This window comes from Pricia antarctica (assembly GCF_900101815.1).
Taxonomy (GTDB): Bacteria; Bacteroidota; Bacteroidia; order Flavobacteriales; family Flavobacteriaceae; genus Pricia; species Pricia antarctica.
The window spans coordinates 287,364-402,706 of the sequence record NZ_FNAO01000003.1 but is presented as its reverse complement, the minus strand read 5'-3'; the positions used below and the strand labels follow the sequence as shown (position 1 = coordinate 402,706).

Here is a 115,343-nt window from a genome sequence, read left to right as displayed (position 1 = left end):
GTCTTGATTCTTGTCTCTGGCTGGGTTACGGTCTAGCCTCTTTTTACCTATCTTTGTTATCCTATGAACGAATACCTAGACCCTACCGGAGAAAATCTCTCCGACACCGATCTTGACATAGAAAGGGCCTTGAGGCCCATCAGCTTTGACGATTTCACCGGACAGGCGCAAGTCTTGGAAAATCTCAAAATTTTTGTCGAGGCCGCCAACCGCAGGGGAGAGGCCTTGGATCATACGCTTTTTCACGGTCCGCCGGGATTGGGCAAGACCACCTTGGCGCATATCTTGGCCAACGAACTGGGCGTAGGTATAAAAATCACCTCAGGCCCCGTGCTCGATAAGCCAGGCGATTTGGCGGGACTGCTCACCAACCTTAGCGAACGCGACGTGTTGTTTATCGACGAGATCCATCGGCTGAGTCCCATTGTCGAAGAATATCTGTATTCTGCCATGGAAGACTACCGGATCGACATCATGATCGAGACCGGCCCCAATGCCCGATCGGTACAGATCAATCTGAGTCCGTTTACGCTTATCGGTGCCACCACCCGATCGGGATTGTTGACCGCTCCCATGCGCGCCCGCTTCGGAATTACCAGTCGGTTGGAATATTACGATACCGAGCTGCTGTCGACCATCGTACAGCGTAGCGCTGAAATTTTAAAGGTACCGATCAGAAATGAAGCCGCTATCGAGATTGCAGGCCGCAGCAGGGGAACACCACGTATCTGCAATGCCCTCTTGCGCAGGGTACGTGATTTCGCCCAGATCAAGGGCAACGGCAGCATCGATATGGAGATTGCCCAATTTAGTCTAAAGGCCTTGAACGTCGATGCTTATGGCCTTGACGAGATGGACAATAAGATATTGACCACGATAATCGATAAATTTAAAGGGGGTCCCGTAGGACTGACCACCTTGGCCACGGCGGTTTCCGAAAGTGCCGAGACCATCGAAGAAGTCTATGAGCCTTTTTTGATTCAACAGGGGTTTATTATGCGGACGCCAAGAGGTCGGGAAGTGACCGAACTTGCGTACAAACATCTTGGAAGAATTAAAGGTGGGATGCAGCCGGGATTGTTTTAAAACTATAAATACGAAGGACTTTTCAAATTCGATTTTATCCATTTCAGCGTTTTACAAATTTTTTTAAAGAAAAGAAACCTGCCAAGTATAAAACTACAAAGTTGAATTTCAAAATATTCCCCTCATGCAGATGATGAACGAAAGCAAAACCACCATTAGGCCTGCTTCGGTTTCTAAAAAGAGCGCCGTTCCCTCGGTACCCCAATTAGAGGTTTTTAAGAACCAGAACGCAATCTTAAGAAATCCTTTACCCTTTCACCATGAAAACTTCGAAAAGCTAGGCGATACGTTCATGGTAAAGTTGGGTGCTGGATACAAAATCATCTTTACAAGAAATCCGGATACCATCAAATACATCCTTCAAAAAAACCATAAGAATTATCAAAAATCTCCGCTACAGACCAAAGACCTGGGCAAGTATATCGGTCAAGGACTACTGACTTCCAATGGAGAACATTGGCGAAAACACCGCAGAATGGTGCAGCCCGCCTTCCATAAAAAAAAGCTGGTTGGCTTGCTAGATGTGATGTGGGCGGCCGTTGAGGAAGAAATCCGGCGTATCGAGGCGAACAAGGTGCAAAATGTATTGCCCATGATGGGCGATCTGGCCTTTCAGGTCGTGGCCAGGGCGTTGTTCAGTGCCGAAGATATCCGCGAGCGGATGCAAAAATTGCAGCGCATCACCGTGTTGAACCAAAAAATGCTCATCAGGGAAATGCGCCGACCCTATCTGAAATGGTGGTTTCAACTTGACGGAAGTATCAAAAGGCATTTAGAACTGTCAAAGGATGCCCAAAAGATTTTGGACGGAATTGTCGAGGAGCGTTTGGCCGGGGAAGAAGAAAAGGACGATTTGCTCGACATGCTGCTGCAGGCCAAATATGAAGATGGCACCGCTATGCCGCGAAAACAATTGCTCGATGAACTGCTGATATTATTCACTGCCGGTCATGAGACAACGGCCAACGCATTGAGCTTTACCCTGTACTTGTTGGCTAAACATCCCAAAATTCAGGAAAAACTCTATCAAGAAACGCAAACTGTAGATTTTGAAAATGGCAACCAGATGCAAAACCTATCGCTTTTGACCTTTACGCAGCAATGTATCGAAGAGGCGATGCGATTATATCCGCCCGTTTATGTGATAGATCGGGTAAGCCTAAAGGATGATGTGGTAGAAGACCTCAGCTTTAAAAAAAGAACGACCTGGTTACTTTCGATGTACGAATTGCACCGCTCGCGGCATTGGGAACATCCGGATGAATTTATGCCTGAACGCTTTGCGGCAGATCAGAAAAAGAGCCATTCCGATTTTTATTATCCGTTTGGTGCCGGCCCGCGCATGTGTGTCGGTAACAATTTTGCGATGTACGAAATGATTATGGCGGTTGCGGGAATCGTAAAGAAGTATATACTGACCACTGATATGGCCGAGGTGATATTGGATCCCTTGGTATCTTTGAGGCCCAAAGAAGTGATGTTACGGTTTTCAGAACGTTAGGGGCATATTGAACGCGTTGCAGCGCATTTCGAGAAGATCAAATAAAACTTTGAACAGAAAGCAAAAACATACCGATATGATAAAGACCGAAGCCAAGCGCCTCGGTTTTTTGTCATGTGGTATTTCCAAAGCCGAGTTTTTAGAGAAGGAAGCCCCCAGGCTCGAAAAATGGCTCAACAAGAACATGAACGGCGAAATGGGCTATATGGAAAACCATTTCGACAAACGTTTAGATCCCAGATTGCTGGTCGACGGGGCCAAGTCGGTCATTTCTTTACTGCTTAATTACTATCCCGACGAAACCCAACGGGAGGATACCTATAAAATATCCAAATACGCTTATGGGCACGATTACCACCACGTCATAAAATCCAAATTAAGACAGTTACAAGAGTTTATTTCGGAAGAAATTGGTGAAGTCAGCGGTAGGGCCTTTGTAGATTCCGCGCCTGTGCTGGACAAGGCCTGGGCCGCTAAAAGCGGACTCGGCTGGATCGGCAAGCACAGTAATCTGCTCACGCAACAGGTAGGTTCGTTCTACTTTATCGCCGAACTCATAGTCGATCTTGATTTGGAATACGACACGCCCGTAACCGACCATTGTGGTACTTGTACGGCCTGCATCGACGCTTGTCCGACACAAGCGATTACAGAACCTTACGTAGTCGATGGCAGCAAATGTATCTCCTATTTTACTATTGAACTGAAGAATGAAATTCCCGAAGAATTTCAAGGAAAATTTGACGATTGGGCGTTCGGTTGCGATATATGTCAAGACGTTTGCCCTTGGAACCGCTTCTCAAAACCACATGCCGAACCTTTATTTAACCCGCATCCCGAACTTTTGGAATTCTCAAAAAAAGATTGGGAAGAGATTACCGAAGATGTTTTTAGGAAAGTTTTTCAAAAGTCTGCCGTCAAGCGAACCAAGTTTTCGGGATTGACGCGGAATATTGAGTTTTTGAAATAACTTTCCCGTATCCAACCATTTAAAATCCTATATTCGAGAACAAATTAGGTTCTTACCAAACTGTTTACCAATGAAATTTAGCAAACCAAGTTTAAGCTTTTGGCAGATTTTCAATATGAATGTGGGCTTTCTTGGCATACAGTTCAGTTTCGGATTGCAGCAGACCGCGATAAATCCTATTTTTCTTTTCTTAGGGGCCGCCGAAGATATGCTTCCCATTCTGAACATTGCCGGTCCGATTACCGGCTTGATCATCCAGCCGATCATCGGTGCCATTTCCGATAAGACTTGGTCGCTGAAATGGGGTAGGAGAAAGCCTTTTTTCCTGATTGGGGCCATGATTGGCAGCTTATGTCTTTTTGCTTTTCCGCAGAGTCCCGCTTTATGGTTTGCAGTGGGCCTACTTTGGATACTCGATGTCGGCAACAACATGGCCATGGAACCCTACAGGGCCTTTGTAGGTGACAAACTGCCCGAAAAACAGCTGAGTTTAGGCTTTCAGATGCAAAGCCTTTTTGTGGGGGCGGGCATCGTATTGGCCAATGCATCCATTTTTTTGTTCCAAGACTGGTTCGGTGGCGATAGTTCGGCAGATGTGGCGGGAACTATACCGACATGGCTGTATTATTCTTTTTTTATAGGGGCCGTTCTCTCGGTGGTTACGATTTTATATTCCGTATTGACAACGCCGGAGATTCCTCCTACAGACGAAGAAATGGCCAAGATCAACAAGCATAGGGCCTTGTCTTTTTGCGAACGGTTCAAGATGCCTTTTATCGAAATTTCAAGTGCGGTCAAAGATATGCCTTCCTTTATGTGGAAGCTCGCCGGGGTCTATCTTTTTCAATGGTATGCCCTTTTCGTGTATTGGCAGTACGTCACGCCTTTGTTCATGACCACTATGGGCTTTGACTTATCGACCGCTGCGGCACAATCGGCCAAAATGAGTACCACCTATAATGTGGCGACGATTGTGGTAGCCCTGATGCTGGTGCCTCTTACCCTAAAGTTCGGTGGAAAAAAAATATATGCGGCCAGCCTGTTCGGAACGGGTTTGGCCTTGTTAATTATACCGTATATTGATGATCCCGTGATGGTATTGGCCCCGATGGTTTTGTTCGGTATTGGCTGGGCGGCCATGATGGGCATTCCCTATACTATGGTGTCCAAAATTGTACCCCAAGACCGGCGTGGGGTCTATATGGGTATTCTGAATATGATGATCGTGATTCCCATGGGCGTAGAAACGCTGACATTCGGATTTATATATGATTATTTTTTGGACAACAATGCGGTGAACGCCATACTTTTCGGAGGTATTTTCTTTATCATCGCCGCGGTTCTGGCGTTACGATTGAATGTCGCCGAGGCCAAGAAGGAAGTTGCCGTCGTAGAATAAGCTTCCTAGATTTTTGTTGACCTACAAAATGATAAAAGTGGCCTGTATGGTATAATTAATGTATTGGCAAATTTGCGGGTAATGGTCGCTGTGGGTAGAAGGTCCAAACTTACAAAGAATACTACTGTGTTAGTAAAACAGTGCAGATGGTTTAGCGGGTTTTAAACAAATAATCTGCCTTCCTTTTTACTTTTACCGCTATTATTAATTAACGCCCTAACTTTTAACTTTAAATCTTGACACTTCCCCCTTTTCCCCTAAATTTGTTTTTTGAACCCAATACCTGAACACCATGAGCAAACAGAAACAACGCCGGGAGGCACTAGTCTACCACGCCAAGCCCCAACCGGGTAAAATCAAGATCGTACCCACAAAACCCTACGCCACCCAGCGAGATCTGGCTTTGGCCTATTCCCCAGGCGTTGCTGAACCTTGCCTAGAAATTGCCAAGGATAAGGACAATGTCTACAAATACACCTCCAAAGGTAATTTGGTTGCCATTATTTCAAATGGAACCGCCGTACTGGGACTGGGCAACATCGGGCCTGAGGCATCCAAACCAGTGATGGAAGGCAAGGGACTCCTCTTTAAAATATTTGCCGATATCGACGGAATCGATATAGAAGTGGACACCGAAGATGTCGATGAATTTGTACAGACCGTTAAGATGATCGCCCCAACGTTCGGGGGCATTAATTTAGAGGACATAAAAGCCCCGGAAGCTTTCGAGATCGAACGAAGATTGAAAGAGGAACTCGATATTCCCGTAATGCACGACGACCAGCATGGCACCGCCATAATTTCGTCAGCGGCCTTATTGAACGCCTTGGAGATTGCCGATAAAAAAATCGAAGAAGTGCGCATCGTTATCAGCGGCGCAGGCGCGGCGGCGGTTTCCTGTACCAAATTGTATAAAGCGTTCGGTGCGAAAGCCGAGAATATTGTGATGCTGGATAGCAAGGGCGTCATTCGAAAGGATGCCGCCAACCTGTCAGAAGCAAAAGCTGAATTTGCGACGGACCGAAAAATTGATACGTTGGATGAGGCCATCGCCAATGCCGATGTCTTTATCGGCTTGTCTATTGCCGATATCTTTACGCCGGCCATGTTAAGCTCCATGGCAGAAAGCCCGATTGTGTTCGCTATGGCCAATCCGGATCCCGAAATCGATTACGGGCTGGCCATGAAAACGCGCAAGGATGTCATCATGGCGACCGGCCGATCCGACCATCCTAACCAGGTAAACAATGTACTTGGTTTCCCTTTTATTTTTCGTGGTGCCCTTGATGTCAGAGCGACTTCTATCAATGAAGAAATGAAAATGGCCGCGGTTAAAGCATTGGCCAATTTGGCCAAGCAGTCCGTACCAGAGCAGGTAAATATTGCGTATGGGGAGACCCGACTGACTTTCGGGCGGGAATATATCATCCCCAAACCCTTTGACCATCGGTTGATTTCGGAGATTCCGCCTGCCGTTGCCAAGGCGGCGATGGAAAGCGGTGTGGCCAAAAATCCTATCCACGACTGGGAGAAGTACAAAGAAGAACTGATGCAGCGATCAGGCAATGATAATAAGGTAGTACGCCTGTTGCACAGCCGTGCAAAAAGCAATATCAAGAAAATTGTATTTGCCGAGGCCGACCATCTCGATGTGTTGAAGGCCGCCCAAATCGTTCACGAAGAGGGCATTGCCGTTCCCATTCTTTTGGGTAATAAAGATATTATATCCGAATTGAAAAAGGAGTTGGAATTTGATGCCGATATAGAAATTGTCGACCCCAGCGACGATGCCTTCGCCGATAAGCGCGACCATTATGCAAAGACCTACTCAAACCTGCGCCAGCGCAAGGGTTCTACGCTGTATAGTGCGAGAATTAAAATGCGAGAACGCAATTATTTCGGTGCCATGATGGTTTTGGAGGGAGACGCGGATGGAATGATATCAGGCTATTCAAGAGCCTATCCGACAGTGGTAAAGCCTATTTTTGAGGTTATAGGAAGGGCCTCTGGGGTCAAGAAAGTGGCTACGGTAAATATTATGATTACCGATCGGGGGCCCTTGTTCTTGGCGGATACTTCGATCAATATTGATCCCAATGCCGAAGATATTGCTAAAATCGCCCAGATGACCGCGAATTTGGCCAGGGCTTTTGGTTTTGATCCGGTTTTGGCTCTATTGTCATACGCGAATTTTGGGTCTTCTTCCCATCCGGATGCCGAAAAGGTACGGGATGCCGTTCAGTTATTGCACCGGGCCCATCCGGAATTGGTAGCCGATGGCGAAATCCAGATGGATTTCGCCCTAAACAAAGAAATGTTACAGCGACAGTTCCCCTTTTCAAAATTGGCCGGAAAAAAAGTGAACACCCTGATTTTCCCTAATCTTGAATCGGCGAACATTACCTATAAGCTGTTGAAGGAACTCAATGGCTCAGATTCCATTGGCCCCATCATGTTGGGCCTCAGTAAATCGGTTCATGTAGTGCAACTGGGGGCGAGTGTAGATGAAATGGTCAATATGGCAGCCGTAGCCGTAATCGATGCACAGGAACGGGAGAAACGGAAGAAGGCAAAGGGTAGTGGGGCAAAATAGTGGCTTCAACAGATGGCCGTGTCCTCTTTGAGATTGCAATACCTTCAAACGATACAACAGGCTCTTCGCAATTACGTTCAAAACAAACATCCTAACCATGATCCATCACCTGAAAGGCAAACTTGTAGAAAAAAATCCCACCCATATCATCGTCGAATGCGCTGGAGTAGGCTATTTCGTAAATATTTCGTTGCACACCTTTTCCAAACTTACCGATAGCGAAAACATCAGCATTTTCACTCATTTGCAGGTCAAGGAGGATTCGCATACACTGTTCGGATTCGCGGAAAAATCGGAACGTGAAATTTTTCGGTTGTTATTGTCGGTTTCGGGTATCGGATCGAGTACGGCACGTACCATGCTTTCCTCACTTTCCCCGGCGCAGATCCGTGATGCGATTGCCAGTGGCGATGCCGCCACGATTCAGTCCATAAAAGGTATCGGCACCAAAACGGCGCAACGTGTGATTTTAGACCTGCGCGACAAAATTCTTAAAGTCTACGATATTGACGAAGTTTCTACCTCTGCGAACAATACAAATAAAGAAGAAGCGTTATCAGCATTAGAAGTTCTTGGCTTTGCTCGACGATCTGCCGAAAAAGTAGTGGACAAAGTACTCCGTCAAGATTCTTCGTTAAGCGTGGAGAATATCATTAAACTCGCGCTCAAAAATTTGTAACGAGTTTGAAAACAGGGGCCAAACTATTTCTTAAATCTTCGTTTAAGTACGCTTATCTATTCCTATTTTTCGTTATGATGACCGGGGTTTCCCTGGCCCAGGAGACGGAGGGGGAGGAAGGGGGCGAACAGCAGGTCGACTCCGTAAAGACCGGTTTTTCATTGGGCAGGCTCCAGATGAACAATCCCGAGAGCATCGTTTCCAAATACAACTACGACGAAAAGCTCGATATGTACGTCTACTCCGAAAAAGTGGGCGATTTCGATATTGGATATCCTATCATTCTTACCCCCGAACAGTATTATGAACTGGTGCGCCAAGAAGGAATCAAAGGCTATTTCAAGGAAAAATCGGATGCCTATTCCGGGAAAAAGGAAGGCAGCGAAGAAGCTCGAAAAAATCTGCTTCCCAATTTCTATGTGAACAAAGACTGGTTCCAATCCATTTTTGGCGGCAATGCCATTGAAGTGATTCCACAGGGTTCGGTAGCCATGGATTTGGGGGTTATTTGGCAGAAAAACGACAACCCCGCGCTATCCCCAAGAAATCGCACCAATACTTCCTTCGATTTTGATCAGCGTATCAGCCTGAGCATGTTGGGCAAAATCGGGGAACGCCTGCAGGTGAATGCTAATTACGATACCGAGGCGACCTTCGATTTTCAGAATATCGTGAAATTGGACTATACGCCCACCGAAGACGATATCATTCAATCCATCGAGGTCGGTAACGTTAACATGCCGTTGAACAGTTCGCTGATCACCGGGGCGCAGAGTCTTTTCGGGGTAAAAACACAGTTGCAGTTCGGTAAGACCAAGGTAACGGCGGTTTTTTCTGAACAACAATCCCAGAGCAATTCAGTCGTGGCGCAAGGTGGTGGTACCATCAACGATTTTTCGGTGACGGCTTTGGATTATGATGAGGACAAGCACTTTTTTCTCGCCCAGTATTTTAGGGACAATTATGACGATGCCCTGATCAACTACCCTTACATCCGAAGTCAGGTACAGATAACCCGTCTCGAAGTTTGGGTCACCAACCGCAGCCAGCAGACGCTGAACGTGCGTAATGTGGTAGGGATACAGGATTTGGGGGAATATGACCCGTTAATTGCCGCTGGGGAAAACCGAACTAGAATCGCTACTAATGCCCCCGCCGGCTTCTTCACCGCCAATACCGGGCAGCCGAACGCCCTGCCAAGAAATAATGCCAACGGTTATAATCCCACTGCTATCGGGCAAGGGGGCGTACTTACCCAAAGTATCCGTGACGTATCTACCATTGAACAAGGTTTTAGCATCCCCGGATATCAGCCCAACCAAGGCTTCGATTATGCCTATTTGGAAAACGCCCGCAAACTGGAGCAGTCTAGGGACTTTACCTTTAATTCCCAATTGGGCTATATTTCCCTGAACCAACGTTTGAGCAACGACGAGGTGCTGGCCGTTGCCTTTCAATATACCTATAACGGCAAGGTCTATCAGGTGGGGGAATTTGCCAACGGCGGTGTCGATGCCACCACCGTTACGGGGGGTGCCTTGGACAACCCTATCATCAATAACAATACGCTCGTTCTAAAACTCCTGAAAAGTAACATCACCAATGTTTCAGATCCGATCTGGGATTTGATGATGAAAAACATTTATGCCACGGGCGCGTTTCGGTTGAGTCAAGAAGATTTTAAGATGAACATTCTCTATAGCAATCCGACCCCCCGAAACTATATTACTCCGGTAACGGCCTTTCCCCAACAACTTGACGGCGGTAAACCCTTGGAAGAGCGCATACTTTTAGAAGTTTTCAACTTCGATAGATTGAATGCCTACAACGATGTTCAGCCCGGCGGGGACGGTTTTTTTGATTTTATTCCGGGAATTACCGTCGATACCCAGAACGGACAGATTATTTTCACGAAGGTCGAGCCTTTTGGCGAATATCTCTTTGACCGTCTCGGTGGTGGGGATTATAATGTGGATGACGGACAGGGCTATAACGACAATCAGGTAAAATATGTTTTCCGTGACATGTACGAGCTCACCAAATCGGCCGCTTTGCAGGATCCTGAAAAGAACAAGTTTCTACTAAAGGGAAGATATAAATCCGAAGGAAGCAACGGTATTCCTATCGGGGCCTTTAATGTGCCGAGGGGTTCGGTACGCGTAACGGCAGGTGGTCGGCAATTGCAGGAAGGTATCGACTACACCGTCAATTATCAGGCCGGTACAGTGCAGATTCTAGATCCCAGTTTGGAAGCTTCCAACACGCCTATCAATATATCTGTAGAGAACAACGCCGTTTTCGGACAGCAGACGCGGCGGTTTACAGGGGTAAATGTCGAGCATCAGTTCAACAAGAACTTTGTGCTCGGCGCAACGCTCTTGAATCTGAACGAACGCCCGCTGACCCAAAAGTCGAATTTCGGGGTAGAACCCGTGAACAATACGGTTTTCGGAATGAACGGAAACTACTCGACGGAAGTGCCCTTTCTGACCCGAATGGTCAACAAGCTGCCCAATATCGATACCGATGTGCCTTCGAATCTATCCGTTCGAGGCGAGGTGGCCTTTTTAGAACCCGGTTCCCCTAAAAATGCGGATTTCCAAGGGGAAACGACCACCTATTTAGACGATTTCGAAGGGGCACAGGCCCTGATCGATATCCGATCTTCCTTGGGATGGGCCATGGCCAGCACCCCGCTCGAGTTTTTGGATAGTCCCAATCAAAAAGGCCTTGAGACGGGCTTCCAAAGGGCTAAATTGGCTTGGTATACCATTGACCCCGTTTTTTATACCAACCAAAGACCCTCCAGCATCAGCGACAACGATATTTCCACCAACGCCGCCCGAAGGATATTCATAGACGAGGTATTTCCCAAGGTCGAGGTAGCACAGGGGCAGACCCGCCAGCAGACGACGCTCGATCTGGCCTATTATCCCAATTTAAAAGGACCGTATAATGCCAATACCAATTTTAACGCCGCGACCGGTAACCAAAGATGGGCGGGGATCATGCGCTCATTGAGCAGCACCAACTTCGAGCAGGCGAACGTAGAATTCGTACAGTTCTGGGTGATGGACCCATATTTGGAAGGTTCGGCGACAGGTCCCGGTGAACTGGTATTCAACTTGGGGAACGTTTCCGAGGATATCTTGGCCGACGGTCTAAAACAATATGAAAACGGATTGCCGGTCAACGGCCAGGGCAGCACGAAACCTGCAGATCCTATCTGGGGCGTGGTTCCTGCCACACAGGCCTTGGTGTATGCCTTCGATGTCGATGAAAACAGCCGCGCGCAACAAGATCTTGGTTTCGATGGACTCGATGATGCTGCGGAGAGCGCTATCTACGGTACCGAAAACGGTCAGGATCCGGCGTTGGACAACTACGAATATTTTTTACAGAGAGATGGTGGCGTTTTGGAGCGCTACCTGAACTTTAACAATCCTCAGGGCAATTCCCCGGTGCAACTCAACGACAATAGCAGAGGGTCGACGACCCTGCCCGATGTCGAGGATATCGATCGAGACCTGACCATGAACACGGTCAATAGCTATTATGAGTATCGCATCCCCATAAAACCGAATACTACGGTCAACGATAAATATGTAACCGATGTACGGGATTCCTTAGTGCTTTCAGGAAATCGTATCCCCAATGGCAGCACGGTGCGTACCCGTTGGATACAATATAAGATTCCGCTAAGCGATTTTACGAATGCGGTTGGAGGCATCACCGACTTTCGTTCCATCAGTACCCTGCGTATGTATATGACCGGTTTCAATAGTGACGTTTTGCTCCGTTTCGCTACGTTGGATTTGGTGCGGGGCGATTGGCGTACGTATGTAAAGTCCCTTGATGAAGATGATCCCAACCCAGGTGACGACGGTACCACCTTGGATGTTAATGCCGTGAACGTCCAAGAGAACGAGAACCGCAGCCCGATTCCCTATGTGCTACCGCCGGGCGTACGCCGCGAACAGTTGAACAACAACAATACCATCATACAGCAGAACGAACAATCACTTTCGCTAGTCGTCGAGAACTTGGAACCCCAAGATTCCCGCGGGGTGTTCAAAAACTTGGACATTGATCTACGGCAGTACAAAAAACTCAAGATGTTCATTCACGCCGAAAAAACCTTGGAAAGCGATATCTACAATATCGAAAATCCAATCGTCGGTTTTCTAAGGATAGGCACCGACTTTTCCCAGAATTTCTACCAGCTGGAACTACCTTTGGAGTTTACGCCTTTCAATGCAAGGTCGGAAACTGCGATTTGGCCTGAAAACAACCAGATGGAAATCATTTTGGCCGATTTGAACAAGGTTAAATCCGTTTGGATTGCCGGGGATGACCTCAGTGAAATCCGCTATTTCGAAGTTCTGGATGGAGAGGTGGTTGCCGTTGATGAGTTCGCGCCCCGCACGCCCGGAATGTTGCGGATCGGAATTAAGGGAAATCCCTCTTTGGGAAGCATCCGTAGTATGATGGTCGGTATGAAGAATGCCGCCAATCTACCTGTAAGGGGCGAGGTCTGGTTCAACGAGCTGCGTTTGGCCGGCCTTGATAACGAGGGCGGATGGGCCGCCATTGCTGCCGTAGATGCCAATATTGCGGATTTCGCCGATATTTCCGCAACGGGTAGTACCAGTACTTCCGGTTTTGGGGCCATCGACCAGATGCCGAACGAAAGAGCCCGGGAAGATGCGATATCCTATGATTTGGTCACCAATGTCAATGTCGGACAGTTGCTTCCTCCGAAATGGAACATCCAGATTCCGTTTAATTATGGAATATCCGAACAAATAATTACCCCCGAATTCGATCCGGTATATGATGACCTTAAACTTAATGATCGGATATCCGCTGCCGAAAATCCCGATAGCACCCAAGACCCCGACGCGATTAAGGAGCAGGCCGAGGATTATACCAAACGAACAAGCGTCAATTTTATCGGCGTCCGTAAGGATAGGGGCGAAGAGGCCGATGCCAATTTCTACGATATCGAGAACTTTACCTTTAATTATTCCTATAATGAGATCAACCACCGTGATTTTGAGATTGCCGCTTTACAAGATAAAGATTTGAAGACCGGTTTTGTCTACAACCATGCGTTCAAGCCCTTGGAAGTAGCACCTTTTGCCAAAAACGATTCCCTGTTTACCGGCGCTTACTGGCAATGGTTAAAAGAATTGAACTTGAGCCTGCTGCCGACCACGGTATCGGTAAACTCCAATTTCGATAGGCAATTCAACCAACAGCGTTTTCGTGACGTGGTCGAAGAAGGGGTCGATAAGTTGGATCTCCCGACCCTACGACAGCGCAATTACCTGTTCAATTGGCAGTATGCGGTGAATTATGCCTTGACCAAATCATTACGCCTCAATCTTACCGCAAGTAATAACCATATCGTACGGAATTATTTTGAGGATTTTACGGATGAAGAAGGCATCGAGCGGCAACGGATCGACGAGACTTTAGGACTATGGGACGGCTTCTGGGATCTGGGCGAACCCAACCGACATGCCCAGCAACTGGAACTGAACTACGAAATCCCTTTTAGTAAAATACCCGTGTTGGATTTCATCAATGCCCAGTACAGCTATACCAGTAATTTCGACTGGCAGCGCGGCGGGGATGCGCTACGGGAAGTCGCCCAACAAGATATCAATACCGTGCAGAACGCCAGCACCCATAACCTGACGGCCAACCTGACCATGGACAAGTTCTATAACCTGATCGGGCTCAAAAAACGAAAGGGTGGCGGACAGGATGGCGCCCCGGTTCGAAGTGACAAAGCCGGAAACCCTAACGAGGACGCCGAAAAAATCCAAAAGAAATCCAGTGGCCTTTTTAACACCGCAGTCGATATTTTGACCATGATCAAACGCGTCAATGTAAATTACAACGAGACCAACGGAAAGGTGCTACCGGGCTATACCCAATCCGTCGGATTTGTCGGTTCGTTGCGACCTTCGTTGGGCTTTGTTTTCGGAAGCCAGGCCGACGTACGATTCGATGCGGCCCGTAAAGGTTGGTTGACCAGTTTCGATGAGTTCAACGAGCAGTATATCGAAAACACCAACAAGCAATTGAATATTACCGCTACGGCCTTACCGATTCAAGATCTGACCATCGATCTGACTGCGGATAGGCAGTTTTCGAACAGCTATCAAGAGAGTTTCAGCATTGCCGAAGACAATACCTATACTGTTCAGCTCGGCAATGACTACGGCAATTTCAGTATTTCGACGATGATGATCGGTACCGTTTTCGGGAAAAGCGATGAATTCACCTCCGATAATTTTGAACAGTTCAAGCAAAACCGGATTACCGTTGCGAATAGATTGGTGTCCGATAGGGGGCAATCTCCCGGCACCTTGGATGAAGATGGCTTTCCTCAGCTTTACGGAAAGACCCAACAAGATGTGCTATTGCCAGCCTTTTTCGCCGCGTATACAGGTCAAAATGCGGAGCGGGTAAACTTGGATGTCTTCCGGCAGATACCCATACCCAATTGGAACATCAAGTACACCGGCCTGATGCGCAATAAGTGGTTCAAGAAACAATTCCAACGCTTTTCAGTAAGTCACGGGTATCGCGCCGCCTACAGCATCAATTCCTTCCAGACCAATTTGGAAAAAACGCAATTGCAGAACGATGGCTTGTCGACCACGGATCCCGAGACTGGCGATTTGATGTCCGATCTGATCTTGAACAACGTGGTACTGACCGACGAGTTCAACCCGCTGATGCGGGTCGATTTTGAGATGAAGAATTCCGTCAGTATTTTGGCCGAAATGCGATCGAACCGTGCCTTGGCCCTGAGTTTCGACAACAACCTCATGACCGAGATCAACGGAAAGGAATATACGCTAGGCATGGGCTATCGCTTTAAGGATGTCAAGTTCGTGACCAATATCGGCGGCAATAAGACCCGCTTAAAAGGGGACCTAAACCTGAAGGCCGACGTCACCCTACGTGACAATATCACCATCATCAGAAACCTTGATATCGAAAACAACCAGATTACTTCGGGGCAAAATTTATTATCCATCAAGTTTACCGCCGACTACGCCCTGACCAAGCAGTTGAACGCCCTGTTCTTCTACGACCACTCTTTCTCTCAATTTGCCGTATCCACGGCCTTTCCGCAAACCACGATCAATGCTGGGTTTACACTGAGGTATAACTTTGGCAATTAATTGCGAGCTTAGCTGCCGCTGGCAACCAAAGCGCGACAATCTGTCGAACCCACCTCGAAGTCACACTATGAAATTTCACAACTGTCGACAAATCTGATGACGACGCGATAATCTGTTCAACTTTGCAGTAAGTTCAACAGATTGCTGCGTCGCGTTTGACATTGCTCCAAGTTTTAATATTTTTCCGGCTCCTCTCATTTCACTGCCAAGATTATACATTTTCCTTGAAAATCGAATCGGAATCATTTACATTTGCTCTCTCACAAAAAAAAACGCATGAACATCCCATCCGATTTAAAATACACCAAAGACCACGAGTGGATTCAGCTTGACGGCGAGATCGCAACTGTAGGTATTACCGATTTTGCACAGGGCGAGCTAGGAGATATCGTTTATGTCGAAGTCGAAACCCTTGACGAGACTTTGGAAAAAGACGCTATTTTTGGAACCGTTGAAGCCGTTAAGACCGTATCCGACCTCTTTCTTCCGCTAAGCGGCGAGATTATCGAATTCAACGAAGCCTTGGAAGATGCTCCTGAAAAAGTCAACTCCGATCCTTATGGCGAAGGGTGGATGGTAAAGATAAAGATCAGCGACATCTCGGAGGTCGATGGATTGTTATCGGCGGCGGAATACAAAGAGGTAGTAGGTGCTTAAGACACGAAAGTTTGCCATCGCCTTTTTCGGTTGGATGGCTTTTGTAACCTGGGCCAGCCTATCCACTTTTCCTGATGATGATATGCCCGGAATCAACATTCCCAACTTTGATAAGGTAGTGCATTTTTGCTTCTATTTCGGTGCTGCGGTTTTGGGAACATTTTTTATCCGTGAAACTACCCATGGCAAATCCTCATTAGTGAGAACCTTGATATTTGTGGCGTTAGGAGCGATAATCTTTGGTATAATAATTGAGGTTTTACAGTACAGTTTTACACTTGATAGGCAGGGCGACCCTTTAGATGCGCTGGCAAATAGTTGTGGGGCAATTATGGGCGTATTGGCAATGAATTGGCTCTTTTCTAGGCCGAAAGGATTAAAATGGAAAAATTAATTGCTTTTTAAGAGATTATTTAATTAAATTAGCAAACACTAAAATGTAAAGGATATGGAACCCAAAAAGAATCCGAAATCAGATGTAGGCCGAAGTAGCGGACTGTATTTTGTAATAGGCCTTGCCGTCACAATGGCTGTGGTGTATGCCGCCTTCGAATGGAAAACCTACGATGAGGTCAACAATTACGATATCTCGATGAATGTTGACGATGCCCTCGATGAAGAGGTGCCGATGACCGAGCAGATTAAAACCCCACCGCCCCCACCGCCCCCTGCCGCTCCAGAAGTGATAGAGGTGGTCGAAGATGAGGAGGAAGTTGAGGAAACCATTATCGAGTCTACCGAGACCAGTCAAGATGAAGAAATTATCGAGGTGGAAGATGTCGAAGTCGAGGAAGAGGTCGAGGATGTCGATGTACCTTTCGCGGTCATTGAAGATGTACCTATTTTTCCTGGTTGTGAAAGTGAATCGGACAAAAGAGCCTGTTTTCAGGAAATGATGCAAAAACACATCAGCAAAAACTTCCGTTATCCAGAAATCGCTCAAGAAATGGGCGTGCAAGGTCGGGTATCTGTAATGTTTACCATACAAAAAGATGGTAGCATCGGAAATGTAAGGATGAGAGGGCCAGATAAAAATTTAGAAGCAGAGGCTGCTAGAATTATCGGCAAACTTCCAAAGATGACCCCTGGAAAGCAAAGGGGTAGGGCCGTAAGGGTACCTTTTAGTATTCCGATAACATTTAAGCTTCAGTAGAAAAACATTGTAATACCTTAAAATCCCGCGTTCGTTCGAATTGCGGGATTTTTTATTTTGCGTATTGCGTATTGCCTATTGCCTATTGCCTGCCGCTTATTGCCTGCCGCCTATTGCCTATTGCTTGCCTACCGACCGCTGCCTACAGTTCTCGTTCAACCTGATATAAATAGTCATCTTCCGTTGCAGAAAATAACCCTACTCCCTATCTTTGCACTCCGAAAAGAAGGTGTATGAAGACTGCGGTCAACACGGCAAAAAGCGCTACTTGGACATTGGCTTTTGCCGATTTTAAAGAAATCACCAAGGCTAGGCTGGCCGTAAGCGTGGTCTTTTCTTCCATTGCCGGTTATTTTCTCGGGGCCTACCAAATTGATTTTGTTTCCATACTCCTTTTGGCTTTCGGCGGGTATTGTATGGTAGGGGCATCCAATGCCTACAACCAAGTCATCGAAAAAGATCTCGATGCCTTGATGAACCGGACCAAGAACCGGCCGATTCCTGCTGGTCGTATGTCCGTCAACAAAGCCATGGGTATTGCCATTACTTTGACTGCTTTAGGTGTCATTGCGTTGTATATACTCAATCCCAAAACGGCCATGTTCGGGGCGATTTCCATTTTTTTATACACAAGTGTTTACACTCCCTTGAAGACGAAGACTCCTTTAGCGGTATTTGTGGGTGCATTTCCCGGCGCGATTCCCTTTATGCTGGGTTGGGTAGCGGCAACCGGTGATTTCGGAATTGAGGCCGGCACCCTTTTTATGATTCAATTTTTCTGGCAGTTCCCCCATTTCTGGGCCTTGGGTTGGATGTTGCACAAAGATTATAAAAAAGGCGGATTCAAAATGCTGCCTACGGGGAAAAGAGATAAAGGCACGGCAGTACAGATTATTATGTATACCATTTGGATGCTCGTCATTTCGATTATTCCCGTTTTCGGGATTACCGGAAGATTACAGCTTTCTATCCCTGCGGCCATCCTAATTTTTGGCATGGGTATGGTCATGCTCGTATTTGCCTTCCTTCTGTATGAAAAACGCGACAATACCACCGCAAGAAAACTGATGCTGGCCAGCGTAAGCTACATTACCTTGATGCAAATTGTATATGTTATTGATAAGTTTATGGGCCCGTTAACTAACTAGTTTACTAATCAAAGCAATGGATTTAACACAAAGTACGGACAAAGAAAAGAACGAAAGGGCAAAAAAAATGATGCTGTGGTTCGGTATCGTAAGCCTCGTGATGGGTTTTGCGGGGTGGACAAGCGCGTACATTGTAAGTAGCTCTCGCGACGATTGGGCCAGTGATCTGCAGTTGCCGCAATCCTTTTATATAAGTACGGCGATTATCATATTGAGCAGTCTTACTTATGTTTTGGCAAAGAAGGCTATCAAAGAAGATAACCGGGATATGTGTACCAATTGGTTGTGGGCAACTTTGGTCTTAGGTATTGCCTTTATTATATTCCAATTCCGTGGATTTTCTGAAATGGTCGCACAGGGCTATTATTTTACCGGACCAACGAGTAGCATTAAACTATCGTATGTTTTCTTGATCGCTGCAGTACATATCGTGCATGTGGTGGCGGGTATCATTTCCTTATTGGTCGTTTTGTATAACCAAATCAAGAAAAAGTACGCCGCCCAAGACTATTTGGGTTTATCCCTAGGGGCTACGTTCTGGCACTTTTTAGATTTTCTATGGCTTTATTTGTTGTGCTTTATGTATTTCGTGGGGTAATAATGCATTCAATTGTAAATAAAGGCGTATTTCGTAAAGATTCGGCTTTCGTTTCAAAAAAGAAAACTATATTTTTGTGCAAACTTTAACCATACTTTAAGTAAATGGATACTACTGTAACAACGGAAATGGCGGAAGAGAACGTCTGGGGTGGAGGTAATCGGCCTTTAGGTGCCAGTTATGGCAAATTGATGATGTGGTTTTTCCTGGTTTCGGATGCCTTGACCTTTTCCGGTTTTTTGGCGGCCTATGGTTTTTCGAGATTCAAGTTTATCGAAACTTGGCCGATAGCCGATGAGGTCTTTACACACGTGCCTTTTTTTCACGGTAACTACCCCATGATTTATGTGGCGTTTATGACGTTTATTTTGATCATGTCTTCGGTAACTATGGTGTTGGCCGTTGATGCGGGACATAAAATGAAGCAGAATGCCGTGATATGGTATATGTTTCTTACGATAATCGGAGGTGCGATTTTCGTAGGTTCACAAGCTTGGGAGTGGGCTACTTTTATAAAAGGTGATCACGGTGCGGTAGAGACCAAAGGTGGTAGAATCTTGCAATTTCTCGATGTAGAAACTGGAGAACGTGTTGCATTGGCTGATTTTGCGAAAACCATTCCTGATGTCCGTGTTGAACATGATGAACCGGAAGGTTTATGGTTCGAGTCTGAATCTTTTTTGCCAAGTTTTTCCATGAATGAGGTAGAGGAAGGTCTTATGGCCAACCCCAATATTGTAATCCGTACGGAAGCTATTTTACAGGAAGGGGAAATGGAAGGCCATAAAACCGTGTTGACACGCGAGCAGTCCCTCGAAAAGATAAAGGAAGGTGTTGAAGTGGTCGAAGGGGCCAATTTAGTTCATAATGAATATGGTAGCCGTCTATTTGCCGATTTCTTTTTCTTTATTACCGGTTTTCATGGTTTCCACGTTTTTTCAGGGGTCATGATTAATATTATTATCTTTTTCAACGTAGTGCTTGGTACCTACGAAAGAAGGGGCCATTATGAAATGGTCGAAAAAGTGGGACTCTACTGGCACTTTGTAGATCTGGTGTGGGTATTCGTATTTACGTTCTTCTATCTAGTATAATTTATTTGTAATCTATAATTAATCCATTTAATCAAATGGCACACGAACATAAACTGGCAATTTTCAGGGGGACCTTGAACTTCAAGAACAACGTTCAAAAAATATGGGGGGTACTTATATTCTTGACGGTAGTAACTGCCATCGAGGTGACCTTGGGTATCACAAAACCCCGAATCCTGACCCATTCCTATATTTTGGGAATGAAGGCACTTAACTGGATATTTATTATTCTTACCTTAGTGAAAGCCTATTATATTGCATGGGATTTCATGCACCTTCGCGATGAGAAAAGTTCATTGCGCAGAGCGGTGGTGTGGACACCGATTTTCCTTGTAGCCTATTTGATATTTATTCTTCTTTTCGAGGCCGATTACATCTACAATGTATACAAAGATGGCTTCATTACCTGGGATTTCTAAAGATAAACTAAGTGATATCGAGTGTAGTTTTTTGAATAATACTGAGAACGAGTTAAACAGATTTTCAGGGGATACTCGGATTTTAACAGCATACTAAGACGGGTTCAAAACCGTCTTTTTTAATGAATCGCTAATTTGTGGTTTCAGTTTTTTTTCAGATAAAATCACAAAATAGAAGGCTTAAATTCACCTTGCCCCTTTTTGACGAGGTCTATTGATTCTTACCCTAAATTTGATTAGGCCTCCGTTATGAAAATGTTATGAGTTCCCGTATTCTCACTGATCGATTCTGTTATATCTTTGGGTTTTGAATCAAACTATGAAAAAGACGTTTGTACTTGTAACGCTATTTGTTTTGCCCATTGTGGCCTACCTCTTTTTTGCTTCGGGAGTAACAAATTTCGGAAAACTCCCAGTACTTACCGAGTCCATTGGCGATGTGGCCGATATGGATAAAACGATTTCCTTAAAAAACAAGATAACCATCCTCGGATTCTTAGGGGAAGACATCAAACAAAAAAAAGGCAACGCCTTTAATCTCAATCAAAAAATATATAAGCGCTTTTTCGAGTTTGACGATCTTCAATTTGTAATGATCGTTCCGAAGGGAAGCGAGTTTAAAGTAGCTGAACTGAAAAGTGAACTGGGGCATCTGGTCGATATCAAAAAATGGTATTTTATCTATGCCGATAAACCGGACATAAAACGCTTTTTTTCCGGATTAAAGACCGATTTGGCCCTAAACGATAATTTGGGCACGCCCTATGTTTTTATAATAGATAAGGATATGAATTTGCGAGGTAGGACGAACGATGAAAACGGGGGCAATACATTCGGGTTTAATACCGCCTCCGTGGCGGAGCTCAACAATAAGATGGTAGATGATGTAAAGATAATATTGGCGGAATATCGAATGGCGTTGAAAAAGAACAATGCCGTGCGAGAGAAGTAATGCGCAGTAAAAATAGCAATAGAAAGTTTATTGGATTTCTATTTTATCAAGCTAAGTAGCGGCTATGGACAAAAAATACACCTACATCTGGATATCTTTAATTATTTTAATCTTTGGCATTATTGTAATACCCACAATCGTTGACCGTATAAAGAGCGGTACCATTGTACAAAGTGATAGGATGGACGTGAGCAGTAAAACCGGCACATTGTCTTATATAACATTTGAAGGAGAAAAACGAAGAGTACCTTCCTTTGAATTGGTCGATCAAGATAGTTTGTTGATAACGGACAAAGATTACCTCGGAAAGGTGTATGTAGTCGAGTTTTTCTTTACCAGATGTCCGTCAATATGCCCGATAATGACCGAAAATTTGGTAAATCTACAAGAGGAATTTGAAGATAAGAAGGATTTCGGAATCGCCTCTTTTTCCATTACGCCTAAGTTTGATACCCCCGAGGTTCTGAAAAACTACGCAGAAAAGCATGGCATTAAGAATCTTGATTGGCATTTGATGACAGGGGATAGAGAGGAAATCTACACGTTGGCCAATGAAGGCTTCAATATTTTTGCTGCTGAAAATGCCGATGCACCGGGCGGATTCGAGCATTCGGGATTGTTCGCATTGGTCGATAAACAGGGGTATCTCCGGTCGAGAACCGATAGTTACGGTAATCCGATCGTGTATTATAGAGGAGCAATAACAGAGGCGCAAGAAGAGAACGACCATGGCGAAAAAGAACAGATTTCCATCTTAAAAAAGGATATCAAAAAACTGTTGGAAGAATAATGGACCCTTATTCGAAAAAAGAAAAAAAGCTGAATACCCTGATTACCGTGGTGTCGATAGTGGTCCCCGCCGTGGTCGCGTTATTATTCACCGTCAAGATACCGAATGTAGAGCGATTAGGCTTTTTGCCACCACTGTATGCGTCCATAAACGCACTTACAGCATTCCTTCTGATAATTGCCCTTTGGGCCATTCTGAACGGCAAGCGCCGGTTGCATCAAAATCTGATGACGACTTGCATAGGTTTGTCGGTGTTGTTTTTGGTGATGTATATTGCGTACCACATGACTGCTGATTCTACATCTTTCGGCGGGGAAGGGATCATTCGTTATGTATATTTTTTCATTTTGGTTTCACATATCTTTTTATCCATAGTCATAATCCCCTTGGTGCTTAAGACGTACACATTCGCCTATTTGAAGAATTTTAAAAGTCACCGAAAATGGGCCAAGATTACCTTTCCCATTTGGTTGTATGTGGCGATTTCTGGGGTAGTGGTCTATTTGATGATTTTCCCATATTATGTAACTTGAGCATGAACTCATTTAGACTTCTTGTTTAGAACCGAGAATATGGTCTTGTGAAGCTAGATGAAGTCATTTTTTAATAGCATAGCAGGGCTACCGTATTCAAAAATGAGGAAATATAGCTACAAAATGTGGTATTATTAGGTAAAAGAAAAAGTCTAAATGAGTTCTAGATGAAAAAGAGTGTAATAATTGTAATAGGAATAACTTTTTACTTATTTCCAGAGGTAATGGAAGCACAATGCGCTATGTGCCGGGCCGTACTTGAAAGTAATGGCAATACTTCGACGGCCGAAGGCATAAACAATGGGATTGTCTATCTTATGGCCATACCTTACATCGCAATAGCCATACTGGGCTATTTTGTTTATAAAAAGATGAAGCCAAAAACCGCTCAAGAAGTTTAACATTTTTTTAAGGTCTTGAGATGTAACAAGTTCTAGTTTGAACAGTCTTTTCATTTGTGGTAACCCCTGCCATATTCATCAAACAATGAGCCCCTTCGGGTTCAATAATCATCGGCTTCATGTTCGACATCGAAAGGTGGCAAGAAATTTTAGATACCATCCGTAAAAATAAATCACGGCCTCTCTTCACGAATTTTTAACACAATATTTTGAGAGTAACTTGTAACAATTAAAGAACTTACCAGTCTAATTGCCTGATTAGTAAAAGCGGCGAACCACAAACAGCGATACCATGATCGAAATCAAAGACCTTCACAAATCCTATAAGATGGGAACCAATACCCTTCACGTTTTAAAAGGATTGAATTTTACTATTGCCGAAGGCGAACTTGTGGCCATTATGGGATCATCCGGATCGGGGAAATCCACGTTATTGAATATTTTAGGCATGTTGGATGAGCTGGATGAGGGGTCGTACACTTTAGATGGTGTTCCCATTAAAAATCTCAACGAGACAAAAGCCGCGAATTACCGCAATAAGTTTTTGGGTTTCGTTTTTCAGTCCTTCAATCTTATCAATTACAAAAACGCCATGGAAAATGTGGCTCTGCCGTTATACTATCAAAAAGTCCCAAGAAAGGAACGGGAAGAAAGGGCACTAAAATATTTAACTCAGGTAGGTCTCAAAGAATGGGCGACGCATCTTCCCAACGAGTTATCCGGTGGACAAAAACAGCGTGTAGCTATTGCCCGTGCCATGGCAGCCGAACCCAAGGTGCTGCTCGCTGATGAGCCTACGGGCGCGTTGGATAGTACGACATCGTATGAAGTGATGGATCTTATTCAAAAGATAAACGACGACGGGAACACTATATTAATTGTCACCCATGAAGAGGATATCGCCCATATGTGCAAGCGTATCGTGCAGTTAAAGGATGGTATCATCGTGGAGGATAAGTTTGTGGAACAGGTAAGGGCATCGCAATATGTTTAGCAGGGACAATTGGAAGGAAATCTTCCAGACCATACAAAAAAACAAGCTCCGTACTTTCTTGTCTGGGTTTACCGTGGCGCTGGGAATCCTAATTTTCGTCGTTCTTTTCGGCTTCGGCAACGGACTCATCAATACCTTCGATGACTTTTTTGGTGACGATGCGACCAATGTTCTTTTTGTTTTTACGGGAAGGACTACAATGCCATATAAGGGGTATAAATCAAATAGGAACATTGAATTCGAGAACAGTGATCTCGACGATATCGAGAAAAACTTTCCTTTTTATCTTGATTATATATCTCCAAGAATTATTCGCCAAGATACGGTCAAGTACAAAAATGAATCCAACAGCTATTCTACTTGGGCCGTTGCACCTTCCCACCAGTTTGCCGAGATGACCATAATGATGAAGGGCCGCTATTTGAACGAGCTCGATATCGAGAACAAGACCAAGAACGCGGTGATAGGTAGGCTGGTCGAACAGGACCTTTTTGGCACAAAAAATTCCGTGGGCAAATATATCGATGTGGGTGGCGTTGCCTATAAGGTCATAGGCGTTTTTCAGGATGATGGCGGAGATCGAGAAGAGCGGAACATTTTTATACCGTATACCACCAAACAACTTCTAGATAAAAACACCGATAAAATCGATGCCATCGTGCTCGGTTTTAAGCCTGAATTGGGCTACGCAGGGGCTATGGCTTTCGATAAAGGTGTTGATGAGTTCTTACGGGAAAAGAAATATATAAGTCCCCAAGACCAAAACGGGATTTTCATTCGCAACGTGGCCGATCAACTGAAACAGAATCAGCAGTTTGCAAGGGTGTTGCAAATGATCGTCAGTTTTGTGGCTTTCGGTACCATAATCGCCGGAATTATAGGTATCAGTAACATTATGGTTTTTGTTGTCAAAGAGCGTACCAAAGAATTGGGCATACGTAAGGCTTTGGGTGCTACCCCGAAAGCGGTGATAGGCACTATATTATTGGAGTCCGTTTTTATCACGACCGTTTCCGGTTTTGTAGGCATGCTCATCGGAATTGCCATATTAAGTTCGATGGGCGAAAAATTGAAGGATTTTTTCATTACCAATCCTTTTATAGATACGGGCACGGCTGTTTTTGCGACCGTTCTTCTGATAATTTTTGGAGGTATTGCAGGGTATATCCCGGCGAGAAAAGCGGCACGTATTAAACCCATTGTTGCACTAAGAGACGAATAATATGCAATTTTTATTTGACAGAAATACATGGCAGGAGATTTTCGGTTCTATCAGCAAGAACAAGACGCGCACTGTTATCACTGTTATTGGCGTTCTGTGGGGCATTTTTATTTACATAGCTCTTTCTGGCGCCGCCAAAGGAATGGACAATGGGTTTGAGAGTATGTTTGAGACCATAGCGAAAAATAGTATGTTCGTCTGGGCACAAAGTACAAGTATGCCATATGAAGGCTACAAGACCGGAAGGCAGATGCAACTGAAATTAGGCGATGCTACGATGATAGAGAATCGCATTCCTCAAGTCGAGTATATCGCGCCACGAAATGTAATGGGTTTTTTCGGTTCGCCACCGGCCACTATCGGGCGAAAAAACAAAACAGGTAGCTATACCCTATTTGGCGATTTCCCCCAGTTTACCAAAATTGCACCAAAGAAAATATATGACGGGGGACGTTTTATCAATGACGAGGATATCGATCAAGCCAGAAAAGTTGCCGTAATCGGTGAACGTACCCAAAAGGAACTTTTTGACAAAGATGAAGACCCCATAGGCGGATTTATAAAAATAGATGAAGTCTATTTTCAGGTCGTCGGGGTACACAAGTTCGAACAGAGCGGCGGATTCGGTGGAGACGGCGATATCTTTATTCCATTTTCCACATTTAAAAAATTGTACAATACAGGCGATAATGTGGGCTGGTTTTCTATTGCCGCCTATGATGATGCCGATGTAATTAAAGTTGAAGAAAACATAAAAAATCTTTTAAAGAATATTCACCATGTTCATCCTGCTGACGACCGTGCTTTTGGGTCGTTTAATCTAGGTGAGCAGTTCAATAAAATTGTAGGGTTTGCCGATGGCATCACTTTTTTATCACTCGTTGTTGGCATCGCAACTATTTTAGCAGGAGTGATCGGCATAGGAAACATTTTATTGATTTCGGTAAAGGAACGTACGAAAGAACTAGGTGTTCGAAGGGCCTTGGGGGCCACCCCTGCCGAAGTGCGTAACCAGATTATATTGGAATCTGTTTTCTTGACTGTTATCGCAGGGATCATGGGAATCATAATAGGCGCGATGACCTTGGCTATGATAGATAGCTTTACACAAGACATTGAATTTCCCTATACGAATCCGACCGTGCCCATTCCTTACGTTCTTGGGGCCTTGGTCATAATGGTGGTGCTCGGTACCTTAATCGGACTTATACCCGCCCAGCGCGCCGTGAGCATAAAACCTATCGATGCGCTTCGAGAAGAGTGAATCTCCAGTCAAATACAATACAAATCCAAAAATTGAAAAATGTCAATTTTTGAAATCAACACATAAAACACCATTTTAAATTAAAAATTAGTGCACTACTGTAACCATCAACCCTAAACAATAAACAACAAACACTTTTCAAAATGAACAAAATCGTTAAATATATCCTCATTGGGGTCTTAGTGCTCGGCGCATTGTGGGCCGCAGCATTCTTCATCAAATCCAACAGTAAGTCAGCGGTAACATACGAGGTTCAGAATCCCTTTATTACCAATATCGAAAAGAAAACCGTGGCTACCGGTAAATTGATTCCTGAAGATGAAATTGAGATCAAACCACAAATTTCGGGCATCATTCAAAAAATGTATAAGGAAGAAGGCGATAAGGTAAAATCGGGCGATTTGATTGCCATGATTAAGGTAGTGCCCAATGAGCAGGCCTTGAATCAGGCACGTGGCCGCGTTAGAAATGCCGAATTGGCCTTGAACAACTCCAAAATCGAGTATGATCGAAACAAGACGTTGTTCGATAAGGGGGTTATAGCCAGTCAGGATTTCAACACCTTACAATTACAGTTCAATCAAGCGCAACAGGAAATTGAGAATGCCAGGGCAGATTATCAAATTATCCGAGAAGGTTCGGCAGGTGGTTCGTCGAGTGCGAACACCAATATCAGGGCGACCGTTGACGGCACCATTTTGGAAATTCCTGTAGAGGAAGGTGATCAGGTCATCGAAAGCAACAATTTCAACGATGGTACTACCATAGCCACCATTGCTGATTTGAGCAATATGATTTTTGAAGGAAAGGTCGATGAAGGCGAAGTGGCCAAGTTGAAAGTGGGCACACCCTTAAAAATCAATCTCGGTGCGGTAGAAGGCAAGGAATTGGATGCCAAGCTCCGTTTTATAGCACCCAAGGGAATCGAGGAGACCGGAGCGGTACAATTCAAGATCGAAGGCGACGTAGAGGTCAACGACGATATTTTTATCCGTGCGGGGTATAGTGCCAACGCATCATTGGTACTCGAAAAGAAGGATAGCATTTTAGTAATTCCCGAAGCCTTGCTGCAATTCGATAAAAAGACGGACAAGCCCTATGTAGAAATTGCTGACGGTGCCGTCGAAGACCAAAAGTTTCTTCGGAAGGACATTGAAATCGGAATTTCCGACGGGGTGAACGTTGAAATTGTTTCCGGACTCACAGAATCCGATAAGGTAAAAGTGTGGAACAAAACGGAGCCCATCAAGAAAGGGGATGATGAAGAAGAGGAGGTAGATTCTAACGAAGAGTAAAAGACATCAATCAAAACAATCAAAAAATGAACTTTAAATTAACCGCTTTACTGCTGTTGTTCACGATAAGCACTATCACGGCACAGCAAAAAAAATGGACGTTGGAAGAATGCGTGGTCTATGCCGTTGAAAACAATCTGACCATTGAGCAATATGAATTGGATCTGCAAAATGCAATGATCGATAGGTCCGATGCCGTGGGCGCTTTTCTGCCGGATGCCAATGCCTCTTTGAGTGCTTCGGGGAATACCGGTCTCTCGTTCGACCCCATCACCAATCAACCGGTTACGACCACTATTTTTACCGCCAACGGGGGATTGCAATCTTCCGTTCTACTATTCGACGGACTTCGGAACATCCATAGGCTGAACCGGGCCAAATTGAATGCCCTCGCCAATCAATACAGATTGGATGATTTAAAGGACGATATCCGGCTTAGCGTGGCCAATGCCTATTTACAGATATTGTCCAATAAAGAAACCCTCATAGTGTTCCAGGCTCAGTACGCCATAACCGGTCAAGATCTGAAGCGTACCACGGAACTGGTCAATGCGGGCGTAGTGCCTAAGGGTGATTTGTTGGAAGTGGAGGCCACTGCCGCGAATTTGGAGCAGCAGATCGTAAATACCGAGAACCAAGTCTTGATATCACGAATCAACTTGGCTCAATTGTTACAGATAACCGATTATGAAAACTTCCACGTGGCAGAAGCGGATTATGAGGTGCCGCCATCTGATATTCTAAACAATTCCGCCAAGGAAATTTTTGCCAAGGCCTTGACCTTTCGGAACGATATTAAATTATCAAATTCCTATATCGATTTGGCAGTGAAAGACCTTGCCATAGCCAAAGGTGCAAAATACCCCACTTTAGGTGCATTTTTCAATTACAATACCCGCTATTCCGATCAAGAACGGTTTAACAATATTACAGGGATGTTGGAAGCCGAAAGTTTTGGCAATCAACTTTGGCTGAACGACGGAATCTCCTACGGCGCCCAATTGAACATTCCCATCTTCAACGGTTTCAGTGTAAGGAACAATGTGAAACGGGCACAAATCAACGTTCGAAAAGCGGAAGTCCAGCTGGAGCAGGACAAATTGGATCTGGAGACAAACATCAACCAAGCTTACGTCGATGTTAAAAGTTTTTCAAAAGCCTATTATGCCGCTCAAAAGACGGCCGATGCGAGACGCTTGGCCTATGACTATTCCAAAGAGCGTTACGATGTGGGTCTGATGAACGCTTTTGATTTCAGTCAGGCACAGTCCCGAGTAGAAGACGCCGAAGCCGAGGTCGTCCGTACCAAATACGACTATATTTTCAGGATCAAGGTGCTTGAATTCTATTTTGGCGTGCCGATCGATTTGAATTGATACGAAAAACCTTGCAGGTCATTGACCAATTCATTCAATTATGCCCACAATCATAAACCTAGAGACCGCCACCACAAACTGTTCGGTTAGTATAGCCAAAGATGGAAAACTCCTGGCCATCAAAGAGCATGATACGCCCAACTATTCCCATTCCGAACAATTGCATATTTTTATTCAGGCGGTTTTAAAGGAGGCCGAGCTTGAGCTTTCCGATGTCGATGCCATAGCGGTCAGTAAAGGCCCAGGATCTTATACAGGGCTACGTATAGGGGTGTCCGCAGCCAAAGGATTATGTTTTTCCTTGGAGGTGCCCTTGATTTCGATTCCTACTTTGGAAAGTATGGCCTATCAAGCGAAGGCATCGGCGGCCGATTATTTAATTCCCGTTTTAGACGCCCGACGAATGGAGGTCTATTCCGCCGTATTCGACCAAGACATAATCCAAATCAGGGAAACCAAGGCCGAAGTTATCGACGGAAATTCTTTTTTGGAGTTTGTTGAAAAAGGGAAGGTGACAATCCTTGGGAGCGGGGCCGAGAAATGCAAGGAACTTTTGCAGCATCCCCATTTTAGCTTCGATACCTCCGTCGTGCCCTCCGCAAGGGAAATGGCAACCTTATCCCATAAAAAATTCGAAACAGGCGAATTTGAAAATGTCGCCTACTTCGAACCCTATTATTTAAAGGATTTTATCCTTCAAAAGAAGAAAAAATAAGATATTCTACGGTTCACTCTTCCCTATTTTATTAAGTGAAAAGTTCAGTGAGTGAATTGTGCTAAGCCTTCAACTGCTGCCCCTTGACGTGTACATCGCGCTGTGGAAACGGAATCTCGATTCCAGCGGCATCAAAACGACTTTTAGTCTCCTCGATTACATAGAAGTGTGCTGGCCAGAATACACTGGTATCCGCCCAAAATCGCAACGTAAGGTTAACCGAACTATCTCCAAGTCCATCGACGTACACCTCTGGAATGGGTTCCTTGGAAATATTCTCGTTGTCCGCACAAATCTGCAATAGAATATTTTTAGCTTCCTTAATGTTGGAACCGTAACCGATACCGACCTTGACATTGTCCCGTCGTGCGGATAATGCGTTGTAATTGATGACATTGTCGTTGGACAATTTACCGTTAGGAATTATCGCTATTTGATTACCGAAGGTGGTCAATTTGGTGTAGAAAATCGTGATTTCTTTAACGGATCCATCAACCCCTTGCGCCGAAATAAAATCACCTACCTTAAATGGCTTGAAAAGCAGTATCAAAACTCCTCCCGCAAAATTGGATAGGGAACCTTGTAACGCCAAGCCGATGGCCAGACCCGCCGCACCAATAATCGCGATAAGTGAAGATGACTGCACGCCCAACTGTGTAATGACGAGTACAAATAGTAAAATCTTTAGAGCAATACTAATAAAGCTTTGCAAGAAGCTTTCCAAAGCAAGGTCATAATCCTTTCTCTCAAAAAATTTACGAATCATTTTATTGAGAAATCGGATAATATATAATCCGATAAATAAAATGAGTAGTGCTGTAATCAAGTTGATGGCAAGACCCGGTAAAGTAATCCAGGCCCAATCGATCGCCTTGTCAATGTGTTCTTGGTAATTTGATAATTCGTTCATGAAAACAGTTTATTTGTCATTTCCGGACTTCGATTATTTTTATATTGAGTACTTCGACTACGCTCAGCTTGAACTACAATCGAAATGTTCGGTAAAACCTTCGCCGAGAATATTTTGAAAGTGGTTGTTATGTATTAACTTTCTTTAATCAAAGCGCCCCAACGTAACGGGGGCAACTTAGTTAAAATCACCTTCGCAATCAAGAAAAGGTGATTAAACTATTGTTAACCTGGGATAGGCCATAAAAAAAGCATCCCTAAGAATAAGAATAGGATGCTTTTGAGTTTGGTGTAGGACACATTTAGTTCACTTCAAAAGTGATTTTTGCGTTCACCCTATAATTGTCCATTTTTCCATCGGTAACAGTAGCGCTTTGCTCGTTAATATAAACGGATTTAATGTTCTTTACCGATTTGGAGGCGTGGGCGACTGCATTCTTCGCGGCGTCTTCCCAACTCTTATCCGAATTTGCCAATACTTCTATAACTTTTAAAATTGCCATAATATAATTGTTTTTAGATTTAGTCCAATATAATAAATTAAATGGGGAAATGTGAATTGAAAAGCTGTTAAAATGGACTCATTTTGAGCCGAGAGTATTCCTGTCAAAAACAAAAACAGAGAAAATTTCAAAAACCGCAAATATTTTTCTCACAAACTGCAACCCCATATTGAACCTAAAATATTTACGAAATAGCGATTGAAAGTTGAATTCTTCAACCGTTAAGTGCAACTACCTCGTTCACCTTGTCGCCCATCATGTTCTTAAGCATGGTCTCGATACCATTTTTCAAGGTAAAAGTAGACGAGGGGCAACCGCTACAGGCCCCTTGTAGAATTACATTAACCGTTTTGCTTTCCGATTCATACGATTTAAAAAGAATATTACCGCCGTCACTGGCAACTGCAGGTTTGACGTATTCCTCCAATATGTTAACGATCTGTTGCGAAGTGTCATCGAGTTCGACCATTTCAGGTGCTGGACTATTCTTTACCTCCGAAGCCTGCGGAACGGCCTCTTCGGACACTACTTCTTTGCCGTCAGCCAAATAATTGCGGATAAATTCACGGAGTTCCGACGTTATATCCTCCCATTCCGCCATATCGTATTTGCTGATCGAAATATAGTTGAGATCGATAAAAATTTCCTTTACAAAAGGAAAATGAAAAAGTTGTTTTGCCAATCCGGATTTTTGGGCCTCGTCGATGTTCTTAAATTCGAATGCCGTGGGCACGATGGCCTTATTGGCGACAAATTTCATCACGGCCGGGTTGGGAGTAACCTCCGCATATACCGTTACCGCCACTTTTTGCTCGGCAGCCTCTTCAAGCACGACCGGTTCTCCCGAATTGAGATATTCGACCAATTGCTGGGCGACCTCGTCTTTAACATCGTCCCATTCGACAATATCGAAACGCTCCAAACCAATAAAATTGCCGGAGACGTATACCGTTTTGATAAAGGGAAGGTAGAACAACTGCTGCGCTAAAGGTGATTTTTTGGCGTCGTCAATATTCTTGAACTCATAATTTTTGCCTGTGGTCAAAAAATGGTTCGTCTCGAATTTTAATATGTTAGGATTGTTGGTCTTAACAACGGTGATATTATACTCTTTCATAGCTTGCTTTCGGTTTGCTGTAAAGGTACAAAGTAATTCAGAGACTGTTTAGCAACGGCTGCTTAAAACAATCGGAAAATCGACGGAAAATGTTTTGCAGGTATTGGTTTTTTACAGAATAACCTACCTAATTCCGAGTATTTTTAAATATACTATTGTTGTAGTTCCTTCGTTATACTTTATATTTAACCGATTCCAGGATCCAACCCTTGACGGCGTCATGGGTACAACATTATCGTGAGACACTTACATTTCGCCCACTTTTAGATGCAAAATCGATTTTTAATATTACTCGTTTTTCTGGCCTTTGGCGCCCGATCTCTGGCCCAAGAAGGTATTCCCGTTTATTTTGATTACCTGTCCGACAACTATTATCTGGTCTATCCGTCGATGGCGGGTATCGGTGAGGGTACTAAAATCAGGGCTACGGCGAGAATGCAGTGGTTCAGCGTCGAGGATGCCCCCAACCTACAGACCATAAACGTCAATTCGCGAATCGGGGAAAGCAACAGTGGGGTAGGGGCTATTTTTTTTAACGATGCCAACGGATATCACGCACAAACGGGACTCAAATTGACCTATGCCCATCACTTGAAATTGGGGGGCGATGCCCGTAATCTGAATCAACTTTCCTTTGGAATCAGTCCGACGTATCTTCAGAGTAGTCTTGATGAATCGGAGTTTCAATCCGCTTTCCCCGATGATGCCATTTCCGGAATTAAATTAAGCGAAAGCTACTTTAACACCGATATCGGGTTTTCGTATAATTTAAGGGAATTTTATGCCCATCTCGCGATTAACAATTTGTTGAGCAGCAAGCGCAACCTCTATCGTTACGGAAAGGCTAACGACAATATTCCGGTCATAGATAACCTTCGCCGGTATTTGGTTTCCGTCGGGTATATCTTCGGAAGGCAAGAGTGGCAACTAGAACCATCGGTCTTGTTCCAAATGACGGATTTTACCAAGGAAAAGACCATCGACCTCAACGCCAAGGTGTACAAGGATGTCGATTTCGGACGTATCTGGGGCGGACTCTCCTACCGCCGGAGTTTTGACGGCGCAGAGTTCACGAACGGCGATAGTTTCGGTAAGCAACGCTTGCAACTCATTACGCCCATCGTCGGCGCCAATATCGGAAATTTTATGGTTTCCTATAACTACTCGTACCAGACCGGTGATATCCGTTTTGACAGCGGTGGTTTTCACCAGATTACGCTGGGCTATGATTTCGGGCAGAGCGAGCGGCGTTATGACTGTTATTGTCCAGCGGCGCAGTAGGGCACTACGGCATCTTCCATCTCGTAGACACTCGCATCCCGAGTAGATTGTTGTTGTATTTTTTTGGCTTCCCCAAGCGCAGCTTACGAAATATAGGTCTCCCCGCTTTTGGTCCCAATGAAAATAGTTTTTGGCCCTGCCGGATTTTGCCTTTGCCCGTATCCACAAATCCTATCACGTAAACGTCAACGAGGTCGTCAAATATCGAAAGGGAAATGGCGGCAGCATTGTAGTCTCGAACGGCAAGGAATTACTGGTATCCGTTTCAAAGAAAAAAGAATTTTTGGCTTATTTTTAGCGGAAATTTAGCATCCAGTAGGTAAGGTCTAAAGTTTAATGGCTACTGCCTAACTGTACAAGTTTCAAGGTGAACAAAGTTCGGGAGTTTAGAAGGTTGGAAAATGAGTTTTGAACCTTGAAACTGCCACAAGGCAGTATTGAACCTTAAAATGAATTGGCGGACAGGATGAACCCTAGTTACGGACTCATCCGGAAGATGAATTTCTCAAATTTCACTAAAATGATCAAAACAGTTAACGGAAAATCCCCAAAAATTGGCAACGACTGCTTTATCGCCGAAAATGCGACCATCGTTGGCGAGGTACGTATGGGCGACCAATGCAGTATTTGGTTCAATGCGGTAATACGGGGCGATGTCCACTTTATAAAAATGGGCGATAAGGTCAATGTACAAGATGGCGCAGTCATCCATTGCACCTATCAAAAATCTCCGACAACCATTGGAAACAATGTTTCCATCGGCCATAACGCCATCGTTCACGGCTGTACGATACAAGATAACGTGCTGATTGGCATGGGTAGTATCGTGATGGACGATTGTGTAATCGAAAGCAACAGTATCATTGCGGCCGGGGCGGTCGTCACCAAAGGTACGCGAGTACCCTCAGGAAGTATCTTCGCTGGCATGCCCGCCAAAAAAATAAAGGATATCAGTACCGAACTCAGTTCCGGCGAAATTGATCGTATCGCAAACAACTATGTCATGTATTCGGGCTGGTTCAAGGATGGGAAATAACGATATCACGAAGCGGTAGGCAACGAAAGTTCAAGGTTCAATACCTACTTCATAGCTTTTCGGGCACGTCTGCCGTCTAGGCAAACTTCAAGATAAAACTACTTTCAACCTTCAACCTTCAAACTGCACCAGACTTTGTAGAACCGTAATTTTTGTAACGGGCCGCCAGAATGTTCAAGCAAGAAACTATCGCTTGAACTTGACCCCTGAACTTGCGCTTGAACTTTATTTCCCTAAATTTGAAAACTTCTAAAAACACACCACATGAAAGCATATATTTTCCCTGGACAAGGCGCCCAATTCGTCGGTATGGGACTAGATCTCTACGAAAAATATCCTTTGGCAAAGGAACTTTTTGAGAACGCGAACGAAATTTTAGGCTTTCCGATTACCGATATAATGTTCGAAGGAACGGGCGAAGATTTGAAACAGACCAAAGTAACCCAGCCCGCTATCTTTTTGCACTCCGTAATTTTGGGTAAGATTTTGGGCGATGGGTTTCGGCCCGATTGTGTTGCGGGACATTCGTTGGGTGAATTTTCAGCCCTTGTCGCCAATGGCACGATGAATTTTGAGGATGGTCTTAAACTCGTTTCGCAGCGGGCGATGGCCATGCAGAAAGCCTGCGAATTGCAGCCCAGCACCATGGCGGCCGTCTTGGGACTGAAAGATGATGTTGTGGAAAGAATCTGCGAAGAAACCTCCGGAATCGTTGTGGCGGCCAATTATAACTGTCCCGGTCAATTAGTGATTTCCGGTGAGGTGGAAGCCGTTACAATGGCTTGTGAAAAAATGAAGGAAGCGGGGGCACGCAGGGCCCTTGTTTTACCGGTAGGGGGCGCCTTTCATTCCCCTTTGATGGAACCGGCGCGCGAAGAACTTGCATCGGCCATAGAAAACACGGTTTTTAAGAAGGGTGCATGTCCCATTTATCAGAATGTTACTACCCTTGCGGTAAGCGATTCCAACGAAATCAAGAAAAACCTGATTTCACAACTTACGGCACCTGTAAAATGGACCCAAAGTGTGCGGAACATGGTAAACGATGGGGCCAATATTTTCATAGAGGTCGGGCCTGGTAAGGTTTTACAGGGCTTGGTGAAGAAAATAGCCTCGGATGTAGAAGTTCGATCAGCTGAAATCCCTGCATGACCTTTCTGCGTATATAAGGGTAGTTCATCCATAAAACCCCAGTTTAAGCCTAGATGTGCGGTTTTTGGATGAATTTTTAGTAATATTGACTCCCATTTCCGCTTGACCGCACTTGCTTAGCTGTGTCTTGAATTGATATGGATTCATCGGACAGTTTATGAAATTGAAAAGAGAATATTATACACTTTTTGGGAATGCCGCACTCGGTTTAAAATGGGGGGTGTTTTTCCTTTTGTTGTTTGCAGGTTTTTGTGCAAACGCCCAGATAATTTCGATTACTTCCGCGGATTCAGAAGCTGGCGAAGGTCCAGGTAATCCGGCAAGTTTTACAATAACACGTACACCACCAAACAACGTTTTCAATTCGACGGTTGTATACTCGATTGCCGGTACGGCCGAATCGGGTCTTGATTATACCGCTCCTGTCCCAGTAAATAACACTGTTACACTGTCTTCAACGCAACCTTCAGTTACTATACCGCTTAATGGTATAATCGATGACAATCTTGTTGAAGGGTTCGAAACCATTGTTGTTACTTTGGAAACTGTCAATTTTGGTTTTATTATTCCGTCCCAAAATACGGTGACGCTAAACCTAACCGATAATGATGGGATTTTTACGGTATCGACGGTCGCCGCGGCGGCAGAGCAGGGATCTGCCGCAGGCAGTTTTACGGTAAGTTTGGATAAAGCCGTTGCGCCAGGGGTTACACTATCATTGCCTTACGAGCTGACTGGCAGTACGGCGGTCCTTGGCACCGATTATACGATTGACGGGCTCTCAACACCCCTTACTTTTCAAGAGGGTACCCAATCGAGGGTGTTAAATATAATTCCGGTAGATGATGAGGTTGTCGAAAACGATGAAACCGTATTATTGACCTTGGGCGCCCCAATCGCTTCAGGGGGTCGTGGTGGTGGATTCGTTGTAAATCAACTCGGAACCGACAATCGAACGATTACCATTACGGATAACGATATCGGTACATTTACCGTGCAGACCACGGATGCCGATGCGGCCGAAGAAGGCTCGGACCAAGGTGGATTTCTGATTACCCTTGATAAAGAGAACGGCACGGGAACACCTGTCACCGTTCCCTATACCTTGGGCGGAACGGCCATTGCAAGTGACTATACTGCGAATGGTCCAGCTACTCCCTTCACATTTCCAGCAGGCCAGTTAACTAATGAGCTTCTCATACTTCCTGTGGATGATACGGAAGTAGAAGGGGCCGAAACGGTCATCTTAAACTTGGGTGCTCCCAATAATACTACAAAATTCACCTACGTCCCAGAACTCCCCGCACAGCGAACGGTCACTATTGCAGATAACGACTGTGCGGCGGGTACAGCCGCGCCTTTATTGAACGCTACTACTAGCGTTTTTTGTGATGCGGTTTCGGTGAATTTGGATGATTATGTGGACGCTGCCCCACCTGCTAATATCGATTTGGTATGGAGTCCGAATCCGGATCCATCCACAGTTACAGAATGGCTGCCCAATGGAGGAGCTATCAATGCGGCGGGCACCTACTATGGCTTTTTTGCCGATACTGCCAACAACTGTTATAGTCCGACCGTCGAAATAGTAATTACCCAAAATACGTCACCATCGGCCGGAACTCCTGTCGCAGGTCAACCTACGGCAGTCTGCAGCAACCAAACTACTGAATTCGGCCCGAACCAGATTGATTTGGCGAATTATATAACCGGTCAAGCTGCCGGTGCTTGGACCCAAAGCAGTGGCCCTAATTTGGGAGCCAACATTAACGGTAGTGCCGTAGACTTCCGGGGTCAGGAAGCCGGCACTTACGAATTCACCTATACGACCAACACAGCCGTGGCTCCGTGTACCAATGCTACTTCCGTGGTGACCCTAACCGTCAGCGACTGCGATCCCTGTGTAGCCGGAGGTATCGCCCCAATTTTGACCCCGGGACAGACCGATACGTTTTGCGGCCCTATTCCCGAGGCGGCAAGTCTAAATGATTTTACCTCTAGCGCGGCCGCCCCGCCTGGAACTACCTTGGTATGGACCACCAATGGAGAAGATTTGACCGATACAAGTGCACATTTGAGCCCTGCAGCCATAGATACATTTTTGGCGGGAGACTATTATGCGGTTTTTTATGATGCTGTCAACAACTGTGCGAGTCCACCGTTGACCATAAGTATTAAACAGAACGATATTCCAGAAATTTCGGCACCCACCGGAAGTTCACGCTGCGGTCCGGGTACCTTGCAGTTGAGTGCGACGGGAAGTCTTGACGCCACACTTAGGTGGTACACTAGTGCAACGGGCGGAGCGCCTATCCGTAATGGTGCAAATTTTACCACGCCCAATATCTCACAGACCACTTCTTATTTTGTGGAAGCGGTTGCCAACGGTTGTGTGTCTCCCCGAACCGAGGTTGTGGCCACCGTTATTCCGCAACCCTCGGCAGGTGTTCCTAGAAATACATCTTCCTGTAACGCGGCCGAATTCGGGACTACCGTACTGGATCTCGATACCACATTAATTGGAACACCCAGTGAAGGCGTCTGGTCATTGACCGAGGGTCCATCCGCAGTAAGTCTGAATGCAGAAAATATAGTAGATTTTCAGGGTAGTGCGGGCGGTTCATACGTTTTCACCTTTACCACTACCGGTGCCGAAGCACCATGCGAGAACACTTCGGCCGAAGTGACCGTTTCTGTAAGTAGCTGCGATACCGACGATGATGGCGACGGACTTCTAGGAGGTCTGGAGGCTATGTTGGGTACCGATCCCAACAACCCCGATACCGACGGAGACGGTATAAATGACGATATTGAGGTGGGGGACGATATCGAAAATCCGCTTGATGAAGACGAAGACGGTATTATCGACGCGCTCGATTCCAATACTGTGGATACCGACTTGGACGGCATAAACGACCAACAGGATCCTGCCAACGAAAACGCCTGTGTTCCGAACAGGTTTAATGGCCAATGTGACACCGATGGCGACGGTATCTCGGATCTTGAGGAAGATACCAACGGTTCCGATCCCGATGATCCCTGTAGTCCCAATGAAACACCCACCTGTGCCGATCCCATCGATCTTCAGGTGGTTAAGGAAGTCGATAAAGAAGATGCCATCGTCAATGACGATGTGGTGTTTACAGTTACGGTGAACAACCTTTCCGACAGAAAGGCCATCAACGTAACGATTGGCGATCTATTGGAAACTGGCTTTGAAACCAATGCCGATAGTATGCCCGTTGCATCGGTAGGTGCATACGATACCGAGACCGGTATGTGGACCATCCCCGAAATAGCGGCGACGGATTCGGCAACCTTGACCGTGCCTGTAAAAGTTTTGGAAGGCGGCCCCTACGTGAATACGGCAGAACTCTTATCTTCTATTCCTGTGGATGGTAATCCCGATAATAATGTTTCAACGGTTACCCTGAATATCGATTTACCCGAAGGCATCGACCTTATTCTCGAAAAGAGTGCGGCCATAGTAAATCAAAATGATTCCCTCAAAATAGCGGATTTTCAAACAGGGCAAGTTAATCCGTTGACCGGCCAAGAAATAATTTTTAAGCTTAAAGTCACCAATGATTCGAACGAGGAGACCGTGTCCCGAATTGAGGTTTTAGATTCCATATCCCCAGTTTTCGTCAATCCTAGATTTACTCCAGAATTGGGTGAGGGGTCAGGATATGACGCTGTTACGGGCCGACTGACATGGTTTATACCGGACCTTATGAGAAATGGCGTAGCGGAGTTGGAAATACGGGTTTCCGTAGATAGTGTCGGCACTTTCCAAAATACCGCTGACATCGATAAATCATCCCCAGTCGATAGTGAGGGCAAGTACGATAACAATACATCCACCGTTACCGTAAACGTTTCCAAACGTACCGAAGCTGAATTCGGTATCATTTTCAATCAATTTTCCCCGAATAATGATGGGGTAAATGATGACCTGAAAATAAACAAAAGACGGACCAACGATGATGGTTCCCTCGGCGATGAGGTCGATATACAATACGGCATTAAAATTTTCAATAGATACGGTAGTCTCGTTTTCGAGGGCGAACAGCTAACCGATGAGGTCATTTGGGACGGTACACGTAAAGGGAAAGACGTACCTGACGGCACCTATTTCTATGTATTGGATTTGACAGTAAATGAAGAAATAGAGGGTATCGATACAAACTCGATCAAAAAAGGCTGGATTCAGCTTATACGATAATCTGAACCCAGTTATAAGATACTACGGATAATGCAGCATAGAACACTAGGATCCTTATTTATAGCCATCTTTTTCTCCCTCTTTTTTATGGGAAGTATTACTATGGGATTTGCGCAGAAAGAACCCCAGTATACCCAATATATGTACAACATAGGCAGTTTTAACCCCGGCTACGTGGGTACGACCCTGACCCCCGAAATTACCGGATTGTATAGGGCGCAATGGCTCGATATCGATGGCTCGCCTCGAACACTGCGTTTGGGCGCCAACTATCCACTATCCAACGAGACCATGGGCGTTGGCTTTAATGTCATCAGCGATCAATTGGGGCCATCAACCCAGACCTATGTAGAACTGGCCTATTCGTACCAGTTCAATGTCTCCGATAATACAAAGCTTTCTTTCGGTATGGATGTAGGCGGTTCTTTCTTGAACGTCGATTTTTCAAAGGGTACGTTCGAGAATCCCGGAGAACCGATATTGCAGGGCGAAACCATCAGTAAATTCTATCCGACCGTCGGGGCCGGTTTCTTTTTGTACGAGGACGATATTTGGTACCTCGGCGCCTCAATCCCGAATTTTTTGACCGATGGGATATATAACGATGACGTGGCAACGATTATCGACGATAAATTACAGTTCAATTTTATCGGGGGCTATGTTTTCGACCTATCCGAGACCTTAAAGTTCAAACCGGCTTTCTTGATCAATTTGGTCAGCGGTGCGCCCGTCAATACGAATCTGTCGACCAATTTTCTGTTCAACGATCGGTTTACCCTTGGCGCTTCCTACAGGTTGGGCAATGCCATCAGCGGGCTGGCCGGTTTTCAGGTCACCGATGGTACGTTTATAGGCTACTCCTATGACTACAATACGAATCCCTTGGGCGAATTCAGTAATGGATCCCATGAGGTGATCTTAAAATTTTATTTGGGTAGGGGCGATGGTACCAAAAGCAATACTAAAGAGTTGAAGGGGAAACCCAAACAGATCGATACACCAAGATTTTTCTAAATGAAGTCAAGACTCGTAATAGCGTTCTTTTTTATAAGTACTGCGTTTTGCCTTTCGCAAGAAATCAATTCGAGGGGCGACAAGTTTTTCTATACCTATGCCTATGAAGACGCCATAGAGGCCTATGAAAAGCAGCTGCAGCAGGGCGAAGCGATGTCCAACTTTCAGCGTTTGAATCTGGCCGATTCCTATTTTAAGACCGGGGAATACGACAAAGCGTCCAAAATATATTTGGACATCAACAAGAACGACTCCATTATGTCCGACCACCGGTTCAATAAAATGCTGCAGAGTCTGGCCAAGATTTCCGAAACTGACCAGGTCAAGGCCGTTTTAAAATCAAAGAAGGGTACTAGTTTTGCCGGAGAACTTCTCGAAAATGCCGAGTTTAACGATGAGGTGTTGAATTCCGATGATACGGAGTCTGCCGGTTTCTTTATATTTTCGTTAAATAGCAATAGCTCGGAGGCGGACAATGCGCCCAGCTTCTATAAGAACGACCTACTTTTTAGTAGTAGCCGAAAAACGCGATCGAAAAAAATATATGGCCCGTCAGGGGATGCTTATCTTGACATCTATAAGGTCACAAAAGACCCGAATGGCAGCCTGTCCGAAGCAAGTCCGTTTGGGCGCATTCCGAATTCCGAATTCCATAAATCGACGCCTTATTATTCCGAAAGCACGGGTGACATTTATTACATTCTGTCGAACACCGAGGATAATAATCTGGCGTTCGATGAGAAGGGAAAAAATGCTCTGTCAATCGGTATGGTCAGTGAAAATGGAGCGTTTCGATTTTTGTTGAAGGATCTCAGTACTTCTTTCTACTATCCTTTCTACAATGCGGAAAGTGGAAGGCTTTATTTTTCGGCCAATTTTGAGGATAGCTACGGCGGCACCGATATTTATTATGTAGACATGAACAACGGTCAAGTGATGTCGCAACCCATCAATTTGGGTCCGCGTATCAATTCCCCCGGCAACGAAATAGCTCCATACGTTTTCGATAATAGCATTTATTTTTCTTCGGATGTATTTTATGGGATGGGAGGCATGGATATCTATCGCTCCAATCTTCTCCCCGATAATGGTTTTAGCATCCCCGTGAATTTAGGGAAGGGTATCAATACAAAATACGATGAATTCGGATTTATTATCAAACAGAACCAAGAGGAGGGTCTTATGGGCTATTTTTCTTCCAACCGGTCCGGAGGCAAGGGAGGCGATGATATATACGGATTTAAAATCAGCGAGAAACCGGGTCTGCAAACCCTTATTTTTAGGGGAAAAGTGGTCAAGCCGCCCTACGATCAGTCCCTATCCGACGCTTCTATAAAGGTTTTGGATGGCGATGGAAATGTGCTAAAGGAAGTTTTTTCGGGGGCGAACGGCGCGTATCAGTTGGAGATACCCTACCATCCCGTCGTAACATTAGAGGTGTCAAAGGAAACCTTTTCCAGGTTCACGGAAACATACAACCCAAAAGGATTAAAGGAACTTGAAAAGACCCCATTAAAAATTGAACTGTCCTCCATCGCCGATATCGTAGAGGAAAAGGAAGGGAAAATGGTGCTGAATTTAAAAGATTTCTTTTTTGTAAGCGGCCAAAGCAATCTTACGCCGGACATTACCATGGAAATCGATAAAGTCGTCGACGCCGTCAAAAAATTCCCGAAGCTGAAATTCTCCATAGAGACCCATACGGATAGTCGAGGCGGAAGAAGTTCGAACCAAAGAATTTCCGAACAACGATCGGCTGCTATTAAGGCCTATTTGTTGAAAAACGGTGTTCCTTCCGAAACCATTACCAGTTCAAAAGGCTTTGGTGAGGACAAGATTGTCAACAATTGTACGGACGGTGTGTATTGCCTTGATTTTCTGCACAAACAGAACCTACGCACCCTTTTTGTAGTAGAGAATTATGACGAACTGAGCCAGTAATTGTTTCTTACTTACGACCTTACGACCTTACGACCTTACGACCTTACGACCTTACGGGGCGAGCATTTTTGAAACGAATTGCCACACGGACCAAATTCAAATGCGCGCTGTAAAACCTAGAATTATTTCGCGGTTAAAACGAATGCTAGATTATAATCTTTCAATTCTGGAAAACAGAGGCTCTAAACCTCAAAAAACAATCATCCAGAAATAGTAGAGAGAAAAGAATGACAAAAACAGGATACCGGCATACGTAAGCCATTGCAATCCCTTTTTAGGTCGTTGATGTTGGGGCAGCTCCCCGCTCATTACGTTCTTAAGGTTCATGTAACCGATAACCGGCGCTACCACGAAGGAAACGAAAGTGGCCAAGGCGACCAACTTTCCCATATTGGCACTGAACGCCGTAACTACAATAAAATTGACGACCGCCAAGAGTACGATGGCCAACGCAAAATATCCCTTTTTCCCATACAGCTGTTTTTTGGGCAACAACAAATCAATAATATCCAAACTAACGCGGGCAATGGCATCATGGGCGGTCATACAACTGCTGAAAAGGGTCGCAAAGGCCGAAACCGCAATAAATATATAGGCCCACGGACCGATATGCACGGTAAATAGCTGTACGACCTGATCGGCGAACGTAACGGCGTTTCCACTGAGCTCGGTGTGGGTCCCATACAGGGTAAACCATCCTATTATCATAAAAAAGACGGCCAGCAATGCGGTAGAAAAGTAACCGAAGTTAAACTCTTGCAGCGACTCCCTAAGGGAAGGTTTATGCTTGTCGGCCTTCCATTTTTCGATACTCCAAAGACTCACCCAGCTCGAGGCTTCAACGGTGGTGGGCATCCAACCCATAAGACTTATGAGAAACAGTATGCCCGCATCATTGAAGATCGGGGGCGGACTAAAATCGGGAACTTCATCGACACGGCCCTTGAATATCACTAAAAGGGTAGTCACCATCAGCGCGGCGAACAAAATCGTGACTACGAACTTTAATGAAGTCTCCAAAAAGGAATAGCGGCCGATAATCAATAACAAGCTGATGCCGATAAAGAGTCCCAAGGCAACATAGGCCGTTGAAATACCGGACAGATCAAAAAGCGTGCTGAACAGGCCGGCCGTTACCGTATATAGGGCAGCCAAGATAGTGAAGGTCGAAACTAATGTGATCAGGGCATAGAACCAAAGATAGCCCCTGCCGCGATTAAGATACCCTTCGATCAAGGTTTTTTCGGTTACATTGGTGTACCGCACCCCGAACTCAAAAAAGGGATATTTAAGAACGTTCGCCAGTATAATGGGGATGACCATGATCCAGCCATATTGGGCCCCGGCCTTGGTAGAAAGTACCAAATGAGACGTGCCGATGGCCATACTGGCGAACAGTAGGCCGGGCCCCAGATTTTTCAGGAAGGTTTTGGTATTTGACATGGTCTGTCGATAAAGAATGCTCCGAAGGGTCTAAAATAAACTATCCGCACTTGATTTCGACTCGTTCTCCATAAAACTTGGGCTTGGTATTGAAAAGTAAATCGATAAATACCTTTACTCTAGCCAAATATTCCCGCAATTGTACTTTAAGACCATATTGCATTGAAATATCTTCCGCATTATAACCGATGGCTACCAGTCCCTTTTTTTCTCCAAGATATATGGCCCGCTCGTTATGGAATTGTTGGGAGATTACGGTCACACTGTCCAACCCGAAAACCTCCTTGGCGCGAACCATGGAATCTAACGTACGGAAACCGGCATAATCCAAAAAAATTATATCCCTGGGAATGCCACCTTTGACCAAATCGTTTTTAAAGGTCTGTGGTTCATTGTAATAGGTGGTGCCGTTATCGCCGCTGACCAGAATAAAGTCGACCTTATCGGCTTGAAATAATTCGACGGCAGCGCGTATTCGGAACGTGTAATAGGGATTGGGAAGTCCCCCGATGAGTTTTTTCGAGGTGCCCAGAACCAGGCCGACCTTATTTTTTGGTATTTCCTTAGTTTTGAAAAATGTTTTCCCCTCGGCCGCATTCGTGATAACCGAATTGCATAACCAGATGAGCAATAGGGGAATTGCTAGGAGTAGTATGAAAATTTTGGATAGCTTTCTTTTCATGGTCGGTGGCTATATCGGCAGTGGCCTTTGAAATGGTATGACATTTCTAGGCGATTTGTTTAAAGATAACGAAATATTTGCCGTGGAAGTATCGCTACCATGCGGTCAATGGAAATAGGGATTGGTTAGAACCCTAATATCGAGTTTCAGATTTTGGATATCAGCGTGTAATTTTGAAAGGTTCGGACTGGAGATTTTCTTGTATTCTTGACCATAGCAATCCAATTTGTCCCTGGTGGGTGGGTGGTAGGCCGAATCCCAAAGACAAATTTCTATGATGGCCTACAATCATTTATTTAGAATTTACCATTTCCTTAATCCCTATGGCTTTAAATTAGGTAGGAATAGGTGCGGAAGATCGGATTCTATTTTGGCAATTGAAACTTCGGAACTGATTTAAAGATTCATAATGTTATAAGTTTGTACTAAATCCATTATAGCATATGAAAATTCTGCATACCTCTGACTGGCATATCGGAAAGCAACTTCACAAATATGATTTAAGCGAGGATCTGGATCTCTTTTTTGATTGGCTGGTGCATTATATCCAAACCGAAAATATTGATGTGCTTCTAGTTTCCGGAGATATTTTTGATCAAGCAAATCCGTCGCAGGCTGCCTATAAACAATATTATGATGTATTAAAACAACTGATAAACTTTGATTGTAAGATTATCCTAACTGGGGGGAATCACGATTCGGCATCGGTGCTTAATGCTCCCCAGGAATTGCTAAAAGCATTTGATATTACCGTTATTGGAGGCGCCACGGACGAAGTTGGGGAACTGTTCATAGAAGTGGAAAAAGAGGGTGAAAAAATAGTGGTGGCCGCCGTACCGTTTTTAAAGGATCGCGATATTCGAAAATCGGTCGCTGGGGAAACATATGCCACGAAAATTGAACAGATCAAATCGGGACTACAAAGCTATTTTGCCAATATCAACGCTTTCTATCAACAAAATTATCCAGATCACACATTTATCCTCATGGGACATTTATATGTTCAGGGCAGTGAGTTGTCCGAAAGTGAACGGGATATTCAAATTGGAAATCAAGCGGGTGTAGAAGCGCATATGTTCGAGGGAATTCCCCAATATGTGGCGCTGGGGCATATTCATAAACCACAAATTATTTCGGATACCCAAAATATTTATTATTGTGGGTCACCTATTCCCTTGAGTTTTTCTGAAAGGGAAGACCGGAAACAGATCAATGTTATCACCATAAAAGAAGGGAAGATAGATCAGCTGGAAATAGTTCCGATACCAAAATATAGAAATCTAGTCGCTTTTGAAGGTAATTTAGAGGAGGTTGAAAGCAAACTAACCGGGTATTCGGAAGAAACAAGATTGATGTCCTTGGCCGAAGTTATTGTAAACGAGGACTCGGAAAGCTTGGAAAGACGGCAAGCATTTGAAGGATTTGTCAATTCACAACCCAATGATAATATTGAAATTGTAAAATCCCGACTTAATTTTAAAAGTAAGATCCGTGGTGCCACGGATGCTTTTGCCGTGGGCACGGATGTTACCGATGTAACTCCCGTACAGATGTTCGAAAAAAAACTGGAATTGCAAAGCGGGCTGGACAATACGGGGGAACTAAAAAATGCTTTTCGTGAAATTTTACAAGAACTGGGACTTTAGCTATGAAGATTTTAAAAATACGATTACAAAATATACATTCCCTAAAGGGCGAACATGAAATCGATTTCGGAGCGGGCGTCTTGGCAGAAGCTGGTTTGTTTGCCATTACAGGACCGACTGGATCGGGGAAATCAACCTTGCTCGATGTTATTACACTGGCCCTTTACAACCGCATTGCACGGGTTGACAAATCGATTTCCAATACCGTTTTAGAAGATGATGGAGGCATTATGACCCGCAACATGCCCAGTTGCTATGCGGAAGTCGAATACCTGGTCAACGGAAAGGGCTATCGCTCGCATTGGTCTATAGAGCGCAATAGAAATAACAATCTCAATAGTCGCAAACAGGAACTTGTAGAAATCGCCACCGGTACAATTATTGAAACCGGTACTAAAACTCCCGATAAAAATGTAGAGGTCATCGGACTTAGCTATGAACAATTTGTAAAGGCCATGGTGCTTTCCCAAGGGGAATTTAGCAAATTGTTGCAAGCCCCAAGAAACGAGAGAAATAAGTTGTTGGAAGATATTACGGGTGCCCGGTCTTACCGCGATATAGGAAGGGCTGTTTATCAGCGCTATTCCAGAATAAAAAAGGAAGTAGAGTTAAAAGAGGCGGGTTTGGAAAGTATTGAGCTACTAACGCCGGAGACCATTGCAGCAAAGAAAGCGGAATTAAAATCACTAAATGAATCGAAGCCGGAAATTCAAAAAGCGTTTCAAGATTTTAATGCAAAAATTAACACGCGCAAAGAACTCCTCGCTAAATTTAAGGAGGAAAAGGAAATTGAAGGTTTTAAAGATGTTCTTAAAAAACGTCTCAAGGATTTTGAAGCGGATAAAAAACGCTTGGACGAACATGAGAGACTTTCAGGATATAACCCAGATTTGCTGGAATACGCGTCATCTTCTAAGGATGTTGAAAGTATAGCCCAACAATTGGACGGTCTTGAAAAATCTAAATCCCAAGAAAATTTACAGCAAAGAGCGCATCTGGAATCCATTTCGAAATTGGTTAAAGAAGAGGTGAGCATTACCAATGCAAACCACGAACTCGAAAAATTTAGAAGTCGCATTGTAAGCCTTCAGGCTAAAGAAGTTGGGAAACGGAAGGAAGCAGCTCTACACCAAGACCAAATGAATGCCTATGTAAAGAAGGTAGTTCAGTTGGGCTATTCCCTGCCACGGGCGGAAACTCCGACCCAATTCAAAACACAACTGGATGTTGTCCAGAATACGGTCCGTAAGGGTATAGATGTTTCCGGACTCGATTCGATGGAGGCCTTGAATATAAAATTGGGAAGTCTACGGGAATCCAACGAAAAGGCGTTGGACTTACTTACAAAGAAGGAGCAGGCACTAACACTTCAAAAAAATATAGAAACGTATAAAACAGATCTAAATGAAGGCAATAAGAAAATAAAAACCCTTGAGAAAAGGGTAAAAATTCTTATCGATGAGGTTCCTGTTTTAAACAAAGAAGTTCAGGAACTTTCGAGACTCCTGGATCATCAACGCAAGCATCAGAGTCTGGAGCAGCATCGGGCGCAATTGGAACCGCATGCCCCTTGTCCGCTGTGTGGTTCACTAGAGCACCCATATGCCTCCGAAGAACCCTATTTTGATGTAAAAGAGGAGCTTTTAAATGATAAGAAAAATTTGTTGGCGTCGAAGTCACACTTAATTATGTCGTTGGAAGCCGAAAACAAGGCTCAATACAAAGATAATGCTCGTTTACAGCTCGAAATTGACAAGTTTACCGCAGAATATACAGAAGACAAAAAAGTATTGGTCGCACTGGCAGAGCAGTTGAAGTGGAATAGCGATGACAATTTAGAAAATCTTCAAAGCCGACGGAATAGCTTATCCGAGCGCATTAAGATCCTTGAAGAATCAAAACAGGCATTCCAAGCAAATTCAATTTTGAAAGACCTGCAAGAAAGTTACCATCATTGGGAATTGACTTTACAGAAATATCAGCACCTAAAGGAGGAACGCACCAAGCGCTATTCGGGTAATACTATTGATCAAGAATCCAATGCTCTCGCCACATGCATCACAAGATCTATAGCGAAAATTTCATCCATCGGAAAGCAGCTGGAAGATGCGACGTCTAAATTAAAATCGGCGGAAAATCAAAAAAGTCGAATTCTTAAGAAACTTCATGGCATTATAGAAAGCGAGCATTTAGAAAGTATTGAAAAATTGCAAGCCGCCATACTTACTGAAGAAGCAGCCCATAAATTTCGTAGTACTAATACCAAATTGAATGATGGGCAATCACGTCTGTCCGAAAAGGAAAAGATCCTAATAAAATCCTTAAAAGAGCTAAGGGAAAAAGATGATGAAAAGCTTTCTTTTGAAAGGTTAACCGCTTTGTTCGAAGAGTCCAAATTCAAATGGGATGAGCTTTCCGTCAATATTGGAAAAATCACCCAGAGCTTGGAAGATGATAAAGTAACCCGGGAACGGCAGCAAGGCGTTTTGACCCAGTTGACTTTATTAAAAAAGGACCTGGTACTCTGGAAAACAATGAATGATTTAATAGGGGATGCCAACGGAAGTAAATTCTCCAATTTTGTACAGGACTTAACTCTTGAACAACTTATAGGATACGCAAATAAACGCTTATCGGAATTTAGCGACCGTTATGTACTGGACATTCCAACAGCCGAGGAGGCGGAGAAGAGCGATACCCTCAAGATTTTCGATAGATATATGGGCAATGCTCGTAGATCGGTACGTACTTTGTCCGGGGGGGAAACTTTTTTAGTAAGTTTGGCCATGGCCTTCGCGCTATCGGATATTGCTTCCAGAAATGTAAAAATAGAATCCTTATTTATCGATGAAGGTTTCGGGACCTTGGACCCGGAGACTTTGGATCAGGCCATAACCATCTTGGAAAAAATGCAAAATGAAGGTGACAAGTCGGTTGGGGTAATCTCCCATGTGGGTGCTTTAAAAGAGCGTATTACCACGCAGATCCAATTGGATAAAAGTAGTTTGGGGTATTCCTCTGTTTCTATTGTGCAATAATTGGTATATAATCCTTTGATCTGTATATACTAATATTAGCCACAAATGGAACACGTGTATTTTTATATATTCATACACGTGTTATTACATTCACCCGCATATCGGGCTCCGAAGCCGACCAATAAACCGCCGTTAAACAGTACCGCGAGGGTAAAAAGGACGCTGAGATTTGATGGGATATTCCACGAGCCCCCCTTTTTCATCAATCCATATGCAATTGTGCAAGCTGTCTTGGAACACCAAGAGAACCAAGGAACAGATTGGGTAATACCTATCATTGAATTTTATACCTACTTTAACACCCTTAAGTAACAAAGGTTACACATAAGTTTTGACTTTTCATTTAAATTCAAATCGTTGCAATTGCAGCGTTGCCCCTTTGCAAAACAGAACGATGTGCAGATGGCAAGCTATGGTCAAGCATCGCAAAAAATCCAGTACCCTTTTTTAACATCTTTTAAAAATGACGACACAACTTTTGATCAGCCGTCGGTCCATACAACTATTGCGCGTTTTGATAAGCGGCATATTTTTAGTGACGGGTTTTAACCACTTGCTCAATGTAGAAAAAACTGCCCAACGAATCGAACAGGCCAGCTTTAAGGGTATCGCCCATTTTTTTGGCGAACAACACTGGCTTGTCGTACTGTTGGGTATCGTTATGCTTGCGGCAGGTTTTATGTTCTTAATCGGATATATAACCAAATGGATGGCGATTATCTTGGTGGCGGTACTCATACCCATCACAGTAACGGTTCAAGTGGGACAGATTACAACACTCGGACCCCTTTTTAAAAACATGGCAATTTTAGGTGGACTTCTTCTTTTCATCCTGAACGACACCGATAACCTTTTAAAATAATTCAAAATGAAAACATACATCTTTAGTTCGATCTTTTTAATGCTCACCCTGTTTAGCACCGCTAACCTACAGGCCCAGCAAATGGACAACGATAAGAACAATTACGTGGTTTTAACGAAAAAAGTACCACAACTACAACCCATAATCCTGACGGCCGAAGCGCTCAAAACCGAGGAAGGGGATGCATACGGAGATTTTCAGGTCATCATCTGCGGACAGGGAATCGGCGATATAACCAATGCCGAAAAAATGGGCGACTTTATTAAAAGGGCGGAAAAGGCCGGGGTGCAATTAGTGGCCTGCGGTTTTTCACTGGATAAATTCAAGGTGAATAAAACTAGGGTACCCAAGGAAATGAAGATCGTGGAAAACGGAATCCTGTATAACTTTCAGCTTCAGAAAAAGGGCTATAGAAGCTTGAGCCTATAAACCTAAGAAGATTAAAACCGATTATAAATTTCAATAAAACATAAAACAATGAAAAATAAGAGCTCAAAAAGAACATGGATCGAGTACGGAATTTTTGCTGTAGTGGCGATTACCCTGTACGTAACCGGTCTGCATACCGAGGTCATCGGTTTTGCACAGCGCGGGCTGCTCGCGACGGGCTTAATGAACCCCGACGTGGAGCAAATTGCTCAAATTAGGAACAATGAAAACGCAAGTGAAACGGAAAATTTGCCAGTTCTTACCCCAGCGGATTTCAACCTAAAACTGGTTGATGCCGATGGCAATACTACTTCATTGGAAGAACTGAAGGGCAAGGTCATTTTTTTGAATATGTGGGCGACCTGGTGCCCTCCCTGTATCGCCGAAATGCCGAGTATCGATACCCTGCATGAAGAAATGGGCGATGAGGTGGCTTTCGTATTACTTTCATTAGACGACGATTTTGAAAAGGCAAAGGCCTTCGATAAGCGCAAGGGCTACCACCTGCCGATTTATGCCCCCGCCAGCAACCTTCCTGCAATGTATCATTCGTCGGCCATTCCCACTACCTATGTCATCGATGCCGATGGAAATTTGGCCATGACGCATAAGGGAATGGCGGATTATAGCGCCCCGGAATTTAAAACGTTCTTGAACAGTTTAAAGTAGTATTTTTTCCGAAATGAGACGGTAATTTGTAACACACTGATCCGTCCCTTTCTGAAATAACCTAAACCTATAGCGAAATATGCGACAGTTAAAATCAACATTCTATTTATAAACGGACGTGCACGGCTATCTTGCGCCTCATCCCGAACTGTTTTATGAAGCTACAGGAGAAGTCGTGGAAACGGTTGGTGATATTTGTCTGATCGCACATAAACACAACCGAATTTATAAGGCCGTTGAGGTCAATGGGGCACGTATTGTGCAATGTGGTTTTCATAGTGCATTTGTGGGCAAGTTCACCATTGTTTACGAAGACAGGGAAATTAAGGGTTATGTAAAACGCATGTTAGGTTTGCAAGTGAATATGCGGATTGAAAACCCGACCGGCCATCGCATTCAGGAAATTTATTACAAAGGTTCACATCTTGATTTTGGAAAGACCTATAACGTGGGTTTCGTAACGACCCAGGGAGTAGCGGCCAAATATGGTAGGAATCGAAAAAAAACATAGCCAAAAAGCGGAGGAGGCCATGAAGACGTATTTGAGACTGAATCCTGATTTTAGCCCGGACAACATCAAGAGTTTTCCGCGTTTTACTTTACCCTGATAATATATTGATAAGGTAATAATTCAACATTAACCTCAAAATGCGCATAGCCTGCTTTTTTTAGTTCTGTTATGACTTCATCCATCGAGACCTTATGGTAGGTTGGTGGCCCGACGGGAAAATCTGTTTTGAAGTAATCTATAATTACCAGTTCACCGTTCCCTTTTATCCCTTTTTTGACTTTTGAAAAATAGTCACTTCTGTTTTCTATGTGGTGATAGGTGTTTACAATCAACACCATATCCACTTCATTGTCCGCCAAATTCGGACCATCATAAGGGATTTTACGAAGTTCTATATTTTTAAGATTGTTATCCTGTATCCGTTTTTTTAGTGCTTTTTGAAACTCGTCACTTACATCGGCAGCAATTACATTTGCACCTTTATCTGCCAGTTTTACCGAAAAATAACCTGAGCCGGCCCCAATATCCATTATTTTTTTGTCCTTTATTTCACCCAAATAGTCCAGCACCTTTTCGGGTTTTTGGTAGGCATCACGCTCTGGCGAATCAAATAGCTTGACCAAGTCTTCGGTAGAAGATTGGTGCATATATTCATTGGCAGATTTTGTACTGTCTTTATGTTGAGGCTTGTGCTGTGAAAATAGTAATGATGAGACCATAAAGGTTGCTGTTGATAAAAACGATTTTAATTTCATTGGTATTACGTTTTTGAGTTTTTGTTTAATTGAATACTCCACCAGTAGGTTAAAAAACCGATGAGCAGATTTCCGAAACCCACAATAATTTCAACTGGGCTGTTGATAAAAGCATATACTATCATCCAAAGGGATAAAATAATAAAGATAATTTGAAATAGGGGAAAAAGCGGGCTTTTATATCTATGGGTTTGCGTTTTTTTATACGAGTATCGTAATTTAAAAACCCCTAAAACAGTTGCCATAGAAGATATGGTTAACAGAATACCACAGTAAATCAAGATTTGCTCAAAAGTTCCGGTAAGGATCAAGAAAGCACTTATGGCAAATTGTAACCACAGGGCCTTCTGCGGGATTGTATTTTTTTTTGGTTTGAAATATCGCCAAAACCTGTGGTCTTTGGCAATGCTTGAAGTCACCCTTGAGCCCACCCATACCATTGCACTTATGCCGGATACCAATAAAAGTGAAATGGCCAAGCCAAACATTTTCCCATAATTTTCCCCGATCATTCTATTCATCGCGATCGTTCCGACATTTAACTGTCCTTTTAAATCTGCGATAGGTACGTGTTTTAAGAAAACATATTGTAAAAGTGTGTATAGCACCGTTACCAAAAGGGTCCCACCTATTAACGCTATTGGTAAGGACTTTTGGGGATTTTTAAATTCCTCGGTTATATATGCGGCGGCATTCCAACCGGAATAGGAATAACTCACATAAATAAGTGCTACGGCGAATGCCGGTGACATTAAATTGGAATAGTCCGTATTTTTCAAAACCCCTACGTTGTCGAAGGATGGAATTTGCCATAAGCCGATACCGATAAGAACAACTATTAAAGCGATTTTTAGAATAGTGCTTATATTTTGAAACTTCGAGCTTACCTCTAAACTTCTGGTGTGAATCAGCGTGATTAATGCCACCAATACAATGCTCGCCCATTTGGGGTCGAGATTAAAAAAAGGAAAGTACGCCACAAACGCCATCGCTGACAAAGCAATAGGTGCCGCAAACCCAACGGTGATGGAAATCCATCCCGATAAATACCCGATGAGCGGATGAAACAGCTTGGTCAAAAAAGCATATTCACCACCCGATTTTTGGATATGCGTGCCTATCTCGGCATAACTATAAGCTCCGGATAAAGCAATGAGGCCGCCCAGAACCCAAAGAATAAGTATGATAGTGGGATTCTGTAAATCTTTTAATTGAAACCCCAAACTGGTGAACGCACCTGTCCCGATCATATTTGCCACCACCAAGGCTACGCCAGTAAGTGTCGTGATTTGATATGTCCGAGACAGTTTTGCCATTCAAATGTGATACTGAAAACTGTTAGTTCTCTTCTGTACCTAAAACCTGATACACCCCATGGCTCAAGTTAAAAAAATACCGCAATTATCCCAAATAGGATGTAAGCATCCAAACCAATTTTTCTTGCTGAACGATGTAATCACTCATCAAGGCAACGGTACCCTCGTCATTGGCTTGGGAGGCTATATTTAATATGGTCCTTTCCTTTGCCAGTAAAATCCGTAATGCCCCAAGAATTTTGTCAACTGCGATTTCGCCATCGGTTATATTTTCAACCGATTGTATCTCGGTGGTCTCAAGATATTTTTTGAAGGAATGCAATGGCGATTCCCCTAAGGTAAGAACCCGTTCGGCAATTTCATCCACCTTAACAAGGGCATCGTTGTAAAGTTCTTCAAATTTAAGATGCAATTCAAAGAATTTTTTGCCCTTGATGTTCCAATGGAACCCCCTAAGGTTCATGTAGAACAATTGATAGTTTGACAATAGGTCATTTAAGTGTTCAGCGGTCTCAACCGAACTTTTCTCGCTCAATCCGATACTGTTCAAATTTGTATTTTCCATGATGTTATGATTTAAATTCATTCACTTTTTCCCCAAGGTCATAGACTTTGGCTTTTTTAACTTCCTTGCTTACGATGCTACTGCCTGCGGCACTCCGGTATCCTCCGGCGCAATGCACCACAATAGGTTTTGAGGTCGGAATCTGATCGATGGAATTGCGAAGATCGTTCAGGGGAAGGTTTATACTATGTTCAAAGTACTTTTCTTCCTCCACTTCGCTTTTGTTCCTGACATCCAATATGGTATAGTTGTCGGGATGCTTTTGGAAATCTGAAAAATCGAATTCCGCCTCCGATTCAAGGCTTGTAGCGGACAGTGTGACTACGGCCTGCAATTGGGTTTCGTAGCCTATCTTGGCAATACGTTCCAGAATTCCGGCGATATTCCGGACACTATCCACCACCAAATAAAAACGCTCTTCAGGTTGCACGATAGCGCCCAACCAGGTCTCGATCTTATCGTCTTCGTTGCGTGCCATTATGTTTACGCTACCGGGCAGGTGATTTTCCTTAAAATGATCTGCATCCCTCGTATCAACAATAATGTAGTCTTTCTCAACTTGGGAAATATGGGCCCGAAACGGAACTTTCGATATACTGTCCCTGAAATTGGGAGCCCCGTTTTTGTTGATATCCACATCAAAACCAAAATAGGAAGGTATAAAGGGCTGATCGCTCAGAATCTGCTTTACGAACTCGTCTTCGGTCTGCTCTTTAAAGGCCCAGTTGCCCATACGTTCATTGCCCAATGTGCTCGATGATTCGTCACTCATATTCTTACCACAGAGCGACCCAGCGCCATGGGCAGGATAGACCAAGGTATCATCGGGCAGATCCGTGTATTTGTTTTGGATGGTATGGTACATACTCGATGCCAACTCTTCCCTTTTCGCCCTCATATTACCCGCTTTCTCGCGAAGATCGGGCCGGCCTACATCGCCGATGAATAATGTATCCCCGGTGAATACCGCATGTTTGCCATGTTCGTCCGTTGCCACAATGGAAATGCTATCGGGAGAATGACCGGGCGTATTGAGTGCCTTGAACACCACTTTTCCCATTTTCCACGAATCGCCGTCATCAAAGGGTTTATGGGGGTAGTCGGCACTTATTAATTTGCTTGTATAAATCATTGCACCCGTTTCTTTATGGATTTGCAAGTGGCTACTCACAAAATCGGCATGTGGGTGGGTTTCGAAAACAGCAACAATCTCGGCGTTCTGTGCTTCTGCAAATTCATAATAGGGCATGGGATCTCTCGCGGGATCTACCAAGGCCATTTTTCCTTCACTTACTATAGCGTATGAGTAATGCGCCAGAGGTTTGTCTTCAAATTGTTTTATTTTCATATCCTATATCTTCTTCTAATGGTGTTGTTTTAATAGTGTAAAGTTAGGTAATGCGAACTGGCCTGGCAGTAACTTTGGTTACATAGCTCGTAGAAGAGCTTGATTAATTGTAAGTGGCTCGAGAACTACGCTTAGTATGTAACCATTGTTACCGACTTTACGGAGGGTATGGTTTATCTTTGCATATTGATCTCTAGAAGATGATGGAATACATAGAAGCATTTGGCAACGCCTTTATCGGCATGATAAATTGGACTTGGAAGTCCATTTTGTTCGAGGTGCCTTGGTATACAAACTATTTTTGGGGACTAATCGCCATCTCGCTTGTGGTTTGGCTTTTAGAAATCATTTTTCCTTGGCGCAAGGAACAGGGAATTTTCAGGAAGGATTTTTGGTTGGACGGATTTTATATGTTTTTCAACTTTTTCCTGTTCGCCATTGTCATCAGCGGTTTTTATAAAGTTTTAGAGGTGCTTTTCAGCGATTTGGGAATAACGGCAAAAAGCCTGGCCCTTATCGATATGTCCGCCTGGCCCATGTGGGGGCAGCTTTTGATTTTCTTTATCATCCTCGACTTCGTACAGTGGTTCACCCATATTTTACTGCACAAATACGAGTTTCTTTGGCGGTTCCATGAAGTGCACCACAGCGTGAAGGAAATGGGATTTGCCGCACATTTGCGTTTCCATTGGATGGAAAATATTCTGTACAAACCCCTAAAAACTTTCGGGGTCATGATTTTGGGCGGTTTTGAACCCGAGCAGGCCTATATCGTACATTTCTTTGCCATCGCCATCGGACATTTTAACCATTCGAACATCAAAATCACTTGGGGGCCTTTGAAATATATTCTGAACAATCCGGTCATGCATTTATACCATCACGCGTATTATTTGCCAGAAGGCAAATATGGCGTCAATTTTGGGATCAGCCTCAGCCTTTGGGATTATCTCTTCAAAACGAACTACATTCCCGAGGCCGGGGGTAAAATCAAATTGGGATATCCGGGCGACGAAAAACTGCCCAAGGATTTTCTCGGACAAGTGGTACATGGTTTTAAGCGAGAACATACAGCACAAAAAACCTTAAATAAGGAAAAACTTTCATAAGTTGGATTTGATATTAGGTCAATCTTCTTTTTAAAAATTCTCGTTCCGTAAAAACTTTGATTTTATGTATCTACGACCTAACCCATAAAAAGCTTGTTTGAAAACATAAACAGGATTGACTCCAAATGCTTGAAAAAATTATGGATTTTTTTATTCGGTACACTTTGATTTCTCTTTATTCAGAACATCCGTTTTAATAAAGTCATTGCTCAATTCAGGATTCGATTTAAAATCCGGGTGCGGTCAATGATACCATCCGGATATAATTCATGCATGGCTAGTTGCAGCGCAAGATGGCCTACCACCAGCCCATCACAAAGATGACCATGGAATTTTACAAGGTCATCCGAATCGATATAGGAGGATATTGAAAAGGTATCCTGAAAAGATGATAAACAGCGTAACAACGCCAAAATAGATGGCGATCATTTTTAAGGACATCACCTTTTTAAGCAAGGTCGCTTCGGGAATGGACAATCCTACCGTTGCCATCATAAAAGCAATGGCAGTGCCAAGTGGTACTCCTTTTGCAACGAAAACTTGAACAACGGGAACGATTCCCGCTGCATTTGCATACATCGGCACGGCCACTAGCACGGCAAGCGGAACGGTCCACCATTCGCCACCTCCTAAATACTGATTAAAAAAGTTCTCCGGAACATAGCCGTGCATAGCGGCACCAATAGCAATGCCTATGATTACATAAAGAAGAACTCCCTTTACAATATCCCAGGCGCCACGTGTAATTTCAGGCAAACGTTGGTAAAAGGTTTGTTTCTCTTCTTTGTATGCGGCCTGTTGCATTTTATTGTCAAGAATCTTTTTCACCCAATCCGAAAGTAAAGGTTCGAGATTAAATTTGCCAAGCAACCAACCACCGATCGTACCCAGTGCTATACCGGAAACAACATAAATTAACGTGGCTTTTATACCAAACATGCCCAAGAACATCGCTACGGCAACTTCATTTACCAAGGGCGAAGTAATCAAAAAGGCAAACGTTACGCCTAAAGGAATTCCACCTTGTACGAAGCCAATAAATAGAGGCACCGAAGAACACGAACAAAAGGGAGTTACGGCACCAAAAATGGAAGAAAATAAGTATTCGAGGCCGTAAAGCTTCTTTTTATTCAGATAGTCTTTTAGTCGTTCAACAGGAAAATACGCATTCACGATTCCCATTAAAAAGACGATGAAAAATAAAAGAATTAGAATTTTGAGTGTATCATACACAAAGAAATTCAGGGCAGTTCCCAAATGTGTTTCCGCTCCAACTTGAAAAACTGCATAAATGACCCAATCGGCAAAATGTTGTAACCAATCAAACATTTTCTATGGTATTGACAGTGCCTGAAATTGTACAGGATAATTTTACCGTGTTGAAGATCGTGCCAAATTTCTCGATGTTCTTTTTAAGTAAGTCCGCATTTAAATTTTTGTCGTTGCTATGAATGGTCAATTTGTATGCGATGTTGTCCATTCTCGGTGGATTTTCTAGACGTGTCGCATTGACCTCAACTTTGGCTTTTGTATAGGTAAATTTCATCATGGCCGAAAAACGTTCTACATTTTTCAACATGCAGGCAGCAAATGAACCCAAGAACAGTTCAGCAGGATTTGGTAAGATTTCAGCAGTTTTTGAAGTTGTGCCAAAATCTATATCTGATTCTTTTATGTGAATTACAGCATTCTTATTTGATATGGAAGAAGCACTTACATGGTAATCCATAGCGTTTTTTCAATTAGTTTAAAAGAGCCAAAACTTCATCTTTTGATGGAACCCTACCTTTTATGGCAATTACATCATCTATTACCAATGCCGGTGTGGTCAATACGTTGAACTTCATGATTTCCATGATATCCTCCACTTTTTCAATAGTTGCATCAATAGCGTTTTCCGAAACCACATCGTTAACAACACCTGTCATTGACTTGCATTTCGGACAACCTGTGCCTAATATTTTAATTACTTTACTCATTATATATATATTGTTCATCGCCAATAGACGATACGGTTATTAAAAAAAGTATCAATCAAAAAATTGCTGAAATAGTGATTTGGCAATGCTCCATTTTTCTTGATTGATACAGTACTTTATTTTTGGCGGTCTTAATTCTCCTTGAATAAGACCTGCGTTTTTTAGTTCTTTAAGATGTTGTGAAACCGTAGATTGTGCCAAAGGAAAAATCTCCACCAAATCACCTGTGTAACAACAGGATTGGTTTTCAAGATGTTTTAAAATGGCAATACGTGTCGGATGTCCTAATGCTTTGGCAAAGTTCGCCAAGGTTTCGGTGCCTTCTTTATCTACTATATGTTCTAAACTTCTTTTCATTTCATATTTCTTATCGTAAATGTACGATTGGTATTTTCGCTACTATATGACCAAAGTCATATCGTAGTTATTTTATCTCAAAAACTAGTTCTTCTATAACCAAAAAGTGACCTCGACCAACAGAATCAGGGCCATGGTTTCCGCCAATTGATCATTAATGCCTTTGAAAAATCGGATTAAGATGCCAGAATAAAATCGGCCGCCATCTGTGCATCCAAATCTGTAGTAGAGAGTGTAGGGATTTCAACATCTTCAGGCTTAATACGCATGTGTAGTTCCGTACACCCTAAAATAATCCCATCGGCACCGCGTGCCTTTAGAAGATTGATCTGCGCTATAAAACCTGTTTTGCCTTCTCCGTAAATTGCCCGTGGGTCAATTCGTTCGAAACATAATTATGGGTTTAATGCTTTTTCAAACCCATCGCATGTATCCGCCTTTAAGATCATAAATCTTCGAGAAGCCCATATCAACAAGTCTTCTGGCCGCTTTCTGACTTCTGGCACCCGAACGGCAATAGAGATATACCGGTTTATCCTTGTTCAATTTTCCGAAGGATTTTTGAAAACTCGTGGCATCCATTACGTCGATATTGACCGCTTTTTTTATATGACCGCTTTGAAACTCGCTCGAGGTACGAACGTCGACTAGCTGTACTTTGTTATCAGTAATGGCATCGGCATAGGTTTGCTTATCCAATATTGAGATTTTATCGGAAGTATCTTTGTTTGTTCCGAAAAGTGTGCTTAAAAAAGACATATGCTATGTTTTATATATTATACGTTAAAGGTATGGTTATGTACCAGAAACTACCGTAACATAAGTTACACAGCGTGTCAAACAAAAAAAAAGCAATCTTTTACGACCGCCTTTCCTAATTGACCCAATAGGTCTTTTTTTGAATTATGAAATTTTCTTTTCCAAGCTACTCAAAAGAAGGTTCCGCGTTCGGTCCATAAATAATGGAAGCTCCGGTCTCTTTGGCCAAGGTAACATGACCGCTCAAGTACATGTAGTTTTAGAGCCGTACAGTAACTTAGATTACAGTAAACTCGTTGAATCATTTCCCCGACTGTAAGGAAATTTTTTCTTCAATGGCCGTTTTATGGCTCAACGTCATGCAATGTTCGAAGGCTTCACTTGTTTTTACGAACAGGTTTTCCTTCCCGATATCACGGATCAATCCACTACTGTAAAGAATGTCCCTTGTTGGGCCAATCGCTCCCGCAACGACCAGTTTTATTCCTTTTTTCTTCAATTCATCGATGGTCTGGCGCAACATGTGAACCGCGCTACTATCGATATAGTTGATGGCCTCGGCGTTCAAAATGATGTATTTAACATCCGCTCCTTTTTTGGTAAGCTGTTTTAGCAGTTCGTTTTTAAAATATTCTCTATTTCCGAAATACAATTGTGCATCAAAACGGATGATCAAAAATTCTTTAAAAGTTTCCGTGTCTTCCGGAAAACGGGCTACGTTCTTAAAGTATTCGGTATTGTGTATTCGTCCCAAAACGGCTATATGAGGTCTTGAAGTTCTGTACACAAGCAATAATAAGGAAATCAGAACCCCCAGTAAAATACCTTCTTTGATTCCTACGGTCAAGGTAATCAAAAAGGTTGCGATCAAAAGAAAAAATTCGTCCCTTCTATTTTTGAAAAGTTCGATAGGGTACTTAAAATCCATCAATCCAAAAACCGCCACCATAATAATAGCGGCCAAGACGGCATTCGGCAAATAATAAAACAGAGGGGTTAGAAATAAGAGGGTTAGACCCACTACCAGAGCACTTACCAAAGGTGCGATTCCGGTTTTGGCCCCTGCCTGATCATTAATGGCGGTTCTTGAAAAACCTCCTGTGGTAGGATACGACTGAAAAAAGGATCCGATAAGGTTTGACGCGCCCAAGGCAATCAATTCCTGATTGGAATCAACCTGATAATCCGTATGCTTTTCCTCTACAGCTTTGGCCACGGAGATGGCTTCCATAAAAGCGATAAGGGCCAGCGTCATGGCTATGGGCAACAATTCCGAAATTCTGGAATATTCGATATTGGGGACTTGAAATGACGGTAGCCCACTTGGCACCTCGCCAACAATTTTTACCCCAAGGTCATTTAAACCTAAAAAATAGATCGCAAGAATACCGAGTACAACCACCACCAAGGCTGCCGGAATAGAACTATTGACTATTTTAATCGTTTTTATAAGGATGATTGCCGCAACACCTATTCCTAAAGCAATCAAATTGGTATCGCCAATAGTAGTCAAGGTGTTTTTTAGGAGGATATGCACCTGATTGCTTCCTTGGATGGAAGTTCCCAAAAGATGCTTCAATTGGCTTAACCCAATGATGATGGCCGCGGCTGAAGTAAAACCGCTGATTACGGGCTTTGACAGAAAGTTGACCAAAAAACCCATTCGCAGCAATCCCAAACCTAGTTGTATGAGCCCCATGAACAATGCCAAGAAGATGGCCATTGCGATGTATTCATCAATACTTGAAAGGGCAAGTGCACCTAGGCCGGATGCGACCAGAAGGGAATCCATGGCAACCGGCCCTACCGCCAACTGTCGTGATGTACCCATAAACGAATAGATTACCTGCGGAATCAAGGAAGCGTACAAGCCAAAAACCGGTGGCAGACCGGCAATCATTGCGTAGGCCATACCTTGGGGTATCAACATGATGCCAACGGTCAGGCCGGCACCGATATCCCCAGATAGGTAGGACTTTTTATAGTATGGAAGCCATTGAAGTATAGGTAAATAACGCTTTAGCATGAAAATAATTTAACACCAAAATTAGAATTTAGTGAATTTTTACACGGTAACATTGGTTACAGTCACCTAATTAAAGTTAAACAAAGCATTTGAATCAAATAGCATCCACATGTTTTGTTGACCGATTAGTTCAACACTATAACTCTAAAATCTTTATATGGTTTCTGTGAAGTTGAATTTTAAACTGTCCTATTTTTAGGGAAGGCTTCAACGATAAAAGAATTTGAAGTGAAGTTGAATGAAATCTCCAATTTTAATTGGCTAGAAATGACTATAAATGACATAGAGTAACCATTATCTCCACCTAAGCCCTACAAATACCGTACACTTAATAAAACAAAAAAGACCTAAAAAGCTAATTTAAAGCTTATTAAGTCTTTTTGAAGTACTCGAGGCGGGACTTGAACCCGCACGACCAGATGGTCACAGGATTTTAAGTTCTACGTCTTTTGGCGCGATATGGTCCTAAATGGTTTTGTATTAGGCTGTTAAACAATGTATTGGGTTTGTGTAAAACCAGATAAAATCAAGAAAAATCATAATTTGTTGTACCTATGTTGTACCTTGTAGAAAAAAAGTGGCATCAAGTATTAAATTAATTCTTCGCAAAAAACCGAACAAAGAAGGAAAATATCCGCTGGTTATTCGTATTACTAAAGATAGGCACTCATCCTACATATATACTGGCCAATACATAGAAATGAAGCATTGGGACGAATCTAACAGAACGGTTCGAAAATCCCATCCCAATGCCGTGCGATTGAACAATTTGTTGCTGGCAAAATTATCAGAGGCAAGTAAAACAATCATAACATTGACTTCAGATCAATTGGACGTTTCATCCCAGGCCATAAAAAATAAAATTACAACCCCATTATCCAAAATCAATTTTAAAGAAATGGCAGAAGGTTATCTGCAAGAACTTAATGCAAACAAAAAAATTAATAGGTATATTACGGATAAGGCACGTATTGGACATGTCATGCAATTTGCTAGTAACAGTCGCTTAACTTTTAAAGAAGTCGATGAAGCTTTTCTAAGACGTTTTATGAGTTATTTAAGTGTTAGCAAAAAACTATCAAAGCGTAGCGTAATCAATACTTTGATTGTTATTCGTACCCTGTACAATAGGGCTATTAAGCATGGCGTTATTGATAGGAAGCATTACCCGTTTGGTAAAGATAAAATCCGTATTAAATTTCCGGAAACTGAAAAGGTAGGCCTTACCAAGGAGGAAATAGTGACCATTGAAGCCTTAGATAATCTTACAGTTCAAGAATCTCATGTTCGTAATGTATGGCTTTTTAGTTTTTATTTAGCCGGGATGAGAGTAGGGAATGTTATTAATGTTAAATGGTCTGATATCTACGACGGACGGCTTCATTATCGTATGAATAAGAATGAGAAACTCCTATCATTAAAACTCCCCGAGAAGGTTACAGCCATTCTTAAGGGCTATAAAAAAAATATGAAAAGTATTGACGATTTCATTTTCCCTGAAATGAAAAAAGCAAATTTAAAGGATGCTCATGATGTTTTGGCCAAAACAAAAACAGCGACAAAAAAATTTAATAAATATCTTTCAAGGCTTGCGGATAAGGCGAATATTGATAAAAAACTTACGATGCATATTGCTCGTCACAGCTTTGGCAACATTGCAGGTGATAGAATTCCTATCCAAAAATTGCAAAAGCTGTATAGACATACCTCTATCTCAACAACGATAAATTATCAGTCTAATTTTATGCACCAAGATACCGATGATGCTTTGGAAAAAGTGATAAATTTTTAACAGAACTATTGTGAGAATTTTCTAATGTCCTAAAGCGATTTTAATTTACGTCAGTTAGATTTCCCCTTATGAAGGGAAAAGTTTATGATTTTAGAATGGAAAGGATTATGGATAATCATCAACCAAATTGACTAGATGGAATATCTTATAAGGTTCATTTTATAACGGTTTCTATGCTAAACCAAAATTCAGTAAATGAAAAGGTGAGCATTGCAGGGGAGTGGTTCCATCAACATCAAACGGGAGTCTTAAGAAAAGAGACCTTATTATTATCCACAATATAGTAGAGGATACCGGCCTCAAAGTAAGAACGCTTAAAGACTCTTTTTTTTAATTTTCAATGTACTTTTTCACGTCAAATTTTCCTATCGAACCAAGAAGAAAAAGAATTATTTAGGTCGATTAAATGGCTATTTCTTCTATCAATGGCAAAGCAAGAATAACAAGAATATTAAAATCAGAAAGGACTTTTGGATGAAAGGAACTTTAGAATAGAAGTAAATTATTCAAAAACGTTTAGTCTTCTTTTAAAGAAAATAGTTTGGAGGATAAAATAAATTGTATTGAATGAAAAGCCACCTTTCCCGACTTGCTGAAATTTCTTAAATTCCAAAAAACAAAGTTCAAATAAAGGATTTTTGTCCATTCTTAAATATATCAAAAAGAAATACCGGAAACCAATGTTTCCTGCGTTTGATTTACCAATGGATTAGAACGGTTTTAAATCCAGAAATAAACTCAATTCATAACCTGATCTTAAAACCACCGTTGATTACGAAACCGTCTAGTGGAGCATGAATGTCCAAGAATTCCGGGTCACTCAAATTTCCGGTGTAGAAAGCATCAAAACAGGTCTGGCGTGTATCCAAAAAGTTTTGAAATTCAGGAATACCGAAAGTTTGTACCCTAACTTTTTTTCGCTCATCCGTCCCAATATCCAATACGACCGGCCAATTTCACCAGTATTCAATTTCTGGGGGCTATAGTAGTACGCCTCATGGCCTACCCTAAGATCCTCTTCCTTTTCGTAAGTGGGTATAGCAAAATATGTACTTACATCTAAAAACCCTTAGTTGATACGCTTAAATACTAAACTTACAACATAATTACGTAAAATCTTATACAACATTGTATTTTCAGCATCAATAAATACTCTTAATTAGGTATTAAGTTGTGTTTATCTCTTGAAAAGGAGTCTAATCAAAATACAAATGAATGAAACAAAATTACACTCCGAAGACCATTGGTATTATAATTTTTACCATTTTTATTAATACTTGGGTCAATGGGCAACGCCTGCACCACCAGATGATAAGTGCCCAGGGCAAGCTAGCGGAATTGGAAAGTGGCCATTACGTAAGCCAGTCTATAGGCCAACAAAGTAGCACAGGTAGTAGTCAAGGAAAAAGCCATATTGTTTTGCAAGGCTTTCAGCAAAGCGCCTGGGCCAGATTAATCAAGGAAACAGTCCTGCCAAAACGGCAAAGCATCACCGTATTTCCGAACCCGTTCGTAGGGACGGTAAATTTTCAGTTTAGCGAAGCTATCCAAGGTGATATGCAGATCTTGCTTTTTGATATAGAGGGACGGTTGGTCGCCGATCGCAGCCTTACCATTTCAAATAACGCCTTACAAGTGCAATTCAACTTTTTGTCGCCTGGTCTATACTTGGTGCACCTTCAGCACGAGGCGCTTACATACTATACTAAAATAATCAAAAAAGTAGAATAGAATTTTACCCTTAACAGTTTAAGCATGAAATATTTCCTTTTTATTTTGATGGTTTTGGCTTTAATAGAAGGTCGCTCACAAGATCTTATTTTAGCAAGTGGAACGAACAGCACAAGCTATGATTATAAGAACTCATTGGGCCAGACCAATGAGAATATAGATGGAAGCTCCGGTACCTTTTATGAAATAGTCTACTTGGCCCCATTGGGCCTTAACGGAAGATTGAATTATATATTAGGGGCGGCGCTCAACGAGTATAATGCCGAAGGCGGTACTATTGAAAGTGTTTACACATGGGAAACGTCCTATATGGGCTTTAAAGGTGGCATTACCTACGATATCTTCACTACGGATTCTGGATTTAAGACCACATTTGTTTTTGCGTTACAGACCAGTTTTATAGTCGATGGGAATCAGCGTATCAACGGAGCTTCCTTCGATCTCACCAAAGAGGATGAATTCAAGGGTATTTTCATACAACCAATTACGGGCTTGGATATCTCATATCCGGTTTCGGATAAGCTAACCTTAGGTCTAGGATACAATTATTCCAAAATCAGTAAGATTGGAAATAAAACGGAAGAGGCTCTAAATTTCAGCAACCATCAGTGGCAAATCAGATTACAGTTCTCCCTTAAAAAGAAGCCAGATAATTTTAGTGCCAATGCTTCAAACAGCAAAAAAAAGGCATCAAGGCCAAAATAAAGTATAAAAAGAGTATTACGTCAAGTATAGCCTGATAGGTAAAAGCGCCTTATTTGAGATTGAACAATTCATTTAATATATATACGAATTACCTAAATCGAATTTTTTTAGAACTGAAATACAACCAACCCAAACCAAATCGAATGAAAAAGTACATATATATCCTCTTTATTTTGTTGACGACCCATTCAAGTTTCTCACAGGATAACGGTATGACCTATCAAGCTGTCATCTACCAACCTGGCGGGGAACAATTGCCTGGACAGGACAATGTATCCGCTCCAATGGCAAACACGAATATCTGTATAAAGTTCAGCATTATAGATCTTGCCGGGAACATCGAATATGAAGAAGTTGCAACGATTACAACGGACGCTTTTGGCATGGTCAATTTAGTCATAGGTTCAAATAATCAGACCAGCGGTTACGTAGACGGTTTTGATGGTGTATTATGGGATAATTTTGATAAATACTTAAAGGTAGGGCTAGACCTTGCCGGATCTTGTTTACAATTTGAAGAAATAAGTAACCAGCGCTTTAATTACGTTCCATTGGCGTTAAACGCCAAAACCGCAGAAATGGTAACGGGTATCGTTCCTATCGAGAACGGTGGTACCGGGGCGGAAACGGTAGGGAAGGCCAAAATTAATCTTGAACTGGATAATGTGGATAATACCAGTGATTTTGATAAGCCCGTGAGCCAAGCCACACAAGGAGTGCTAGATGTTAAAGAAAATATTGACAACAAAAGTTTGGATATCATCAACGATGCCAACTCCGATGTAAAATATCCAAGTGTAAAAGCGATAAAAACGTATATCGATACCAACGCATCGACGGGTTCATCTTTATTGTCAGCCGAAGTGAGCAGGGCGACCAATGCAGAAAGTGTCATCCAATCCGATGTAGATGCCAATCAAACCGCAAGTGAATCTGCAGATGCCACACTCCAATCCAATATCGACGGATTGGAAACCAATTCAAATACGGCCATAGCTGCAGTTCAAGCAGATGTAGATGCTAATGAAATAGCAAGCGATGCTGCAGACGCAACCTTGACAACAAGTTTAGCAGCGGAGATAACCGATCGTATAGCCGATGTGGATACAGAGGAAGCCAGAGCCCTGGCAGCAGAAAGTGTCATCCAATCGGATGTAGATGCCAATCAAACCGCAAGTGAATCGGCAGATGCCACGCTCCAATCCAATATCGACGGATTGGAAACAAATTCAAATACGGCCATAGCTGCAGTTCAAGCCGATGTAGACACCAACGAAACCGATAGCGATGCTGCTGATGTTGCATTACAAAACAATATTAATACTGTTCAAGCGGATGTCGATGCGAATGAAGCCGATACTGATACCGCAATTGCAGCAGTCCAAGCTGATGTAGATGCGAACGAACTAGCAACGCAAATAGCATTTGATTTAAAAGCGGATATCGCTTCACCAACATTTACAGGAACCCCACTTGCACCAACAGCAACGGCAGGGACGAGCACCACTCAAATAGCAACAACGGCTTTTGTAGGCGATGCTGTAAGCACTTCCACAACAGGTAAATTTGTTGATTTAACAACCGACCAATCTATTGATGGATTGAAGGTATTTAGTTCTGATATTAGGGTAAATGGCCTAGTTATAGGGAAAGGCAACGGGGGTGGAGATTCAAACGTAGCGGTTGGAACTAACCTTGGTACAGGTACTGGATATAGAAATACGGGTGTCGGGACTGGTGCATTAAATTCATTTTCAGGAACGTCATTTGGTAATAATACTGGTGTTGGCTATTATAATATGTTGGGTTTAACGACAGGATATGGAAATACTTCTTTAGGCGCTGAAACCATGTTTAATGTGGCAGGGAACAACAACAATACAGGTATTGGAAATCAATCATTAATTAATGTTGAATCATCAGATAATACAGCTGTAGGAGCAAATTCAGGATCTGCAGTTACTACAGGTGCCGGAAATACTTTTTTAGGTAGAGCTGCTAATATTTCTGATGGTGCTTTTTCAAATAGTACTGCAATTGGAAAAGAGGCATTAGTTACTGCAAGCAATACTATTCAACTTGGAAATGCCAGTGTTACGGGTGTACAAACTTCAGGAGCAGTAACTGCATCTGGCTATAAAACAATATCAGGCACTTCAACACAGTTTTTAAAAGCAGATGGAAGCGTAGATGTAACAAATTACGCATCTTTGGAATCACCGACCTTTACAGGTACAGTGACCGGTATAACTTCAACAATGGTCGGTTTAGAAAATGTTAATAATACCAGTGACGCAGATAAGCCGATATCCACAACAACGCAAATTGCACTAAACACTAAAGTAGATTTACTATTAAGTAATTTATCAAATACTGCCACGGCAAGAGCAAATTTAGGAGTTGCCATTGGTTCAAATGTTCAACCTTATAATGCTAATTTAGATGACCTGGCAGATGGTACTTTATCGGCAAGTAAAGTTGAAAACGCCATTACTACAGCAGGCACAAGTGGAGAAGTTTGGACGTCAGATGGCAGTGGAGCAGGCACTTGGGCCGTACCCGCAAATAGCGTCATTCAAGTTGGTGATGGTTTGGTGATTTCTGGAACAGGTTCAGCTGCCGATCCATATGATATTTCGTTACCGCCGGGTGGTACCACAGGTCAGGTTTTAACTATTGGGGCGGGTGGTGCTCCCACTTGGGCAGATGCCTCGATTGGAGGAACCACTGCTGGTGAGATGCAATATTGGGATGGTTCTGCATGGGTTGCCATAACCCCTGGAACTGAAGGACAAGTTTTAAAATTCACCAATAATGTGCCCGCATGGGGCGTAGTCAATTCGGTTCCTGGCATCCCTACAATAGGAACAGCTACAGGAGGAAATGGTCAAGCCACAGTTACTTTTACCGCTCCAGAAAATAGCGGTGGTTTAGAAATTACTGGATACACGGTAACTTCAAACCCAGGCGGCATTACTGCCACAGGAACTGACAGCCCAATTAGTGTTACAGGTCTTACTAACGGAACATCATATACATTTACCGTTACTGCCACCAATTCCATGGGTACAAGTGCAGAGAGTAGTGTTTCAAATTCCGTAATACCAGTAAGTGTGCCTAATGCCCCAACAATAGGAGAAGTTACTGCCGGAAATGAACTTGCAACAGTACCATTTACAGCACCATCAAATAATGGAGGATCAACAATCACATCATATACCGCTACATCAAGTCCTGGAAATATTACAAAAACCATAAGTCAGTCCGGAAGTGGAACAATAACTGTAACAGGTCTTACTAAAGGAACATCATATACATTTACCGTTACTGCCACCAATTCCATGGGTACAAGTGCAGCGAGTAATGTTTCAAATTTCGTGACACCAGTTGGCGTGCCCAATGCCCCAACAATAGGAAATGTTACTGCCGGTAACGAAATAGCAACGGTGCCATTTACAGCACCATCAAATAATGGAGGGTCAGCAATTACATCATATACCGCTACATCAAGTCCTGGAAATATTACAAAAACCATAAGTCAGTCCGGAAGTGGAACAATAACTGTTACAGGCTTAACCAATGGCACAGCCTACACGTTTACGGTTACCGCTACTAATGCAATTGGCACAAGTACAGTAAGTGCGAATTCTAATTCTGTAACTCCTGTACTTAGCATAGGTGATTCTGCACATGGTGGTATTGTTTTTCATATTTTTGGGAGTGGTGAGCCAGGCTATATTGAAGGGGAAACACACGGTTTAGTCGCAGCATCAAGTGACCAGAGCAGTTCAACTTCATGGGGGTGTAATAACGGTATTAATGGTGCTGATGGAACAGCTATCGGGACTGGTGCACAGAACACCTTAGACATGGTAGCGGCGGGTTGCGCAACATCGGGTAAGGCAGCATATGTTTGCACAGACTTAATTATAGATGGTTACGATGATTGGTTCTTACCCAGCAAAGGTGAGATGCATAGACTTATCACCAAAATTAGAATTATTGGTAATATCACCAATACGTACTATTGGACTTCTTCGGAGTATAGTAACTCTAATGCGTGGGTTGTTCACTATCTTGGTACTTCCTACAACCATTTCCCCAAGAATGATACATACCCCAGTGTCCGTGCAATTCGTGCTTTTTAGGTCTTTAAATAATTAGTCGTTGTCATTTTTATTATGTGGATATAATCGAAAGCTCTGTTGCTTCTAATCTAAGAAAAAATGACACTATCTTAAAATCTGTGTAAGTTTAAAAACTCAGGGTTAAAGTATAAAGAGTATTACGTCATGTATAGCCTAATAGGTAAAAGCGCGTTATTTGAGATTGAACAAATAATTTAATATATGTACGAATTGCCTAAATCGATATTTTTTTTAGAACTGAAGCACAACCAATCGAAATCAAATCAAATGAAAAAGAACATATATACCATCCTTTCACTTGCCCTATTTGGGAAAAATATTGAAATATTTCGACTATCAGCACATTGCGTCAGGAGTTCTGATTCTGCCACACCTAATCATCTATTTAGTCTCATATGGCCCTTAGACAATAGCATATTATGACCTCTATTTCTACCTAAATATATTTATCGATTGTAAAAAACGGTGAAAAATTCCTATCTTGAAACCATCAACAGTTTTAACGGACCAATCGATATGGAAGTCATCTGCCTACAGGAGGAAGCATTTTTGGCACTGTTCAAAAAAGTGATCGAGCACGTGGAGGCCAAAAGGAAGGACATGCCGGACAAATGGATCGGTGCGGAGGAGGCCATGCATCTGCTGAGGATAAAATCCGCCACTACGCTCCAAAAACTGCGGGACGAAGGGAAGGTCCGCTACACCCAGCCCCAAAGGAAGATCATATTGTACGACCGTGGTTCCCTGGAGGATTACCTGGAACGCCACGCACGGGAAACATTTTAAGATTCAGGTATGGAAAACAGAACGGACAAGGAGTACATCAAGGAATTCAACCTGGGCTATGAGATGGCCAAGGAACTGGACCTGACAAGGCCCATGCTGCAGGGCCAGGACATTTCAAAGGAGCCCCCGAACAGCCCTATCCACGAGGGGATGTTCCAGTATCTAAGGGAAGTCGCCCTGTCCAGGAACAAGGATCTGGACCTGCCCGGCGATAGGCAAAAATTAGGGTCCAAGGAAGAAAAGGAAAACAAGGACAAGGGAAGGGGGCGGTCACGATAACTATTTTAGGTGGCAAGGACATGCCCGAGGCATGGGCCGGCGAACTACCTAAAAAGAATTAATCCTGACCGACCGATCCATTTTCAAATTCAAAAAGTTCAAAATATAGGCTCCCCAATGGGTCCTCCATAATTCCGGTACTGTCGTCAAGTGATCGATAGACCGACCGTATCTCCCGATTTGCAAGTTCGACCGCTTGGCCTTCGTCATATCCGTTGAGCACGAACCGGGACATAAAAGTGTCATAAAGTATATGCGCATTGATTGCAAAATCGAACAGGTATTCCCTGGAATCGAGAAATGCCCTCAACCTCGGATAATCGTCCAGGGCCGACAGGCAAAAATAAAGGTCCGGGCCGCAATGGTCGGTAGCGATCTGCCTTTCCCATTTTTGTACAAGTTCAGGATACGTTTCCCTAAAACGGACGGTGGCGGGAAAAAGCAAAAGGGTCTCGTTGATATACTCCATGTTGTTGATTTTTGTGTCGGGTCTCTCGGATAATGCCATAAGGTGGTTCAAAATTACGGACCGATGGGCAAAGGGAACATCAAAAAATGGGATAATCGCTATTTCTTTTCAACATGACCTGTATTTCCTTTCCCCGACCGAACAAAGAGCGAGTCCGCTTTGGCCTTTCTATTAGGAAAAATTAAGGATTTGATCGAAGGTGCATGGAAACCGATGATCCCGAAGTTCCGGGACGGCCCGATAGGATAATGGAATATGTATGGCACTAATGCATTATTGGAACGATCATTTGAACAGAGCGATATACCTTGCTATATAGCTATGGTCATACTGTCATATGCCCATATGACGGTATGACGATATGAAGGAATTATCCGAAACGGATGCGCCAATGATTTGCCGGACAGTCGAGTTTTTCCATTCATGAAGAACATGACCGCAACCGGTCGCCCTAGTTGAGCATTTGTTCCGTCCACAACAATCTCAAACCATCCCGTTAGGAAGGGGTAGTAATTTTTTGTGGGCAGGAAAGCTACATTGAAGGACCATTGTATCTAGAAAGAAAATAATGCCAAGCCCCTGCGGAAGTCGGAAAGCCCTCCGCTGCGATGCCCTCCGCCAAGGTCCTCCCGACCCCCTCGTGGCCGCACGAAAGCACAATCGGCGAAAGGGCCGCCCGTCCTTTCCTTCCCCTGGCCATAAAGATCCATTGAATCCTACATCTTTTTTGTCCTTCGGTTCCCATATCGGACCAAAAAAAATAGGGCCGATGTACCCATTTGGTGCCATCTGTGCCGATATGGTATTGGGTCATAAAATACTGATATATAAGTATTTGTAATTAAATTTATTACAATATATTTATCCGTGACACGGATAGCGAGGTGTATTCTAAGTAACTTAGAATTGTCTACTTCTTGCGAAGTGTTTTGCCTTGAAAAGCAACAAAAATGAAAGAACGGACAAGAGGTCGAAAACGATTGGGGGATAGGAAACGGTACCATAACGTCATGCTCAGGTTCAACGAAGCTGAATATGAAAAATTGGGCAACATATGTAAATCGTACCATCTCGATATTACAAAAAGGGGAACAATAAGTCCGCTCCTGAGAAGATTGGTCCTGCAACAGGAAACAGAGGAAAAGGATAGGCTTCCGGATACCTCGAACGTCTCCTATCAATTCAACAAGATCGGAAACAATATAAACCAACTGGTCAAGCTTGCCCACCATAAAAGTATAAGAAGTCCCAACAGTAACCTACAACACGAGATACGGAAAACGAACGAACTATTAAACGCTCTTTTGGAAATTGTAAACGAAGAAAAATAGGAATGATAGCAAAGCTGATCTATGGCGAGACCTGTCAGGGAACGTTGAAGTACGTTCTTGGAAAAGAGGGCATGCGAATACTCGGTTACGGCAACATCTTTTCCCAAGGCATATCACCAAAATTTTTTGAAAACGTACTGCATTTCCAGGGACAGCGAAACGCCACCAAGAACCGCTATGCGCACATCTGCCTGAACCTTCCCCACGGAGAGAACCTTGACGATAGGACCTTCCTTAAAATATCATCGGAGTACATGGAAAATATGGGCTATGGGGCGCAGCCCTATATCGTTGTAAGGCACAACGATACCGAACACGAACACGTCCATATCGTAACTACGAACGTAAAGGAAGATGGCAAGGTAATTGGGATCTTCAGCAGCCATAGAAGGAGCATGGCAACACGGCAACACCTCGAAAAGAAATACGGTCTGACACCGGCACCGGCAACAAAACGGAAAGATCCGCTCCCGATGCACAGATTGCCCGAGCTACAATTTGGCATGGATGCGGAAAAAGGGACGCGATATTATTTACAGGATGTACTCAACAATATCAACCAAAAACACAAAGTACGCAGTTTCGCGGAACTCGCAAGACTGGTCAAGCCCTATAATATCGAAGTAAGGACCACCAAAAACGAATCGGGAAGGATTGGCGTCAAATACGGACTGAACAACCAAAAAGGATACCGGACAAATTTCATCAACGGTTCCGAGGTACACCGTAACCTGAGCGGACCGAAACTGCAGAAGGTATTCGACATCCATTCGAGGTCGAAACTTTTGCCCATGCACCGCAAACGGCTCTTGAAACAAATAGAGTCTACCTACGACCTTTTTCAAACGATCCACCCCAACGACCTGGAAGAAGTCTTAAAGGACTATCAGGGCATCGACATCAAACTGGACAAAAAGGAAAACGCCATCGAAGGATTTACCATCCATGACAAATCCAATTATGTTTTTAGGGAAAGGGAGCTGGGAAAATCCATCAAGATACAGGAACGTCCCGATATTTTCGGCAACGGCAACGGCAACGAGCCAACGCAAATCGATACCGGAAGCGAACAGTTCAAACTGGAAGTGCAAAAGCTGATAAAGGAGGCCTTGACCGTATCCTACCTTAAATCACCGGAACGGAACGGGTCGTTATCGGAACATATTATGACCAGGAAATTTGGCGATATTATTAACAACTTAGAGTCATCGAATAATTACAAATTCTTGGAACGTTATATCTCAAGAGATAAAAGGACGGAATTCAGGAAAGCGTTAGAAAACGCTTTTCCATTGGTCAGGAACAGATTGTACCAACTGGAAACCAAAAGGGAACAGGAAACCTTGGAAAACAAGTTCGGGCTCATCGGAAAGGTACTGGAAAATAATATTTTCGATGTCGGCAAGCAGGAGGGGAGTGTACGGCTTCTGTTCCAATCCTTGGGTTTAAAGTATCATGACAACACGTTGACCTATACCAATTCCAATAAACACACGGTTCCCGTAAAATTGGGCAAGCTGCCCTTTCCGAAGGAAATGGAAAACCATGTGTCCTCCAGCTTCGTCCGCCAAAACCACTTGATGCTGGAACTGTTATCGGATCGAACTTCCGAAAACAGTTCCAAGCTGTCGGCATCGGTCTTTTTCCTGCCCATGATATTCCCGAAACTTTATGAAAGGATGTACCCGGACTATAAAGAATGCTATGAAGGTATGGCTTTGAGCTCCTATATAAACTATGCCGAACGGATGCACTCCTCTTTTGAAAAATCCCCGAAGGACTATATCGAATTTTTCAATGCCAAGGGGTTCTATTTTGAAAAAGGGGAAAAAGGGTTAGGGGTCAAATCGGTCTATACCACAGACAGTACAAGCTACTATTTGCCGAAAAGGACAATCCAGTATTTGAATTCCATCCAAGACCTTGATGGAACGTTGGAGCAGCAACATCGGATTATTGACAAAATTGTTAAAGACGGCAGTAACGATCTTAAAAACCTTTGGGCCGGTCACCTTATGGAAAAGGGCCTTTACCAAAGAGTCGCCTTTATGCTTACGAACGAAAATGTTTACCCGAACCTACACCGGGAAATGATACAGCACCACATGGACAACGGACTTCGGAAAGCCGTGAAGGAGGCCATGGAAAGCAAATCCACGGCCGAACAAAACCACTTTCTCAGAAAATCCGTCTATGCCATCAGCTCCCTATTGGGCGATAGGGGTGTGAAAAGCGAGGAGGTCTATAACGGATTCAAGGATGAGTTGACCGATTTCACAAAATTCAAGAGGAAGGGACCTTCAATTTAGTTTTCATTGAGCCATTCGGCTATGGAACTTTGCGCTTTATAGGGCGTTTTTTGTGGATAGGGGATAGAAAGAGTGAAAGCCTTAGCACTATTTAACAAGATTTATTAGAAAAAATATGAATTGCTGCTATTTATATTTTGGTACAATGAGGAATAAAAATTTTTGGAAAGGTGTTTTTTTATTCAACCCTTTAATGGAACTATGAGAATTTGGATGTTGATTTCTATTTTTAAAGCTAAAGTGAAATGGATAAATCACCTATTTTCTTTTATAAATCAATAAAGAGAAGGTCCTACGGGTATAAAAGTATCTAGCAAACTATGAATTTGTTGTACCTATGTTGTACCTGTAATAAAAAAGCCAAGGTTGTTAAACCTTGGCTTCCCCTTTGTACTCGAGGCGGGACTTGAACCCGCACGACCAGATGGTCACAGGATTTTAAGTCCGGCGTGTCTACCAATTCCACCACTCGAGCGTAATCTCCGCAGCGCAAGCGGAGAACGGACTTTAAACAAAAAAACGCCGGCAAGCGACGTTTTCTTTGAGCGAAAAACGGGATTCGAACCCGCGACCTCCACCTTGGCAAGGTGGCGCTCTACCAACTGAGCTATTTTCGCGTTTGTTTTCAACTATCTATGAACATGGCATCTTTATCCGATGCGGTTGCAAATTTAATACAATTCTCTAAAATGCAAAGAAAAAGCAAGGGAAAAATATCGGTAACGACGACTTGAAAAGTTTTAAGGCTCTATGTGAATTTTATAAGCTTATAGCTTAGACTGGTCGGGTTTCCCCTGAACATAATTTGGTCTGTTAAATTGAAACTGATTTATATACAAACAGAGATTTGACAGGTTTATTCAGATTATGAACTCGCCTTTTTATCCCGCGTCAATAATCTCTTGATTTCGTTCAGTTTCATCAAGGCCTCGACCGGTGTCAAGGTATTGATATCTAAATGGGTGATTTCTTCCTTAATCTGTTCTAATAGCGGATCGTCAAGGTTAAAGAAACTAAGCTGCATCTCGTTCTGCGCCGATTTCAAAGTGTCGGTCAGTTCTTCGTTGGAATGGGATTTTTCTAGTTTTTTTAAAATTTTATTGGCCTTATGAATCACCTGTTGTGGCATCCCGGCCATTTTCGCCACATGGATGCCGAAACTGTGCTCACTGCCACCGGCCGTCAGTTTGCGAAGAAAAAGTACGTTGTCTTTCAACTCCTTTACGGAAACATTGAAATTTTTGATGCGCCCGAAGGTTTCGGCCATCTCGTTCAGCTCGTGATAATGGGTAGCGAATAGTGTCTTGGCACGTGCTGGGTGTTCGTGGAGATATTCAGAAATCGCCCAGGCTATCGATATGCCGTCATAAGTGCTGGTGCCGCGCCCGATTTCATCCAAAAGCACTAAACTTCGCTCGGAGAGATTGTTCAAGATCGAAGCCGTCTCGTTCATTTCGACCATAAAGGTCGATTCGCCCATCGAAATGTTATCGCTGGCCCCCACGCGGGTAAAAATTTTATCGACAAAACCGATTTTGGCGGATTCGGCGGGAATAAAACTGCCCATCTGTGCCAAAAGTACGATTAGGGCGGTCTGTCTCAAGATGGCCGATTTACCGCTCATGTTCGGTCCGGTGATCATTATGATCTGCTGCTCGTTACGGTTCAGCGTCACATCGTTCGCGATATAGACCTCTCCCAAAGGCAGCTGCTTTTCAATGACCGGGTGCCGTCCGTTCTTGATCGTGATATCGGTCGAATCATCGATTACCGGTTCGACATATTTGTTTTCCTTCGCTAGTTGCGCGAATCCGCAGAGGCAATCGAGCCGTGCAATATGCTGGGCATTGTTCTGAACGGGAGCGATGTACTCCTGCATCCATACGGTCAATTGCGAGAAAAGTTGTTGCTCCAAACTGAGAATGCGCTCTTCGGCGCCTAATATTTTAGCTTCGTATTCCTTGAGCTCCTCGGTGATGTAGCGTTCGGCGTTGACCAGGGTCTGTTTGCGCGTCCATTCTTGGGGTACCTTGTCTTTATGGGTGTTACGGACCTCGATATAATATCCGAAAACGTTGTTGGAGGCTATTTTTAGGGAGGATATGCCCGTGCGTTTGGTTTCGCGTTCAAGCATTTTATCCAAATAGCTTTTTCCCGAAAAGGCGAGGTTACGGAGTTCGTCGAGTTCTTCGGAATAACCATCGGCAATCGTTTTGCCCTTCAAAAGGTTCACCGGCGCTTCTTCACAAAGCATTTCCTTGATTTTGTTGCGCAGCTCATCGCACGAATCTAGCTGATCGGCAATGGTCTGTAACGCCTTATTGTCAATTTGCGAAGTCAGTTGTTTTATAGGGATGATAGCTTCAAGGGAATTCTTTAGCTGGATGGTTTCCTTCGGATTGATTTTCCCCGTGGCGACTTTGGAAATCAGCCGTTCAAGATCCCCCATTTGCTTCATCGCATGCTGCAGTTTCCGAAGGATGCCTTCGTCTTTAAACAAATGGGATACCACTCGATGCCGCATCCGTATTTTTTCGACATTCTTTAAGGGAAGTGCCAACCATCTCTTCAGCATCCGCCCGCCCATGGGCGAGATGGTACGGTCAATGATATCGAGCAGCGTAACCGCATTTTGGTTGTTGGAGTGGTATAGCTCAAGGTTTCGAATGGTGAAACGATCCATCCAAATATAATCTTCTTCGGCGATACGTTGCAAGCTGTTAATGTGTTGTAACCTGCGGTGCTGCGTTTCGGATAGATAATGCAACACTACGCCAGATGCTATGATGCCGTGGTTCAAGTGGTCTACCCCGAAACCTTTGAGCGTACGCGTTTTGAAATGATTGGTCAGGGTTTCTTGGGCGTAGTCGTCTTGAAACACCCAATCTTCCATATAAAAGGTGTGGAACTGGTTGCCAAAAACTTCGGAAAACTCTTTTTTATGGGTCTTGGCCACCAACACCTCGTTTGGGGCAAAATTCTGCAATAGTTTATCGACCTGTTCCTCGGTACCTTCGGAGGTTAAAAATTCGCCGGTGGAAATATCGACAAACGATACGCCCAGTAGTTTACGACCAAAATGGACGGCGCACAAAAAGTTGTTGGATTTGGTATCGAGGATGTCATCGTTCATGGCGACACCTGGCGTAACCAGTTCGGTGACCCCGCGCTTTACGATAGTCTTGGTGGCTTTTGGGTCTTCGAGCTGGTCACAGATGGCGACCCGCTGCCCGGCCTTGACCAGTTTGGGCAAATAGGTGTTCAACGAATGGTGTGGAAACCCTGCCAATTCGGTGCGGTCGCCCCCATTATTGCGATGCGTGAGGATAATTCCTAATATTCGGGAAGCCTTTACTGCATCTTCGCCAAAGGTCTCGTAAAAATCGCCAACGCGAAACAACAACAGTGCATCAGGATATTTGGTCTTGATGGTGTTGTACTGCTTCATCAAAGGAGTTACCTTCTTTGTTTTTTTGGATGCGGCCAAAGCGGATTTATTTAATAGAAATATTGTTTTTATTCACTACCGAAACGAATGTACTATTTTTGCCTTGGAAATCGGGTCCTTGTTCATATTTGATGATAACTTTGACTCGGGTAAAACTTGGAAGGCTCCATGTAGGGCTGGCCGGGGGCGTAAAAGGCATCGAACTTAGAGACCTTCAAGAATCGCTCTTGCCCTTCGACTGCGCTCAGCACAGCGCCTCGCCTATACCTTGAAGTCCGGCACAATTCGGTTTTTCTGCACCGTATGCATGCAGTGCTGGGCGGCTTTGTATTCTTGAACTATAATCTAATACCCTGAAACCGTCAATGCGAAAACTAAAAAACGAAGAACTCGACCGGCTCGATGTCGACGGCTTTAAGCAGGCCAAAAAAACACCACTCGTTATCGTACTGGACAATATCCGCAGCCTGAACAATATCGGTTCGGTATTCCGCACCGCGGATGCTTTTTTAATCGAAAAAATATACCTCTGCGGCATCACCGCAACCCCACCGCACAAAGACATTCGAAAGACCGCCTTGGGCGCCACGGAAAGTGTGGAGTGGGAATACAGCAAAAGTACTCTGCTACTGGTGGAAAAATTGAAATTGGACAGCTACACCGTTTTGGCCATAGAACAGGCGGAAAACGCCCAAATGCTCCATAAATTTAAAGTAGAATCCTCAAAAAAATATGCCCTCATTTTTGGCAACGAGGTTAAGGGGGTTGATCAAAATGTGGTACATGGTTGCAATGGCGTGTTGGAAATCCCACAGTTCGGCACCAAACATTCCCTGAATATATCAGTGAGCGTTGGGGTAGTGGTGTGGGATTTTTGGTCTAAGCTCAATCCCTGAAAGGTGTTGCCGACGTCGCATACGTCTTTGTAGGTCGGGCCGACCGCGGCTTTGAGATACCTATAAGATTGAATAATACCTACAGCAGAATTTTGCACCCCGCCCGTCTGTCCATACTATTCAGGCGCCCCCCGAGTATCACAAATGTTGGGATTTGGTGCTTGGAATTTGGACTAGTTCAACGTGGCAGCCCTACCGCAAACTTCACGATCTTATCGATGATACTCTCGTAATCATCCTGATTTTCTACAAAATCGAGTTCCCCGAGTTCGATGACCAGATTATTCTGTTGGGGATAGCCTCTAATAAATTCAAAATACCCCTTATTGATATTTTCGAGATACTCGGGCGTGATTTTTTGTTCGTAATCCCGCCCTCTCTTTTTGATATTGTCCAGCAATCGCTCGGTCGTCTGATAGAGGTACACGTAGATTTGGGGTTTCTTCACCTCTTTATACATCAGACGGAACAGTTTATCGTAAAGGGCATACTCATCTTCTTGTAATGTGATTCGAGCGAAAATCAGCGATTTATAAATATCGTAATCGCTGACCATAAAGCTTTTGAAGAGATCGTATTGCGAGGTGTCGTCGGTAAATTGTTGATAACGATCGGCTAGAAATGACATCTCCAAAGGAAACGCAAATCGATGCCGGTCCTCATAAAACTTAGGAAGAAACGGATTGTCCGCAAAGCGTTCCAATACTAATTTGGCGTTGAAATCTTCGGCGATTTTATTGGCCAAGGTGGTCTTTCCCGCCCCGATATTCCCTTCGATCGCAATAAAATTGGTGTGTGAAAACACCTCCGCTCTGTCCTTGAACAATCGAAATGCCGTTTTTTCCAGTCTTCCTTTATCCCGGCTCTCCTGTATCAGGTTCCGGGTGTCTTTGTTCAGGATGGGATGATAAAACTGGGGAGCTATATCGGCCAAGGGCCTTAGCACGAATTTACGGAAAGGCAGCTCCGGATGCGGAATGATCAATTTGTCCGACACCAAGGTTTCCTGGTCGTAATACAATATATCAATATCGATTTTCCGATCTTGGTACCCATCCTCATTATAGCGTATCCTGCCCTGGTCCGTTTCGATCTGCAAGACCGTTTCGAGCAGTTTATCGGGGGGCAGGTTCGTTTTTATCGAAAGGCACACGTTCAGAAAATCGTTGGAATCGAAACCCCATGAGCTGCTTTGGTACACAGGAGAGATACGTTGAATGTCACCCACCCTTTTTTGAATGTCGAATACGGCATGCTGTAGATTGGCCAAAGGGTCGCCGAGATTGCTTCCCAACGAAAGATATGCGGTTGTAGAATCGGTCATATTGTAGTGCAAAGTAACAAAAAGTCAGGGTGAGTTCGTCAGGCTTTTTATGAAAAATAGGGGCAACGGAAAAAGTCGGGGCGAGTTCAGTATCTTTGCGCAAAAATTGAACGTATTCTTTAGCTGTTTTCTATGAAATTTTTAAGAAACCTCTTGGCCGCAATTATCGGTACCCTTATCGCATTCGGAATTGTCTTTGTCATGTTCTTCGTCTTAATAAGCCTTATAAGCAGTTCCGAAGACTCGGTCCGCATTAAAAAAAATTCGGTGTTAGAGCTCCAGTTGCAGCGACCCATCAACGATTATGTAGGCGATAATGTGCTAGACCCTTTTGCGGGCGGTATCTTTCAGCAAGCGCAGGGTCTCGATGAAATTTTGCATGCGATAACCGTCGCCAAAGATGACGACGACATTAAGGGCATCAGCCTCAACAATAACTTTATTCTTGCCGGTCTTGCGCAGACTCAGGCGATTCGAAACGCTCTCGACAATTTTAAGAGTAGCGGAAAGTTTGTCTATGCCTATGCCGACTTTTATACGCAAAAAGATTACTATCTCGCAAGCGTCGCCGATTCCGTTTTTATGAATCCTGTTGGAGGGTTGGATTTTAAAGGATTGTCATCGGAAGTCCTTTTCTTCAAAGACCTTCAGGAAAAGACGGGTATAAAAATGGAAGTAATCCGTCACGGAAAATATAAAAGTGCCGTGGAGCCCTTCATTGCCAACGAAATGAGCGAAGCGAACCGGACGCAGATAAAGGAACTGATTGGTTCCTTATGGAACTCTATGATCAAGGATATTTCCGATTCCCGCAATATGATTCCTCTAGAACTGAACAAAATTGCCGATACCCTCGGTGGCAGAACCCCGGAACTTGCACAGCAAAACGGGCTAATCGACAGGGTAGCATTTTATGATCAGTATGAGAATAGCCTAAAAAGAGCGGTATATTCAGTGCTTGACAAAGATTTGAACCTAGTGTTTTTGGATGATTATGTCATCCGATCCAATAAAAAGATGACCAACTCCGGCGCGGATAAGGTAGCGGTGGTATTTGCGCAAGGCGAGATACTCTATGGTGAGGGCGGCCCCGATATTATCGGCCAAGGTATTATTACCGAGGCCCTCCGCGATGCTAGGGACGATGAAAAGGTCAAGGCCATTGTACTTCGGGTCAACTCCCCAGGTGGCAGTGCGCTTACTTCCGATATCATATGGCGCGAAATCGAATTGGCCAAAAAAATGAAACCGGTGGTCGTATCCATGGGCAACGTGGCGGCTTCAGGCGGATACTACATTGCTGTCGGCGCAGATAAAATTTTTGCCGAACCGACTACCATCACCGGTTCCATAGGCGTTTTCGGTACGGTACCGAACATCACCGGATTGGCCCGGGATATCGGTATAAATGCTGAACAAGTGGGTACGAACAAGAATTCCGTGGAATATTCCTTGTTCGAGCCCATGACGGATAAATTCAGGAACGTGGTGCAGGAAGGTATTGAAAGTACCTATGACACTTTTTTAAAACGGGTCTCCCAAGGCCGTAATATTAGCGTGGCCGAAGCCGATAGTCTGGCCCAGGGTAGGGTCTGGAGCGGTGTAGATGCCCAACGCATCGGACTTGTGGACGAATTGGGCAATCTTGAGGATGCTATTGTCGAAGCCGCGAATATGGCGGAACTAAAGGACTATGGCATCAAAAAATTTCCCAAATACAAAACAGGCTTTGAACGTATGATTGAGGATTTGGGAGGTGCCGGCGCCAAGGCGAAACAAAATCTTATAGAAGAAGAAATCGGCACTGAAGCTTATTCCATTTTAAAACAGGTAAAAACGGTTTTGGACCAAGAAGGTATTCAGGCGAGGATGCCTTTTGTATTGGATATAAAGTAATATGACTTTAAAAGACCAAAAACTAGCCTACCAAATCTACTTGTATCTGGGGGCGCTGTTCATCACTTCATTGGTGGTTTCCAATCTCATTTTTCAAAAATTTTTTTATTGGAATCCCTTTGGGAAAGTCGAAATTTTTGGGGCTTCGCTGTTCGAGGTCTCCGTAGGTATTCTGCCCTATCCCGTTACCTTTTTGATTACCGATTTGATTTCAGAAATCTACGGCAGAAAAATGGCCAACCAGATTGTAACCGCAGGTATTTTTGCATCCCTGTTCTCTATGGCTATCATTTTGGTGTCCGAAGTGGCTCCGGCCATCGATTCTTCGCCGATCGATGACGCCACGTTTACCAAGGTGTTCGCGCTTTCGCCGGTCGCGGTTTTGGCCTCCATGATTGCCTATCTTTTTGCCCAGTACATCGATATCGGCATCTACCATTTTTGGAAAAAATTGACGAAGGGCAAGTATTTATGGCTCCGCAACAACTGTTCAACCTTTCTATCCCAATTTATCGATACGTTTACCGTAGTCGGTTTGCTCTGCGTTTTCGGCATATTACCTTGGAGCATGTTTCTCGGTCTGGTCATCAGCGGCTTCTTTTTTAAGATATTTATAGCAGTTCTCGACACGCCTTTCCTCTATTTATTCGTATATATCTTAAGAAAACGCTTCAAATTGGCCGTTAACGAAGAAATTGAGCTTAAGGTATAATATTTGCTCAGTTTGGGAGTTGTTATCGGAGGATATTACCATTCAAGGTAAAACCATTAATCTGTGCAAAAGAGCTACTATTTGAACCGAATTGCACCATGTAATATTTGCATTTTTGTTATCTCCATTACTATTATAGCAAATTGCCGATAGGCTAACATCCGAATAGTTTGGCGAATAGGCCCTTCGATTGCGTTGGGCATTACAACTTTAGAATATTTTAATAGGATATATTTTTATGAAAAATAAAGCATTAAAAATTACAGGAATCATCGTTCTGGTAATCATCGCCCTCCTAATTGCCATTCCATTTTTCTTGGAAGGAAAAATCAGCGATATCATCAAGAACAAGGTCAACCAAAACGTGAACGCTACCTTCGATTTTGAGGATGCCGACCTGAGCTTTCTCGCTAGCTTCCCGAACGCGGAAGTCAGTCTTCAAGGGGTTACTTTGATTAACAAGGCTCCCTTTGAAGGTGATACGCTTTTTGCTTCCAAGGAAGTGGCCCTGAAAATGGGAATAGGGGAATTGTTCAAAGGGGCTGACGATCCGATTGGCATTAAAAGTCTTATCGTTGACGGCGCCAAATTGAACATAACGGTCGATGCCGATGAAAATGCGAGTTACGACGTGGCGTTGGATACCGGTGAAGATCCAGCTCCCGAAGAAGATACCTCCGAGAGTAGCTTTATGCTCGACCTGCAATCCTACGAAATCTCCGATGCGCGCATTGTTTATGATGACCGGGCGGCCGGCATGCGTTTTGAAATTTCTGAAATGCAGCACACCGGTAGTGGCGATCTTTCTCTCGATAAATCGGAACTGCAGACCACGACCGACGGTCTGGTATCCTTTGAAATGGATAGCACCAATTATTTGAACAAGAACAAGATACAACTCGATGCGCTGATCGGAATCGATTTAAAGGAGAATACATATTCTTTCCTTAAAAATGAAGCCCTTATCAATCAGTTGCCCTTGGTCTTCGACGGATTTGTAAAATTGAACGACGATGAGACCCAAGAAGTGGATATCAGCTTTAAAACCCCATCCTCAGATTTCAAGAACTTTTTGGCGGTCATTCCCGAGGAATATTCCAAGAACATCGAAGATGTAAAGACTACGGGAGATTTTGTGGTAGAAGGCAAATTCAATGGCATCGTTGATGAAACCCACATCCCCAAGTTTACGATCAACATCAATTCAAACAACGCCTCTTTTAAGTATCCCGATTTACCGAAATCGGTATCGAATATCCATATCGATACCAAAATCAATAATACCACGGGAATCGCAGCCGATACCTATGTCGATATCGACAAATTAGCATTCATGATTGATCAAGACAAGTTCAATATGACGGCCAATGTGAAGGAATTGATGGGAAACACCAAGGTCAAGGCCCATATCGACGGTAAAATGAACTTGGCCAACGTTTCTAAAGCCTATCCTGTACCTGCGGACCTGAATTTGAAGGGATTGCTTACCGCGGATATTAATACGGCTTTCGACATGGCCTCCATCGAGAAAGAGCAGTATGAAAATACCGCCACTAAGGGTACAATGAGCCTTGATGATTTTGAGTACAATTCAGAAGATTTTGCGAATCCGATCAAACTAAGTGCCATGGCGGTCACCTTTAATCCCAAGACCGTGACCCTTGAAAAGCTAAACGGCACCACGGGAAAAACGGACTTCAATGCCAAGGGTACCATCGACAACCTTTTGGGCTATATGTTCAACGACGAAAAGGTAAAGGGCAATTTCGACCTGAATTCCAACACCTTCGCCCTAAACGATTTCATGGTAGAGGAAACGGAAGAATCCTCCAAAGAAAAAACGGAAAAGCCGAAAGCCAACCCCGAAGCGCCAAATGCAGGGGAGAAAATTAAGATTCCGTCGTTTTTGGATGTCACCATCAATGCCGCTGCAAATACGGTGCTTTACGATAATTTGACGTTAAAGGATGTCAAGGGAACGCTTCGTATCAAAGATGAAACTGCAACGCTTTCGAACATGACCTCTTCCATTTTCGACGGAAAAATGGCCTTCAACGGCGAGGTTTCGACCAAACAGGAAACCCCGACCTTTCGTATGAAGCTCGATATGAGCCAACTGCAAATCAGCGAAACTTTCAAATCCTTGGAGCTATTTAAGTCACTGGCACCGATTGCACAGATATTGCAGGGGAAACTCAACTCTGATATTTCGCTTTCCGGAAATTTGACCGACGACCTGGTGCCCGAACTGATGACCTTGAGCGGAAAAATTTTAGCAAACATCATGACCGAGAAAATAGATACCGAAAGGGCCCCGCTATTGTCGGCTTTGGACAGTAAGCTCAGTTTTATCGACTTGAACCAGCTGGACCTAAAGGATCTGAAGACGAAAATGTCCTTTGAAAACGGATTGGTTTCCGTAGAACCCTTTACTATAAATTATAAGGATATCGCCATCAACATCGGCGGAAACCATACTTTTGATAAAAAGCTGGACTATAAAGTGACCATGGACGTGCCCGCAAAATATCTGGGTGGCGAAGTGAACAAATTATTGTCCCAAATTGGGGAAGACGATTTAGAGAATCTGACTATTCCGGTAACTGCCGGTATCGGCGGTAACTATTCCAGCCCCAACGTCACCACCGATTTGACATCGGGTGTGAAAAGCTTGACCGGCAAACTGGTCGAAATCCAAAAGCAGAAACTCGTCAATAAAGGCAAGGATAAGGTCAAAGATTTGATCGGTGATGCCCTCGGAGGAAATAAATCAGAGAAAGATTCCACCAAAAACCAGGATGCCAAAGAAATACTGGGCGATCTGTTGGGCAGCAAGAAAAAGGATTCCGTGCCAGCAAAGACCGATTCAATAACCCCGAAAAAAGAGGAAGACGTTGCCAAGGAAAAAGCTAAGGATATTTTAGGGGGTTTACTCGGGGGCAAAAAGAAGGATAAATCCAATTAGAACCCCACCGACCTGCAAAGTTTCCCGCCAAAGGCGGAACCTTGCAGGTCGGCTATAAATTTTTTGGAATTTGGTACTTAGTACTAGGAATTTTTATATTTTCACCACCATCTTCCCTTTGTTTTTTCCTTCGAACAGATTTAAAAACGCTTGGGGAATATTCTTAAAACCTTCAACAATAGTTTCCTCGTAAGTTAATTTACCCACGTTCAGCCATTGCTCCAATTGTTTCGTGGCAGGTCCGAATTCCGTAGCATGGTCGCGTACCAGAAAGCCTTGCATCAGTACCGTTTTTCTGACCATGATACCCTCATATCGTGGGCCGGTCGGTACATCGGTCTCATTGTACAGTGAAATGGCACCGCAGTTGATAACCCGACCGTTTTTATTGATATTATCCATCGCCGCATCGAGAATTTCACCGCCGACATTATCGAAATAGACATCCACTCCATTGGGGCAGGCGTCGCCAATAGCCTTTTTCATATCATCGGTAGTTTTGTAGTTAATGCCTTTATCAAAACCGAACTTCTCTTTCATCAGTTTTAATTTTTCATCCGTGCCGGCGATACCAACAACATGACAACCCTTTATCTTTCCAATTTGACCGACGGTACTGCCTACGGCACCAGAAGCACCTGAAACTAATAAGGTTTCGCCTTCTTTCAAGTTTCCTATCTTATCTAAACTTATGTAGGCCGTGAGTCCTGTAAGCCCCAAAATACCGAGATAGGCGGAAAGTGATACTTTGTCGGGGTCGACCTTATTTAAACCATTCCCCATCGATATCTGGAATTCTTTCCATTTCAGCATCCCATTGATGAAATCACCTTCCTTAAAATGGTCGTTGTTCGAAGCCACGACTTCGGCTATGATTCCCGATTCTATGGGTTCGTTCAATTCAAAAGGTGGAATGTACGATTCTTGGTCGCGCATCCTGCCACGTAAATAGGGGTCGACGGAAACATATTTGGTCTTGAGTAAAATTTCACCATCCTTTGGTTTCGGTTTTTGTTCTTCGACAAATTCGAAATCTTCAAGTTGCGGTTTTCCTTTGGGTCTTCTTTTGAGGTGTATTACGTGGTTCATGACGATGGATTTTATTAAAAAATAAATATAGTGTAAATTGATAAGGATCTTTGATGCAAAGCGATTGAATTGTATTTCTTCAAACCGACGCGTACCATTAATCCAAAAGTGTTACGTTAAAGCTAAAATGGCGCTTAGGGCAAACGTCTATTTTGTGTCGGCTCTAGGCAAAAGTCATTGCCCAGCCGCAGCCACGACAATATTTTTAAACGACGGAATACCGCGAAAGACGAACTGGATTAAGCAACGATTTTAAGATAACAGTAATTGAATCTTGCGGAGACCAAGTTTTCGGGATTTGGGAGTAGCGATTTCCTCTATTGAATTTCCAGCCCTACATAATATCCCTCGCTACCCCGAACATTAAAAACGGTGTCATCTTCAAAAATGAAGTACTGGCCCTTAATGCCTTTCAATACCCCGGAATACTCAGGGTTTTTATCCAAATTAAGACTTTTAACCTTTTTAGGATATCGGAGTACGGGGAATTCGAGATTGGTCTCCGAATTCGATGCGATAAAGTAATCTATGGCTTCATCGGGAATATAAGGTTTCAGGGTGTTGCGCCACTCGACCAAATCTTTATCATCAACATCGTTGGTCAACATTTTCCGCCAATTCGTTTTATCGCCGACATGATCTTTTAGGGCAACCTCGGTAATGCCCGCCAGATACCGATTGGGGGTCTCAACGATTTCAATGGCCTCATGGGCACCTTGGTCGATCCATCGGGTAGGTACTTGGGTTTTTCGGGTAACGCCTACCTTAATGTTGCTCGAGTTGGCCAGATAGACGATATGGGGCTGCAGCTGTACTTTTTTTTCGTATTCGAGATTTCTATCTTCCTTATCCAAATGCGCGGTGCTTAGTTCGGGGCGCATGATCCAGTCGCCTGCGGAGGGGGTATCGAAAAAACAGCTTTTACAGAACCCCTGTCGATAGATCGGTCGGTTTTCACCGCAGTTCAGGCATTGATATTTGATGAAATGGATCGTCAGCGTCTTGTCGAGTACTTGATTCACGTTCAGAAAATCATCCTCAAAGAGCATATAATATTGAATAGGATGTCCTATTTCCGTTCTCATTTTTCGAAGTACACCTTCGTATTGCATGTTTTCAAATTTGAAAATGATATTTTTAAAACCTATTTTAGGCGGTGAAGTCGTTTAGATGTATTTTTTGGAACCGACATGTTCGGCTTTTTTGCCCTAATGAAGTCATTTTTCAGTGCGTAGCCAGAGCTAGGGGACTTAGAAAAGACAAAATTAGGGTGAAAAATGTGAATCGCAGGTAAAAGAAAATGTCCAAACGACTTCATTCAAAGATATCCAAAAAAATGCCGATACCCATAGTTAATTCCATAGCGTCATGGCTGCTGAAAAAGCGCTTTCATCAGATAGAGCTTTTTTTGAAGTATCCCGCTGAGGTGCAAGAAGAGGTATTACAACAATTGCTTGAGATTGCCGAGGATACCGAAATCGGCAGAAAGTACGAATTCCAAAGCATTGCGAATTACACTACCTTTCGATCTCGGGTACCCATCGTATCGTACGAAGATATACAGCCCATTATTGAACGGACGCGCCGCGGCGAACAGAACCTGTTTTGGCCAACATCTATCAAATGGTTCGCAAAAAGTAGCGGTACTACCGATGCGAAAAGTAAATTTATTCCCGTAAGTTCCGAGTCCTTGGAAGACTGCCATTATAAATCTGCCAAAGACCTACTTTGTCTATACCTGAACAACAACGAAAATTCACAGCTTTTTTTAGGGAAAAGCCTTCGTCTTGGGGGAAGCAAGGAACTGTATGAAGATAATGGCTCGTTCTTTGGCGACCTGTCCGCTATTTTAATCGATAACATGCCGCTATGGGCCGAATTCAGCAGTACGCCGAGCAGTAAGGTTTCTTTGATGAGCGAATGGGAAAGCAAATTGAAGGCCATAATTCACGAAAGCACCCAAGAAAACGTAACCAGCTTGGCCGGCGTTCCCTCATGGATGTTGGTGTTGCTCAACCAGATTATCGAGGAAACCGGAAAGGATCATATTTTTCAGGTCTGGGAAAACCTCGAGGTCTATTTTCACGGAGGGGTAAATTTTAATCCCTACAAAGAACAATATCGCAAACTGTTTCCGCGCAAAAATTTCAGGTATTACGAAATTTATAACGCTTCTGAAGGGTTTTTTGCCATTCAAGACCGGAACAATTCCGATGAATTACTGTTGATGCTCGATTATGGCATTTTCTATGAATTCATTCCCATGACCGATTTCGGTACCGATGGGCAGCAAGCGATTCCGCTTTGGGAGGTACAGATACAAACGAACTACGCGATTATCATTACGACCAATGCCGGACTTTGGCGGTATCAGATCGGTGATACCGTCCGATTCACCTCGACCGATCCCTATCGAATAAAGGTGACGGGCCGGACCAAACATCATATCAACGTATTTGGCGAAGAGCTCATCATCGAAAACGCAGAAGAGGCTTTAAAAAGGGTCTGCCAAAAAACCGGTGCGGAAATCAAGGATTACACTGCCGGACCCATATTTATGAAAGGCACTGAAAAAGGCGCCCATGAATGGATCATCGAGTTCCGAAGACCGCCCGAGGATACCGATTATTTTATCGAAATGTTCGACAATGCCCTAAAAGCCCTTAATTCGGATTATGAGGCGAAACGATACAATAACATCACCTTGAAAATGCCTATCGTACATGTGGCGCGGCAGCAACTTTTTTATGATTGGTTGAAATCTAAGGATAAGCTGGGTGGGCAACATAAAATTCCAAGATTGTCCAATAAACGGGACTACATCGAAGAATTGCTTCATATGAACAAATAATTGTGGATATTTGTAGCTAAATGTAGAGATTAGTTGCTCGTACTTAACCGAACAACTAATTTAAACTTATCATTATGGCAGAAAGACTTGTAATCGTCTCAGATATGTGGGGCGTGAAAAAAGGACTCTGGATTACTTCTTATCTGGGATATCTACAACAATACTTCGACATCACTTTTTATGATTGCCAGCAATTGGCCCATTTAGACGTGGTGATACATACAGAAAAAAATATTCATCAGGCCTTCGAAAATGGAGGTATAGAGACTGCCGCTACGCATCTTTTAAAAAGGGAAACTGAACCGGCCCACTATTTAGGTTTTAGCACGGGGGGTACGGTTGCTTGGAAGGCTAATCTTATGGGGCTGCCTATGAAATCGTTATATACGGTTTCATCGACCCGCATCCGCATCGAGACCAAAAGCCCTGAATGCCCTACCACTACCTTATTCGGGGATAACGACATCTACCGCCCCAAATCCGTTTGGTACGATGAAGCAGGTGTGAAAGGGGAGTTGATCAAGGGATTTGGGCACAACATGTACACCGACGAAAAGGTTATCCAAAAAGTCTGTTTGGATCTGTTGCAATCGGTAACTCAAATAACCAAAACGATTCAAAAGGAAAAAGCGGTGTAGATACCGCTTTTTTTTTGATACTTTGTTTCGGGAGTTTTTTCTGAACTTTTAGCCCACAGCCCACAGCCCACAGCCCACAGCCCACAGCCCGATATCAGGAAACAGCCTTTAACTTCTTGATCGTTTCATACGATAGTTTATCTTCGGCATAAGGCTTGGTCACCTTGAATTCGGTGTCATCGGTACTGGGCATTTCGAACATGGCATCGGTGAAAATAGCTTCGCAAAGCGATCGTAAGCCCCTAGCTCCCAACTTGTATTCTATGGCTTTTTTTACAATATAATCCAGCGCCTGATCGGTAATGGTAAAGCTGATATCGTCCATGGCGAACAGCTTTTCGTACTGTTTGATAATGGCGTTTTTCGGTTCGGTCAGAATGGCGCGAAGGGTTTCTTCGTCTAAGGGATTCATGTGGGTCAAGACAGGAAGTCTTCCGATAATTTCGGGGATAAGTCCGAATTCCTTTAAATCCTTGGGAATAATATATTGCAGGATGTTGTTCTGATCCAGTTGTTCATCCGCCTTGGAAGCACTATAGCCCACGGCCTGCATATTTAGGCGTTTGGTGATGGCCCGTTCGATACCATCAAACGCGCCCCCGGCTATAAATAGGATATTCTCCGTGTTTACTTCAATAAATTTTTGATCGGGATGTTTTCGGCCTCCTTTTGGCGGCACATTGACCACGGTGCCTTCCAGAAGTTTCAACAGCCCTTGCTGTACGCCTTCCCCGGAAACGTCGCGGGTAATCGAGGGGTTGTCGCTTTTGCGGGCAATCTTATCGATTTCATCGATAAAGACGATGCCGCGTTCGGCTTTCTCTAAATTATAATCCGCGGCCTGCAACAATCGGGTAAGAATGCTTTCAACATCTTCACCGACATAACCGGCTTCGGTCAATATCGTGGCATCGACTATGGCCAGCGGTACGTTCAGCATTCGGGCGATGGTCTTGGCCATCAGGGTCTTGCCGGTACCGGTCTGTCCGACCATAATAATGTTACTTTTCTGAATCTCTATGTCATCATCTTTCGATTTGGACTGTAACAACCTTTTATAGTGGTTATATACGGCAACTGACATTACTTTTTTGGTGCGTTCCTGACCGATCACATACGTATCCAAAAAGTCCTTAATTTCTTGGGGCTTTTTCAATACCAATTCAGAAGATAGGTCATTGGTCTTCGTTTGTCGCGATTCTTCGGCAACGATACCGTGGGCCTGCTCGATACAGCGATCACAGATATGTGCATCAAGCCCGGCAATCAACAGATTAGTCTCCGGCTTCTTTCTTCCACAAAACGAACACTCTAAATTTTCCTTGGCCATACTAGTAAGTTCTCTTTTTTCCTAAACCCTAACGCTGAATATTCTGGTTTGGTTTACTTCTTATCGAAAAGGCTGTTAAATTCAGTATTTCGACTGCGCTCAGGATACCGTATTAGAATTTCTTATTTCCGGTCCCGAACCAAAATCTCGTCGATCATTCCGTATTCCTTTGCTTTGTCGGCCTTCATCCAATAATCCCGATCACTGTCCTCGTGCACCTTCTCGATGGTCTGTCCCGAATGCCGGGCGATAATTTGGTAAAGTTCATCTTTCAGTTTCAAGATTTCCCTGGCGGTAATTTCAATATCGCTGGCCTGCCCTTGGGCGCCGCCCATGGGTTGATGGATCATTACACGGGAGTGGGTAAGCCCGCTGCGTTTGCCTTTTTCGCCCGCGCAAAGCAGTACGGCACCCATCGAAGCGGCCATACCCGTACAGATGGTGGCCACATCGGGTTTGATGAACTGCATCGTATCGTAAATGCCCAAACCGGCATAAACACTACCGCCCGGGGAGTTAATATAAATTTGGATGTCTTTTGCGGCATCGGTGCTTTCTAGAAACAATAATTGTGCCTGCACAATATTGGCCACCTGATCGTTGATTCCCGTACCCAAAAAGATAATGCGATCCATCATCAAACGTGAGAACACGTCCATGGCGACTGCATTCATTTGCCTTTCTTCGATAATATTCGGTGTAAGGCCAACAGGATGCATGCTTTTTACGATCTTATCGTAGTACATGCTATTGATACCCTGATGTTTGGTAGCGTAATTCTTGAATTCTTTTCCGTAATCCATTTTATTTTATTCGGTGGTTTAATTAATGGGGAGCCAAAACCTATAGTTTTTCTAAGAATAAAGATACCCTAATTATTTGAGAGATTTTTGAACTATCCACGAGTTTATTATCCGTAGACTTCTTTAATAAAATCTTCGTAGTTCATCTCCTTGGTTTTCAGATTCGCTTTTTCCTTGTAAAGGTTCAGCAATTTTTGGCTCATCAACTGCTCCGATAACCGCTTTGCCTCGTCTTCGTTCCCTAAGACACGGGCGGCGATATTGTCGAGTTCCTCTTCTTTAGGGTCTAATTGACCGTACTGTGCCATTTGCGACCGGATGAAGCCCTTGGCAAATTCCTTCAATTCTTCGAACTGAAGCTGAATGCCGTTATCCTTAATGATTTTCCCCTCGATCAGTTGATAACGGAGTCCTTTTTCTGATTTTGCATATTCGGCATTGGCCTGATCCTCGGTTAGAGGCTCCTCCCCGGTCATTTGTATCCATTTGGTCAAAAATTCTGAAGGGAGTTTAAATTTTGTATTATCTATAAAGTATTCGGTCACATCGTTCAACAATTTTTGGTCGGCCTGTTGTTCGAACTGTTTTTCGGAATCTTCCTTGATCCGTTCCTTCATTTCCTTTTCCGAAGTGATTTTACCTTCCCCGAAGAGCTTGTCAAAAAGTTCTTGGTTCAGTGCGGCGGGTTCCCGCTCGTTGATTTCGGATATGGTAAAGTTGACTTCAATATCAAGGTCTTTGGCTTTTTCTTGGGAAACTCCGAGAACACTTGACAAAAGATAATCTTCCTTAAAAAGACCCTTTGTTTTGACCGTAATCGAATCGCCTACTTTTTTACCTTTTAAGGCTTCAAGGGATTTTTTGCTCTTTATCTTTTGAAGCTCAAGCGTGGCCTTGTTATCGATGTCTTCTTCCTCGTTTTTAAAGGTACCGGTAACCTCGTCATTTTTGCTGACTTCGGTCTTGCTTACCAATTTGCCATATTGTTTCTGCATACGGTCGACCTGTTCGTTGACCATTTTCTTGTCGGCAACGATTTTATATCGCGTAATCGGCTTTTTGGTGTCTAGGGAAACTTTGAAATCGGGGGCAAGCCCCAACTCGAATTCGAAGGCAAGTTCTTCGTTGTCCCAATCAAAATTGTCCTGTTGTTTGGGTAGCGGATTTCCGAGAACATCCAGCTTTTCCTCGGTCAAATACTTGTTGAGGTTGTCTTGTAAGAGCTTGTTCACCTCGTCGACCAAAATGGACTTGCCATATTGTTTTTTGATAAGGCCCAAAGGCACCTGCCCTTTTCTGAATCCAGGAATATTGGCCTGTTTTCTATAATCTTTCAGGATTTTATCCACTTTATCCTGATAATCGTCCTTTGTAATGGCTACGGTTACGACCGCATTGAGATCATCGATCTGCTCTTTGGTAATGTTCATTTACATCTTCTTTTTAAAATTCCTCGAAACGGGATGCAAAAGTAGTACAATTTACGTATCCTAGCAAGTTTTGAACAGGTTGAAAACCATTGAGGTGGGTAAAAGAACCCCGTGTTTTGTATTTGTCAAACGGGTTGAACGGCGATTGAAATTATAAAACCGGATAGAGGTCGTAAAGAGTGGGCTTTTTTCTGATGATGGTAAATTTTACGCTTTATCTTTCTCTTTGAGCAGGGAGAATAATAAAGATTGTAAAAAGGAAAGTAGCAAACTAAACAGCAACGCCCACCAGATGCCATCCACATTAAATCCTCCGATAAGGTTGTCGGCGAGCAAGATAATAATGGCATTGATGATCAAGAGGAAAAGTCCGAAAGTAACGATGGTCACCGGAAGGGTAAGTAGGATGAGGATCGGTTTTACGATAAAATTCAAAAGGCTCAATACGATGGCCACTATGATGGCCGTAAAATAGGTGTCGACAGAAACGTGCGGCAGTATTTTTGATAAAATGACGACTGCTAAAGCGCTTAAAAGTATGCGTAAGATAAGGCTCATTTCAATAGGTTTTTGTGGAATATAAAAAGGCACCGAATTTTCCGATGCCTTCAAAATTAGAAATTCATTTTGGATTGAACTCGTTTAGACTTTTGTTTGGAACCGAGATTTTCGGCTTTTGTGCCCTAATGATGTCATTTTTTAGTTGCATAGCCTTAGCTATGGAACTCAAAAATGAGGAAATTAGGGTGCAAAATGTGAAAATCGCAGGTAAAAGAAAAAGTCTAAACGAGTTCATTAATTGATGTACAGCCCCTTGTATTCCAAAGGATCTATCTCGGGCAAATTGGCATCATAGGTCGTTTCGATAGTCTTTATAAATTCGTTGGCGATTAGCGCGTAACCCCGTGGCGAAAGGTGCACCCCGTCTAATGAAAATCCGCCTCCTGTAGCAAAAGTGGCCGTGATGGTGCTGCCGTCGGATAGCGGTATGCCTTCGCCAGCTGCTTTGCTCAAGACAGCGTTTGCATCGACAAAACCAAGGCCATATTGTTGCGCCAAGCCTGAAATGGTCGCATTGAATTTTTCCGTAGCGGTCGCGACTGCGGCCTGTTCGGCCGGAGTGAGTACCCATTGGTCTTCCAAAGGATAGGTTATTCCGTTTACCGAAAGTTGTCCGGCATTGGCTGCGGGTACCCCTAACGATTGTAGGGTTGCAAAAGCGGTTTCGTTGAGTGTAGCAATTTCATTTCGGGCGGTCAGCACGATAAGATCGTTTTCATTGGCCTGCCGGGCCTGGCCATACAGTAATCCTAATACGGTCGCCGTGCCTTGATCCAAACCTCCTTGCATCAGTGCCCCCGTAATCTGGGCAGAAAGATCGGGCAGCGATTCGTCTTTGATGACCACTGCACTGGCCGCGTCCGTAGCGAATACGATGGACCGTTCGGGGACTTGCAGGGCGGCGAAAACTTGGTTTAATCCCGCGAAGCTCTGGTTTAGGGTCGGAATTTGAGGTCCGAAATCAGGGTTTGTGGGACTTAATGGTGCAAAAGGTACCGTTGTAAAATAAGGTACCGCAGTCACATTGGGCAGATTGGCCACTACCCCGCCTGCACCATTGGCGGTAAGGCCCTGAAGTAATTGGTCGTACACTGATGCAAAAACGTTGGGATCGGTGATATCGCTCGACCCGTAGGTAGACGGATCAAGGTTACCCGCTTGATCGACGCCAGAACCACCGGATGTGGCATAGGAAAGAATATCATTGTTACCGATCCATAGCGAAAAGAAAGTCGGATTTTGGGCCACCGCATCGCCGATTATAGTGGCCCCAGGCGAGGAGGCGAACCGAACAAAATACGGATTTGCCGCTCCGAGCGCTAGGGCTTCAAGGCTACCATAGCCCGGGGCTGCCAGATGGAAGATTTTAGCGCCGGGAACGCCCATATTGTTAAAGGGTCCCGATAAAATGGTACTTACCTCTGTCGAACCTGCGCCTTCCAATCGCACCGGGGTGGGAGATCCGGAAGCAAAAGATAGAATAAAACGATTGTCAAAGCCTTCCAATTTTTCACCGCCAAGGGTCAGCCCTCCCAGGTTGTCCGCCATCAATGGTATCTTGAATTCGCCACCACCGGCTTGCGCAAAACTGCCGGCAAGCATATTCGCGTAAGAGTTTTCCTGACCGTCAAGAAACAAAGCGCCGTCGGAATATCCGGCGGTCAGCGAGTTACCTACGGCCACGTAATTCGAGAAATCGGCCGATCCGGCCGTATAGTTTTCAGGCGTCGGCTCGGTGGGGGTAGGGTCTATCGGGGCGCTGTCGTCACTACTACAGGAAATAATGAACAGACCGAAAAAAGCAAGTAGTGCTAGAATCTTCTTCATCGTATTGTTTTGAGTTAGGTAATTGTTAAGACCATGTTAATTTATGCCTAGAATCAAAATTAACCAAAATAATCACACGCACAAGGGTTTGCAGGAAAAAATTATGCATGCATAGTAAATTTAGGAATTTAAAAACGCCATCGATTTTTCGAAAAACTGTTCCGGATTCTCCGCATGCAACCAATGCCCGGCGTTATCGATAGTCTCCATTTCGGCTTTGGGAAAGTGTTTTCTGAACTCGGGGAGTTCACCCGGAGCTATGTATTCCGATCGGTCGCCCCGAAGGAATAGGGTTGGGCCGCCATAGCTGTCGGAGGCGTTGATATTTTCCCCGATTTCTTCCACTTTCTCGCTCAGTAGCTCCAAATTGAACCGGAAAGCCAATTTTCCCTTTTCGATCCAATACAGGCTTTTTAGAAGAAACTGACGCGTTCCAAGATCGGCTATATTCTTTTTCAGTTCGGCATCCGCGTTGCTTCTTGAGGTAAAAGCTTCTGGGCCAAGTGCGTTCAAGCCGTCGATGATGGGCTGATGGTGGGGCGGATAATATTTGGGTCCTATATCGGCGACCAGAAGCTTTTCCGTACGCTGCGGATGGTCGCAGGCGAACTGCATGGCCGTCTTCCCGCCCATGGAATGTCCCAAAATTAGCGCCTTGTCGAGATTATAATGTTCCATATAACGGAAAAGGTCATCCGACAGCAAATCGTAATTGAAATCATCGGACCAAAAACTTTGTCCATGGTTGCGCTGGTCGATAAGGTGCACCTCGAAACCGGACGCCGCATAATGCCCGCCCAAGGTCTTCCAATTATCCAACATCCCTAGAAAGCCGTGTAAGATCAACAGCGGTTTTCCTTTGCCTTCTATTTTTGAATGGAGAATTTTTTGTTCCATAGTTTTACTGTCGATTAACCGTCGGCGGATAAAATTTAAGGATCAATGGCTGCTGCGTAGCGGTTCAATGTTCAAGGTTATCTTTCCTTGACCTTAAAACTGCCCCCCGGCAGACTTGAACCTTAAATCACTTCAACCGGAAATCACTTCAACCGGTGCAAATACATATTGACAACATTTTCCAATCCCAGATAAAGCGATTCGCAAATAAGTGCATGCCCTATGGACACTTCGAGCAAATGGGGTACGTTTTCCTTGAAATACTTAATGTTATCAAGGCTAAGATCGTGACCTGCGTTCAGGCCCAAGCCCAATTCATGTGCCAATTTGGCGGCTTCGGTATAAGATTTTACAGCGACTTCATGCTTTCCTTCGTCGTATAGTTTGGCAAAACTTTCGGTGTAGAGTTCAATGCGATCGGTTCCGGTTTCGGCGGCGCCTTCGATCATTTTTGGGTCGGCATCCGTAAAAATCGATGTCCGAATGCCGTTTTTCTTGAAGTTGGAGATGACATCCTTTAGAAAATCCCTGTGCTTTATCGTATCCCACCCGGCATTCGAGGTAATGGCATCGACGGCATCGGGAACTAGAGTAACCTGCGTCGGTTTTATCTCTAGTACAAGGTCGATGAATTTGGGCACGGGATTGCCTTCGATATTGAATTCGGTGGTCACGATAGCCTTTAGGTCGCGCGCATCTTGATAGCGAATATGCCGTTCGTCGGGCCTCGGATGTACGGTTATGCCCTGCGCCCCGAACGCTTCTATATCTGCCGCGGTTTTTAATAGATCAGGTACATTTCCGCCCCTGGCGTTGCGCAAGGTGGCAATTTTATTGATATTCACACTGAGTTTTGTCATTCATCCGGTTTTTAGTGCCATTCATACAAAAATACGAATTAGGCATGCCTTTTGATATTATTAATTAGTAATTTGCGTTAGAACATTAGAAAGTTATGCATATCCAAAACCACATTGTTTCCACTATTCCAGTCTTTGAAATCGGCGATCCGTTGTCTAAGGTCGTTCAATTTTTTAAAGAGACTACCTATTCCCATGTCGCCATCATTGAAAATGATAGCTATTTGGGGGTGTTGGACGAGAATGACCTGGAACAGTTTCAAGAGGATGAAAAAGTGGAGGATTACAGATACGACCTCGGTGCTTTTTTTGTCAGAAAGGATACCAATTGGCTCGATGTGCTGGAGACCTTTGCCCGTAATGAAGCGAATCTTGTACCGGTTCTGGGCGAAGAAGGAAAGATGGAAGGTTACTACGACCTGACCGATATCGTTACTGTTTTTATCGACACTCCGTTTTTTACGGAGCCGGGTGGAATCATTGTGTTGGCCAAAGGGATAAAGGATTATTCGTTCAGCGAAATTGCCCAGATTGTGGAAAGCAACAACACGAAACTGATCGGAGGGTTCATAACCGATTCCAAAAACGACGTAATACAGATTACTATTAAGGTAGCGTCGGCCAACTTAAACGAAATTATACAGACCTTTCGTCGTTACAACTACAACATCCTCTTCGGAAACAATGACGACCAGTTCTTGGAAGATTTAAAGGAACGTTCGGACTACTTGGAAAAATATTTGAGTGTTTAGGGAATCCCATTAATATCCATAAGACAGAAGACCGCGGCACCTTTGCACCTAAACTAAAGTGAAGTTAACTCAATAAGAATATCCTCTAGGGTCGGTCCACATAAAAATTATTCGCCTTTTTCACTGCTTCAGAAGATTTACAATCCTTATTTTTGTTTTAAAGAGATACTAGTTACACAGTATAGGTTTGTGTCAATTTTTGATGAAGTCATTTAGACTTTTTCTTTTACCTGCGATATTCGCCTTTTTCACCCTTTACTTATTAACTTAACTTAACTTAACCGAACCACAAACCCCAACCATCGCACACCCAACCTCTAACCTCTCAAGTCCCGTCCCATGAAAGTCGCCCTCTACAGCCAGACCTATCAAGAAGATACCTTGGACTATGTGGTCGAACTCCTTGACGAACTTCACAAAGAAAATGCAGAGGTGTGGATAGAAGCTGAATTTCATGCCTATTTGTCCGATAACCATGCTTCCAAAGCCTATGCTACCTATACGGACACTGAGGGTTTGGATGATTCTTTCGATATGTTCGTCAGTTTTGGCGGCGATGGCACCATTTTGCGGGCCACTACCTTCGTACGGAATTTGGGTATCCCTATTGTTGGGGTGAACACCGGCAGGTTAGGTTTTCTATCCACATTTAATAAAGAGGAAGTCCGAAAGGTGGTGCAGGAATTCAAAAATGGCAGCTATTCCATTATCGAAAGAAGTTTGGTCGAGGTAAGTGCCGAATCTGATATTCCCGAGTTGAAGGAACTGAACTTTGCGCTCAATGAGATAACGGTGAGCCGAAAAGAGACTACGTCAATGATCACGGTAGAGACGCATCTCGACGGCGAATACCTGACTTCGTATTGGGCCGATGGTCTCATAGTCTCCACGCCGACCGGCTCCACGGGCTATTCGCTGAGCTGCGGTGGCCCGGTAATCGTGCCTACGGCAAAATCGCTGGTATTGACACCTATCGCACCGCACAACCTGAACGCCCGGCCTTTGGTGATTTCCGATGATACGCTAATACGTTTAAAGGTATACGGTAGGGAAGATAACCATCTTATTTCCTTGGATTCTCGCATCGCATCCGTAGAAAACGAAAAGGAAATTATCATACAAAAAGCGGACTTCGTAATAAAAATGATTGAATTCACTTCCGAGAGTTTTCTGAAAACCATCCGCAATAAATTACTGTGGGGAGAGGACCGGCGGAATCGAGGCTGATACAGTTCAAGCGCACGTTCAAGTTCAAAAAACCCTTTTAACGTAACATAAGGGTATGACGATTTCACCTTTTTAAAGAAAAGGATTGACCGCGCGATTGAATCGATTTTTGTCCAGACCTAGGGAATTGACGCTCCTTAAACAATAAATACCAGCAAATCCAGTTTATCAAGAAAGAACCCGTGCTATGTCGAAAATGCACTTTAACGATTGCCTACAATTGTTATATTTGCACCCCCTTAATTCAGTTATGAATAAAACGCAAGGCCGCACCTAAAATTGTTTTTTTTGATTTTGGTACTTGGAATTTTACCCTTTATGAAACGATTTCTTATCGTACTCCTTTTATGTGCGTTTGGCCAACTCGACGCCCAGACCTACGAGGTCGGTATTTTTGCCGGGGGCGCCAATACTATCGGTGACGTAGGCCGCACAAACTATGTACTACCTTCTGATATTGCCGTTGGCGGTCTATTTAAATGGAATGTCTCCAAACGCTATGCCTGGCGGGCCAGCATGATCTATGGAAAATTTACGGCCGACGACTCTAAGTCGAGCACCTCGTCCCGACAACAAAGGGGCTTTGTCGCCGATAATTCCATCCTGGAGGCATCGGCAGGGCTTGAGTTCAATTTTGTGGAATACAACCTGCACAAGCTCGGTCCGGCCTTTACGCCCTATTTATATACCGGAGTCACCTATTTTAGATATGACTACAATTATTTCGATGCGGGTCGCATGATAGATATCGGCCAGAAAGACGGTAGCTTTGCCATACCCATGACCGTCGGGGCCAAATTGCGCTTGAACCAGTTTCTGATTCTCGGAGCCGAAATTGGCGCACGATATACCTTCACAGATAACCTGGATGGCAGCAATCCCAAAAAATTAAATGTCAGCCAACAGCTCGGTAATCTGCCGTTTGGAAATATTTTTAGCGACGATTGGTATGTTTTCTCGGGATTAACATTAACTTACACTTTCGGTAGAAAACCTTGTTGCGATAATTTTCAGTAAGTCCCCCTTACATTATCTCAAACCTCATGTCTATAGTATTCCGACCCGTATGAACCCCTTTGAGACCATCGATAAAAAAAACCTGCCCCGCCACATTGCGATTATAATGGATGGTAACGGCCGCTGGGCCAAAAAACAGGGTAAACTTCGGGTTTTCGGCCATGAAAACGGGGTAGAAACCGTGCGGAGAACCGTCGAAAATTGCGTTGAGATCGGTTTGGATTATCTTACCCTTTATACTTTTTCTACAGAAAACTGGAACCGCCCCAAGCTCGAGGTCGATATTTTGATGAAACTGCTCGTTTCTTCCCTTAAAAAGGAACTTGACACCTTTATGAAAAACAACGTCAAACTGAATGCCATCGGCGATATTCGTTCCCTTCCCAAGAAAGCCCACAGAGAGCTAAAGGAAGTGATGGAAAAAACAAGCGGCCATACAGGTATGACACTGACCTTGGCCCTGAGTTATGGCGCACGTGAGGAGATTACGAATGCCGTAAAACAGATCAGTACCAAAGTTAAAAATAATATAATTTCAGTAGATGATATTGACGAAACCATTATAAATACTCATCTTTACACGCACGATTTGCCCGATGTAGATTTGCTTATCCGCACCAGTGGGGAATGCCGGATCAGTAATTTTTTACTTTGGCAAATCGCGTATGCCGAGCTTTACTTTATTGATGTATTTTGGCCCGATTTTAGTGAACTGCATTTAACGGAGGCCATAAAAAATTACCAGAACAGAGAAAGAAGATTTGGAAAAACCAGCGAACAACTCAACTGACGATATGAAAAGGTTCATATCCTTCGAACCTTTAGTTACCATCCTATTACTCCTGATTACCACCTTTACCGCCGCGCAAGATCTCTCATTGGAAAACGGTAAAAAATATATTTTGGGCGGTCTTGAGGTAACGGGACTTCAAAGTTATAACGAGCAGACCGTAAAGACCTACACCGGCCTTCGGGTGGGGCAGCCTATTACCATTCCCGGTGACGAGGTCAGCGCGATAATCAATAAACTTTGGGGACTTGAACTTTTTCGAGATATCGATTTCTACATCACCGATATCGAAGGTGATCGAGTCTTTTTAGAATTGCACATCACCGAACGAGCGACGCTTTCCGATATCAAGATAAACGGGGTCAAGCCCAGAAAGGTCGATGGTATTCTAGATGATACCGACCTTAAAAAAGGAAAGAAAATTACTGAAAGCCTTATTGCCAATACCAAGAATTATTTGGAGAACAAGTATAAGAAGGAAGGCTATCTAAACGCCAAGGTTGCCATTGCGGTGGCCAATGATACCTCCGAGACCAATGCCCAGAAGATGGTCATCAATGTCAATAAAGGGGATAAGGTCAAGATTGCGCAGATGATTTTCGAGGGCAATGAGCAGCTTTCCGATAAAAGACTGCGTGGCGCGTTCAAAAAAACCAAGCGTAAACGGCTCTTGCGATTTTGGAAAAAATCGAAATTTATCGAAGAAGACTATGAGAACGACAAGCAGCTGCTAATCGATAGATATGCCGAAAATGGCTACCGCGATGCCCGGATCATTTCAGATTCCATTATTAGGGTCGACGAAAATAATATCAATCTCAAGTTCGATATAGAGGAAGGAAAAAAATATTATTTTGGGGATATCGATTTTGTGGGCAATACCGTGTATACCGACAGAATTTTGGCCTCGGTTTTAGGTCTTAAAAAGGGAGATACTTACAACGGCGTGCTACTTCGCAAACGTATCGCCGACGACTCGAAACCGGATGCTGCAGATTTGACCAATTTGTACCAGAATAATGGTTATCTTTTTTCAAGTATCAATCCGGTCGAGATCTCTGCCCAGAATGACACCATCGATTTCGAAATACGGATTATCGAGGGCAAGGAGACCTTCCTGAACCATGTTGAGGTTGTAGGCAACGACCGTACGAATGATCATGTTATCTATCGGGAACTGCGAACACGTCCCGGACAGAAGTACAGCAAAAGCGATATCATACGCACGATTCAAGAATTGCAACAATTGGGCTATTTCGATGCCGAGGCGATAAAACCTGATATTCTGAACGCGAACCCCAACGAAGGTACGGTAGACGTAAATTGGAATTTGGTTGAATCCGGGGCGAGCCAGATCGAACTTCAGGGCGGTTACGGCGGCGGCGGTTTTATCGGTACACTCGGCCTTTCGTTCAACAATTTTTCGCTTAAGAATATTTTCAACGGTGAGGCGTACAAGCCCGTACCCATGGGCGATGGGCAGACCTTTGCCATGCGGGTACAGGCCAGCCGATCTTTTCGGGTATATAGCTTGAATTTCGCCGAACCTTGGTTCGGAGGTCAAAAACCGGTACGTTTTAGCCTTAATTTTTCAAGAACGCAACAGTTTCGAACAGATTACGCCAATTCTAGCCGCAATCGAATTGAAATTATAAAGGATGAAGGTTTTTCCATTACCAGTGTCTCTGCAGGTTTGGCAAAACGCGTACAATGGCCTGATGATTATTTTACGGTTTCGCATTCCTTGGGATATCAATTGTATGAGTTTAACAACTACGATTTAGGACTCTTCAATATTACGAACGGGAATTCCAATTCACTCACCTATACCTTGGGTATTTCAAGGAATGCCATTTCTGGTGGACAGATTTTTCCCCGTGGAGGTTCTAACTTTGAAATAACCGCAAAACTCACTCCACCCTATTCGCTATTCAGCAATAAGGATTATGCTGCGTTGCGGGATCGTAGTGAAGAATTGTCCACCTTAAAGGCGGAGAGAAGGTCGGTCGGAAGTGGGCTAACACAAGCGGAAAACCAAGAATTGGAAGATATCGATCAACAGCGTTTTAAATGGTTGGAATATTACAAGATCAAATTTAAGGGAGATTGGTACACTACTTTGGTCGGTAGCGGCGACAAGTCGTTGGTATTGAGAACCAATGCTGAATTCGGTTTCTTGGGCAGTTACAATAATGATGTAGGGGATGTGCCCTTCGAACGCTTTTTCGTGGGTGGTGATGGCATGGGTAATTTCACATTAGATGGAAGGGATATTGTACAGTTAAGGGGATATGATAACCAAACCTTGACCCCAATTAGTCCCATTACCGGAAATCAAGAGGGCGGGCTTATATACAATAAGTATTCATTGGAGCTTCGATATCCGCTGACCTTGAAGCCCTCTGCATCTATTTATGGCCTTACTTTTTTAGAAGCGGGTAACGCTTTCCGCAATTTTCAGGAATTTAATCCGTTTAACTTAAAAAGATCCGCGGGCGTTGGCTTGCGCATATTTATGCCGGCATTCGGACTTTTGGGTATCGATTTTGGATATGGGTTCGATCCGGACAACACCGGTCGGGAAACCAGCGCACATGGATGGGAGACCCATTTTATTATCGGACAATCGTTTTGAGAAAATAGTTCGTAGTTAAGGGGTATAGTGGTGCGTGTTTTTGTAAACGCTTAACTAAAAACAGAATTTGGGGAGCTGACGGGTCATTTACAATCACCTAATAACCAGTAACTACGAAGAATTAATTAAACTTGGCACGATTTTTTCTGTAAGGGTTAAACGATTTAGCAATGAAACCAAATACAAACCTTATTATACTGCTGGTGATAACGCTGTTTTCATCGTATAGTTTTGCCCAACGCGGCGTGCGGATCGGTTACGTCGATATGGAGTACATTCTCGAAAATGTAGAGGAGTACCGGGAAGCCACCGATCAGTTGGCAAGCAAGGTAGAAAATTGGAAAATAGACATCGAGCAAAAACAAAGTGTGGTCGAGCAGATGAAGAAAGACCTGATGGCCGAACGTGTGCTGCTTACCGATGAGCTGATTTCCGAACGTGAGGAGGAAATACAGATTTTGGAAAAGGAGATGGTCGAATACCAACAAGACCGTTTCGGACCGCAGGGCGACCTTGTATTGCAAAAACGCCGGTTGATTCAACCGATCCAGGACCAAGTGTTCAACGAAGTACAGAAAATCGGTGCCAATAAAAAATATGATTTTATTTTTGATAAATCGGCGGATGTTGTAATGTTGTACTCCGAAAATCGCTGGGATATCAGTGATTTGGTATTGCGGGGCATTTCACGGACGCGCAAAGTAAGTAAACGTATTGAAAAGCCGGATACCAAAAGTTCACTTGACGAATTCGAAGGCGATACAGAAGATGATGTTGAAATGAGCGAAGCGCTTAAAGAACGGAAGGAACAGGCCGATCAGGCGCAAGAAGCCCGAGTCAAGTCCGCCGACGAAAAGAGAGCTGAGCAATTAAAATTGCGTGAAGAGCGTAAAAAAGCCTACGAAGAAAGAAGAAAGAAATTGCTGGAAGAACGTGAGGCGAAAAGACAAGCTAAGCTAGATGAGCGGGAGCAATTGAAGGACAGTGTTCAGTAATAGGCGGTATTCACGGCGGAGCGAAGTGATGTTTTGACTAGGAACACGGTTTTAGCAGATGGCTTCGCTTCGCTCGCAATGATAATAGCAATCAATAATTAATAATCAATAATTAGTAATCACTTAAACCCGACACTCAAATTATTAAATTTTACACTCAAATGAAACACTTAAAAAAGATAACAGTAGCCTTAGTACTTTTTGTAGCCGCTACAGGATTTGTCAACGCGCAGAGCAAAATTGCGCACATCGATGTAACCCAATTGTTAAGCGCCATGCCGGAAATGAAAACGGCAGAGGCAGAATTGAAAAAGCTTTCGGAAACCTATAACGCCGATATCGAAGGCTCTATGACCGAGCTCAAGAACAAGTACACCCTGTACGAAAACGAGGCGGCCTCCAAGACACCCGAAGAAAACCAAAAAAGAGCGGAAGAGCTTCAAGGTGCGCAAAAGACTATCGGAGAGGCACAGCAAACGGCGCAAAGGGAATTGCAGAAAAAACAGCAAGAACTTTTTGCCCCTATTTCCGATAAGGCCAAAGCGGCTATCGAGAAAGTAGCGACCGCACAAGGCTACGATTATGTAATCGATGCCCAACAAGGGGGTGGGCTTATCGTCGCCAACGGCAAAGATCTTTTGGTCGATGTCAAGAAAGAATTGGGGATTTAAGTAAAAAATCCTATTAAAACTAAGAATGTCCGCCTTGGAGCGGACGTTTTTGGTTGGTTATACCATTTGAACTTGTCATGCGGGGCGCGCCGAAGTGTCCTATGCGATAATGATTGAAGCATGTGAGGTTTTGATCTGGGGAGCTATGTCGTCCGACGCCTTTCTCGTCAACCTCTGAGAGGCTGTCCGATTCCTCATGCGGTCTGAACACCAATGCACAAAAAGAAGATTTCATCACACTCAAAAAAGCTTCCGCTTCATATTCCCCCACCGCAATTTCCTAATAAACATACCCTCTTCTTTAGTGACCAAAAAAGAGACTTCTTCCTTTTGGGCTTCAAGATATCCCTGCATATTATCAAAAAACGCCTTCGGTCTATGTTGTTTCAGTGCCATTTTTGCAGAAGCAATAGCCGTAATCAACATGCCATAACGCATACGGTACATGGCTCTTCCCTGAAGTAATTTTGCCTTTTGGTCATAGGCTTTACCTGTAGGCCGAAGATGCTTTACCTCTAAGGTTTCGTCGGTAAAGATTTCATACTCGTTGTATTGTGCCAATAGTTCGTCGACCGTATCCCAGCCCATGGCGTTTCTGAGTCCGCCGATAGCTTTAAAACAGGCCTTGGAATAGGCTTTAAAGGCACCGCGCACATGGTTTTTGTCCATCGGATGGTTCAGTTTCCACTGCTCCTTGGCATCCTTTTCATAAATAAATCCTCCCGCAATGCCCGCGTTGGGGTGGCCTTTAAAGATGTAGGTGATTTTTTCGAAATAGTTGTCGGGAAGCACGAGGTCTGCATCCAATTTGACCAACACATCGTAATGGTCGTCAAGTAACGCCAATCCCTTATTAAAGGCATTTATCACTTTGCTGCCGGGCATATGTTCCGGCGAGGATGTCGTATTCAGTTTTTCGAAAATAGGACTCAACGCCAAAAAGGTATCGATAATCGCTTCCGTACCGTCGGTGGAGTTATCGTTGACCACCACTACTTTTTTCGGTTGCACGATCTGTCTTAAAACGGAGTTCAACGTATCGGCCAAGAAGGCTTCTTCATTGTGGGCGGGGATAACAAGATAATAGTTCATAATTTAAGCTACGCTATAAAAATACGGACTTCCAAAATTCAGGATGCAGCCTTACCTATCAATTATTAGTTCTGATTTCCGTAGTATACTTGAAACTAAAAGTCCAAAACCAAAGAATCTTTCCGGCAAGCAGGCTCCTATTTTTATTTGGAATTTGGAATTTGTGTTTTGGAATTTCTTACCGCATACACCATATAATAGCGCGGCGTAAAGCTCCGCAATAAAGGCCTGACCCCAATCTTGCCTACCGGGTTCGTGAATTTCTTCCTATCCTTGATTTCCCAGCCAGATTTTTCGAGTAGCCAATCGAACTGCCAAGCCTCGAACTCGTGGTAGTGACGATCCCAGATATCCGTCTTGCTTCGGTAGGCCGGGGTGAACCATAACTTTAAGGGGATGCTGGCAACGAGTTTATCAGCCTTGATTTCCCGTAAAACGTTGAAAGGGGCGAGAAGGTGTTCGAAAATTTCAAAAGCCGTAGCCACTTTGGCGGGTGATTTTTGAACAGCCGTAAAATCCACATCCAAATCCTCACCTTTTGTGTTTTCGACGGTATACCCTTGCTCGGCCATAATCTTGGAAAACGGGTTTTCAACACCAAGATCTAAAATGGTTTCCTCGGGTGCAATGTGTTTTTGCAGGAAGGCCAACGTGTATTGAAAACGTTTGTTTGGATAGGTATTTTCGTACATTTTAAATGCTATAAACGATAGCGTTGACGTTCATGCCCGCGCCTACGCTGGCAAAGATAACAACATCTCCCTGTCGAACCCGCTGGTCTTTCAGTTTTCCGTTGCGCACCATATCGAACAATGTGGGAATGGTCGCTACGGAGCTATTGCCCAATTCACCGATGTTCATGGGCATGATACCCTTCGGCATTTCTTTATTGTAAAGGCCATAAAAACGTTTGACGATGGCCTCGTCCATTTTTTCATTGGCCTGATGGATAAAAATCTTCTTCACGGAATCGATATCGACTCCGCTTTTTTCCAAACAGGATGCCATGGCCCTGGGTACATTTGTTATGGCGAATTCGTAGATTTTTCGCCCGTACATTTTGATGTATTTTGTGTTGTCATTGGTAGCGTTATAGGATTTGCCATAGTACAAAAAATACGCCTCATCAAAGGCGTAGGTAGCACTCTCGTGGGCGAGAATACATCCGGCATTTTCGTTGGCCTTTTTGGCCTCGATCACTGTAGCGCCGGCACCATCGGAATAGATCATGGAATCGCGATCAAAGGGGTCAACGATTCTTGATAGGGTTTCGGCACCTATAACCAGACATTTCTGGGCAATACCACTTTTGATGAAGGCACGAGCCTGTATGACACCTTCTATCCATCCGGGGCAACCGAAGAGCAGATCGTAGGCCACGCATTTCGGATTTTTTATACGTAAGTGGTGTTTGACCCGCGTTGCGAGGCTCGGTACGGTATCGCTTTGGGACTCTCCATGGCCAACATCCCCGAAATTATGGGCAAAGATGATATAATCCAGCTGTTCTTTATCGATACCAGCGTCGGCTATGGCTCTTTCCGCCGCCAAAAAGGCGATGTCCGACGTGTTTAGCGTGTCTTCTACATACCTTCTCTCGCAGATTCCGGTGATGGCTTGGAATTTTTCGATGATCAGGGAATTGTCCTGTTTGAAAGGGGAGCCGTCGGAATTTAAAAATTCGGCGGTTTCAAAGTTTTGGTTGGCGATGACCCTGGGAGGAATATAGCTTCCTGTGCCCGTAATTCCAATTGTCATAATAGGTTGCTTGTTGCTTTTGTAAGCTTACAAGATAACTAAAAGCCCGCCAATCAGCATGTCCGCGTAATCAATTCTACGATAGTCAGGGACTTGCCGTTACCACGAAACCTATTAAAAAAATCCTCCCGAATGAGCGGGAAGGCTTGTAAACATTGAATCGAACAGGCCTATTCCGCTTCGGCATAGGCTTCGATAGGCGCGCAGGTACATATCAAATTACGGTCTCCATACGCATCATCTACGCGTCGCACCGCCGGCCAAAACTTGTTTTCGGAAATGTAGGTCAGGGGGAAGGCCGCTTTTTGACGACTATATGGAAAGTCCCATGTATCGCTGGTCAGCATCTCTAAAGTGTGCGGTGAATTTCTTAGCACATTGTTGGGTTCGTCGGCGGATGAGGTATCGATTTCCTCCCGTATGGAAAGTAGGGCTTCACAAAATCGGTCGAGTTCCGCCAGACTTTCGCTTTCGGTGGGCTCGATCATCACGGTTCCGGCCACGGGAAAGGAAACCGTAGGGGCGTGAAAACCATAGTCCATCAAACGTTTTGCGATATCGGTGACTTCGATACCATGTTCCTTGAACGGTCGGCAATCGATGATCATTTCATGGGCGGCTCTTCCCTTTTCTCCGGTATATAGCACCTCGAACTTACCGCTTAGACGATGTTTGATGTAATTGGCATTGAGAATGGCGATTTCAGTGGAATGTCGTAGTCCTTCTTCTCCCAACATTTTGATATATCCATAAGAAATCAGACAGACCGATGAACTGCCCCAAGGGGCCGCAGAAATGGCGTCGATGGCCTTATCACCCCCGGTCTTGATAATCGGATTACTAGGTAAAAACGGCACCAATTGTTCCGCAACGCAGATGGGCCCTACGCCGGGCCCGCCACCGCCGTGGGGAATGGCAAAAGTCTTATGTAGATTCAAGTGACAGACGTCGGCCCCGATTTTACCCGGATTGGTCAGGCCGACCTGGGCGTTCATATTGGCACCGTCCATATATACTTGTCCGCCATGGTCATGGATCAATTGGGTGATGTGCATGATCGAAGATTCGAAAACCCCGTGGGTGGAAGGATAGGTCACCATCAAGGCCGCAAGATTATCGGCGTGTTTCGCCACTTTTTCCTCGAGATCGGCCACATCGATATTTCCTTTTTCGTCGGTCTTGGTAACCACTACTTGCATACCGGCCATCACAGCGGAGGCGGGGTTCGTACCATGCGCCGATGCGGGAATGATACAGATGTTGCGGTGTGCTTCATCCCGTGACTCGTGATAGGCACGGATGACCATTAAGCCTGCATACTCGCCCTGGGCTCCTGAATTAGGCTGCAGCGAAGTACCGGCAAAACCGGTTATAGTCGTTAGATCTTTGGCAAGTTCCCTTAATACGATTTGATAGCCCTCTGCCTGTTCGATGGGAACGAAGGGATGGATGTTGCCCCAACGTGCCATGCTCAGCGCGAACATCTCGGAAGCCGCGTTCAATTTCATTGTGCAGCTTCCCAAGGCAATCATGGAATGGTTGAGCGATAAATCTTTGCGCTCCAATTTCTTGATATAGCGCATGAGTTCGGTTTCGGAATGGTAGGAGTTAAATACCTTGTTTTGCAAGAAATCCGATTTGCGCTGTACGCTTTGCGCTATGGCGCCTTCTTTGGATAGGTTGTCTATGGCAATGGCGTCCTTTCCAAGCGCTTCCGAAAAAATGGAAACGATTTGGTTGAGGTCCCTCAGCGAGGTCGCCTCGTTTATGGCGATGGAAACCGTGCCTTCATCCACATATAAAAAATTAACCGCATGTTTCTCGGCAACGGGCCGCAGTGCTTTGGTATCGGTCTTGACGGTAATCGTATCGAAATAGGAGGTATTGACCTGATAAAGACCCAATTTTTCGAGGGCACCGGTCAGTGTGACCGCGGTGGCATGTACTTTTTTGGCGATATATTTCAGTCCCTCTGGACCATGATAGACCGCATACATACCGGCCATGACAGCCAAAAGTACCTGCGCGGTGCAGATATTCGAGGTCGCCTTGTCGCGTTTGATATGTTGTTCACGGGTCTGTAGCGCCATCCGCAGTGCGGGTTTGCCATCAACATCTTTGGTTACACCGATAATACGACCGGGTATGTTTCTTTTGTAGGCTTCCCGAGTCGCAAAGAACGCGGCATGGGGACCGCCATATCCCAAGGGGATACCAAAACGCTGCGTTGTGCCTACGACCACATCAACGCCCCATTCTCCTGGAGGTGTCAGTAAAACCAAACTCAGTATATCGGCGGCCACAGCTGTTTTGATTTCGTTTTCCTTTGCTTTGGCAACGAAATCCGAATAATCGTTTACCTGCCCATGCTTTCCGGGATATTGTAACAAGGCGCCGTAGAACTCGTTCCCAAAGCTAAATTGCTCATGGTTGCCGACAACCAGTTCAATGCCCAGGGGGGTCGATCTTGTTTTTAAAAGGGAAAGCGTTTGGGGCAGTATCTCTTCGGAGACAAAGAATTTTGAAATATTATTTTTCTTTTGATCACGATTTCGTACATCGAAAAGCATAGTCATTGCCTCGGCCGCCGCGGTACTCTCGTCCAACAACGAAGCGTTGGCCAGTTCCATACCGGTAAGGTCCGACACGACGGTCTGAAAATTGAGCAGGGCTTCCAGTCTACCTTGGGCGATCTCTGCCTGATAAGGAGTGTAGGCCGTATACCAACCCGGATTTTCAAGAATATTTCGTTTGATAACCGAAGGGGTAAGACTTTCGTGATAGCCCAGACCGATATACGAACGGAACAGTTGGTTCTTTTCGGACAGCTCTTGCATGTGGGCCAGAAATTTGTGTTCGCTCATGGGGGCCTCCAAATCCAATGGTTTTTTCAATCGAATGCCTTCGGGAAGGGTCTCTACGATCAGCTGATCCAAACTATCGGTACCGACCGTTTCGAGCATATGCCCAAGGTCTTTGCTGGTAATGCCGATATGCCGCGATGCAAATAGATCTGTTCTCATAGTAAGTGCTTAAAATGAAGTTGCAAAATTAAGGATTTATACCCTGAAAACCGTCAGATTATCGATGTATGGGATGAAAGTTTTTAACCGAAAACGGTAGTTATTAACGGTTTCTCTACATTTGTTCAATGCCGATATTGCGACGCCTTTTCGAATTTTATCTCGATGCTAGCATCCACGTGGCTTTTGCCATTCTGGCAATGGTTCATGTCACGAGCATAACCTTGAACATTTCCGTTGATACCCATCTGAGCTGGTTTCTATTTTTTGGATCGATCGTTTGTTACAATTTTGTGAAATATGGGGTAGAGGCGGAGAAATATATCTTAGTCACCGATTTACATCAAAGGCATATACAATGGGTAAGTTTCGTAGCCTTTGTTTTTGCACTTTACCATGGGTATTTTTTAAGCCTGCCAGTCTATATTACAATTGCCGGTCTGGTGGCGTTGACCGGCTTGTACGCCATCCCCGTACTGCCAAATGCAAGGAGCCTTCGGAGTTTAGGCGGACTAAAAATTTTTGTGGTGGCAGTGGTGTGGGCAGGGTCGAGCGTAATTCTCCCGGTAATCGCAGCGGGAGAATCCATTTCTTGGGATGTTCGGGTCGAAACGATACAGCGTTTTCTATTGGTATTGATTTTATTGGTTCCCTTTGAGATTCGGGACTTGGCCTATGATAGTCCCGAATTACGGACCCTGCCCCAACGCTTTGGGATATTTAGAACTAAAATCATGGGGGCAAGCGCCATTGTGCCCTTTTTTTTGATGAACCTTGTGAAGGATTCGATTGGTCGAACAGAGCTGATAGCAAATGCTATTATATGTTTGGTTTTGGGGGTATTAATCTGGTCGACGAAGCGGAAGCAACCTCGGTTTTTTGCATCCTTCTCGGTCGAGTCGGTTCCTATCTTATGGTGGATGTTGCTACTGCTTTCTAAAGGGATTTAGCATCTTATGTATCCTACCATTGGAGGAAAAAATACTAATAAGAGGAATTGCTGGCCAATATGTGTGAAATTTGGGCAACGGAATTACCCAACTGATAATTTTTTAAGATTCCTCTTTTAGAAGCTGCTTCATTCTACGTTTGTCCTCTTGGGTAAGGCTTTGAAGATCCGCCTTTTGGCAGAGTGAGGTCAACCGGCTGTTCCGCCTAGAAAATTCCGGACAGTTTTTACATAGTAATAGATGGAATTTCAATTTCATCTTTTCCATAGATGTTGCTTCCCGGTATTGGATTTTATTGCAGATTAGGGCCGCTTTTTCACAAGAAATCATCATGGTTTGAACCAGTTTTGGTTTAGGCAGTCCATCAAGCCCGTTCTGGCCCGATGAATCATCACCCAAAGATTAGACGGATTAATATCGAGTTCATTACAAATCGTTTTCGTATCCATACCCTGAATAGTTTTCATGGTAAAAACCAATGCCTGTTTTTTGGGTAATTTGGCGATGCACGAATGAATGGCCTGTCCTAATTCTTCATTCTCGATGGCATCGTTCTCGAAAGAACTGAAGGGATCTGCAACTCGTTCTTCAAGCCAATCGCCTTCTGCATCGGTGTGCGCACTATAGTCCATTCGCACTT

94 protein-coding genes, 2 tRNA genes and 1 pseudogene (1 of these 97 only partly in view) are annotated in these 115,343 nt (G+C 43.8%); 60 read left to right on the top strand and 37 right to left on the bottom strand.

Annotated features, from left to right (window positions below; genetic code table 11):
• Positions 1-63: 63 nt before the first annotated feature.
• The 24 genes from ruvB to tsaB all read left to right on the top strand — a co-directional run bounded on the left by ruvB (position 64) and on the right by tsaB (position 30,044).
• Positions 64-1,086, top strand: a complete 1,023-nt coding sequence (ruvB, locus tag BLT07_RS07055; RefSeq protein WP_091867159.1) for a Holliday junction branch migration DNA helicase RuvB — start codon at positions 64-66, stop codon at positions 1,084-1,086.
• A 124-nt stretch (positions 1,087-1,210) separates the two neighbouring features.
• Entirely contained in the window at positions 1,211-2,587 is a 1,377-nt protein-coding gene (locus BLT07_RS07050; RefSeq protein WP_317040745.1) for a cytochrome P450, read from the top strand.
• 49 nt (positions 2,588-2,636) lie between these two features.
• The gene (gene queG / locus BLT07_RS07045) at positions 2,637-3,557 is read left to right on the top strand and encodes a tRNA epoxyqueuosine(34) reductase QueG (protein WP_091867157.1); all 921 of its coding nucleotides are present in this window, start codon (positions 2,637-2,639) and stop codon (positions 3,555-3,557) included.
• A gap of 70 nt (positions 3,558-3,627) precedes the next feature.
• Positions 3,628-4,956 (top strand): MFS transporter, encoded by a 1,329-nt coding sequence (locus BLT07_RS07040; RefSeq protein WP_091867155.1) that lies wholly within the window; start codon positions 3,628-3,630, stop codon positions 4,954-4,956.
• A gap of 292 nt (positions 4,957-5,248) precedes the next feature.
• A complete protein-coding gene (locus BLT07_RS07035) occupies positions 5,249-7,549 on the top strand; it encodes an NADP-dependent malic enzyme (protein ID WP_091867153.1) in 2,301 nt (766 codons plus the stop codon).
• 97 nt (positions 7,550-7,646) lie between these two features.
• Positions 7,647-8,228: a Holliday junction branch migration protein RuvA gene (gene ruvA, locus BLT07_RS07030; protein ID WP_091867151.1), complete on the top strand. Its 582-nt coding sequence runs from the start codon at positions 7,647-7,649 to the stop codon at positions 8,226-8,228.
• A 5-nt stretch (positions 8,229-8,233) separates the two neighbouring features.
• A complete protein-coding gene (gene sov, locus BLT07_RS07025) occupies positions 8,234-15,433 on the top strand; it encodes a T9SS outer membrane translocon Sov/SprA (RefSeq protein ID WP_091867149.1) in 7,200 nt (2,399 codons plus the stop codon).
• Positions 15,434-15,709: 276 nt separating this feature from the next.
• Positions 15,710-16,090, top strand: coding sequence for a glycine cleavage system protein GcvH (gcvH, locus tag BLT07_RS07020; RefSeq protein WP_091867147.1), 381 nt, complete (start codon positions 15,710-15,712; stop codon positions 16,088-16,090).
• Positions 16,083-16,484, top strand: a complete 402-nt coding sequence (locus BLT07_RS07015; RefSeq protein ID WP_091867145.1) for a VanZ family protein — start codon at positions 16,083-16,085, stop codon at positions 16,482-16,484. Before gcvH ends, BLT07_RS07015 begins: the two co-directional genes overlap by 8 nt.
• A 54-nt stretch (positions 16,485-16,538) precedes the next feature.
• Entirely contained in the window at positions 16,539-17,243 is a 705-nt protein-coding gene (locus BLT07_RS07010; RefSeq protein ID WP_091867143.1) for an energy transducer TonB, read from the top strand.
• A gap of 233 nt (positions 17,244-17,476) precedes the next feature.
• Entirely contained in the window at positions 17,477-18,391 is a 915-nt protein-coding gene (gene cyoE / locus BLT07_RS07005; protein WP_091867141.1) for a heme o synthase, read from the top strand.
• A 16-nt stretch (positions 18,392-18,407) separates the two neighbouring features.
• Positions 18,408-18,989 (top strand): cytochrome c oxidase subunit 3, encoded by a 582-nt coding sequence (locus tag BLT07_RS07000; RefSeq protein ID WP_091867139.1) that lies wholly within the window; start codon positions 18,408-18,410, stop codon positions 18,987-18,989.
• A gap of 104 nt (positions 18,990-19,093) precedes the next feature.
• Positions 19,094-20,083 carry a cytochrome c oxidase subunit 3 gene (locus tag BLT07_RS06995; RefSeq protein WP_091867137.1) on the top strand — a complete coding sequence of 330 codons (990 nt, stop codon included), beginning with the start codon at positions 19,094-19,096 and terminating at the stop codon, positions 20,081-20,083.
• 35 nt (positions 20,084-20,118) lie between these two features.
• The gene (locus BLT07_RS06990; RefSeq protein ID WP_091867135.1) at positions 20,119-20,502 is read left to right on the top strand and encodes a cytochrome C oxidase subunit IV family protein; all 384 of its coding nucleotides are present in this window, start codon (positions 20,119-20,121) and stop codon (positions 20,500-20,502) included.
• A gap of 319 nt (positions 20,503-20,821) precedes the next feature.
• Complete coding sequence (locus BLT07_RS06985) at positions 20,822-21,454, top strand: hypothetical protein (RefSeq protein WP_091867133.1); 633 nt, start codon at positions 20,822-20,824, stop codon at positions 21,452-21,454.
• A 64-nt stretch (positions 21,455-21,518) separates the two neighbouring features.
• Positions 21,519-22,244: an SCO family protein gene (locus tag BLT07_RS06980; protein ID WP_091867131.1), complete on the top strand. Its 726-nt coding sequence runs from the start codon at positions 21,519-21,521 to the stop codon at positions 22,242-22,244.
• Complete coding sequence (locus BLT07_RS06975; RefSeq protein WP_091867130.1) at positions 22,244-22,777, top strand: DUF420 domain-containing protein; 534 nt, start codon at positions 22,244-22,246, stop codon at positions 22,775-22,777. Before BLT07_RS06980 ends, BLT07_RS06975 begins: the two co-directional genes overlap by 1 nt.
• A 167-nt stretch (positions 22,778-22,944) precedes the next feature.
• On the top strand, positions 22,945-23,178 hold the full coding sequence (locus BLT07_RS06970; protein ID WP_091867128.1) for a hypothetical protein: 234 nt from the start codon (positions 22,945-22,947) through the stop codon (positions 23,176-23,178).
• 292 nt (positions 23,179-23,470) lie between these two features.
• Positions 23,471-24,172: an ABC transporter ATP-binding protein gene (locus BLT07_RS06965; protein WP_091867124.1), complete on the top strand. Its 702-nt coding sequence runs from the start codon at positions 23,471-23,473 to the stop codon at positions 24,170-24,172.
• Entirely contained in the window at positions 24,165-25,394 is a 1,230-nt protein-coding gene (locus tag BLT07_RS06960) for an ABC transporter permease (protein WP_091867122.1), read from the top strand. The genes BLT07_RS06965 and BLT07_RS06960 overlap by 8 nt, the downstream gene beginning before the upstream one ends.
• Before the next feature lies 1 nt (position 25,395).
• Positions 25,396-26,658, top strand: coding sequence for an ABC transporter permease (locus BLT07_RS06955; protein ID WP_091867120.1), 1,263 nt, complete (start codon positions 25,396-25,398; stop codon positions 26,656-26,658).
• Between the two features lie 143 nt (positions 26,659-26,801).
• Positions 26,802-27,953 (top strand): efflux RND transporter periplasmic adaptor subunit, encoded by a 1,152-nt coding sequence (locus BLT07_RS06950; RefSeq protein WP_091867118.1) that lies wholly within the window; start codon positions 26,802-26,804, stop codon positions 27,951-27,953.
• 26 nt (positions 27,954-27,979) lie between these two features.
• Complete coding sequence (locus tag BLT07_RS06945; protein ID WP_091867116.1) at positions 27,980-29,329, top strand: TolC family protein; 1,350 nt, start codon at positions 27,980-27,982, stop codon at positions 29,327-29,329.
• A gap of 40 nt (positions 29,330-29,369) precedes the next feature.
• Entirely contained in the window at positions 29,370-30,044 is a 675-nt protein-coding gene (gene tsaB, locus BLT07_RS06940; protein ID WP_091867114.1) for a tRNA (adenosine(37)-N6)-threonylcarbamoyltransferase complex dimerization subunit type 1 TsaB, read from the top strand.
• Positions 30,045-30,105: 61 nt separating this feature from the next.
• Here the strand turns inward: tsaB and BLT07_RS06935 are convergent, their stop codons facing one another.
• The 3 genes from BLT07_RS06935 to BLT07_RS06925 all read right to left on the bottom strand — a co-directional run bounded on the left by BLT07_RS06935 (position 30,106) and on the right by BLT07_RS06925 (position 32,573).
• The gene (locus BLT07_RS06935; RefSeq protein ID WP_091867112.1) at positions 30,106-30,954 is read right to left on the bottom strand and encodes a mechanosensitive ion channel family protein; all 849 of its coding nucleotides are present in this window, start codon (positions 30,952-30,954) and stop codon (positions 30,106-30,108) included.
• Between the two features lie 301 nt (positions 30,955-31,255).
• Positions 31,256-31,456 carry a dodecin family protein gene (locus BLT07_RS06930; RefSeq protein WP_091867111.1) on the bottom strand — a complete coding sequence of 67 codons (201 nt, stop codon included), beginning with the start codon at positions 31,454-31,456 and terminating at the stop codon, positions 31,256-31,258.
• Positions 31,457-31,670: 214 nt separating this feature from the next.
• Positions 31,671-32,573: a NifU family protein gene (locus BLT07_RS06925; protein ID WP_091867109.1), complete on the bottom strand. Its 903-nt coding sequence runs from the start codon at positions 32,571-32,573 to the stop codon at positions 31,671-31,673.
• A gap of 267 nt (positions 32,574-32,840) precedes the next feature.
• Between BLT07_RS06925 and BLT07_RS06920 the strand changes: the two genes are divergently transcribed.
• The 7 genes and pseudogenes from BLT07_RS06920 (at position 32,841) to BLT07_RS06890 (ending at position 43,222) form a co-directional block, all read left to right on the top strand.
• The gene (locus BLT07_RS06920) at positions 32,841-33,854 is read left to right on the top strand and encodes a PorP/SprF family type IX secretion system membrane protein (RefSeq protein WP_091867107.1); all 1,014 of its coding nucleotides are present in this window, start codon (positions 32,841-32,843) and stop codon (positions 33,852-33,854) included.
• Positions 33,855-33,987: 133 nt separating this feature from the next.
• Positions 33,988-34,152: pseudogene (locus tag BLT07_RS06915) on the top strand (LytTR family transcriptional regulator DNA-binding domain-containing protein); the annotation flags it as partial.
• 222 nt (positions 34,153-34,374) lie between these two features.
• The gene (locus BLT07_RS06910) at positions 34,375-34,890 is read left to right on the top strand and encodes a gamma carbonic anhydrase family protein (RefSeq protein ID WP_091867105.1); all 516 of its coding nucleotides are present in this window, start codon (positions 34,375-34,377) and stop codon (positions 34,888-34,890) included.
• A 264-nt stretch (positions 34,891-35,154) separates the two neighbouring features.
• Positions 35,155-36,042 carry an ACP S-malonyltransferase gene (gene fabD, locus BLT07_RS06905; protein WP_091867103.1) on the top strand — a complete coding sequence of 296 codons (888 nt, stop codon included), beginning with the start codon at positions 35,155-35,157 and terminating at the stop codon, positions 36,040-36,042.
• 157 nt (positions 36,043-36,199) lie between these two features.
• Positions 36,200-40,267, top strand: coding sequence for an Ig-like domain-containing protein (locus tag BLT07_RS06900; RefSeq protein ID WP_091867100.1), 4,068 nt, complete (start codon positions 36,200-36,202; stop codon positions 40,265-40,267).
• A gap of 30 nt (positions 40,268-40,297) precedes the next feature.
• Positions 40,298-41,281 (top strand): PorP/SprF family type IX secretion system membrane protein, encoded by a 984-nt coding sequence (locus tag BLT07_RS06895; RefSeq protein ID WP_091867098.1) that lies wholly within the window; start codon positions 40,298-40,300, stop codon positions 41,279-41,281.
• A complete protein-coding gene (locus BLT07_RS06890) occupies positions 41,282-43,222 on the top strand; it encodes an OmpA family protein (RefSeq protein ID WP_091867096.1) in 1,941 nt (646 codons plus the stop codon). It begins immediately after the preceding gene.
• 189 nt (positions 43,223-43,411) lie between these two features.
• Here BLT07_RS06890 and BLT07_RS06885 read toward each other — a convergent pair whose 3' ends face one another.
• Together BLT07_RS06885 and BLT07_RS06880 are read right to left on the bottom strand one after the other, a co-directional pair.
• Entirely contained in the window at positions 43,412-44,665 is a 1,254-nt protein-coding gene (locus tag BLT07_RS06885) for an NRAMP family divalent metal transporter (RefSeq protein ID WP_091867094.1), read from the bottom strand.
• A 40-nt stretch (positions 44,666-44,705) separates the two neighbouring features.
• A complete protein-coding gene (locus BLT07_RS06880) occupies positions 44,706-45,347 on the bottom strand; it encodes a SanA/YdcF family protein (protein WP_091867092.1) in 642 nt (213 codons plus the stop codon).
• 443 nt (positions 45,348-45,790) lie between these two features.
• Between BLT07_RS06880 and BLT07_RS06875 the strand changes: the two genes are divergently transcribed.
• The 6 genes from BLT07_RS06875 (at position 45,791) to BLT07_RS06845 (ending at position 52,502) form a co-directional block, all read left to right on the top strand.
• Positions 45,791-46,993: a metallophosphoesterase family protein gene (locus BLT07_RS06875; RefSeq protein ID WP_091867090.1), complete on the top strand. Its 1,203-nt coding sequence runs from the start codon at positions 45,791-45,793 to the stop codon at positions 46,991-46,993.
• 2 nt (positions 46,994-46,995) lie between these two features.
• On the top strand, positions 46,996-50,031 hold the full coding sequence (locus BLT07_RS06870; RefSeq protein WP_091867088.1) for an AAA family ATPase: 3,036 nt from the start codon (positions 46,996-46,998) through the stop codon (positions 50,029-50,031).
• Between the two features lie 463 nt (positions 50,032-50,494).
• A complete protein-coding gene (locus BLT07_RS06860; protein WP_091867084.1) occupies positions 50,495-50,893 on the top strand; it encodes a DoxX family protein in 399 nt (132 codons plus the stop codon).
• A 6-nt stretch (positions 50,894-50,899) separates the two neighbouring features.
• A complete protein-coding gene (locus tag BLT07_RS06855) occupies positions 50,900-51,322 on the top strand; it encodes a sulfur reduction protein DsrE (protein ID WP_091867082.1) in 423 nt (140 codons plus the stop codon).
• A 48-nt stretch (positions 51,323-51,370) separates the two neighbouring features.
• Entirely contained in the window at positions 51,371-51,991 is a 621-nt protein-coding gene (locus BLT07_RS06850; RefSeq protein WP_091867080.1) for a TlpA family protein disulfide reductase, read from the top strand.
• A 118-nt stretch (positions 51,992-52,109) separates the two neighbouring features.
• On the top strand, positions 52,110-52,502 hold the full coding sequence (locus tag BLT07_RS06845) for a metallophosphoesterase family protein (protein WP_245726465.1): 393 nt from the start codon (positions 52,110-52,112) through the stop codon (positions 52,500-52,502).
• Between the two features lie 83 nt (positions 52,503-52,585).
• Here the strand turns inward: BLT07_RS06845 and BLT07_RS06840 are convergent, their stop codons facing one another.
• The 4 genes from BLT07_RS06840 to BLT07_RS06825 all read right to left on the bottom strand — a co-directional run bounded on the left by BLT07_RS06840 (position 52,586) and on the right by BLT07_RS06825 (position 56,486).
• Complete coding sequence (locus BLT07_RS06840; protein WP_091867078.1) at positions 52,586-53,257, bottom strand: class I SAM-dependent methyltransferase; 672 nt, start codon at positions 53,255-53,257, stop codon at positions 52,586-52,588.
• Positions 53,258-53,262: 5 nt separating this feature from the next.
• Positions 53,263-54,573, bottom strand: a complete 1,311-nt coding sequence (locus BLT07_RS06835) for an APC family permease (protein WP_091867076.1) — start codon at positions 54,571-54,573, stop codon at positions 53,263-53,265.
• An 85-nt stretch (positions 54,574-54,658) separates the two neighbouring features.
• Positions 54,659-55,138, bottom strand: a complete 480-nt coding sequence (locus tag BLT07_RS06830; protein WP_091867371.1) for a Dps family protein — start codon at positions 55,136-55,138, stop codon at positions 54,659-54,661.
• Positions 55,139-55,142: 4 nt separating this feature from the next.
• Positions 55,143-56,486 (bottom strand): MBL fold metallo-hydrolase, encoded by a 1,344-nt coding sequence (locus tag BLT07_RS06825; protein WP_091867074.1) that lies wholly within the window; start codon positions 56,484-56,486, stop codon positions 55,143-55,145.
• A gap of 200 nt (positions 56,487-56,686) precedes the next feature.
• On the opposite strand from BLT07_RS06825, the gene BLT07_RS06820 reads away from it, so the two are divergent.
• Positions 56,687-57,595, top strand: coding sequence for a sterol desaturase family protein (locus BLT07_RS06820; RefSeq protein ID WP_091867072.1), 909 nt, complete (start codon positions 56,687-56,689; stop codon positions 57,593-57,595).
• Between the two features lie 209 nt (positions 57,596-57,804).
• Here BLT07_RS06820 and BLT07_RS21695 read toward each other — a convergent pair whose 3' ends face one another.
• From BLT07_RS21695 to BLT07_RS06785, 7 genes are all read right to left on the bottom strand, one after another.
• The gene (locus BLT07_RS21695; RefSeq protein WP_394331308.1) at positions 57,805-58,002 is read right to left on the bottom strand and encodes an FmdE family protein; all 198 of its coding nucleotides are present in this window, start codon (positions 58,000-58,002) and stop codon (positions 57,805-57,807) included.
• A complete protein-coding gene (locus BLT07_RS06810) occupies positions 57,938-58,924 on the bottom strand; it encodes a permease (protein ID WP_091867068.1) in 987 nt (328 codons plus the stop codon). Before BLT07_RS06810 ends, BLT07_RS21695 begins: the two co-directional genes overlap by 65 nt.
• Positions 58,917-59,324, bottom strand: a complete 408-nt coding sequence (locus BLT07_RS06805; protein WP_091867066.1) for an OsmC family protein — start codon at positions 59,322-59,324, stop codon at positions 58,917-58,919. The genes BLT07_RS06810 and BLT07_RS06805 overlap by 8 nt, the downstream gene beginning before the upstream one ends.
• Positions 59,325-59,337: 13 nt before the next feature.
• Positions 59,338-59,574 (bottom strand): thioredoxin family protein, encoded by a 237-nt coding sequence (locus tag BLT07_RS06800; protein WP_091867369.1) that lies wholly within the window; start codon positions 59,572-59,574, stop codon positions 59,338-59,340.
• A gap of 51 nt (positions 59,575-59,625) precedes the next feature.
• Positions 59,626-59,931 (bottom strand): ArsR/SmtB family transcription factor, encoded by a 306-nt coding sequence (locus BLT07_RS06795; protein WP_091867064.1) that lies wholly within the window; start codon positions 59,929-59,931, stop codon positions 59,626-59,628.
• Between the two features lie 414 nt (positions 59,932-60,345).
• Positions 60,346-60,690, bottom strand: coding sequence for a rhodanese-like domain-containing protein (locus BLT07_RS06790; RefSeq protein ID WP_091867062.1), 345 nt, complete (start codon positions 60,688-60,690; stop codon positions 60,346-60,348).
• A gap of 301 nt (positions 60,691-60,991) precedes the next feature.
• Positions 60,992-62,716 carry a SulP family inorganic anion transporter gene (locus BLT07_RS06785; protein ID WP_091867060.1) on the bottom strand — a complete coding sequence of 575 codons (1,725 nt, stop codon included), beginning with the start codon at positions 62,714-62,716 and terminating at the stop codon, positions 60,992-60,994.
• A gap of 577 nt (positions 62,717-63,293) precedes the next feature.
• Between BLT07_RS06785 and BLT07_RS06780 the strand changes: the two genes are divergently transcribed.
• The 6 genes from BLT07_RS06780 (at position 63,294) to BLT07_RS06750 (ending at position 72,157) form a co-directional block, all read left to right on the top strand.
• Positions 63,294-64,508 (top strand): site-specific integrase, encoded by a 1,215-nt coding sequence (locus BLT07_RS06780; RefSeq protein ID WP_091867058.1) that lies wholly within the window; start codon positions 63,294-63,296, stop codon positions 64,506-64,508.
• A gap of 1,215 nt (positions 64,509-65,723) precedes the next feature.
• Positions 65,724-66,239, top strand: a complete 516-nt coding sequence (locus BLT07_RS06770; protein ID WP_091867056.1) for a T9SS type A sorting domain-containing protein — start codon at positions 65,724-65,726, stop codon at positions 66,237-66,239.
• Positions 66,240-66,263: 24 nt separating this feature from the next.
• On the top strand, positions 66,264-66,944 hold the full coding sequence (locus BLT07_RS06765) for a hypothetical protein (protein ID WP_091867054.1): 681 nt from the start codon (positions 66,264-66,266) through the stop codon (positions 66,942-66,944).
• Positions 66,945-66,997: 53 nt separating this feature from the next.
• On the top strand, positions 66,998-71,092 hold the full coding sequence (locus BLT07_RS06760; protein ID WP_139205112.1) for a fibronectin type III domain-containing protein: 4,095 nt from the start codon (positions 66,998-67,000) through the stop codon (positions 71,090-71,092).
• A 465-nt stretch (positions 71,093-71,557) separates the two neighbouring features.
• The gene (locus BLT07_RS06755; protein ID WP_217633297.1) at positions 71,558-71,878 is read left to right on the top strand and encodes a helix-turn-helix domain-containing protein; all 321 of its coding nucleotides are present in this window, start codon (positions 71,558-71,560) and stop codon (positions 71,876-71,878) included.
• A 9-nt stretch (positions 71,879-71,887) separates the two neighbouring features.
• On the top strand, positions 71,888-72,157 hold the full coding sequence (locus BLT07_RS06750) for a hypothetical protein (protein ID WP_091867050.1): 270 nt from the start codon (positions 71,888-71,890) through the stop codon (positions 72,155-72,157).
• 58 nt (positions 72,158-72,215) lie between these two features.
• Here the strand turns inward: BLT07_RS06750 and BLT07_RS06745 are convergent, their stop codons facing one another.
• Together BLT07_RS06745 and BLT07_RS06740 are read right to left on the bottom strand one after the other, a co-directional pair.
• On the bottom strand, positions 72,216-72,626 hold the full coding sequence (locus BLT07_RS06745) for a hypothetical protein (RefSeq protein WP_091867048.1): 411 nt from the start codon (positions 72,624-72,626) through the stop codon (positions 72,216-72,218).
• 532 nt (positions 72,627-73,158) lie between these two features.
• The gene (locus BLT07_RS06740; RefSeq protein ID WP_091867046.1) at positions 73,159-73,440 is read right to left on the bottom strand and encodes a hypothetical protein; all 282 of its coding nucleotides are present in this window, start codon (positions 73,438-73,440) and stop codon (positions 73,159-73,161) included.
• Positions 73,441-73,576: 136 nt separating this feature from the next.
• Between BLT07_RS06740 and mobC the strand changes: the two genes are divergently transcribed.
• Both mobC and BLT07_RS06730 read left to right on the top strand, forming a co-directional pair.
• Complete coding sequence (gene mobC, locus BLT07_RS06735; RefSeq protein ID WP_091867044.1) at positions 73,577-73,957, top strand: MobC domain-containing protein; 381 nt, start codon at positions 73,577-73,579, stop codon at positions 73,955-73,957.
• A gap of 2 nt (positions 73,958-73,959) precedes the next feature.
• The gene (locus tag BLT07_RS06730; protein WP_091867042.1) at positions 73,960-76,266 is read left to right on the top strand and encodes a relaxase/mobilization nuclease domain-containing protein; all 2,307 of its coding nucleotides are present in this window, start codon (positions 73,960-73,962) and stop codon (positions 76,264-76,266) included.
• A 391-nt stretch (positions 76,267-76,657) separates the two neighbouring features.
• On the opposite strand, the gene BLT07_RS06725 is transcribed toward BLT07_RS06730, so the two are convergent.
• The 3 genes from BLT07_RS06725 to mutS all read right to left on the bottom strand — a co-directional run bounded on the left by BLT07_RS06725 (position 76,658) and on the right by mutS (position 79,714).
• Positions 76,658-76,741 (bottom strand) — tRNA-Leu (locus BLT07_RS06725).
• Between the two features lie 69 nt (positions 76,742-76,810).
• Positions 76,811-76,883 (bottom strand) — tRNA-Gly (locus BLT07_RS06720).
• 248 nt (positions 76,884-77,131) lie between these two features.
• The gene (gene mutS, locus BLT07_RS06715) at positions 77,132-79,714 is read right to left on the bottom strand and encodes a DNA mismatch repair protein MutS (protein ID WP_091867365.1); all 2,583 of its coding nucleotides are present in this window, start codon (positions 79,712-79,714) and stop codon (positions 77,132-77,134) included.
• Between the two features lie 365 nt (positions 79,715-80,079).
• Between mutS and BLT07_RS06710 the strand changes: the two genes are divergently transcribed.
• Entirely contained in the window at positions 80,080-80,610 is a 531-nt protein-coding gene (locus BLT07_RS06710; RefSeq protein WP_091867041.1) for an RNA methyltransferase, read from the top strand.
• 178 nt (positions 80,611-80,788) lie between these two features.
• Here BLT07_RS06710 and folK read toward each other — a convergent pair whose 3' ends face one another.
• Positions 80,789-81,934, bottom strand: coding sequence for a 2-amino-4-hydroxy-6-hydroxymethyldihydropteridine diphosphokinase (gene folK / locus BLT07_RS06705; protein WP_091867039.1), 1,146 nt, complete (start codon positions 81,932-81,934; stop codon positions 80,789-80,791).
• A 132-nt stretch (positions 81,935-82,066) separates the two neighbouring features.
• Here folK and sppA point away from each other — a divergent pair, with 132 nt between their 5' ends.
• From sppA to BLT07_RS06690, 3 genes are all read left to right on the top strand, one after another.
• Entirely contained in the window at positions 82,067-83,830 is a 1,764-nt protein-coding gene (gene sppA / locus BLT07_RS06700) for a signal peptide peptidase SppA (RefSeq protein ID WP_091867037.1), read from the top strand.
• Between the two features lies 1 nt (position 83,831).
• Positions 83,832-84,542: a queuosine precursor transporter gene (locus BLT07_RS06695; protein WP_091867035.1), complete on the top strand. Its 711-nt coding sequence runs from the start codon at positions 83,832-83,834 to the stop codon at positions 84,540-84,542.
• Positions 84,543-84,780: 238 nt separating this feature from the next.
• Positions 84,781-87,507, top strand: coding sequence for an AsmA family protein (locus BLT07_RS06690; RefSeq protein ID WP_091867033.1), 2,727 nt, complete (start codon positions 84,781-84,783; stop codon positions 87,505-87,507).
• 93 nt (positions 87,508-87,600) lie between these two features.
• Here BLT07_RS06690 and BLT07_RS06685 read toward each other — a convergent pair whose 3' ends face one another.
• Positions 87,601-88,596 carry an NADP-dependent oxidoreductase gene (locus BLT07_RS06685; RefSeq protein WP_091867031.1) on the bottom strand — a complete coding sequence of 332 codons (996 nt, stop codon included), beginning with the start codon at positions 88,594-88,596 and terminating at the stop codon, positions 87,601-87,603.
• 317 nt (positions 88,597-88,913) lie between these two features.
• A complete protein-coding gene (locus tag BLT07_RS06680) occupies positions 88,914-89,708 on the bottom strand; it encodes a DUF2797 domain-containing protein (protein ID WP_091867029.1) in 795 nt (264 codons plus the stop codon).
• A gap of 224 nt (positions 89,709-89,932) precedes the next feature.
• Between BLT07_RS06680 and BLT07_RS06675 the strand changes: the two genes are divergently transcribed.
• Both BLT07_RS06675 and BLT07_RS06670 read left to right on the top strand, forming a co-directional pair.
• Positions 89,933-91,447 (top strand): GH3 auxin-responsive promoter family protein, encoded by a 1,515-nt coding sequence (locus tag BLT07_RS06675; protein WP_091867027.1) that lies wholly within the window; start codon positions 89,933-89,935, stop codon positions 91,445-91,447.
• Between the two features lie 74 nt (positions 91,448-91,521).
• Entirely contained in the window at positions 91,522-92,085 is a 564-nt protein-coding gene (locus BLT07_RS06670; protein WP_091867025.1) for a hypothetical protein, read from the top strand.
• A gap of 94 nt (positions 92,086-92,179) precedes the next feature.
• On the opposite strand, the gene clpX is transcribed toward BLT07_RS06670, so the two are convergent.
• The 7 genes from clpX to BLT07_RS06630 all read right to left on the bottom strand — a co-directional run bounded on the left by clpX (position 92,180) and on the right by BLT07_RS06630 (position 99,793).
• The gene (gene clpX, locus BLT07_RS06665) at positions 92,180-93,415 is read right to left on the bottom strand and encodes an ATP-dependent Clp protease ATP-binding subunit ClpX (RefSeq protein ID WP_091867023.1); all 1,236 of its coding nucleotides are present in this window, start codon (positions 93,413-93,415) and stop codon (positions 92,180-92,182) included.
• A gap of 122 nt (positions 93,416-93,537) precedes the next feature.
• Positions 93,538-94,218 (bottom strand): ATP-dependent Clp endopeptidase proteolytic subunit ClpP, encoded by a 681-nt coding sequence (clpP, locus tag BLT07_RS06660; protein WP_091867021.1) that lies wholly within the window; start codon positions 94,216-94,218, stop codon positions 93,538-93,540.
• Positions 94,219-94,325: 107 nt separating this feature from the next.
• Complete coding sequence (gene tig, locus BLT07_RS06655) at positions 94,326-95,648, bottom strand: trigger factor (RefSeq protein WP_091867019.1); 1,323 nt, start codon at positions 95,646-95,648, stop codon at positions 94,326-94,328.
• A 207-nt stretch (positions 95,649-95,855) separates the two neighbouring features.
• The gene (locus tag BLT07_RS06650) at positions 95,856-96,206 is read right to left on the bottom strand and encodes a phage holin family protein (RefSeq protein ID WP_091867363.1); all 351 of its coding nucleotides are present in this window, start codon (positions 96,204-96,206) and stop codon (positions 95,856-95,858) included.
• A gap of 237 nt (positions 96,207-96,443) precedes the next feature.
• On the bottom strand, positions 96,444-98,036 hold the full coding sequence (locus BLT07_RS06640; protein ID WP_091867015.1) for an SGNH/GDSL hydrolase family protein: 1,593 nt from the start codon (positions 98,034-98,036) through the stop codon (positions 96,444-96,446).
• Positions 98,037-98,156: 120 nt separating this feature from the next.
• Entirely contained in the window at positions 98,157-98,933 is a 777-nt protein-coding gene (locus BLT07_RS06635) for an alpha/beta fold hydrolase (RefSeq protein ID WP_091867013.1), read from the bottom strand.
• A gap of 143 nt (positions 98,934-99,076) precedes the next feature.
• Complete coding sequence (locus BLT07_RS06630) at positions 99,077-99,793, bottom strand: pyridoxine 5'-phosphate synthase (protein WP_091867011.1); 717 nt, start codon at positions 99,791-99,793, stop codon at positions 99,077-99,079.
• Positions 99,794-99,888: 95 nt separating this feature from the next.
• Between BLT07_RS06630 and BLT07_RS06625 the strand changes: the two genes are divergently transcribed.
• The 7 genes from BLT07_RS06625 (at position 99,889) to BLT07_RS06595 (ending at position 107,880) form a co-directional block, all read left to right on the top strand.
• Positions 99,889-100,545 carry a CBS domain-containing protein gene (locus BLT07_RS06625; protein ID WP_091867009.1) on the top strand — a complete coding sequence of 219 codons (657 nt, stop codon included), beginning with the start codon at positions 99,889-99,891 and terminating at the stop codon, positions 100,543-100,545.
• A gap of 339 nt (positions 100,546-100,884) precedes the next feature.
• Entirely contained in the window at positions 100,885-101,772 is an 888-nt protein-coding gene (locus tag BLT07_RS06620) for an NAD kinase (RefSeq protein WP_091867007.1), read from the top strand.
• Positions 101,773-102,090: 318 nt separating this feature from the next.
• Positions 102,091-102,789, top strand: coding sequence for a type IX secretion system protein PorG (gene porG, locus BLT07_RS06615; protein WP_091867361.1), 699 nt, complete (start codon positions 102,091-102,093; stop codon positions 102,787-102,789).
• 49 nt (positions 102,790-102,838) lie between these two features.
• Positions 102,839-103,579, top strand: a complete 741-nt coding sequence (locus tag BLT07_RS06610) for an isoprenyl transferase (RefSeq protein WP_091867005.1) — start codon at positions 102,839-102,841, stop codon at positions 103,577-103,579.
• Between the two features lie 4 nt (positions 103,580-103,583).
• Positions 103,584-106,214, top strand: coding sequence for an outer membrane protein assembly factor BamA (bamA, locus tag BLT07_RS06605; protein WP_091867003.1), 2,631 nt, complete (start codon positions 103,584-103,586; stop codon positions 106,212-106,214).
• A 170-nt stretch (positions 106,215-106,384) separates the two neighbouring features.
• Positions 106,385-107,209, top strand: coding sequence for an OmpH/Skp family outer membrane protein (locus BLT07_RS06600; RefSeq protein ID WP_091867001.1), 825 nt, complete (start codon positions 106,385-106,387; stop codon positions 107,207-107,209).
• A gap of 161 nt (positions 107,210-107,370) precedes the next feature.
• Positions 107,371-107,880 (top strand): OmpH/Skp family outer membrane protein, encoded by a 510-nt coding sequence (locus BLT07_RS06595; protein WP_091866999.1) that lies wholly within the window; start codon positions 107,371-107,373, stop codon positions 107,878-107,880.
• 240 nt (positions 107,881-108,120) lie between these two features.
• Here BLT07_RS06595 and BLT07_RS06590 read toward each other — a convergent pair whose 3' ends face one another.
• The 4 genes from BLT07_RS06590 to gcvP form a co-directional block, all read right to left on the bottom strand.
• Positions 108,121-108,972, bottom strand: a complete 852-nt coding sequence (locus BLT07_RS06590) for a glycosyltransferase family 2 protein (RefSeq protein ID WP_091866997.1) — start codon at positions 108,970-108,972, stop codon at positions 108,121-108,123.
• A gap of 143 nt (positions 108,973-109,115) precedes the next feature.
• Positions 109,116-109,664, bottom strand: coding sequence for a class I SAM-dependent methyltransferase (locus BLT07_RS06585; RefSeq protein WP_091866996.1), 549 nt, complete (start codon positions 109,662-109,664; stop codon positions 109,116-109,118).
• A 1-nt stretch (position 109,665) separates the two neighbouring features.
• A complete protein-coding gene (locus BLT07_RS06580; protein ID WP_091866994.1) occupies positions 109,666-110,730 on the bottom strand; it encodes a 3-oxoacyl-ACP synthase III family protein in 1,065 nt (354 codons plus the stop codon).
• 170 nt (positions 110,731-110,900) lie between these two features.
• Positions 110,901-113,753, bottom strand: coding sequence for an aminomethyl-transferring glycine dehydrogenase (gene gcvP, locus BLT07_RS06575; RefSeq protein ID WP_091866992.1), 2,853 nt, complete (start codon positions 113,751-113,753; stop codon positions 110,901-110,903).
• A gap of 128 nt (positions 113,754-113,881) precedes the next feature.
• On the opposite strand from gcvP, the gene BLT07_RS06570 reads away from it, so the two are divergent.
• Complete coding sequence (locus tag BLT07_RS06570) at positions 113,882-114,703, top strand: UbiA prenyltransferase family protein (protein ID WP_091866990.1); 822 nt, start codon at positions 113,882-113,884, stop codon at positions 114,701-114,703.
• A 102-nt stretch (positions 114,704-114,805) separates the two neighbouring features.
• Here BLT07_RS06570 and BLT07_RS06565 read toward each other — a convergent pair whose 3' ends face one another.
• Both BLT07_RS06565 and BLT07_RS06560 read right to left on the bottom strand, forming a co-directional pair.
• Positions 114,806-115,036: a hypothetical protein gene (locus BLT07_RS06565; RefSeq protein WP_245726463.1), complete on the bottom strand. Its 231-nt coding sequence runs from the start codon at positions 115,034-115,036 to the stop codon at positions 114,806-114,808.
• A protein-coding gene (locus BLT07_RS06560; protein ID WP_091867357.1) for a sigma-70 family RNA polymerase sigma factor crosses the window boundary here: on the bottom strand, positions 115,033-115,343 show its 3' portion. Its footprint extends 250 nt past the window's final position; the window shows 311 of its 561 coding nt (coding positions 251-561); the start codon falls outside the window, past its right edge; the stop codon is at positions 115,033-115,035. The genes BLT07_RS06565 and BLT07_RS06560 overlap by 4 nt, the downstream gene beginning before the upstream one ends.

Coding starts and splice junctions, on each gene's coding strand:
- BLT07_RS06990 (WP_091867135.1), top strand. CDS start 20,119: ATGGCACACGAACATAAACTGGCAATTTTCAGGGGGACCTTGAACTTC.
- BLT07_RS06765 (WP_091867054.1), top strand. CDS start 66,264: ATGAAATATTTCCTTTTTATTTTGATGGTTTTGGCTTTAATAGAAGGT.
- BLT07_RS06890 (WP_091867096.1), top strand. CDS start 41,282: ATGAAGTCAAGACTCGTAATAGCGTTCTTTTTTATAAGTACTGCGTTT.
- BLT07_RS07010 (WP_091867143.1), top strand. CDS start 16,539: ATGGAACCCAAAAAGAATCCGAAATCAGATGTAGGCCGAAGTAGCGGA.
- BLT07_RS06850 (WP_091867080.1), top strand. CDS start 51,371: ATGAAAAATAAGAGCTCAAAAAGAACATGGATCGAGTACGGAATTTTT.
- BLT07_RS06770 (WP_091867056.1), top strand. CDS start 65,724: ATGAAACAAAATTACACTCCGAAGACCATTGGTATTATAATTTTTACC.
- BLT07_RS06910 (WP_091867105.1), top strand. CDS start 34,375: ATGATCAAAACAGTTAACGGAAAATCCCCAAAAATTGGCAACGACTGC.
- BLT07_RS06730 (WP_091867042.1), top strand. CDS start 73,960: ATGATAGCAAAGCTGATCTATGGCGAGACCTGTCAGGGAACGTTGAAG.
- BLT07_RS06965 (WP_091867124.1), top strand. CDS start 23,471: ATGATCGAAATCAAAGACCTTCACAAATCCTATAAGATGGGAACCAAT.
- BLT07_RS06885 (WP_091867094.1), bottom strand. CDS start 44,665: ATGTCAAATACCAAAACCTTCCTGAAAAATCTGGGGCCCGGCCTACTG.
- ruvA (WP_091867151.1), top strand. CDS start 7,647: ATGATCCATCACCTGAAAGGCAAACTTGTAGAAAAAAATCCCACCCAT.
- BLT07_RS06610 (WP_091867005.1), top strand. CDS start 102,839: ATGAACCCCTTTGAGACCATCGATAAAAAAAACCTGCCCCGCCACATT.
- BLT07_RS06745 (WP_091867048.1), bottom strand. CDS start 72,626: ATGGAGTATATCAACGAGACCCTTTTGCTTTTTCCCGCCACCGTCCGT.
- BLT07_RS06675 (WP_091867027.1), top strand. CDS start 89,933: ATGCCGATACCCATAGTTAATTCCATAGCGTCATGGCTGCTGAAAAAG.
- BLT07_RS06840 (WP_091867078.1), bottom strand. CDS start 53,257: ATGAAATTAAAATCGTTTTTATCAACAGCAACCTTTATGGTCTCATCA.
- tig (WP_091867019.1), bottom strand. CDS start 95,648: ATGAACATTACCAAAGAGCAGATCGATGATCTCAATGCGGTCGTAACC.
- BLT07_RS06685 (WP_091867031.1), bottom strand. CDS start 88,596: ATGAACCACGTAATACACCTCAAAAGAAGACCCAAAGGAAAACCGCAA.
- mobC (WP_091867044.1), top strand. CDS start 73,577: ATGAAAGAACGGACAAGAGGTCGAAAACGATTGGGGGATAGGAAACGG.
- BLT07_RS06595 (WP_091866999.1), top strand. CDS start 107,371: ATGAAACACTTAAAAAAGATAACAGTAGCCTTAGTACTTTTTGTAGCC.
- BLT07_RS06935 (WP_091867112.1), bottom strand. CDS start 30,954: ATGAACGAATTATCAAATTACCAAGAACACATTGACAAGGCGATCGAT.
- clpP (WP_091867021.1), bottom strand. CDS start 94,218: ATGGATTACGGAAAAGAATTCAAGAATTACGCTACCAAACATCAGGGT.
- BLT07_RS06820 (WP_091867072.1), top strand. CDS start 56,687: ATGATGGAATACATAGAAGCATTTGGCAACGCCTTTATCGGCATGATA.
- BLT07_RS06960 (WP_091867122.1), top strand. CDS start 24,165: ATGTTTAGCAGGGACAATTGGAAGGAAATCTTCCAGACCATACAAAAA.
- BLT07_RS06920 (WP_091867107.1), top strand. CDS start 32,841: ATGCAAAATCGATTTTTAATATTACTCGTTTTTCTGGCCTTTGGCGCC.
- BLT07_RS06585 (WP_091866996.1), bottom strand. CDS start 109,664: ATGTACGAAAATACCTATCCAAACAAACGTTTTCAATACACGTTGGCC.
- BLT07_RS06570 (WP_091866990.1), top strand. CDS start 113,882: ATGCCGATATTGCGACGCCTTTTCGAATTTTATCTCGATGCTAGCATC.
- BLT07_RS06970 (WP_091867128.1), top strand. CDS start 22,945: ATGAAAAAGAGTGTAATAATTGTAATAGGAATAACTTTTTACTTATTT.
- sppA (WP_091867037.1), top strand. CDS start 82,067: ATGAAATTTTTAAGAAACCTCTTGGCCGCAATTATCGGTACCCTTATC.
- BLT07_RS06625 (WP_091867009.1), top strand. CDS start 99,889: ATGCATATCCAAAACCACATTGTTTCCACTATTCCAGTCTTTGAAATC.
- BLT07_RS06630 (WP_091867011.1), bottom strand. CDS start 99,793: ATGACAAAACTCAGTGTGAATATCAATAAAATTGCCACCTTGCGCAAC.
- BLT07_RS06835 (WP_091867076.1), bottom strand. CDS start 54,573: ATGGCAAAACTGTCTCGGACATATCAAATCACGACACTTACTGGCGTA.
- BLT07_RS06690 (WP_091867033.1), top strand. CDS start 84,781: ATGAAAAATAAAGCATTAAAAATTACAGGAATCATCGTTCTGGTAATC.
- BLT07_RS06985 (WP_091867133.1), top strand. CDS start 20,822: ATGAAAAAGACGTTTGTACTTGTAACGCTATTTGTTTTGCCCATTGTG.
- bamA (WP_091867003.1), top strand. CDS start 103,584: ATGAAAAGGTTCATATCCTTCGAACCTTTAGTTACCATCCTATTACTC.
- BLT07_RS06870 (WP_091867088.1), top strand. CDS start 46,996: ATGAAGATTTTAAAAATACGATTACAAAATATACATTCCCTAAAGGGC.
- BLT07_RS06995 (WP_091867137.1), top strand. CDS start 19,094: ATGGATACTACTGTAACAACGGAAATGGCGGAAGAGAACGTCTGGGGT.
- BLT07_RS06790 (WP_091867062.1), bottom strand. CDS start 60,690: ATGTCTTTTTTAAGCACACTTTTCGGAACAAACAAAGATACTTCCGAT.
- clpX (WP_091867023.1), bottom strand. CDS start 93,415: ATGGCCAAGGAAAATTTAGAGTGTTCGTTTTGTGGAAGAAAGAAGCCG.
- BLT07_RS06750 (WP_091867050.1), top strand. CDS start 71,888: ATGGAAAACAGAACGGACAAGGAGTACATCAAGGAATTCAACCTGGGC.
- BLT07_RS06800 (WP_091867369.1), bottom strand. CDS start 59,574: ATGAGTAAAGTAATTAAAATATTAGGCACAGGTTGTCCGAAATGCAAG.
- BLT07_RS06795 (WP_091867064.1), bottom strand. CDS start 59,931: ATGAAAAGAAGTTTAGAACATATAGTAGATAAAGAAGGCACCGAAACC.
- BLT07_RS06580 (WP_091866994.1), bottom strand. CDS start 110,730: ATGACAATTGGAATTACGGGCACAGGAAGCTATATTCCTCCCAGGGTC.
- BLT07_RS07035 (WP_091867153.1), top strand. CDS start 5,249: ATGAGCAAACAGAAACAACGCCGGGAGGCACTAGTCTACCACGCCAAG.
- BLT07_RS06930 (WP_091867111.1), bottom strand. CDS start 31,456: ATGGCAATTTTAAAAGTTATAGAAGTATTGGCAAATTCGGATAAGAGT.
- BLT07_RS06640 (WP_091867015.1), bottom strand. CDS start 98,036: ATGAAGAAGATTCTAGCACTACTTGCTTTTTTCGGTCTGTTCATTATT.
- BLT07_RS06670 (WP_091867025.1), top strand. CDS start 91,522: ATGGCAGAAAGACTTGTAATCGTCTCAGATATGTGGGGCGTGAAAAAA.
- BLT07_RS06590 (WP_091866997.1), bottom strand. CDS start 108,972: ATGAACTATTATCTTGTTATCCCCGCCCACAATGAAGAAGCCTTCTTG.
- BLT07_RS06695 (WP_091867035.1), top strand. CDS start 83,832: ATGACTTTAAAAGACCAAAAACTAGCCTACCAAATCTACTTGTATCTG.
- BLT07_RS06710 (WP_091867041.1), top strand. CDS start 80,080: ATGCGAAAACTAAAAAACGAAGAACTCGACCGGCTCGATGTCGACGGC.
- BLT07_RS06810 (WP_091867068.1), bottom strand. CDS start 58,924: ATGTTTGATTGGTTACAACATTTTGCCGATTGGGTCATTTATGCAGTT.
- BLT07_RS06975 (WP_091867130.1), top strand. CDS start 22,244: ATGGACCCTTATTCGAAAAAAGAAAAAAAGCTGAATACCCTGATTACC.
- BLT07_RS06650 (WP_091867363.1), bottom strand. CDS start 96,206: ATGAGCCTTATCTTACGCATACTTTTAAGCGCTTTAGCAGTCGTCATT.
- BLT07_RS06620 (WP_091867007.1), top strand. CDS start 100,885: ATGAAAGTCGCCCTCTACAGCCAGACCTATCAAGAAGATACCTTGGAC.
- BLT07_RS06980 (WP_091867131.1), top strand. CDS start 21,519: ATGGACAAAAAATACACCTACATCTGGATATCTTTAATTATTTTAATC.
- mutS (WP_091867365.1), bottom strand. CDS start 79,714: ATGAAGCAGTACAACACCATCAAGACCAAATATCCTGATGCACTGTTG.
- BLT07_RS06950 (WP_091867118.1), top strand. CDS start 26,802: ATGAACAAAATCGTTAAATATATCCTCATTGGGGTCTTAGTGCTCGGC.
- cyoE (WP_091867141.1), top strand. CDS start 17,477: ATGAAGACTGCGGTCAACACGGCAAAAAGCGCTACTTGGACATTGGCT.
- BLT07_RS06855 (WP_091867082.1), top strand. CDS start 50,900: ATGAAAACATACATCTTTAGTTCGATCTTTTTAATGCTCACCCTGTTT.
- BLT07_RS07050 (WP_317040745.1), top strand. CDS start 1,211: ATGCAGATGATGAACGAAAGCAAAACCACCATTAGGCCTGCTTCGGTT.
- BLT07_RS07040 (WP_091867155.1), top strand. CDS start 3,628: ATGAAATTTAGCAAACCAAGTTTAAGCTTTTGGCAGATTTTCAATATG.
- BLT07_RS06805 (WP_091867066.1), bottom strand. CDS start 59,324: ATGGATTACCATGTAAGTGCTTCTTCCATATCAAATAAGAATGCTGTA.
- BLT07_RS06875 (WP_091867090.1), top strand. CDS start 45,791: ATGAAAATTCTGCATACCTCTGACTGGCATATCGGAAAGCAACTTCAC.
- BLT07_RS06565 (WP_245726463.1), bottom strand. CDS start 115,036: ATGATGATTTCTTGTGAAAAAGCGGCCCTAATCTGCAATAAAATCCAA.
- gcvP (WP_091866992.1), bottom strand. CDS start 113,753: ATGAGAACAGATCTATTTGCATCGCGGCATATCGGCATTACCAGCAAA.
- BLT07_RS06825 (WP_091867074.1), bottom strand. CDS start 56,486: ATGAAAATAAAACAATTTGAAGACAAACCTCTGGCGCATTACTCATAC.
- BLT07_RS06925 (WP_091867109.1), bottom strand. CDS start 32,573: ATGAAAGAGTATAATATCACCGTTGTTAAGACCAACAATCCTAACATA.
- gcvH (WP_091867147.1), top strand. CDS start 15,710: ATGAACATCCCATCCGATTTAAAATACACCAAAGACCACGAGTGGATT.
- ruvB (WP_091867159.1), top strand. CDS start 64: ATGAACGAATACCTAGACCCTACCGGAGAAAATCTCTCCGACACCGAT.
- BLT07_RS07000 (WP_091867139.1), top strand. CDS start 18,408: ATGGATTTAACACAAAGTACGGACAAAGAAAAGAACGAAAGGGCAAAA.
- BLT07_RS06955 (WP_091867120.1), top strand. CDS start 25,396: ATGCAATTTTTATTTGACAGAAATACATGGCAGGAGATTTTCGGTTCT.
- folK (WP_091867039.1), bottom strand. CDS start 81,934: ATGACCGATTCTACAACCGCATATCTTTCGTTGGGAAGCAATCTCGGC.
- BLT07_RS06600 (WP_091867001.1), top strand. CDS start 106,385: ATGAAACCAAATACAAACCTTATTATACTGCTGGTGATAACGCTGTTT.
- BLT07_RS06945 (WP_091867116.1), top strand. CDS start 27,980: ATGAACTTTAAATTAACCGCTTTACTGCTGTTGTTCACGATAAGCACT.
- BLT07_RS06680 (WP_091867029.1), bottom strand. CDS start 89,708: ATGCAATACGAAGGTGTACTTCGAAAAATGAGAACGGAAATAGGACAT.
- BLT07_RS06900 (WP_091867100.1), top strand. CDS start 36,200: ATGAAATTGAAAAGAGAATATTATACACTTTTTGGGAATGCCGCACTC.
- BLT07_RS06830 (WP_091867371.1), bottom strand. CDS start 55,138: ATGGAAAATACAAATTTGAACAGTATCGGATTGAGCGAGAAAAGTTCG.
- BLT07_RS06785 (WP_091867060.1), bottom strand. CDS start 62,716: ATGCTAAAGCGTTATTTACCTATACTTCAATGGCTTCCATACTATAAA.
- fabD (WP_091867103.1), top strand. CDS start 35,155: ATGAAAGCATATATTTTCCCTGGACAAGGCGCCCAATTCGTCGGTATG.
- BLT07_RS06895 (WP_091867098.1), top strand. CDS start 40,298: ATGCAGCATAGAACACTAGGATCCTTATTTATAGCCATCTTTTTCTCC.
- BLT07_RS06860 (WP_091867084.1), top strand. CDS start 50,495: ATGACGACACAACTTTTGATCAGCCGTCGGTCCATACAACTATTGCGC.
- BLT07_RS06635 (WP_091867013.1), bottom strand. CDS start 98,933: ATGGAACAAAAAATTCTCCATTCAAAAATAGAAGGCAAAGGAAAACCG.
- BLT07_RS06740 (WP_091867046.1), bottom strand. CDS start 73,440: ATGACCCAATACCATATCGGCACAGATGGCACCAAATGGGTACATCGG.
- porG (WP_091867361.1), top strand. CDS start 102,091: ATGAAACGATTTCTTATCGTACTCCTTTTATGTGCGTTTGGCCAACTC.
- tsaB (WP_091867114.1), top strand. CDS start 29,370: ATGCCCACAATCATAAACCTAGAGACCGCCACCACAAACTGTTCGGTT.
- BLT07_RS06880 (WP_091867092.1), bottom strand. CDS start 45,347: ATGAAAAGAAAGCTATCCAAAATTTTCATACTACTCCTAGCAATTCCC.